Origin of the sequence: Shouchella lonarensis (assembly GCF_900096965.1) — a bacterium.
Taxonomy (GTDB): domain Bacteria; phylum Bacillota; class Bacilli; order Bacillales; family Bacillaceae_D; genus Shouchella; species Shouchella lonarensis.
In genome coordinates this window covers 1-115343 of sequence record NZ_FMYM01000002.1, presented here as the reverse complement: position 1 = coordinate 115343, position 115343 = coordinate 1, and the positions used below count along the sequence as shown (strand labels likewise).

The 115343-nt window shown below is 43.6% G+C and carries 113 protein-coding genes and 2 pseudogenes (1 of these 115 running past the window's edge); 18 read left to right on the top strand and 97 right to left on the bottom strand.

The features are described 5' to 3' along the window. From glyA to BLT29_RS02225, 5 genes are all read right to left on the bottom strand, one after another. Positions 1-611 carry the 5' portion of a serine hydroxymethyltransferase gene (glyA, locus tag BLT29_RS02245; RefSeq protein WP_090774697.1) on the bottom strand. The gene continues 646 nt to the left of window position 1, outside the view, so the window shows 611 of its 1257 coding nt (coding positions 1-611); the start codon lies at positions 609-611; the stop codon falls past the left edge of the window. Between the two features lie 82 nt (positions 612-693). Then, the gene (locus tag BLT29_RS02240) at positions 694-1233 is read right to left on the bottom strand and encodes a TIGR01440 family protein (RefSeq protein ID WP_090774696.1); all 540 of its coding nucleotides are present in this window, start codon (positions 1231-1233) and stop codon (positions 694-696) included. Beyond that, positions 1230-1679 carry a ribose 5-phosphate isomerase B gene (gene rpiB, locus BLT29_RS02235; protein ID WP_090774695.1) on the bottom strand — a complete coding sequence of 150 codons (450 nt, stop codon included), beginning with the start codon at positions 1677-1679 and terminating at the stop codon, positions 1230-1232. Before rpiB ends, BLT29_RS02240 begins: the two co-directional genes overlap by 4 nt. A gap of 117 nt (positions 1680-1796) precedes the next feature. Further along, positions 1797-3083, bottom strand: a complete 1287-nt coding sequence (locus tag BLT29_RS02230) for a helix-turn-helix domain-containing protein (RefSeq protein ID WP_176763759.1) — start codon at positions 3081-3083, stop codon at positions 1797-1799. Between the two features lie 212 nt (positions 3084-3295). Then, positions 3296-3535, bottom strand: a complete 240-nt coding sequence (locus tag BLT29_RS02225) for a LuxR C-terminal-related transcriptional regulator (protein WP_245700999.1) — start codon at positions 3533-3535, stop codon at positions 3296-3298. A gap of 358 nt (positions 3536-3893) precedes the next feature. Here BLT29_RS02225 and BLT29_RS02220 point away from each other — a divergent pair, with 358 nt between their 5' ends. After that, positions 3894-4682, top strand: coding sequence for a potassium channel family protein (locus BLT29_RS02220; RefSeq protein WP_090774692.1), 789 nt, complete (start codon positions 3894-3896; stop codon positions 4680-4682). Positions 4683-4698: 16 nt separating this feature from the next. On the opposite strand, the gene BLT29_RS02215 is transcribed toward BLT29_RS02220, so the two are convergent. Continuing rightward, a complete protein-coding gene (locus tag BLT29_RS02215) occupies positions 4699-5577 on the bottom strand; it encodes a DUF421 domain-containing protein (protein ID WP_090774691.1) in 879 nt (292 codons plus the stop codon). A 93-nt stretch (positions 5578-5670) separates the two neighbouring features. On the opposite strand from BLT29_RS02215, the gene BLT29_RS02210 reads away from it, so the two are divergent. Beyond that, positions 5671-6030: a DUF4363 family protein gene (locus BLT29_RS02210; protein WP_176763758.1), complete on the top strand. Its 360-nt coding sequence runs from the start codon at positions 5671-5673 to the stop codon at positions 6028-6030. A 37-nt stretch (positions 6031-6067) separates the two neighbouring features. Here BLT29_RS02210 and BLT29_RS02205 read toward each other — a convergent pair whose 3' ends face one another. From BLT29_RS02205 to prfA, 7 genes are all read right to left on the bottom strand, one after another. Continuing rightward, positions 6068-6511 carry a low molecular weight protein arginine phosphatase gene (locus BLT29_RS02205; RefSeq protein WP_090774689.1) on the bottom strand — a complete coding sequence of 148 codons (444 nt, stop codon included), beginning with the start codon at positions 6509-6511 and terminating at the stop codon, positions 6068-6070. Between the two features lie 63 nt (positions 6512-6574). After that, entirely contained in the window at positions 6575-7105 is a 531-nt protein-coding gene (locus BLT29_RS02200) for a manganese efflux pump MntP (RefSeq protein WP_090774861.1), read from the bottom strand. Positions 7106-7180: 75 nt separating this feature from the next. After that, positions 7181-8218, bottom strand: a complete 1038-nt coding sequence (locus tag BLT29_RS02195; RefSeq protein WP_176763757.1) for an L-threonylcarbamoyladenylate synthase — start codon at positions 8216-8218, stop codon at positions 7181-7183. A gap of 245 nt (positions 8219-8463) precedes the next feature. Beyond that, positions 8464-8913, bottom strand: coding sequence for a hypothetical protein (locus BLT29_RS02190; RefSeq protein WP_090774688.1), 450 nt, complete (start codon positions 8911-8913; stop codon positions 8464-8466). Between the two features lie 60 nt (positions 8914-8973). After that, the gene (gene spoIIR, locus BLT29_RS02185) at positions 8974-9600 is read right to left on the bottom strand and encodes a stage II sporulation protein R (RefSeq protein ID WP_090774687.1); all 627 of its coding nucleotides are present in this window, start codon (positions 9598-9600) and stop codon (positions 8974-8976) included. A gap of 73 nt (positions 9601-9673) precedes the next feature. Further along, positions 9674-10522, bottom strand: coding sequence for a peptide chain release factor N(5)-glutamine methyltransferase (gene prmC, locus BLT29_RS02180; protein ID WP_090774686.1), 849 nt, complete (start codon positions 10520-10522; stop codon positions 9674-9676). Continuing rightward, positions 10519-11592 carry a peptide chain release factor 1 gene (prfA, locus tag BLT29_RS02175; RefSeq protein WP_090774685.1) on the bottom strand — a complete coding sequence of 358 codons (1074 nt, stop codon included), beginning with the start codon at positions 11590-11592 and terminating at the stop codon, positions 10519-10521. The genes prmC and prfA overlap by 4 nt, the downstream gene beginning before the upstream one ends. Positions 11593-11733: 141 nt before the next feature. Between prfA and BLT29_RS02170 the strand changes: the two genes are divergently transcribed. After that, positions 11734-13053, top strand: a complete 1320-nt coding sequence (locus BLT29_RS02170; protein WP_090774684.1) for an FAD-dependent oxidoreductase — start codon at positions 11734-11736, stop codon at positions 13051-13053. Positions 13054-13101: 48 nt separating this feature from the next. Here the strand turns inward: BLT29_RS02170 and BLT29_RS02165 are convergent, their stop codons facing one another. The 17 genes from BLT29_RS02165 to BLT29_RS02085 all read right to left on the bottom strand — a co-directional run bounded on the left by BLT29_RS02165 (position 13102) and on the right by BLT29_RS02085 (position 29826). Further along, positions 13102-13527 (bottom strand): hypothetical protein, encoded by a 426-nt coding sequence (locus BLT29_RS02165; RefSeq protein ID WP_090774683.1) that lies wholly within the window; start codon positions 13525-13527, stop codon positions 13102-13104. Between the two features lie 65 nt (positions 13528-13592). Then, the gene (locus BLT29_RS02160) at positions 13593-14177 is read right to left on the bottom strand and encodes a thymidine kinase (protein ID WP_090774682.1); all 585 of its coding nucleotides are present in this window, start codon (positions 14175-14177) and stop codon (positions 13593-13595) included. Between the two features lie 86 nt (positions 14178-14263). After that, positions 14264-14506 (bottom strand): type B 50S ribosomal protein L31, encoded by a 243-nt coding sequence (locus BLT29_RS02155; RefSeq protein ID WP_090774681.1) that lies wholly within the window; start codon positions 14504-14506, stop codon positions 14264-14266. A 61-nt stretch (positions 14507-14567) separates the two neighbouring features. After that, entirely contained in the window at positions 14568-15059 is a 492-nt protein-coding gene (locus BLT29_RS02150) for a PH domain-containing protein (RefSeq protein ID WP_090774680.1), read from the bottom strand. A 3-nt stretch (positions 15060-15062) separates the two neighbouring features. After that, positions 15063-16340, bottom strand: a complete 1278-nt coding sequence (rho, locus tag BLT29_RS02145; protein ID WP_090774679.1) for a transcription termination factor Rho — start codon at positions 16338-16340, stop codon at positions 15063-15065. A 278-nt stretch (positions 16341-16618) separates the two neighbouring features. Next, positions 16619-17587 carry a class II fructose-bisphosphatase gene (gene glpX / locus BLT29_RS02140; RefSeq protein WP_090774678.1) on the bottom strand — a complete coding sequence of 323 codons (969 nt, stop codon included), beginning with the start codon at positions 17585-17587 and terminating at the stop codon, positions 16619-16621. 31 nt (positions 17588-17618) lie between these two features. Further along, on the bottom strand, positions 17619-18908 hold the full coding sequence (murA, locus tag BLT29_RS02135) for a UDP-N-acetylglucosamine 1-carboxyvinyltransferase (protein ID WP_090774677.1): 1290 nt from the start codon (positions 18906-18908) through the stop codon (positions 17619-17621). Between the two features lie 60 nt (positions 18909-18968). Continuing rightward, positions 18969-19604, bottom strand: a complete 636-nt coding sequence (gene fsa, locus BLT29_RS02130) for a fructose-6-phosphate aldolase (RefSeq protein ID WP_090774676.1) — start codon at positions 19602-19604, stop codon at positions 18969-18971. Between the two features lie 117 nt (positions 19605-19721). Further along, positions 19722-20585, bottom strand: coding sequence for a class II fructose-1,6-bisphosphate aldolase (fba, locus tag BLT29_RS02125; protein WP_090774675.1), 864 nt, complete (start codon positions 20583-20585; stop codon positions 19722-19724). Between the two features lie 270 nt (positions 20586-20855). After that, positions 20856-21218 (bottom strand): response regulator, encoded by a 363-nt coding sequence (locus BLT29_RS02120; protein ID WP_090774859.1) that lies wholly within the window; start codon positions 21216-21218, stop codon positions 20856-20858. Positions 21219-21334: 116 nt separating this feature from the next. Continuing rightward, positions 21335-22948: a CTP synthase gene (pyrG, locus tag BLT29_RS02115; protein WP_090774674.1), complete on the bottom strand. Its 1614-nt coding sequence runs from the start codon at positions 22946-22948 to the stop codon at positions 21335-21337. A gap of 185 nt (positions 22949-23133) precedes the next feature. Beyond that, positions 23134-23607 carry a DNA-directed RNA polymerase subunit delta gene (gene rpoE / locus BLT29_RS02110; RefSeq protein WP_090774673.1) on the bottom strand — a complete coding sequence of 158 codons (474 nt, stop codon included), beginning with the start codon at positions 23605-23607 and terminating at the stop codon, positions 23134-23136. A 160-nt stretch (positions 23608-23767) separates the two neighbouring features. After that, on the bottom strand, positions 23768-24394 hold the full coding sequence (locus tag BLT29_RS02105; RefSeq protein WP_090774672.1) for a TetR/AcrR family transcriptional regulator: 627 nt from the start codon (positions 24392-24394) through the stop codon (positions 23768-23770). A 70-nt stretch (positions 24395-24464) separates the two neighbouring features. Further along, the gene (locus BLT29_RS02100; RefSeq protein WP_090774671.1) at positions 24465-25610 is read right to left on the bottom strand and encodes an acyl-CoA dehydrogenase; all 1146 of its coding nucleotides are present in this window, start codon (positions 25608-25610) and stop codon (positions 24465-24467) included. Beyond that, entirely contained in the window at positions 25603-26454 is an 852-nt protein-coding gene (locus BLT29_RS02095) for a 3-hydroxybutyryl-CoA dehydrogenase (protein ID WP_090774670.1), read from the bottom strand. Before BLT29_RS02095 ends, BLT29_RS02100 begins: the two co-directional genes overlap by 8 nt. Continuing rightward, positions 26451-27641 (bottom strand): acetyl-CoA C-acetyltransferase, encoded by a 1191-nt coding sequence (locus BLT29_RS02090; protein WP_090774669.1) that lies wholly within the window; start codon positions 27639-27641, stop codon positions 26451-26453. The genes BLT29_RS02095 and BLT29_RS02090 overlap by 4 nt, the downstream gene beginning before the upstream one ends. Before the next feature lie 109 nt (positions 27642-27750). Continuing rightward, on the bottom strand, positions 27751-29826 hold the full coding sequence (locus tag BLT29_RS02085; RefSeq protein WP_090774668.1) for a (Fe-S)-binding protein: 2076 nt from the start codon (positions 29824-29826) through the stop codon (positions 27751-27753). Between the two features lie 168 nt (positions 29827-29994). On the opposite strand from BLT29_RS02085, the gene cls reads away from it, so the two are divergent. Beyond that, positions 29995-31194 (top strand): cardiolipin synthase, encoded by a 1200-nt coding sequence (gene cls / locus BLT29_RS02080; RefSeq protein WP_090774667.1) that lies wholly within the window; start codon positions 29995-29997, stop codon positions 31192-31194. Between the two features lie 78 nt (positions 31195-31272). Here cls and argS read toward each other — a convergent pair whose 3' ends face one another. From argS to speE, 4 genes are all read right to left on the bottom strand, one after another. Further along, positions 31273-32943, bottom strand: a complete 1671-nt coding sequence (argS, locus tag BLT29_RS02075; RefSeq protein ID WP_090774666.1) for an arginine--tRNA ligase — start codon at positions 32941-32943, stop codon at positions 31273-31275. Then, entirely contained in the window at positions 32940-33410 is a 471-nt protein-coding gene (locus tag BLT29_RS02070) for a YwiB family protein (RefSeq protein ID WP_090774665.1), read from the bottom strand. The genes argS and BLT29_RS02070 overlap by 4 nt, the downstream gene beginning before the upstream one ends. Positions 33411-33555: 145 nt before the next feature. Beyond that, a complete protein-coding gene (gene speB, locus BLT29_RS02065; protein WP_090774664.1) occupies positions 33556-34440 on the bottom strand; it encodes an agmatinase in 885 nt (294 codons plus the stop codon). Between the two features lie 12 nt (positions 34441-34452). Continuing rightward, on the bottom strand, positions 34453-35280 hold the full coding sequence (gene speE, locus BLT29_RS02060) for a polyamine aminopropyltransferase (RefSeq protein WP_090774663.1): 828 nt from the start codon (positions 35278-35280) through the stop codon (positions 34453-34455). 193 nt (positions 35281-35473) lie between these two features. Between speE and BLT29_RS02055 the strand changes: the two genes are divergently transcribed. Continuing rightward, complete coding sequence (locus BLT29_RS02055; protein ID WP_245700997.1) at positions 35474-37576, top strand: transglycosylase domain-containing protein; 2103 nt, start codon at positions 35474-35476, stop codon at positions 37574-37576. A gap of 42 nt (positions 37577-37618) precedes the next feature. Here BLT29_RS02055 and BLT29_RS02050 read toward each other — a convergent pair whose 3' ends face one another. After that, a complete protein-coding gene (locus BLT29_RS02050) occupies positions 37619-38446 on the bottom strand; it encodes a GNAT family N-acetyltransferase (RefSeq protein WP_090774661.1) in 828 nt (275 codons plus the stop codon). Between the two features lie 175 nt (positions 38447-38621). Here BLT29_RS02050 and pepF point away from each other — a divergent pair, with 175 nt between their 5' ends. Continuing rightward, positions 38622-40409 carry an oligoendopeptidase F gene (gene pepF, locus BLT29_RS02045; RefSeq protein ID WP_090774660.1) on the top strand — a complete coding sequence of 596 codons (1788 nt, stop codon included), beginning with the start codon at positions 38622-38624 and terminating at the stop codon, positions 40407-40409. A 242-nt stretch (positions 40410-40651) separates the two neighbouring features. On the opposite strand, the gene BLT29_RS02040 is transcribed toward pepF, so the two are convergent. The 6 genes and pseudogenes from BLT29_RS02040 to BLT29_RS02020 all read right to left on the bottom strand — a co-directional run bounded on the left by BLT29_RS02040 (position 40652) and on the right by BLT29_RS02020 (position 46441). Then, entirely contained in the window at positions 40652-41188 is a 537-nt protein-coding gene (locus BLT29_RS02040; RefSeq protein ID WP_090774659.1) for a YwhD family protein, read from the bottom strand. A 75-nt stretch (positions 41189-41263) separates the two neighbouring features. Continuing rightward, positions 41264-41983 carry a DUF6574 domain-containing protein gene (locus BLT29_RS02035; protein WP_245700995.1) on the bottom strand — a complete coding sequence of 240 codons (720 nt, stop codon included), beginning with the start codon at positions 41981-41983 and terminating at the stop codon, positions 41264-41266. 6 nt (positions 41984-41989) lie between these two features. After that, a pseudogene (locus BLT29_RS13990) lies at positions 41990-42052 on the bottom strand (zinc-ribbon domain-containing protein); the annotation flags it as partial. Between the two features lie 93 nt (positions 42053-42145). Further along, positions 42146-43564, bottom strand: a complete 1419-nt coding sequence (locus BLT29_RS02030; protein ID WP_090774657.1) for a TcaA 3rd/4th domain-containing protein — start codon at positions 43562-43564, stop codon at positions 42146-42148. A 224-nt stretch (positions 43565-43788) separates the two neighbouring features. After that, positions 43789-45081, bottom strand: a complete 1293-nt coding sequence (locus BLT29_RS02025) for an HD domain-containing protein (protein ID WP_090774656.1) — start codon at positions 45079-45081, stop codon at positions 43789-43791. 112 nt (positions 45082-45193) lie between these two features. After that, the gene (locus tag BLT29_RS02020; RefSeq protein ID WP_090774655.1) at positions 45194-46441 is read right to left on the bottom strand and encodes a dicarboxylate/amino acid:cation symporter; all 1248 of its coding nucleotides are present in this window, start codon (positions 46439-46441) and stop codon (positions 45194-45196) included. Positions 46442-46581: 140 nt separating this feature from the next. Here BLT29_RS02020 and BLT29_RS02015 point away from each other — a divergent pair, with 140 nt between their 5' ends. Then, positions 46582-47385, top strand: a complete 804-nt coding sequence (locus BLT29_RS02015) for a lipoate--protein ligase family protein (RefSeq protein ID WP_090774654.1) — start codon at positions 46582-46584, stop codon at positions 47383-47385. 8 nt (positions 47386-47393) lie between these two features. Here BLT29_RS02015 and pta read toward each other — a convergent pair whose 3' ends face one another. After that, positions 47394-48383 carry a phosphate acetyltransferase gene (gene pta / locus BLT29_RS02010; RefSeq protein ID WP_090774653.1) on the bottom strand — a complete coding sequence of 330 codons (990 nt, stop codon included), beginning with the start codon at positions 48381-48383 and terminating at the stop codon, positions 47394-47396. A gap of 229 nt (positions 48384-48612) precedes the next feature. Here pta and BLT29_RS02005 point away from each other — a divergent pair, with 229 nt between their 5' ends. Next, on the top strand, positions 48613-49362 hold the full coding sequence (locus BLT29_RS02005; RefSeq protein ID WP_090774652.1) for an enoyl-CoA hydratase/isomerase family protein: 750 nt from the start codon (positions 48613-48615) through the stop codon (positions 49360-49362). Between the two features lie 138 nt (positions 49363-49500). Beyond that, on the top strand, positions 49501-50250 hold the full coding sequence (gene hemQ / locus BLT29_RS02000; RefSeq protein ID WP_090774651.1) for a hydrogen peroxide-dependent heme synthase: 750 nt from the start codon (positions 49501-49503) through the stop codon (positions 50248-50250). 41 nt (positions 50251-50291) lie between these two features. Here hemQ and yidC read toward each other — a convergent pair whose 3' ends face one another. From yidC to BLT29_RS01955, 9 genes are all read right to left on the bottom strand, one after another. Beyond that, the gene (gene yidC, locus BLT29_RS01995; RefSeq protein WP_090774650.1) at positions 50292-51086 is read right to left on the bottom strand and encodes a membrane protein insertase YidC; all 795 of its coding nucleotides are present in this window, start codon (positions 51084-51086) and stop codon (positions 50292-50294) included. 112 nt (positions 51087-51198) lie between these two features. After that, positions 51199-52449 carry an ABC transporter permease gene (locus tag BLT29_RS01990; RefSeq protein WP_090774649.1) on the bottom strand — a complete coding sequence of 417 codons (1251 nt, stop codon included), beginning with the start codon at positions 52447-52449 and terminating at the stop codon, positions 51199-51201. After that, positions 52442-53344 carry an ABC transporter ATP-binding protein gene (locus BLT29_RS01985; protein ID WP_090774648.1) on the bottom strand — a complete coding sequence of 301 codons (903 nt, stop codon included), beginning with the start codon at positions 53342-53344 and terminating at the stop codon, positions 52442-52444. The genes BLT29_RS01990 and BLT29_RS01985 overlap by 8 nt, the downstream gene beginning before the upstream one ends. Further along, positions 53328-54215 carry an ATP-binding cassette domain-containing protein gene (locus tag BLT29_RS01980; RefSeq protein ID WP_176763756.1) on the bottom strand — a complete coding sequence of 296 codons (888 nt, stop codon included), beginning with the start codon at positions 54213-54215 and terminating at the stop codon, positions 53328-53330. The genes BLT29_RS01985 and BLT29_RS01980 overlap by 17 nt, the downstream gene beginning before the upstream one ends. Positions 54216-54217: 2 nt before the next feature. Next, positions 54218-54604 carry a GntR family transcriptional regulator gene (locus tag BLT29_RS01975; protein ID WP_090774646.1) on the bottom strand — a complete coding sequence of 129 codons (387 nt, stop codon included), beginning with the start codon at positions 54602-54604 and terminating at the stop codon, positions 54218-54220. Then, the gene (locus BLT29_RS01970) at positions 54597-55316 is read right to left on the bottom strand and encodes a hypothetical protein (protein WP_090774645.1); all 720 of its coding nucleotides are present in this window, start codon (positions 55314-55316) and stop codon (positions 54597-54599) included. Before BLT29_RS01970 ends, BLT29_RS01975 begins: the two co-directional genes overlap by 8 nt. 39 nt (positions 55317-55355) lie before the next feature. Further along, positions 55356-56054 carry a hypothetical protein gene (locus BLT29_RS01965; RefSeq protein WP_090774644.1) on the bottom strand — a complete coding sequence of 233 codons (699 nt, stop codon included), beginning with the start codon at positions 56052-56054 and terminating at the stop codon, positions 55356-55358. Positions 56055-56063: 9 nt separating this feature from the next. Then, positions 56064-56786: a hypothetical protein gene (locus BLT29_RS01960; protein WP_090774643.1), complete on the bottom strand. Its 723-nt coding sequence runs from the start codon at positions 56784-56786 to the stop codon at positions 56064-56066. Positions 56787-56811: 25 nt separating this feature from the next. Beyond that, the gene (locus BLT29_RS01955) at positions 56812-57291 is read right to left on the bottom strand and encodes a small multi-drug export protein (protein ID WP_176763755.1); all 480 of its coding nucleotides are present in this window, start codon (positions 57289-57291) and stop codon (positions 56812-56814) included. A 328-nt stretch (positions 57292-57619) separates the two neighbouring features. Between BLT29_RS01955 and BLT29_RS01950 the strand changes: the two genes are divergently transcribed. After that, on the top strand, positions 57620-58051 hold the full coding sequence (locus BLT29_RS01950; protein WP_090774641.1) for a cell wall hydrolase: 432 nt from the start codon (positions 57620-57622) through the stop codon (positions 58049-58051). Positions 58052-58074: 23 nt separating this feature from the next. Next, positions 58075-58635 carry a spore coat protein GerQ gene (gene gerQ, locus BLT29_RS01945; RefSeq protein WP_176763754.1) on the top strand — a complete coding sequence of 187 codons (561 nt, stop codon included), beginning with the start codon at positions 58075-58077 and terminating at the stop codon, positions 58633-58635. Between the two features lie 49 nt (positions 58636-58684). On the opposite strand, the gene BLT29_RS01940 is transcribed toward gerQ, so the two are convergent. Further along, positions 58685-59209 carry a winged helix-turn-helix domain-containing protein gene (locus BLT29_RS01940; RefSeq protein WP_090774640.1) on the bottom strand — a complete coding sequence of 175 codons (525 nt, stop codon included), beginning with the start codon at positions 59207-59209 and terminating at the stop codon, positions 58685-58687. 153 nt (positions 59210-59362) lie between these two features. On the opposite strand from BLT29_RS01940, the gene BLT29_RS01935 reads away from it, so the two are divergent. Then, entirely contained in the window at positions 59363-60619 is a 1257-nt protein-coding gene (locus BLT29_RS01935; protein WP_176763753.1) for an MFS transporter, read from the top strand. A gap of 85 nt (positions 60620-60704) precedes the next feature. Here BLT29_RS01935 and BLT29_RS01930 read toward each other — a convergent pair whose 3' ends face one another. The 10 genes from BLT29_RS01930 to BLT29_RS01885 form a co-directional block, all read right to left on the bottom strand. After that, positions 60705-61082 (bottom strand): DUF423 domain-containing protein, encoded by a 378-nt coding sequence (locus tag BLT29_RS01930; protein WP_090774638.1) that lies wholly within the window; start codon positions 61080-61082, stop codon positions 60705-60707. A gap of 84 nt (positions 61083-61166) precedes the next feature. Beyond that, a complete protein-coding gene (gene putP / locus BLT29_RS01925) occupies positions 61167-62633 on the bottom strand; it encodes a sodium/proline symporter PutP (RefSeq protein WP_176763774.1) in 1467 nt (488 codons plus the stop codon). 73 nt (positions 62634-62706) lie between these two features. Beyond that, positions 62707-64056, bottom strand: coding sequence for a YjiH family protein (locus BLT29_RS01920; RefSeq protein WP_090774636.1), 1350 nt, complete (start codon positions 64054-64056; stop codon positions 62707-62709). Positions 64057-64172: 116 nt separating this feature from the next. Beyond that, positions 64173-65696 (bottom strand): histidine ammonia-lyase, encoded by a 1524-nt coding sequence (gene hutH / locus BLT29_RS01915; RefSeq protein WP_090774635.1) that lies wholly within the window; start codon positions 65694-65696, stop codon positions 64173-64175. 105 nt (positions 65697-65801) lie between these two features. Further along, positions 65802-66239: a histidine utilization transcription antiterminator HutP gene (gene hutP, locus BLT29_RS01910; protein WP_090774857.1), complete on the bottom strand. Its 438-nt coding sequence runs from the start codon at positions 66237-66239 to the stop codon at positions 65802-65804. A gap of 114 nt (positions 66240-66353) precedes the next feature. Next, positions 66354-66797 carry a DUF4064 domain-containing protein gene (locus BLT29_RS01905; protein ID WP_090774634.1) on the bottom strand — a complete coding sequence of 148 codons (444 nt, stop codon included), beginning with the start codon at positions 66795-66797 and terminating at the stop codon, positions 66354-66356. Between the two features lie 138 nt (positions 66798-66935). Beyond that, positions 66936-67385: a DUF4064 domain-containing protein gene (locus tag BLT29_RS01900; RefSeq protein WP_176763752.1), complete on the bottom strand. Its 450-nt coding sequence runs from the start codon at positions 67383-67385 to the stop codon at positions 66936-66938. Between the two features lie 215 nt (positions 67386-67600). Next, the gene (gene cshA, locus BLT29_RS01895) at positions 67601-69094 is read right to left on the bottom strand and encodes a degradosome RNA helicase CshA (protein ID WP_090774632.1); all 1494 of its coding nucleotides are present in this window, start codon (positions 69092-69094) and stop codon (positions 67601-67603) included. Between the two features lie 239 nt (positions 69095-69333). Then, a complete protein-coding gene (locus BLT29_RS01890) occupies positions 69334-69801 on the bottom strand; it encodes a thioredoxin family protein (RefSeq protein ID WP_090774631.1) in 468 nt (155 codons plus the stop codon). 6 nt (positions 69802-69807) lie between these two features. After that, entirely contained in the window at positions 69808-70227 is a 420-nt protein-coding gene (locus BLT29_RS01885; RefSeq protein ID WP_090774630.1) for a disulfide oxidoreductase, read from the bottom strand. A 217-nt stretch (positions 70228-70444) separates the two neighbouring features. Between BLT29_RS01885 and BLT29_RS01880 the strand changes: the two genes are divergently transcribed. The 3 genes from BLT29_RS01880 (at position 70445) to floT (ending at position 74180) form a co-directional block, all read left to right on the top strand. Next, a complete protein-coding gene (locus tag BLT29_RS01880; protein ID WP_090774629.1) occupies positions 70445-71968 on the top strand; it encodes an FAD-dependent oxidoreductase in 1524 nt (507 codons plus the stop codon). 208 nt (positions 71969-72176) lie between these two features. Next, a complete protein-coding gene (locus BLT29_RS01875) occupies positions 72177-72701 on the top strand; it encodes an NfeD family membrane protein (protein WP_090774628.1) in 525 nt (174 codons plus the stop codon). A gap of 15 nt (positions 72702-72716) precedes the next feature. Beyond that, a complete protein-coding gene (gene floT, locus BLT29_RS01870) occupies positions 72717-74180 on the top strand; it encodes a flotillin lipid rafts scaffold protein FloT (protein WP_090774627.1) in 1464 nt (487 codons plus the stop codon). Positions 74181-74221: 41 nt separating this feature from the next. On the opposite strand, the gene BLT29_RS01865 is transcribed toward floT, so the two are convergent. From BLT29_RS01865 to BLT29_RS01830, 7 genes are all read right to left on the bottom strand, one after another. Continuing rightward, positions 74222-75181: a S8 family peptidase gene (locus tag BLT29_RS01865; protein WP_176763751.1), complete on the bottom strand. Its 960-nt coding sequence runs from the start codon at positions 75179-75181 to the stop codon at positions 74222-74224. A gap of 12 nt (positions 75182-75193) precedes the next feature. Next, positions 75194-76936, bottom strand: a complete 1743-nt coding sequence (locus BLT29_RS01860; RefSeq protein WP_090774625.1) for an ABC transporter ATP-binding protein — start codon at positions 76934-76936, stop codon at positions 75194-75196. A gap of 96 nt (positions 76937-77032) precedes the next feature. Then, positions 77033-78382: a lanthionine synthetase C family protein gene (locus BLT29_RS01855; RefSeq protein ID WP_090774624.1), complete on the bottom strand. Its 1350-nt coding sequence runs from the start codon at positions 78380-78382 to the stop codon at positions 77033-77035. Positions 78383-78394: 12 nt separating this feature from the next. Further along, complete coding sequence (locus tag BLT29_RS01850) at positions 78395-81457, bottom strand: lantibiotic dehydratase (RefSeq protein ID WP_090774623.1); 3063 nt, start codon at positions 81455-81457, stop codon at positions 78395-78397. Between the two features lie 84 nt (positions 81458-81541). Next, positions 81542-81769: a hypothetical protein gene (locus tag BLT29_RS01845; RefSeq protein WP_090774622.1), complete on the bottom strand. Its 228-nt coding sequence runs from the start codon at positions 81767-81769 to the stop codon at positions 81542-81544. Positions 81770-81976: 207 nt separating this feature from the next. After that, complete coding sequence (locus BLT29_RS01835) at positions 81977-84157, bottom strand: DNA topoisomerase III (RefSeq protein WP_090774620.1); 2181 nt, start codon at positions 84155-84157, stop codon at positions 81977-81979. Positions 84158-84169: 12 nt separating this feature from the next. Further along, entirely contained in the window at positions 84170-85372 is a 1203-nt protein-coding gene (locus tag BLT29_RS01830; protein ID WP_090774619.1) for a class I SAM-dependent rRNA methyltransferase, read from the bottom strand. A 155-nt stretch (positions 85373-85527) separates the two neighbouring features. Between BLT29_RS01830 and BLT29_RS01825 the strand changes: the two genes are divergently transcribed. Beyond that, positions 85528-85812, top strand: a complete 285-nt coding sequence (locus BLT29_RS01825; RefSeq protein WP_281241392.1) for a DUF3817 domain-containing protein — start codon at positions 85528-85530, stop codon at positions 85810-85812. 271 nt (positions 85813-86083) lie between these two features. On the opposite strand, the gene BLT29_RS13535 is transcribed toward BLT29_RS01825, so the two are convergent. Beyond that, positions 86084-86188 (bottom strand): putative holin-like toxin, encoded by a 105-nt coding sequence (locus BLT29_RS13535; RefSeq protein WP_245700992.1) that lies wholly within the window; start codon positions 86186-86188, stop codon positions 86084-86086. Positions 86189-86414: 226 nt separating this feature from the next. Between BLT29_RS13535 and BLT29_RS01820 the strand changes: the two genes are divergently transcribed. Then, positions 86415-88187, top strand: a complete 1773-nt coding sequence (locus BLT29_RS01820; protein WP_176763750.1) for a M3 family metallopeptidase — start codon at positions 86415-86417, stop codon at positions 88185-88187. Positions 88188-88691: 504 nt separating this feature from the next. On the opposite strand, the gene BLT29_RS01815 is transcribed toward BLT29_RS01820, so the two are convergent. From BLT29_RS01815 to BLT29_RS13530, 18 genes and pseudogenes are all read right to left on the bottom strand, one after another. Next, positions 88692-89858 carry an AimR family lysis-lysogeny pheromone receptor gene (locus BLT29_RS01815; protein WP_090774616.1) on the bottom strand — a complete coding sequence of 389 codons (1167 nt, stop codon included), beginning with the start codon at positions 89856-89858 and terminating at the stop codon, positions 88692-88694. 350 nt (positions 89859-90208) lie between these two features. Beyond that, a complete protein-coding gene (locus BLT29_RS01810) occupies positions 90209-91399 on the bottom strand; it encodes an ABC transporter permease (protein ID WP_090774615.1) in 1191 nt (396 codons plus the stop codon). Positions 91400-91416: 17 nt separating this feature from the next. Further along, positions 91417-92523: an efflux RND transporter periplasmic adaptor subunit gene (locus BLT29_RS01805; RefSeq protein ID WP_176763749.1), complete on the bottom strand. Its 1107-nt coding sequence runs from the start codon at positions 92521-92523 to the stop codon at positions 91417-91419. Positions 92524-92559: 36 nt separating this feature from the next. Beyond that, positions 92560-93285, bottom strand: a complete 726-nt coding sequence (locus BLT29_RS01800; protein ID WP_090774613.1) for an ABC transporter ATP-binding protein — start codon at positions 93283-93285, stop codon at positions 92560-92562. Positions 93286-93305: 20 nt separating this feature from the next. Continuing rightward, on the bottom strand, positions 93306-93809 hold the full coding sequence (locus BLT29_RS01795; RefSeq protein WP_176763748.1) for a stage II sporulation protein M: 504 nt from the start codon (positions 93807-93809) through the stop codon (positions 93306-93308). A 34-nt stretch (positions 93810-93843) separates the two neighbouring features. After that, positions 93844-94554, bottom strand: coding sequence for a hypothetical protein (locus BLT29_RS01790; protein WP_090774611.1), 711 nt, complete (start codon positions 94552-94554; stop codon positions 93844-93846). A 50-nt stretch (positions 94555-94604) separates the two neighbouring features. Then, positions 94605-96551, bottom strand: a complete 1947-nt coding sequence (locus BLT29_RS01785) for a hypothetical protein (protein ID WP_090774610.1) — start codon at positions 96549-96551, stop codon at positions 94605-94607. 228 nt (positions 96552-96779) lie between these two features. After that, a complete protein-coding gene (locus BLT29_RS13240; RefSeq protein ID WP_176763747.1) occupies positions 96780-96941 on the bottom strand; it encodes a hypothetical protein in 162 nt (53 codons plus the stop codon). A 113-nt stretch (positions 96942-97054) separates the two neighbouring features. Further along, positions 97055-98434, bottom strand: a complete 1380-nt coding sequence (locus BLT29_RS01780) for an AimR family lysis-lysogeny pheromone receptor (RefSeq protein ID WP_176763746.1) — start codon at positions 98432-98434, stop codon at positions 97055-97057. Positions 98435-98657: 223 nt separating this feature from the next. After that, a complete protein-coding gene (locus BLT29_RS01775; RefSeq protein ID WP_090774608.1) occupies positions 98658-99560 on the bottom strand; it encodes a metal ABC transporter permease in 903 nt (300 codons plus the stop codon). Further along, a complete protein-coding gene (locus BLT29_RS01770; RefSeq protein ID WP_090774607.1) occupies positions 99561-100496 on the bottom strand; it encodes a metal ABC transporter permease in 936 nt (311 codons plus the stop codon). It abuts the gene before it with no gap. Further along, complete coding sequence (locus BLT29_RS01765) at positions 100474-101229, bottom strand: metal ABC transporter ATP-binding protein (protein ID WP_090774606.1); 756 nt, start codon at positions 101227-101229, stop codon at positions 100474-100476. Before BLT29_RS01765 ends, BLT29_RS01770 begins: the two co-directional genes overlap by 23 nt. Before the next feature lie 14 nt (positions 101230-101243). Next, positions 101244-102182 carry a metal ABC transporter solute-binding protein, Zn/Mn family gene (locus tag BLT29_RS01760; RefSeq protein WP_245700990.1) on the bottom strand — a complete coding sequence of 313 codons (939 nt, stop codon included), beginning with the start codon at positions 102180-102182 and terminating at the stop codon, positions 101244-101246. Between the two features lie 173 nt (positions 102183-102355). After that, entirely contained in the window at positions 102356-103171 is an 816-nt protein-coding gene (locus tag BLT29_RS01755) for a Cof-type HAD-IIB family hydrolase (protein ID WP_090774604.1), read from the bottom strand. Positions 103172-103226: 55 nt separating this feature from the next. After that, positions 103227-104603, bottom strand: a complete 1377-nt coding sequence (locus BLT29_RS01750; protein ID WP_090774603.1) for a dipeptidase — start codon at positions 104601-104603, stop codon at positions 103227-103229. 109 nt (positions 104604-104712) lie between these two features. Then, positions 104713-105558, bottom strand: a pseudogene (locus BLT29_RS14060) (AraC family transcriptional regulator). A 106-nt stretch (positions 105559-105664) separates the two neighbouring features. Next, positions 105665-106150 carry an NUDIX hydrolase gene (locus tag BLT29_RS01740; RefSeq protein ID WP_090774602.1) on the bottom strand — a complete coding sequence of 162 codons (486 nt, stop codon included), beginning with the start codon at positions 106148-106150 and terminating at the stop codon, positions 105665-105667. Between the two features lie 222 nt (positions 106151-106372). Beyond that, positions 106373-106477, bottom strand: coding sequence for a putative holin-like toxin (locus BLT29_RS13530; protein ID WP_245701023.1), 105 nt, complete (start codon positions 106475-106477; stop codon positions 106373-106375). A 198-nt stretch (positions 106478-106675) separates the two neighbouring features. Between BLT29_RS13530 and tsaA the strand changes: the two genes are divergently transcribed. Next, the gene (gene tsaA / locus BLT29_RS01735) at positions 106676-107146 is read left to right on the top strand and encodes a tRNA (N6-threonylcarbamoyladenosine(37)-N6)-methyltransferase TrmO (protein ID WP_090774601.1); all 471 of its coding nucleotides are present in this window, start codon (positions 106676-106678) and stop codon (positions 107144-107146) included. Here the strand turns inward: tsaA and BLT29_RS01730 are convergent. The 9 genes from BLT29_RS01730 to BLT29_RS01690 form a co-directional block, all read right to left on the bottom strand. Further along, positions 107141-107326, bottom strand: coding sequence for a hypothetical protein (locus tag BLT29_RS01730; RefSeq protein WP_090774600.1), 186 nt, complete (start codon positions 107324-107326; stop codon positions 107141-107143). The genes tsaA and BLT29_RS01730 overlap by 6 nt on opposite strands. 117 nt (positions 107327-107443) lie before the next feature. After that, positions 107444-108211 carry a class I SAM-dependent methyltransferase gene (locus BLT29_RS01725; protein ID WP_090774599.1) on the bottom strand — a complete coding sequence of 256 codons (768 nt, stop codon included), beginning with the start codon at positions 108209-108211 and terminating at the stop codon, positions 107444-107446. A gap of 32 nt (positions 108212-108243) precedes the next feature. Then, complete coding sequence (locus BLT29_RS01720; protein ID WP_090774598.1) at positions 108244-109122, bottom strand: GNAT family N-acetyltransferase; 879 nt, start codon at positions 109120-109122, stop codon at positions 108244-108246. 24 nt (positions 109123-109146) lie between these two features. After that, on the bottom strand, positions 109147-109593 hold the full coding sequence (locus tag BLT29_RS01715) for an OsmC family protein (protein WP_176763745.1): 447 nt from the start codon (positions 109591-109593) through the stop codon (positions 109147-109149). A gap of 135 nt (positions 109594-109728) precedes the next feature. Further along, positions 109729-111087, bottom strand: a complete 1359-nt coding sequence (locus tag BLT29_RS01710; RefSeq protein ID WP_176763744.1) for an MATE family efflux transporter — start codon at positions 111085-111087, stop codon at positions 109729-109731. A gap of 21 nt (positions 111088-111108) precedes the next feature. Further along, positions 111109-111582 (bottom strand): NUDIX hydrolase, encoded by a 474-nt coding sequence (locus tag BLT29_RS01705; RefSeq protein ID WP_090774595.1) that lies wholly within the window; start codon positions 111580-111582, stop codon positions 111109-111111. Positions 111583-111852: 270 nt separating this feature from the next. Next, positions 111853-113091 (bottom strand): MFS transporter, encoded by a 1239-nt coding sequence (locus tag BLT29_RS01700; RefSeq protein WP_090774594.1) that lies wholly within the window; start codon positions 113089-113091, stop codon positions 111853-111855. Positions 113092-113143: 52 nt separating this feature from the next. After that, positions 113144-113647 (bottom strand): aminoglycoside phosphotransferase family protein, encoded by a 504-nt coding sequence (locus tag BLT29_RS01695; protein ID WP_090774593.1) that lies wholly within the window; start codon positions 113645-113647, stop codon positions 113144-113146. Positions 113648-113908: 261 nt separating this feature from the next. Beyond that, positions 113909-115222 (bottom strand): MFS transporter, encoded by a 1314-nt coding sequence (locus BLT29_RS01690; protein ID WP_176763743.1) that lies wholly within the window; start codon positions 115220-115222, stop codon positions 113909-113911. Between the last annotated feature and the right edge of the window lie 121 nt (positions 115223-115343).

Genomic DNA, 115343 nt, shown 5'->3' with positions numbered 1-115343 from the left:
AAACCGGCAATATGCGCCATGTCAACCATAAGCAGCGCGCCCACTTCATCAGCGATCTCACGGAAAACTTTAAAGTCAATTGCACGTGGATACGCGCTCGCCCCAGCAACAATTAGCTTTGGTTGATGTTTATGCGCAAGTGTGCGCACAACATCATAGTCAATACGTTGATTATCTTCGCGTACACCATACTCCACAAAGTTGTACTGCATCCCACTAAAGTTCACCGGACTACCATGCGTCAAATGACCGCCATGTGACAAGTTCATCCCGAGCACTGTATCCCCTTGCTGTAAAACTGTAAAATATACCCCCATATTCGCCTGTGCGCCTGAATGGGGTTGGACATTCACATAAGACGCACCAAACAAAGCTTTCGCCCGGTCACGCGCCAAGTCTTCAGCAATATCAACATATTCACAACCACCGTAATAACGACGTCGTGGATAACCTTCCGCATATTTATTTGTTAATATTGAGCCTTGCGCTTCCATAACGGCATCACTAACAAAATTTTCCGAAGCGATTAATTCAAGATGATCACGCTGTCTCCCTAATTCTGATGCGATTGCTGCAAAAACTTCTGGATCTTGCCGTTTCACTTGCTCCATCCTGTTTGCTCCTCTCTATTCCGGAATACAAAACTTCGCCACAGATCAGATGCACACTTCTGAACGTTGATCCATGACTAATTTACTCGTAACACGCGCGTGCGCCACCAATGAACTTTGGACGCGTATACGCTAATGTCACGTGTGCTTGTCCGACCATCTTTTGTTGTACACGAACGGGTACAGCTACTGGCTTTAAATGCATGCCAATGAGCGTATCACCGATATCAATGCCCGCATCGGCTTGAATCGCTTCCACTAACACGGGTGCATCCATGTGCGTATACGCATACGTCGCTAGCGCGCCACCCGCATCTCGTGCTGGCACTGCAGAAACCTCTGGCCACGAGCGGGTCTGCGCAACTACGCGCTCCAGCACAAGTGCGCGGTTTAAATGCTCACAACATTGAAATGCCAATGCGGCCTCTTGTTCCGCCGCAAAAGAAGTCAGCGTCTCATACAATTCTGCCGCAATCTCCAGTGATCCTTGCTTGCCAATGTGAGCGCCGGCAACTTCACTTGTGCTCGCACCAACGACAAATATACCCCCTTTTAACAACACGGGACACGCTTCCGTAAAAGCCACAAGTGCTGTTCGCAAGTCCGTTTGAATCTGTGTCATTGCTCTTCCTGGGCCTCATAAGCGGTAATTTTGCCAACTCGCGCAGCATGACGACCGCCCTCGTATGCTTCTTCTAACCAAATTTTTACGATGTCACGTGCCAGACCCGGCCCAATGACACGCTCGCCTAGTGCTAACATATTTGTATCATTGTGCTGACGGGTCGCCTTGGCGCTAAATGTATCATGAACAAGCGCACAGCGAATGCCTTTCACTTTGTTTGCCGCAATCGACATTCCAATGCCTGTCCCACATACTAAAATGCCACGATCAAATACGCCCGCCGCCACTTTTTCAGCGACCGGTAATGCATAATCCGGATAATCAACGGATGTCTCACACGAACAGCCAAAATCCTCATATGCAATGTGTAACTCATCCAGTAAACTGAGCAACTCGTCTTTTAAACGTTTGCCGCCATGGTCTGAGGCAATCGCTACTTTCACGTCTGCACCACTCCTTTTTGAGAAATCCATCATTCACATTGATTATAGCATAGACGAGAGATCGGGGAGAACGCATTGTTTTGTTTTATGAAAAGCTTTAGCCAAAATTTCTTAATATCAATACCGATAATCGCATGCACACACCAAATATCTTGCTGCTTTTTTATACGCGCGTTTCTCTTGATAATATCTGCCTAGTTGCTCTGCGAATCTACAAACCAATTTATACTGCTTTTTACTTATCGCATGATCAAGAATTCTTTCCATATCTCTTTCATAAGTGACAGCGTCCCCTTGATATAACAAACGCTTTGCTTTTATTGCTTGAACTTCTATATCCATGTAATTTAATACTTCTTGATTTTGACCAATAATGGCTGACACCTTTAACAAATAATCATCAACTTGTTCCCAATCTTTTTCTTCCATTGCAATCACCAATAGTTCTTTTAACACATAGGCGCGTTCCTTTTCTGCCACTTCCGTTTCTTGTTGTAACAATAAACTTTTCAGCATATACGCTTTGGCCTCTTTCCACTCTTCCTTTGCTTTATGAAGTAAACCTAAGTGATAGTAAACAAAGGAAAGTGTATACGCATCATTTAAGCGCGCTGCACAATCATAGGCCTCTCTGTAAAATTTTTCAGCGTATTCAAAGTACCTTGATAATCGATGTTGCGCCCCCACTTTTAAGGCCGCATGAACAAAACGAACCTTGTCATCCGACCGAGACAAAATGTCATAGAGACGATAAGAATATTGTAACGGTATCGACATGTCATTATGAATGCGTTGTTTCACAGCACTCAAATCAAATAATAAACGCAAGGTCGCTGTCGATTCATCATGACACTGTAAATACTGCGCTGCTTTTGTCATATACACATCTGCTTGAACGAAGTCTTGCTTCGAAAAGAACAATTGTCCACAAGCATGGTAATAGACCATACACGCAAATTGGTCTCCCAACTCTTTCAGATCTGCTGGTAAAAGCGTTTGCGCTTGAACATGTAAACGTTCTGCATCTCCAATCAAGCCTCGAATGACGTAATCCCGTAACAACACCCCATAAACCCTCACTAAAACAACAGGTCGATGACTTTCACATGCGTGTAGTTGCAAAAATGCACGCTCTGTTTCAGTCAACGACAGATGTTCCCAAAATTGAGCAGCGATTGTCTCAATCTCTTCTTCACATACTTGAAGATCCTTATCAAGCAAATCATCAAGCGATACGTTTAAGCGTTTGCAAATATGGATAAGAAACTTCTCCGACGGTTCCTTCTGATTATTTTCAACTTGACTGACATACGTAGACGAAAAATAGCAATCAGCTAAAGCCTTTTGCGTCATCTTTTGCTGCTTTCGCAATTGTGAAATCCGTTGACCAATACTTACAGACATAGATGACCCCCCTGACATGAATGACTATTATTCTACATATTTAGCATTTTCTCTTTTAGATTACCATAAAAGCAAGCCTAAGTCCAAAAGGAAAAGTGTATAATTAGCTATATACTTCAGGAAAATACGAAAAATAACCCGAATAAGTCACTTTCAGTGCACTCATTCGAGGTATCATGAAAATCAATACATCTTAAAATCAAACTATTTTTTCAATAAATTATCCGCTTAGGTGAAGGCAAATCCAGTCGATCAAGTGTATATAACCCAAAATGATAAGCAAGCACACCTATCTCTACACGTGATTCCACACACCATTTAAGCTTAATATTTGCAATGATTGCATTTACACGCCGTCGAGACACATGTATTTCTTCGACAATGTCTTCATTTTTATAGCCTTTTGCTACAAAAATTGCCACTTCCATTTCCTTGGCTGTCAATTTTTCCATCATACACACCTCCGACTCAACTCATGAAATACATCGACTATTTCATTTTAATTTAAGTTGTTGGTTAATTGGTAGAGGTAAAATTGAATGAAAAATTTTAGGGTTTGTTGATGATTTTTGGGGTGAGGGTTTACTAAAGAAATATAACAGCGGTTTTCTGGGTGAAAATATATGTTTTATAAATCTTTTTATTTGTATTAAAACAATAATTAAATATATAGTGATACATATTATGTAAGATCACTTTGACCTAACTTGTCTCCTCGTATAGCAGCCCTATCAACAATCTCTATGCATACTCCCCTCCCCAAAAACAAACACTACCCAAAAGACCATCTACCACAAGGAGGCTCCCCCCATGATCATCAGTCTCATCAAACGCGTGCTACGCCACGCCATCGATGTCTCTCATTGGAAAGTCATTCTCCTTGGTGTTATTTTTCTAGTCGTTAGCACGTTCATCCTCTTGTATCTAGACCCGAAACAGTTTAAAGATCCGTTTAATAGCTTTTGGTTTGTCATGACAACCGTCTCGCAAGTTGGCTATGGCGATCACGTGCCAGAAACGGCTGGTGCTAAACTATATACGATGCTCATTTACCTTGTCGGTGTCGGTTTATTTGCAGTCATGGTCGCAAAATGGATTGATTTCATTACAACGTATGAAAAGAAGAAAGGAGGCCATCATGTGGGCACCCATGTGAAAGACCACATCGTCATGATCACTTGGTCACAAAAAACCGCGGTAACGTTGGAAACATTATTAGCACAAGACGAGTCATTACATATTGTCGTCATAGATCAACTCAAACAATTGCCTTACCAACATCCACACGTGCACCACATCCAGGGGCGCGCTACCGATGAAGAGACCTTAAAGAAAGCACGTGTTTGTCAGGCACGATCTGTTTCAATTTTTGCGCCTGACCACCCTGTTGATTTCGAGGCGATCGACGGGAAAGCGGTGCTCATTGCGACGACGATCAGGCAGTTTTGTAAACGGACAAGCGCTACACCGTATATCGTCAGCGAATTACTGCACGAAGATCACATCCAAAACAGTGCGGTTGATTGTTTCGACGAATGGTTGCTCTCGCACCGGCCCTTCTCGCACTGCATGGCAAAAAGTGTCCTTAAACAGCATTAGAAAAGCCACCTATTTCTTATCCCGGTGGCTCAACAATATGCGGCGACAATTCCTTAATCCACTTATCTATTTGCGTCGCTTGCTGTTGATATACATCTTTTGCGGCGGTTTGTTTTGTTTGCATCGCGAATTGACGTAAATCTGCCTGTAGCTGTTTCATTTGCGCCACAACAAACAATTTCTTTGTTATTTTTGGTGCGTCTACATGTTGTTTGTCATTGTATAAATCTACATACACTGCGCCAGTCGAATCTATTTGCGCTAAAAAAACGTCAGAGAAATCATTTGCCCCTTGCTTTGCCACTTCTGCACGTAGCCATTCTTTCGTATACCCATATTGTAGCAAGCTTTTTTCCATCACATTACCATCAACAATGACAACTTGTGGTTGGTGCTCCTGCGCAACAACAATCCCTGCATCTTTCGGTGTTAACGGCGCAACATCACTCTTCTTCATCACACTAACGAGCCCACTCTTCTCCATGACAGCCGATTCAACATCGGCCAATTTAAATACGCCATTTTGCCGTAAATGGATCATCAGCTCATCCACAGTCAGTTCTTCTTTCCGTAAGTTCGCCTCGTTAATCTTGCCGTTTTCAATTAATACCGTTGGTTTTCCCTCTGCGATTGTCCGAAATAGGAACGATTTCAGCTCCAATTTCGATGTAATCATCGGAAATAATGCCCAAATAAACATACCGAAAACAAAGTTCGACATACGCACATGGGGACTAAACGTCATCTCCGCCGCAAGACTACCGATTGCAATCCCAACGATGTATTCATAATACGTCATATCGGTAATATGCTTTTTGCCCATTAACCGTGCTAACAAAAACAACAATAAGAAACCTATCGCACCTCGGATAAACACGTGGCCTAAGTCCGTCATACAATCCTCCTCGTCTCTAAAAAACGAATGATTTTCGCTTATTATTGGGCAAACTAACAGAAAGCATGCACAAAGAAAATGAGGAGGATGACTTTGAAAAAAACTCGCTACTTACTTGGCGCGCTTTTCCTCATCTTATTCTTATCTGGCTGCAATGTCGGCGATCTATTTAAAACAGACAGAGACGAAGCACTGTTTACAGCAGTCACCGAAATGAAACAGCACGTAGAGAAAGAAGAATGGATGACAGTCCGCGCGAAGATGGATACATTTCAAACAAACTACGACAATCAAAAGTGGAAAATGCAATTATTAGGGGAGTTAGAGGATTATCATGATATAGAACTTGAAATCAAACATTTCTATATTAGCGCTGAGGAAGAAGATGCATTTGAATGCCTCATTGGCTTGGAACAAATTGCTTATCGCCTTCACACCATTTACACGCTGTAATATGTACGCAGGTCTCCACTTTACTCATCCGGAGACCTTACGTATTTTTCCCGTTATCTTTTTCAATAAATTGCTTTAATGCTTCTTCAATTTCTAAAGCCGTTTCTTCATAAACAGACGCAGCTTGTCCAAACGGATCAGCAATATCCAACTGGTCAGCACCAATGAATTCTTTTAACGTGAAAATATCATTGACATCTACATACTGACTCTGCAAGTAAACCTTATGGTTATGTGACATCGTTAAAATAAGGTCAGCCCAGTCCACAAGTGCCGTGGTCACTAATTGCGCTTCGTGATCACACGTGATCCCGCGTTTTTGGAGGACATGTTGTGAGCCGTCTGACATCGGGCTGCCGTCTTGCGCAAACACCCCTGCCGATTGGACTTCGTATGCATCTGATAGTTTCTGTAAAAAAGCCGCTGCCAACGGTGAACGGCATGTATTTCCTGTGCAAACAAATAAAATGCGTTTTTTCATTGTTTCCACCTTCCATCCTATACTCATGCTTTTAGTGTAACATAAATCACCACGTCCGCTAAATCACAGCGGCAACATCATTTGCAGACCGAATCCAAGTAAAATGCAGCCACCTAGCCGCTCACTGTAAACACCTATATAACGATGAAATCGATTGCCTAGCATGAGACCTCCCCAAGAAAGGATCATACTCATGAAACCGATTAACGCTACGGTCACCAAAGTTTTTGCGCCTAAAATGCCAAGCGATAAACCGATCGAGAAACTATCGATGCTCACACCAAGCGCAAGTAAAAAGAGTCCAAAACCAAATGGATGTAACTGATTCACACCATTTTTTGAAAAGGACGCTAAAATCATTTGTAAACCCATGACAACTAACAATCCACCACCTACATACAAGGCGATCATGTCAAAGCGGGACGTGACCCACTTCCCAATAAATATTCCCGCAAGCGGCATCGCAACATGAAACCCACCAATTGCGGCCCCAATCCGAATAACTTGTCCAGCCTTTAAGCCTAGCATGCCCATTCCGAGCGTTAATGAGAAAGCATCCATCCCTAACGCTGCAGCCATCAGTCCGATTGTCATCAACTCATCCACGTCATCACACCCTTTTGAAAGAACGTGCTCACCTGAGTATATGACGGTACCTGAAGGACGAGACTACTTTTTCGAAATCATCCGTCCGCCAGCTGCTTTTTCGAGGCGATTCATGATGGCAAGGCCAATACCTATTTCCGGAACGGTCTCCACATAAATGACTGTGACGTTTTCCTCGTCAAAGCGCCGTAATGATGCGTATAACATTTGGGCTACGTGCGCCAAACTTTTTCCTTTGATAATGACGTCGGCCTCATAGTCTATTTCTCCACGTGTCGCAAAGATTCCAACACGTTCGCCACGCGCCCGCGCCGCTTTTACTTCACATTTCAGCACGCTTGCTTCATCCACTAACACCACTTTTGCTTTCGGTGCATAATGGGTATATTTCATGCCCGGAGACTTTGGCACAACGACCTGCCCCTTTAAAGATGGATCAACATCAATCTTTCCGACAACCGCTTCAATTTCTTCTCGCGACACACCACCTGGGCGATACAATACCGGTTGCGTGCCCGTCACATCAAGTACGGTCGATTCTACACCGATCCCTGTTATACCCGCATCAACGATGCCATCAATCGCCCCGCTTAAATCCGCTAACACATGCGCAGCGTTTGTCGGCGATGGTCGGCCCGATAAATTTGCGCTTGGCGCTGCTACTGGCACATCAGACGTTTGTAGTAGCGCCAATGCGACAGGATGATCTGGCATGCGTACGGCAATTGTATTTAATCCAGCAGACACATTTTTAGCGACAATCTCTTTTGAATGTAAGATCAGTGTTAACGCTCCTGGCCAAAATGCTTCCATAAGTTGTGTGGCATGCGATGGCACTTTAGTCACCAAATTCGTTAATTGTTTCTTATCACCAATGTGTACAATAAGGGGGTTATCACTTGGACGACCTTTTGCCATAAAAATGTTTGCGACTGCGACCTCGGACAAAGCATTCGCTCCGAGGCCATACACTGTTTCTGTCGGGAACGCAACCGTCTTTCCTTCTCTTATCCACAAAGCAGCTTCCTTTATTGCTGCGCTTTGTGCGATATGCTTTTGACTTATATCCACAGTCCATACTTTCGTTTGTTTATAACTCACAACTGTTCGCCTCTTCTTTTTCATGTTTACCGCTCGCATCCATATGATTAAATCCCTTATGTATCAGTCGTTTTAACGTTAGACGGCAATGGTATAAGTAAAGATATACCGGAGAAAAAAGATTACCCACAGACTGTGGATAACCTGTTCATAAGTTGATATACTCAGCTTTTCCTCATATATGAGTCCACGATGCTCGTTTTTTATCCACACATCCACACATTCTCACAAACTGTTCGTGTTTCTTACTCTGGTGAACAACTGTAACACCACGTCGTGGCATCTTCCGTCTGTGTTACTTGTTGATAATGATCTAATTGTGCAATCTCTGTTGGCAACATTTCTCGTGTCACCTTTGTAAAACCAAGTGCCGAAAGTAATGCCATTTCTCCCGCGCTCACCGCAAACAAGGTTTCTACTCCTTCAGCTTGTGCGTAAGCAATACATACTTGCAAAAACTCAATCATCATTGCCGGATATGTTTTTTCTGCATCAAGAACGAGCGTACGTAACAAACCGTATGTTCCCGTTTTCTCTAAACCGACTGTACCAACCAGTGTGCCTTCTTCATTTTCAATGACAACAAATTGATCGCAAGCCTTTTGCTCAATTTTTGTTTCTACACGCGCACGTGCCAGCATTGCTTGTACAGCTAGCAAGTCTGTCTCTTCCATTTTCCTCACAGCCATCCCCATCATACGTCCTCCTTTTCACTACACTATTGATAACGTATGATCACAGTTACGCAAATAGCACTATCCAAATATTTGCTCCCAAAGTGACGTGAAGAAATCGACAAAGAAAAATGACGTTTCCACCTCTTCTTGTTGCACTTCTTCTTGTAGCTCTTCTGTCTCCTCCGTATCTTCCGCTTGTTCCACCGCTTCACCATGTTCCATATCTACAAAACATAGTGGTGGAAATAGTACACACCACCAATTCTCACCTTGTCCTTCACCTAATGTGATGAGCAATGCTTTATATATTCCAGCAGGGTAAACCATATTACCATACAGCTTCGTTGGGAATTGCGTTTCCTCAAGGGAGACGGTATATGTTTGCTCAAGGTCCCGACGTGCTAACACTGCTGCTACAATCTCTTCAATTTCATCTAGACGACTCTCCATGATTGCTTCCGCTTCTTTCATATCTGTTAAGTCATCTACCCATTTCGTCACTTCTACATTGACTTCATCACGAATCTCCCGTTTCACTGCTTGATCCGCAATCGAATCACTGTCCGCTAAAATGCGTAAACGGATCGCTTCTTCCGCTGATACTTCTTCATGAAAAGCTCTCTCTGCCTGGGCATTTTGTGCTTCCCAGCTCATTAATGTCACACATAAAGAAATGAATAAATAAATGATTGCTCTTGGCTTCATCGTTCGCACCGTCCTCTCATCCATCAGTCTGAACAGTGAGGACGGTATTTAAACGAGAAATCGTTCGACAGTTTTATTGATTGCTCGTCCTGTTAACCAACACAATCCGATCTTTGCCGTTTATATCATACACAATATCAATGGCAGCGGCTTGAAACGTGGCGGCAAACAATCGTTTCACTTGCTCTCCTTGGTTTGCACCAATTTCTAATGCAATGAGAAACGAAGGCTTCGCCACGGCTTGGAGCTCACTCGCAAGGCGACGATAAACGTCAAGACCATCTTGACCGGCAAACAATGCTGTCTCTGGCTCAAAATCTTTTACTTGGGTGGCTAAGTATTCTTTTTCTCCTGTTGCAATGTAAGGTGGATTAGAAACGATCACATCAAATTGTTGGCCAATCACCGGCGCGACTAAATCACCACTAAGAAACCGGACATCTGCGCCAAGGTTCTTTGCATTCTCCTTCGCTACGTGTAAGGCCGTGTCTGATATATCAATTGCAGTGATTTCACAATCAGGCCGTTCTAATTTTAATGTTGTCGCAATCACACCACTTCCTGTACCGACGTCGAGCACTTTGAGCGGACGGCTGGGCATTCGTTGCAACACATGAATAATTAACTCCTCGGTCTCTGGTCGCGGAATGAGTACATCTTGATTGACCGCAAAGGTTCGCCCATAAAATTGTTCATATCCAACAATATATTGCACGGGTATCCCTGTTTGAAGCGTCTTAACATCCGCTTGGAACGCCTGCCAAGTTGTTTCTGGAAGTAGATCATGCAAGCGCGACAACAACTGAGCGCGACTGTATTTTGTATGATGCAGCAGCAGCCATTCCCCCGCTGGTTCCTCTAAATTGTTCGCCTGCAAAAAAGAAGAAGCCCAGCGAAGAGCTTCATAAATACGGACCGTCATCCTTGTTCCGCCTTATTCATCGCCTCAGCTTGATCAGCAACAACAAGGGCATCAATCACTTCATCGAGCTTTCCTTGTAAAATTTGCTCTAGCTTTTGCAACGTTAAACCAATGCGATGATCCGTTACACGACTTTGTGGGAAATTGTACGTACGAATTCGCTCTGAGCGATCACCCGTTCCAACAGCAAGTTTCCGGGTTGCTGCATATTCTGCTTCTGCTTCTTGTTGCACTTTATCAAAAATGCGCGCACGAAGTACCTTCATTGCTTTATCTTTATTTTTAATTTGTGACTTCTCGTCTTGGCACGAGACGACTGTATTCGTTGGTAAATGCGTTAAGCGAACAGCTGACATCGTGGTGTTTACACTTTGCCCACCCGGCCCGCTTGAGGCAAACGTATCTACCCGAATATCTTTTTCATGAATATCAATCTCCACTTCCTCTGCTTCAGGAAGAACAGCAACAGTTGCTGTAGATGTATGAATACGACCGCCGGACTCCGTTTGCGGCACGCGTTGCACACGATGAGCACCATTTTCATACTTTAATTTTGAATAGGCCCCTTTTCCATTAACCATAAAAATAATTTCTTTATAGCCACCAAGCTCCGTTGCATTCGCTTCAATGACTTCAATTTTCCATCCTTGCGCTTCGGCATAGCGATGGTACATTTTGTACAAGTCTCCGGCAAACAGTTGCGCTTCATCGCCACCGGCCGCACCACGAATCTCAATGATGACATTTTTATCGTCGTTCGGGTCTTTCGGCAAAAGTAATACTTTCAACTGGGCACTTAATGCTTCACGCTGTCCCCCGAGCTCACTCAGCTCTTCTTTCACCATCTCGTGCATCTCCGCATCAAGTTTCTCTGCCAGCATCGCTTTGGCGTCTTCATACTGTTTGGTTACTTCTTTATACGTACGGTAGGCTTGAACGGTTTCTTCTATATCAGCTTGCTCCTTAGAATACTCTCGCAGCTTTTTCGCATCACTAATGACAGCAGGATCACTTAATTGCTCATTTAAATAATCATAACGATCCTCTACTGCTTGTAATCGATCTAACACCACTTCACCTCATTATCAATCGCCATCTCTTTTCTGTTATTATAGTACACGACGCGTGACATGGTCAATGACAGCGTGTCTGTTCACGGTTTTTGCTAACTGCTTTCGGGTATAATGGAAACAGAAGGGGGAGGCATACACATGAAATATGTAATTATTGGTGGCGACGCAGCTGGCATGAGTGCGGCGATGCAAATTTTTAGACATCAGCAAGATGCCGAAATCACTGTGCTAGAACGTGGTGAGCATTACTCTTACGCGCAATGTGGCTTACCATACTGGATTGGCGGAGCTATTTCATCGATAGACAAACTCATCGCCCGCGACGCCAACACATACCGGACAAAGTACCGCATTGACGCCCGGACAAATCATGATGTGCAGTCAATTGACACTGTGAATAAAACGGTTTCCGGGGAGAATTTCTCTATTGCCTTTGACCGTCTACTCATTGCTTCTGGTGCAAGCCCTATTATCCCTGATTGGGAAAATACGACCCTCACAGGCATTCATACTTTAAAAACAATTGATGACGCACAAAAGATCGCCGGAGCGCTTGAACGAAAACAACAAACGATTACTGTCATTGGGGCCGGCGCGATTGGCCTTGAAGTGGCTGAAAACTTAAGAAAAAAGCAGCATGGTGTCATCTTAATCCAACGATCCCACCAACTTGTCTCTGACCTGAGTAAAGACATGAATGAGCAACTTTATAACAAAGCTCAATCAGAAGGGATCCGCGTCATTTTAAACGAACAAGTAACTGGATTTAGCGGCAATGAAGCTCATTTCGTCACAACCGTTCATACAAATGTCCAGCAGATCGAAACCGATCAAGTCATCATTGCGGTTGGTATTCGTCCGAACACGACATTTTTAGAAAACACCTGTATCGCCCTACATAGGAGTGGTGCCGTTCGTGTTGACCCATACATGCAAACGAATATCCCACACGTTTACGCCGCAGGAGATTGTGCTACCCAATTTCATCGCGTCAGTGAGCGTGCAACCTATTTTCCACTTGGGACACACGCAAATAAACAAGGACGTGTTGCCGGGTTAAATATGTGCGGAGTACACAAATCGTTTTCAGGTATTGTTGGTACCCAAATTTATCAGTTTTTTGACCTTGTGGTTGGGCGCAGCGGACTATCTACAAAAGAATTAGACGATAAAGCTTATGACTACCAAAGTGTTGAAGCCACCTTACCGCACATTGCCCCCTATTATCCAGGTCACAAACCAATTTCAATCCGTCTTCATTATGACGCGACAACGGAACGAATATTAGGCGGAGAATTCCTCGGAACCGCTGGTGTTGACAAACGCGTCGATGTCCTTGCGACCGCACTTCACCACGGTGCAACAATGGAAACAATAGAGACACTTGATCTCAGTTATGCCCCACCTTTTAACACGGTATGGGATCCGCTCCAACAAACGGCTAGAAGACGCAAGTAAAAGCAGGACCTCGGGCAAGATGAGTACGTTGCCTAGGTCCTACTTCTTTTACCGTCTTACGTGCACATCATAGCGTGGAACGACTTGCTTCAACGTACGATCCAGTTGTCGCATTTGTTGCTTTGTCTCTTGCTCATCCCAATCCGCTTTTGGATACACTTTGACATACACTTGGGCGCCATTTAAAAAGGCAAACCCGGAGCGAAATCCTTGACGCTCAATGACTTGCACCACTTGGTCCACATCATCTTCTAGCGTATGTTGAGGATATGTCGGTGTTTTATAGCTTGTGCCCGTGTTCGTCAAGCGTGGATCATGCCATTCATCTTTCATATGCTCAAAGTTGAGCGGGCCAGGCCCAAATGCCCCTTGGCCGGTCAACCGATCATGGTTGATCCGGTCGGCATCTGCTTGTGTGACACAGCCACTTAAACCAATCACTGCTGCTAATAAACATCCCACTATCTTCTTCATCGTGTCCCCCCTAGACATGCTCGCCGTAATTCGGCACTTATAGCATACCCAGAAATCAGGAAACGTTATGATTTTATACGGAGCGGTGGCGCCGCATGACATTTTCGACAGACAGGGTAATATAAATCATTGCCGCCAATTTTAATTTGCTCCCCTGTATAAACAGGCTGTCCATCGTCATCGACTCGCAGATTCATAATGGCTTTTTTATGACAAAACCAGCAGATCGTTTTCATCTCCTCAATTTTATCTGCATATGTCAACATATATTTACTGCCTTCAAACATCTCGTTTTGAAAGTCATTTTTTAACCCAAATCCCATTACCGGAATATCAAGTCTATCAACAATCGCTGCAAGCTGTAACACATGTTCTTTATGTAAAAACTGCACCTCATCAATGAGCACACAATAGGGCTTTTCATCACTGCTTTCAACGGCAGCAAAAATATCGGTATCGGGAAAAATCGGGATGACCTTTCGCCGTAAACCAATTCGACTCGAAACATATCCTACTTCATCCCGCGTGTCTATAGCTGACGTAAACAATAACACCCGTTTATGCTGCTCCTCATAATTATGAGCGACCTTTAAAATTTCAATCGACTTACCGCTATTCATTGCCCCATATTTAAAAAATAGTTGCGCCAATCTTCTCCCCCCAGCTAGCACTAGTATACATAAAAAAACAGGCAAAATGTTCTCTGCCTGTTCTCAATATGCAAAAGCAATCGCGCTTAAAGATTGTATTTCTTTTTGAAACGGTCTACACGCCCACCAGCATCAGCAAGCTTCTGTTTCCCAGTGTAGAATGGGTGTGAATCAGATGAAATCTCCACTTTAATCAATGGGTACGTATTACCGTCTTCCCACTCAATCGTTTCACTAGAACCACGTGTTGAACCTGTCAAAAACTTAAAGCCCGTACTTGTATCCATAAAAACGACCTTTTGATATGTTGGATGAATTTCTGTTTTCATGTTGTTTCAACTCCTTTTGCCCTGCATCTTGCGAAACAGAGTTTTCCTCACATAAGCGAAATTATATCAAGTTTCGCGGGCGATTGCAACCGTTTTTTATTACCACTTCATCAAGGAGTACAGCGGCTATTTCCACCGCAGGACTCTTTTCTTTTAACGCCATTAGAAACTGCTGTTGTTCCTTAGGACCAATCTTAACACTGTCCATGCGCCCATGTTGATAAAAAATCTCGATCCCCTCAAATGCTTGCAACACTTTAAACCCTGTCGTAGGATCTTTGATTGGGGTCACCTCAGTTATATGTGCATAAGGGATTTTCCAGCGAAAAGGCCAGCACTTCACAATAATAGCACTTTCCGTTAATACATAAGACATCCCTCTGACAAACCACCATATCATCAAAATTAAAAAGAGCACGAGTGTCAACAATTGCACCAGAGATACCTTACCAAGTGATACCATCATGACGATAACGAACATCATTGGAAACACCGCACCAATCAATGCTGCGATAATCCCCCCACTCTTTTTAGCGCGATAAACATGCTTCATAAATTATCTTAATACCCTCTCTGATTTCCCCGCCATCTCTTTTGCCATCGCTTCAAAAAACTCGGCATTTGTTTTTGTTTCACGAATACGACGAATGAACTGCTCTACAAAATCAGCCGACTCATTCATTGTTCGACGAATCGTCCACAGCTGCTCAAGCTGCTCTTTAGTCATGAGTAGTTCTTCTTTTCTCGTACCAGAACGGCGGATATCAATTGCAGGGAAAATACGGCGCTCCGCGAGACGGCGGTCTAGATGTAACTCCATATTGCCAGTCCCTTTAAATTCTTCATAAATGACATCATCCATCCGTGAACCCGTGTCTACAAGTGCGGTCGCGAGCACAGTCAAACTCCCACCCTCTTCAATGTTACGTGCTGCGCCAAAAAAACGCTTCGGACGATGAAAAGCAGCAGGATCAATTCCGCCTGAAAGCGTTCGTCCACTTGGGGGAATGACTAAGTTGTACGCACGCGCAAGGCGCGTAATGGAGTCCATCAAAATAACGACGTCTTTTTTATGCTCGACCAAGCGCATCGCCCGGTCTAACACGAGTTCAGCCACTTTAATATGATTTTCTGGTACTTCATCAAATGTGGAGCTAACTACTTCTCCTTTGATAGAACGTTCCATGTCGGTCACTTCCTCGGGACGCTCGTCAATTAAAAGCACAATTAACTCTACGTGAGGATGGTTTTCCGCAATACTATTAGCGACTTCTTTCATGAGTGATGTCTTCCCTGCTTTTGGTGGCGCAACAATTAAACCGCGCTGGCCAAATCCGACAGGCGAAACCATATCAATTACACGCGAAGACACACGGCTTGGTTCAGTTTCTAACTCAATTTTTTGATCTGGGTACAAAGGTGTAAGTGCTGGAAAGTGGGGACGTTCTCGGGATGTTTCTGGAGACTCACCGTTGACGGCTTCTACTTGTAACAACCCATGGTAACGTTCATTCTCTTTTGGTGGGCGCACCTTGCCCGAAACCTTATCACCGCTGCGCAAGTCAAAGCGCCGAATTTGCGAAACGGAAATGTAAATATCTTCTGTGCTAGGTAAATAATTAATTGGCCGTAAAAAGCCAAACCCTTCACCCGGAATGATGTCGAGTACGCCTTCCATGAACAATAGCCCGTCTTGCTCTGCTTGTGCCTTTAACATCGCAAAAATCAGTTCTCTTTTCGTCAACTTGCTGTAATTTAAAACTTTGTATCGTTTTGCTTGCTCGTAAAGTTCCTTTAAGGTCATGTTTTCTAAGTCAGCAATTTTTATGCTCATTGCAGCACCACTCTTCTCTTTTTATATTTGTCGCATCGTCATGTTTTCTACTCAATATTAGTATACAATGAGTACACTGTTATTTCCAGTATGTAAAATAAATGGCAGATTCATAGAAGAGAAACGTCAAAAGACTGCTACTAGGACATCGGTTGGAAAAGAAGCTATAATTATTTTACCCATAGCAGCTCAAAATAATCAATCTAAAAAATGAGTGGGGCACGATTGCCCCACTATGATAGACCTACAAGTAGACTCATTCACTTTTGACATAAAATTTATGGACGGATCACTAACTGCGGTTTCTTTTTCATACTATGTGTCCCATCGACAAATCGGACTGTGCCAGATTTCGCTCGCATGACAATGGATTGTGTCATTGCTTTTGTTCCTTTATAACGTACACCTGTCAAGAGCTCGCCATCCGTAACGCCTGTTGCTGCGAAAATACAGTCATCACCACCAACCAAGTCCTCCATTCGAAATAACTTGTTAACATCAGCAATACCCATGTTGGCGCAACGTCTTATTTCTTCATCAGACTGTGGAAGTAACCTTCCTTGTAGTTCGCCACCTAAACACTTTAATCCTGCTGCAGCAATGACCCCTTCTGGCGCGCCACCTGATCCCATTAACAAATCCACGCCTGTATCGTCAAAAGCCGTATTCACCGCTGCAGCCACATCCCCATCTTGTAACAGCTTAATACGTGCACCTGCTTGACGCACATCATGAATTAATTTCTCATGACGCTCGCGATTCAAAATGACCACGACCAAGTCTTCTACATCTTTGTTTTTCGCTCGCGCAACCGCCTTTAAATTGTCAATGACAGGCGCATCAATGTCAACGTTGCCAACCGCTTCAGGTCCAATGGCAAGTTTATTCATATACATGTCAGGTGCATGAAGAAATTGTCCATGATCAGCCACCGCAAGCACTGCTAACGCATTCCATTGTCCTGAGGCAACGATATTTGTTCCTTCAAGCGGGTCAACTGCTACATCCACACGCGGTCCATAACCATTTCCTAGTTTTTCACCAATATAAAGCATTGGCGCCTCATCCATTTCTCCTTCGCCAATGACAACAGTCCCTTTCATTGGGATCGTGTCAAATACATCTCGCATCGCTTCTGTTGCAGCACGGTCCGCCTCTTCTTTATTATCTCGTCCCATCCAACGTCCACAAGCTAGTGCAGCTGCCTCAGTGACACGTACAAGCTCCATTGATAAACTGCGTTCCATTCATTTCCCCTACTCTCCAATTAAAGTATGATCATGATTCTGCCGCTCGTTCTCGTTCATCCTCTGTTAAACGCTCGCGCTGTACTCGCGCACCAATGCTTGTTAACTTTTCTACCAACTGCTCGTAACCACGATCGATATGCTCGACACCAACGACTTCAGTTACACCTTCAGCCATGAGTCCTGCCGTAACCAGTGCTGCCCCCGCACGTAAATCACTTGCTCGCACACTGGCCCCCTGTAATCTCGTCTTCCCATGCACAATTGCAGAGCGCCCTTCCACTTTAATGTTGGCGCCCATTCTCCGTAATTCGTCAACATGCTTGAATCGTGCATCATAAATCGTATCTGTTACAATGCTTGTGCCTTGTACACTCGTTAACAAACTTGTCAGCGGCTGCTGTAAGTCTGTTGGGAAACCAGGATACACCAACGTTTTCACATCGGCACCTTTTTTTAATCGTCGTCCACCACCAATTGTCACGCTATCATTATCAATATCTACTTCCGTTCCAACTTCACGCAATTTGGCGATAAGTGACTCTAAATGAAGTGGGATAATGTGATCAATAGACACGCGCTGTCCAATTGCCGCTGCCATAATCATATAAGTACCTGCCTCAATGCGATCAGGGATGATCGCATGTCTACAACCTGATAATGATGGGCGTCCATCAATTCGAATAACATTCGTCCCTGCACCTTTAATCCGTGCACCCATACTTGACAACAACATTGCCACATCTACAATCTCTGGCTCTTTTGCTGCATTTTCTATCACTGTTCTTCCTTCTGCGCGAACAGCCGCCAACATAATATTAATGGTCGCCCCCACACTGACAACATCTAAAAAGATCGTTGCCCCACGTAAGCGCTCTGCTCTTAAATAAATCGCACCTTGTTCATTCGTCACACGCGCACCTAGCGCCTCAAACCCTTTTATATGCTGGTCAATTGGACGCGGGCCTAAATGACATCCGCCAGGTAAGCCAATCACTGCTTTATGAAATTTCCCAAGCATGGCCCCCATCAAATAGTATGACGCACGTAGCTTTTTCACATGTCCGTTCGGAAGCGGCATCGCGATCATTTTAGTCGGGTCAATCGTCATCGTTCGTTCAGAACGAGTCACATCCCCACCAATTTCACGTAAAAGCTCAGCTAATGTGTCTACGTCTGAAATTGCCGGCAAATTGTCAATCGTCACTGGCCCATCTGCAAGTATCGCGGCTGGGATTAACGCAACCGCACTATTTTTCGCACCGCTAATATTCACACGCCCTTCAAGTGGGTAACCACCTTCAATTCGTAATTTGTACATCGCAGTCGCTCCTTTCACTGCAAAAAGGGGATACACCCTGCTTGTCGCTCGTTCGAAAGTTTATTTACCCCAGTCCGCTAAAAAACGTTCAATGCCTTGATCAGTTAAAGGGTGCTTTGTTAATTGCTTAATGACTTTTAGTGGAACAGTAGCGATATGAGCACCGCGCTTGGCTGCCTCATTCACATGAATCGGGTGGCGCACTGATGCAGCAATGATTTGTGTTGATAGCGCATGCTTTGTAAAAATCTCTGTGATATCTGAAACGAGCGCAAGGCCATCTTGACCAATATCATCCAATCGCCCTATAAACGGCGAAATATATGTTGCCCCTGCACGTGCGGCAAGAAGCGCTTGTGGCACAGAGAAAATTAATGTGACATTTGTTTGAATGCCACGTTCAGAAAATGCATGCACTGCCTTCAAACCTTCATTTGTCATCGGGACTTTAATCGTAATATTGTCTGCAATTTTAGCAAGCTCAAGCCCTTCTTGAATCATGCCCTCTGCATCTAATGCGATGACTTCTGCACTCACACTGCCGGGTACGAGCGCTGCGATCTCTCGAATACGTGTATGAAAGTCAACATTCTCTTTTGCTACGAGAGAGGGGTTCGTCGTCACACCAGCTAATATCCCTAGCTCATGCGCTTCTTTGATTTCATCTATGTTTGCTGTATCAATAAAAAATTTCATTTAAGACGCTCCTTCTAAAGCGGTTTCAATTATTTTTTCAGTTTATGCTATAAATGGTAATAAAAGCAGCTCACACAGGAACTGCTTTTATGGCGGATCGCCTCATACGACCAACGACTAAGCCTTTTGAGAAGAACCAAATTCACGCATCTTACCGATCACTGTTGCTTTAATCGCCTCTCGTGCTGGTCCAAGATACTTTCTCGGATCGTACATTTCCGCATCGGCATCTAGCGTTTCTCGCACTGCTTTCGCTGAAGAAATTTGGCTTTCTGTATTTACATTAATTTTTGCGTGTCCAAATGCAATCGCTTTTTGAACGTCTTTTGTTGGAATGCCTGTCCCACCATGAAGCACAAGGGGGATTCCTACGAGGGAATCAATTTTTTTCATATGATCAAAACCAAGATTCGGTTCACCTTTATATGGTCCATGAACAGAGCCCAGCGCGGGTGCAAAGCAGTCTACGCCTGTTGCTTCAACAAGTTCTTTACACTCTTCTGGCACTGCATAAGCTGCCTCTGCATCGTCAACAATGAGGTCATCTTCTTGTCCACCGATTCGACCAAGCTCTGCTTCAACAGATACACCTAACGTGTGAGCCACATCAACGACACGTTTTGTTAATGCAATATTCTTTTCAAGTGGGTAATGGGAACCATCAATCATAACAGATGTAAATCCAGCATACATCGCCTCGACACATTTTTCAAAACTAGAACCGTGGTCAAGGTGAATCGCTACCGGTACAGTCACGTGGTATTCATCCATTAAATTTTTAACCAATCCAACCACAGTTTTAAACCCACCCATATAACGCGCAGCACCTTCAGATACGCCAAGAATGACTGGCGATTTCTCCTCTTCTGCTGCTTGCAAAATCGCTTGAGTAAACTCAAGGTTATTTAAATTGAATTGTCCTACTGCATAACCCTCAGATTTTGCTTTGTTTAACATGTCTTTCATTGAAACTAAAGGCATAGACTTTCCTCCTTAAATTCGCATGCCGAGCAAATGCATGTCACAACTTCTTTTTACAAGATACCCTTGATCTCGCAAAGTTATGTGCTATACTTCCTTGTTCCGTACACATGCTCACATGCATTTTGGGCAAAGATGACGCACAAGCTCTTAAACTGAAAGCTTCGTTCATCTTGCTCGTCCATCGCCTCTATTATAGCATATTCTTTAAATAATTGACGTTAGAAAGTAACGGAAATATGTCGGAAAGCGCTTACCACCAATATTTTCTTACATCGTGATGTGTGTACGTACCATTTTCCTGACATCTTCAATATCAAACGGCTTTGAAAAGATATCTCTTGCTCCGTGTTGCAACGCCTCATTCACAATTCCTTGCTCGCTGTATGCCGTCATCATAACAACACAAATGGCAGGATCATGCTTTTTCATCTGCTTCAAAATTTCAATCCCATCCATTCCAGGAATTTTCATGTCCAATAAAACAATATCAATATGATGTTCAGATTGAATGCGTAACGCATCTTGACCATTTCCCGCCTCAAATGTTTCATATCCTTCGTGACTTAACACCTCTGTTAGCAACATCCGAATTCCTGCCTGATCATCAACGATCAATATTTTTTGCGCCACTGATCCATCCCCCATTTTTATTCAGACTCTTTCCTTAAAAGAAATTCGCGATTTTTTCTCTATTCCCTGCCTAACAAAGAAAAAAAGACGCCTATGCGCCTTTTTATTTGCCTTATTTAGGAGACACCATTTTTTGATTGTGTAAATGCTTTCTGTACAAACGACTTAAAAAGTGGTTGAGGACGCGTTGGACGCGAGATGAATTCTGGATGAAATTGCGCTGCGACAAAGAATGGATGCGCAGGTAGCTCAACAATCTCGACTAACCGTCCATCTGGACTGGTCCCTGAAAATACTAAACCCGCCTCTTCCATTTGTTTACGGTATACATTATTAAATTCATACCGGTGACGATGTCGCTCATACACCACTTCTTCACCATACGCTCCATGAGCCACTGTCCCAGTTGCCAACTTACATGGGTATAAGCCGAGACGTAATGTCCCGCCTAAATCTTCGACATCTTTTTGTTCTGGTAGTAAGTCAATAACCGGATGAGATGTCTCAGGGTTGAGTTCAGCTGAGTTTGCATCACGCAATTGTAATACGTGACGTGCAAACTCAACAGATGCTAACTGCATACCTAAACATATTCCGAGAAAAGGAATGTGATTTTCTCGCGCATAACGGATCGCAGAAATTTTGCCTTCCACACCACGATCGCCAAAACCACCTGGTACAATGATCCCATCAGCATGACGAAGCTTCTCTGCAACATTATCATCTGTCACTTGCTCTGCATACACCCAGTCAATTTCAATATCCGCATCAACGCTGTAACCGGCGTGACGAAGCGCCTCAGCAACCGACAAATACGCATCTTGCAACGCGACATATTTTCCAACGAGGGCGATGCGGACTTTATGCGTCAAATGTTGTACACGTTCAACGAGCGAACGCCACTCAGTCATGTCTGCTGGACCGACTTGCAAATGTAAATGATCACAAACAATTTGATCTAAGTTTTGCGCCTGCAAATTGAGCGGCACTTGATAAAGCGTATCCGCATCTCCTGCTTCAATGACTGCTTCTTTCCGAATATCGCAAAACAAAGCAATCTTGTCTTTCATTTCTTCTGGTACAGGTCGTTCTGTACGTACAACGATGACATTTGGTTGAATGCCTAACGAACGTAATTCTTTTACCGAGTGCTGTGTTGGCTTCGATTTCATTTCACCAGCAGCTTGCAAATAAGGAATCAATGTACAGTGCAAGTATAAGACGTTGTCCATGCCAACGTCACCCTTGATTTGGCGGATTGCTTCCAAAAACGGTAAACTTTCAATGTCACCAACGGTTCCACCGATTTCTGTAATGACAACATCAGCGCCTGTCTCACGCCCTGCCCGAAGCACACGTTCTTTAATCTCGTTGGTCACATGGGGGATGACCTGCACGGTGCCGCCTAAATAATCACCCCGACGCTCTTTCTTTAACACCGTTTGATATACCCGACCGGTCGTGACATTGCTATTTTGACTAAGGTTGATATCAATAAAACGCTCATAGTGCCCTAAATCTAAATCTGTTTCTGCACCATCATCCGTAACGAATACCTCTCCATGTTGGTAAGGACTCATTGTCCCAGGATCCACATTGATATACGGGTCAAACTTTTGAATCGTCACTTGTAGTCCACGATTTTTTAGTAATCTTCCTAAAGACGCTGCGGTAATCCCCTTTCCTAAAGAAGATACCACGCCTCCTGTTACGAAAATATATTTTGCCATCTTACCAACGCCTCCTCCAATACTTATCCTGCCCTATAACAAAAACAAAAAAACAAAAGCGGCACCTCTCCCACCATCGTTGGGGGCGCGCTTTTGTTTGTCCATCTCATTCTTTATTTCTTCCCGACAATAACGAGAAGCCCAAAACTGATTGTACCGGAGTTGCCCCACATTCGTCAAGCACGTTATGAAGAAAAATCGTCTTCGTCTTCTTCATCCTCCATCAAATGACGGCCTTTTTTCTCGTCTGCCAAATCATCCTCTTCTTCGTCTCCGTCTTCTACCTCTGCTAACTCATCGAGCTCATCTTCTAAATCTTCAAATGCGTCATCCTCTAGCTCATCATCGACGTCAAAGTGTTTCTCAGGATGCGCTGAAACCGTAATTTCTTCCTCTGATTGCTCATGCAAATACCACGCTTTTAAACCCCATTGATTGTCTCCTAATGTTAAAAAGCGTCCATCGATATTCATATCTGTGTATAAAAATGAAATGCGCGCCTTCTTTTCTTCCTCTGTAAATCCTTTTACTTTCGCTACTTCACTAAGCAAGTCATAGAAATAGTAAGGTTCGCGCTTATTTTCCATAATCAAATAGGCCGTCTCAACCATTGACAACTCCGCTAGTCGTTCTTTTGTTAACTCTTTTACCTTCGCCACACATATACACACCCTTTCATACAAATCTATGCATCACTGTCTCCTAGTGTAAGACAGCTAGTAAAAAATCATACGTCCCATTATAACCATATTTCACTTACGATGGCTAGCGTAAAAAACATTCTCACAGATTACCCTTTGAACACGCCTTTTTTTAGCGTCACTCGCCTCTTTTACTGCGATAAAGCAAGCATGCTATTTGCATATTTGTATAATCTTCCAGTGTGAATTGCTTCTGCAACGCCCAACGACGAAACGTCCACATCTGCCCTTGGACTAAAATATTATGCGCCAACAGTTTCGTTTCTTGTTCATTCAGAACGAGTACACCTTCTTTTACACAAGTTCTTACTAAAGACTCCATCATCTCAACCATTTCCTGCTCTTTCCTTAATACATAAGGAAGTGTCTCTTTCGGAAGTGATTTTGTTTCTTGATACATGACAAGTACCTCATCTTGCATTTCGTCTACTACCATGAAGTATGCGCGAATCGCCGACTCCAACTGCTCCAGACACGTCCCCGTTAAATCGACTTGGGTCCGAACTCGTTCTGTCACTTGGTCGTAAATCGCGTCACACACTAAGTATAGCACGTCTTCTTTTGTGCGAATATATTCATAGAGCGTGCCAATACTAAAGCCCGATTCTTTAGCAATTTCACGCGTCGTTGTGCGGTGAAATCCTTTTTCAATAAAAAGATGCACCGCCCCCTTAATCATTTGTGCCCGCCTCTTCTGAATCAGTTGTTGATCTTTGACCATCGACGGAACGCTTTTTTTTGTCATTGCGTCACCCTTTCTACATGCATAGAAGCACCGCTAGAAATGACCTTACCCATCTCTCGTCGCCTCCTCTTTATTTTTCACCTAAATGGCGCGCGATGACCATTCGTTGGATTTCACTCGTTCCTTCGTAAATCTCGCATACTTTCGCATCTCTAAAATAGCGCTCTACTGGATATTCTTTCATATAACCATAACCACCATACACTTGTACAGCCTCGGTTGCAACATGCATCGCTGTACGTGAAGCAAACAATTTCGCCATCGAAGCTTCTTTCGCACAAGGGCGTGCTTCTTGTTTCAAGCGTGCCGCTGCATACGTTAATTGCTTTGCTGCTTCTACCTCTGTCGCCATATCGGCTAACTTAAACGCCATCCCTTGGTGTGCAATGAGCGGCTCGCCAAATTGCTTGCGCTCCTGCGCATAACTTGTCGCTGCCTCAAGTGCTGCTTCAGCAATGCCAAGCGATTGTGCAGCAATACCAATTCTTCCTGCATTCAAGTTAGAAAGCGCAATTTTTAACCCTTGCCCTTCTTGCCCGAGCAGTTGGGTTTTGGGAATACGACAATTGTCAAAAATGATTTCTGTTGTCGTTGATCCACGCAACCCTAACTTTTGCTCTTTTTTACCGACAAGTAACCCTTCTACATCACCGTCAACAATGAAAGCAGAGATCCCTTTTGAACCCGCGCTCGGGTCAGTGACCGCAAAGACAATGTATGAGCCTGCTTCACCACCGTTTGTAATAAACACTTTTGATCCATTTAAAATATAATCTTCGCCTTCCTTCACTGCACGTGTTTGTAACGACTTTGCATCACTTCCTGCATTCGGCTCTGTCAAACAAAACGCACCAATCATCTTTCCAGTTGCCAACGCTGGCACATAACGCCTTTTTTGCTCTTCTGTTCCGTAAGCAAGGATTGGACCAATCCCGACAGATGTGTGCACACTCATAATGAGACCGAGCGCCGCACTTGCTTTAGAAATTTCGTGGACAGCAATAATATACGAGACAAAATCCATGCCTGCCCCCCCATAATTTTCAGGCACCGTGACACCCATTAACCCCAGCGCACCCATTTTTTCTAACACGGCACGTGGAAAAGTGTCATGTTCTTCCATATCTGCAACAGCAGGGGTAATCTCTTCTTGCGCAAAGTCTCGCACCATCTTTTGCATCATTTCCTGTTCTTCCATCAACAATACACTACTCATACACAAAAAACCCCCTACCTGTTTTTCTTCCGAACCAGCCCGCTTGCACATATTTCTTTAACAATGGACAAGGACGATATTTATCATCCCCAAAACCTTCATGGAGTACGTTCATAATTGCAAGGCATGTATCCAGTCCAATAAAATCTGCCAACGTGAGTGGGCCCATTGGGTGATTCATCCCAAGTTTCATCACTGTATCAATATCTTCAGCCGAAGCGACGCCTTCATATAACGTGAAGATCGCCTCATTAATCATTGGCATTAAAATGCGGTTAGACACAAACCCAGGAAAGTCCTCAACCGTCACCGGTACTTTCTCAAGTTTGTGTGCCAAATCATTGACAGCCAAAAAAACGTTATCGTCTGTCGCAAGTCCACGAATGATTTCAACAAGTTTCATCCGTGGCACTGGGTTCATAAAGTGCATCCCAATCACTCGTTCTGGGGACGTTGTCACACTCGCTAAATCTGTAATTGGTAAAGATGATGTGTTCGTCGCTAAGATGGTTTCATTTTTTACATACTGGTCGACTGCAATAAATATTTGTTTCTTTGTGTCCACATGCTCTGTGGCTGCTTCAATGACAATATCTGCTTTAGCAGCGGTGTCTAATGTGCCCACCGTCTCCAGACGCTCTAACGCTGCATCGATCTCTTCCTGAGACTGCACCCCTTTTTCTACAAGACGCCCAAGCCGCTTGGCAATACTTTCTTTACCTGTCTCTGCTTGCGCAACTGTTTGATCACATAAAAACACATGATATCCTTTCATCGCAAACACTTCAGCGATACCGCTCCCCATTTGTCCTGCGCCAATGACCATCACGTTTTTTATATTCATACATTTTCTCCCTTCACATGTAACAGCACGGCATCTCCTTGCCCACCACCGCTACAAATAGCAGCAATCCCGTAACCGCCACCAATGCGCTTTAACTCATACGCAAGTGTCAATAAAATACGCGCACCGCTCGCGCCAATTGGATGACCGTATGCAATGGCGCCACCGTTGACATTCACCTTTTCAGCGTCTAAATCCGCAAGTTGATTGCTTGCTAATGCGACTGCAGCAAACGCCTCATTAATTTCAAATCGCGCAATATCAGTCGTTTGAAGCTGTGAACGCTTAAGCAAACGGTTAATGACAAGCCCGGGGGTTTCTGGAAAGTCAGCTGGCTGCACCGCGATTTCTTCGTGCGCTTCAATCGTCGCTAGTACTTCTAAATCATGACTGACTGCCTTCTCCTCACTCATTAAAAGTAGTGCACAAGCACCATCATTCACACCAGGGGCATTGCCGGCGGTAATCGTACCGTCTTTCTCAAATACAGGTTTAAGCGCAGCAAGTGCCTCCGCTGTTGTCTGTGGACGCGGCGCCTCATCTACGTTCACTTCTATTGTGTGTCCCTTCCGGTCTGTGATCAATACAGGCGTAATTTCCTCAGATATGATACCGCTTTCAATTGCGCGTGCAGCCCGCTCTTGACTCCGAAGTGCCCATTTATCTTGCGCTGCACGTGAGATTGATCGTTTTGCAGCTGTGCGGCTACCGTAAATGCCCATATGCACCTGTTCAAACGCACATGTAAGCCCATCATAAACCATCCCATCAACCATGCGTGTATCTCCCATTCGTGCACCAAAGCGGGCTTGAGGCATGTAATAGGGCGCGTGCGTCATCGATTCCATTCCCCCAGCTAAGACAACTTGCGACCGACGTGAGCGAATCGCTTCATCCGCAAGTGTCACTGCACGCATGCCTGACGCACACACTTTATTAATCGTCTCTGTCCGCACATGCCACGGCAAACCTGCCTCATGTAATGCTTGGCGAGACGGGAGCTGCCCGACACCTGCTTGCAACACATTTCCCATCATGACATCATCAACTTGTTCAGGAGACCAACCGGCACGTTCTAGCGCACCTTTCAACGCAATTCCCCCTAATTGTGGCGCTGTTAATGTAGCAAGTGACCCACCCATTTTCGCAAATGGCGTTCTTGCACCACTTACAATGACTGTTTTCATCGTAAAACCCCTCTCTTGTTTTCTTGATGTATGCGAGCGAACGCTCAGTCGTGATTACGGATAAATGGGAAGGCTCACTTCATAAGCGTGAACCTCCCTCTTACATCCCTTATGCCAATGATCGTTCTAAAATCTCAACAACATCCAATGTTTCAACGTGATCTTCCTGTTCTAATGCTTTCGTCCCATCACTTAACATTGTTAAACAATATGGACAGGCACTACCAATGACCGATGGCGAGACAGCAAGTGCTTGCTCTGTTCGTGCAACATTGACACGCTCTCCTCTATCTTCCTCCATCCACATCATACCGCCACCAGCACCACAACACATGCCGTTTTCCCGGTTTCGTTCCATCTCCACCACATTCACGCCTGGAATGTACGATAAAATCTCGCGCGGTGGATCGTACACATCGTTGTAGCGTCCTAAATAGCAAGAGTCGTGGAAGACAATCGTCTCCCTTACTTCTTTCGACGGAGACAAGCGACCTTCCTGCAACAACTTGACAAGAAGTTCCGTATGGTGGTAAACTTCGACGTTTTCTAACCCAAAGTCTGGGTACTCATTTTTAAACGTGTTGTACGCATGTGGATCAATCGTAACAATCTTTTTGACATCATGCTTCTGGAACAACTCAATGTTTGCGGTCGCTAGCTCTTGGAATAAAAATTCATTCCCTAAGCGCCGTGGCGTATCACCAGAGTTCTTTTCTTTATTTCCGATAATCGCAAATGACACACCAGCAAGATTAAGCAACTTCGCAAACGACTGGGCAATTTTTTGACTGCGGTTATCATACGCACCCATCGAGCCAGCGAAAAATAAATACTCAAACGTCTCACCTTTTTTGCTTAGTTCTTTCACCGTTGGTACGTGAATATCTTCGCGCCCATCACGCCAGTTTTCGCGTTCTTTGCGGCTAATCCCCCATGGATTACCTTGGCGCTCAATATTTTGCAATGCGCGCTGTGCATCTGGATCCATTTTTCCTTCCGTCAACACAAGGTATCGACGCAAATCAATAATTTTGTCGACATGTTCATTCATCACTGGGCACTGATCTTCACAATTTCGGCATGTTGTACACGCCCAAATTTCTTCCTCTGTGATCACGTCACCAATGAGACTCACATCATACCCTGCAGCTGCCTCACTTGCACCTTGTGCAGCCAGTGTATTCGCTTTCGTATTGGAAAATGCATACGCAGGCAACCACGGTGAGCGCGACGTCACTGCTGCACCTTTTTCTGTTAAATGATCACGTAAACGCAAAATTAAATCCATTGGCGACAACATCTTACCTGTTCCTGTTGCCGGACACATATTTGTACAACGACCACATTCCACACAAGCATATAAATCAAGTAGTTGCTTTTGATTGAAGTCTTCGATTTTCCCAACACCAAACTGCTCGGCGTCCTCTTCTTCAAAATCAATTTTTGCGAGACGACCTACCTTATGCGTTCGCCCTAAAAAAACATTAACTGGTCCAGCAATTAAATGCGCATGCTTCCCTTGCGGCACATACACAAGGAACGTCAGTAAGAATAACAGGTGCGCCCACCAAAATACAAAAAACAGCGCACCAGCAACATTTGTCGGTAACCAGCTCGTCACAAAGTAAACCGACGACGCCAATGGCTCATAAATCGATGGACTTTTATCTAACCAAATGAGCTCCATTCCTTTAGCCATCGTTTTTGATACCATTAGTCCGCCAATAAAGACGAGAACAAGACCTGCTTTCCAGCCGCGTTTTAAGCGAACGAGCTTTTCCATATAACGACGATAAAATGCCCACACAACCGCAACTAAAATCATGGCGACGACGATTTCTTGGAACAATGTAAAGTACGGATAAATGGGGCCTAGTGGCAAATGCGAACCCGGTTGTAAGCCCTTCCAAATTAAGTCAATCGCACCAAACTGCACGAGCAAAAAGCCATAGAAAAACATGAGATGGATCAAACCACTTTTTTTGTCTTTCATTAATTTTGTATGACCAAATACATTTTCCCAAATTGCTTTTAAGCGTTCATTCATCGTATGCTCAAATTCAGCTTTCTTTCCAAGACGAATAAAGCGTATGCGCGTGAAAACAAGCGACACAAATAAATAAACTGCGTAACCTACTACAAGTAGGAATAACGCCCAATTTGTCATTAGCAAAGCATTTGACATGATGCATCCTCCCTTTTTACAACTTCTTGTTTGTAGTATACCATAAATGAAGTGAATGATCATTCATTCATTTCATTTTTCTAGGTTTTTGCATGAAATCTGCGAGGTTGCAGAAAATAGCATCATCCGTTATCGCGGTCAGACTCGTAGAGGAAAGGGAGATGCTTTATGTGGTGGTTGTTACTTCTGACAGCGCTTAGTTTACTTTTATTACTCGCAGTGTGGTTAACAATCGATTATACATATGGGCACAAACAATTGCAGACACACAACCGTCCACACATGACAAGTGTACAACGAGCAGACCTCAACCTCTTCACAACTGGTGAAGATTTCTTCGACTGCTTTATACGTGACATCAATGATGCAACCGATCATATCCATATCCTCTTTTACATTTTCAACTATGATACACTCGGAAAACGCGTACTTACCGCCCTTGAACAGAAAGCAAGCCTTGATGTTGACGTATGCTTACTCGTTGACCGAGTTGGGTGCCACCTTCCTCGGAAAGCAAAGAAGAGATTAAAGCGGGCAGGCATCTCATTTGCTTATGCGAGACCTGTGCGTGGTCCACTGTATTTCTTCTCGTTAAATCGCAGAAATCACCGAAAAATCGCTGTCATTGATGGACATATTGGCTACATTGGTGGCTACAATGTCGGTGATGAATATGTGAGCCGTGACCCGAAATTTGGTTTTTGGCGTGATTTCCATGTGCGTCTAACTGGCGCCGCTTGCATCGATATCGCACGACAATTTTGTGCCGATTGGTACGAAGCAACAGAGGTACGCTTACCGCACATGGAGACGCCACCGGATCCAAGCGGTCATACTTCCGTCCAGTTTCTAGCGACAAATGGTATCGGATTAGAAAAAGAGCTGTGTGCTTTCATCTCACAAAGCAAAAAAACATGCTTCATTGCGACACCTTACTACATTCCTTCAAATCGGTTGCAGCGTGTCGTTGAAGACGCTGCACGTCGAGGCGTTGACGTTCGTATTTTGTTGCCTGAGAAAGCAGACCATCTACTTGTCACCGAAGCATCTCATCGTTACTTGATTCGTGCTCTTCAAGCAGGGACAACTGTCTACCACTATTATCGTGGCTTTTATCACGCCAAAGCGCTTATTGTTGATGGGGAAACATGCTTCATCGGCACAGCAAACTTTGACCGCCGTAGTTTACATTTAAACGACGAGATGGGTTTGCTCACACATGACAGCGTGTTTACGCGGCAAGTCATTGACTGCATTGAGCACGATATGAGTGTGTCGATGCACGTGACGCTGGAAGCGCTAGAAAAAAGACCGTGGCATATGCGTTTACGGGAAAAGATTGGTGGGTGGATTGAGGGAGTGTTGTGAGAACAGTATTGCTCCCTCCTCCCTTATTAACGAGCTAGATCATCCCGTCTCCAAAGACTCCTCACCCCGTGCCATTCACTACATCTTCTCCGGTGCAGATACGCCAACAAGCGCAAGGGTATTGGCAATCGTTACTTGCGTTGCCCGCATTAAAGCAAGACGTGCGGTTGATAAAGCCGCATTTTCTCGGTCCACAACACGCGTTACGTTATAAAAACTATGCAACGCTTGCGCAAGATCATATGCGTAGTTCGTTAAACGACTCGGGCTACGCCGTGTCGCTGCTTCAGCGACTACAGCCGGAAAGTCACCCATTACTTTTAACAAATCATACTCTTTTTCTGTAGAAATGAGTGATAAGTCGGCCGTTTCATCAGCAATAAGCCCAAGTGATTCTCCTTGTCGCAGCATGCTACAGACGCGAGCGTGTGCATATTGGATATAATACACTGGGTTTTCATTTGACTTAGAGACAGCCAAATCCATATCAAAATCTAAGTGTGCATCTGGACTACGCATCGCAAAAAAGTAGCGTGTTGCATCCACGCCGACCTCTGCTAATAAATCTTGCAATGTCACAGCTTTCCCGGTACGCTTACTCATCTTCACTTTTTCTCCGCCTTGAAAAAGGCTCACCATCTGGATAATCTCTACTTCAAAGCGATCAACATCATAACCGAGGGCTTGAATGGCTGCTTTCATCCGGGCAATATAGCCGTGGTGATCCGCACCAAAAATGTCGATCAGGCGGTCGTAGCCACGGTCAAACTTATTTAAATGATAAGCGATGTCTGGAAGCAAATACGTGTACGTCCCGTCTTTCTTTACAAGCACACGGTCTTTGTCATCACCGTACATGGTCGAACGTAACCATTTTGCCCCGTCTTGCTCGTAGGTTTCACCTTTCTCTTGCAAAACAGAGAGTGCCTGATCAATCTGACCTGACTCATATAAAGACGTTTCCGAAAACCATTCGTCAAAACGTACACGATACGCCTCTAAGTCTATCGCAATCTTTTCGAGCTCTTTTTTTAACCCATACGACCTAAAAGCTTCAAGTCGTTCTTCAGGCGCTTTCTTCAAATACGCATCGCCATGCTCAGCAACAAGCGCTTGGGCGATGTCGATAATATCTTGACCTTGATAACCATCTTCTGGCAAACTTGCCTCTAGTCCCAATGCTTGCTTGTAACGCGCTTCGAGTGAATAAGCTAAGTTTAACATTTGATTGCCAGCATCATTAATATAATACTCACGTGTGACATCATATCCAGCCTTCTCCATCGTATTCGCTAAAACATCGCCAACGGCCGCGCCGCGGGCATGACCAAGATGAAGCGTCCCTGTCGGGTTAGCAGACACAAACTCAATTAATACTTTTTCTCCGTGCCCAACACCGCTTTGTCCATAGCTTTCTCCTGCCTGCAACACAGTAGGAATCACTTCGCGTAAATAAGCCTGGTCGAGAAAGAAATTAATGAATCCTGGTCCTGCTACGACAAGCTCGCGAACCCCAGCTGCTTCTTGATCAATTGTTTCTACCAATCTTTCCGCTATTTGACGCGGGGGTTGCTTCGCAAGCCGCGCTAATTGCATCGCCATATTCGTCGCATAGTCGCCATGCGCCTTTTCTTTTGGCGTCTCCAAAACGACCGGGGGAAGTTCCTCAGCCGTCGCAAACCCGGCTTTAATTACTGCACTGGCAATGACTTCACGTAACTGCGCTTTCCGTTGTTCCACACCATTCATGAACACGTTCCTCCTCGTTCTGCTTCTCTATCCATCACCCGAAGGCAAATCTCATGTACTCCTGTCTCCTGTCCCTGTAACCAAAAGCCATACCGGACATGTATGTGACCGTGCTCACCACGACTGAGAGGGACCTCAACAGCCAATTGCTCTGTCGTTGCTTTTGTCTCGCAAGACATATGCGCTGTGACGTAACGTCCGCATGTTTCTTGCCCATCTATAAATGGTTGTCGCATCGTCACCGCACCACGGCGGATCAATAAAAGCGTGGTTTCGTCCCATTTCAACGTTGTTTGGATCTCTTCTTCCTGATGAGCGCGTTCCTCTTTAAACGTAAGATACGTACATCCATCCTTTATGTACAAGTCGCCATCGACATGAAATGCTGACGTCGCTTGCACCGCGCCGTCCTGCCATACTGTCGCTTGAAAAGAGATTGCTACTTTCCGCTTTAACGTCACACTCATTTATTGTGTCTCCTTCCAGCAACATCCCTAGATTCTCTCCTATTTTAGCCTGTTTACAACAGCGGTGCAACTAAGGAAAATCTGTATATGTGCACAAAAGCCTATGCGGGTGCGCTCGCATAGGCCGTTCATTTTTTACGCTCTATCAACGCGGACGCTTATGCACCCAACCAAGCAACATTTCCCGCACAAATTTACTCGCGGCAATTGCCGTCTGCCCCGTCGGATCATATGGCGGAGAAACTTCTACTAAGTCAGCCCCGACGATATTTATATCAGCTTCACTGAGCAGCATTTGTGCCTCTAACAATTCCTTGGCAGTAATCCCGCCGGCTTCTGCGGTTCCCGTACCTGGTGCATACGCCGGATCGAGAACATCAATGTCAATTGTCACATATACCGGTCGACCAGCAAGCTCCGGTAATGTTTTTTTGAGTGGCGCTGCGACATCAAATTTATGCAGGTGCATCCTCGACGTCCGTGCATATGCAAACTCCTCGCGCATACCTGAACGGATCCCAAAAGAATAAACATTTTCTGGCCCGAGGAGCTCACATGCTTTTCGCAGTGGCGTTGAGTGAGACAGGGCTTCTCCCTCATATTCAACACGTAAATCAGCGTGCGCATCAATATGAATGATTGCTAAGTTAGGATACTTTTTGTACATTGCTTTAAAAATTGGCCAGGAAACCAAATGCTCTCCCCCAAGCCCTAGTGGGAATTTCCCGTCCTCAAGTAGTTCATCAATATATTCTTCAATCATCTCTAAGCTGCGCGCAGCATTTCCAAACGGCAACAGTAAATCTCCTGCATCAAAATAACGTACCTCTTCCAAATGCTTGTCCGCATAAGGGCTATATTCTTCTAATCCAAGTGATGCTTCACGAATACGGGAAGGGCCAAAACGCGTGCCCGGCCGAAAAGAAACCGTCCAATCCATCGGCATCCCGTAAATAACTGCATCCGCTTCTGTATAAGATGCCCGACTCATGATAAAGACTTTCCCTGAATACGCTTCGTCAAATCGCATCGCGATCGCCCCCTACTTCAACAAGTCCTGCACAAATTTCGGCAAAGCAAACGCTGCCATATGGAGCGCCGGCGTATAATACTTCGTCTCTAGCGTATGAAAACGTGTTGATGCTACTTTTGTAGGATCATACTGTTTAGAACCGATTGTAAATGTCCACAATCCACTAGGGTATGTCGGAATATTCGCCGTGTATACGCGAGTAATTGGAAAGATTTCCTGGATATCCGTGTACACTTTTGCTAACAATTCCGGCTGAAACCATGGATTATCCGTTTGTGCGACAAACAGCCCGTCCGGCTTTAACGCACGCGCAATTCCTTCATAGAAACCACGCTCAAACAATTTTACTGCTGGCCCAACTGGCTCAGTAGAGTCAACCATAATGACGTCATACGCCTCTTTCGCATGCGCAATATGAGCAAACCCGTCATCGACCTTTACTTCTACCCGGTTATCAGACAATGATCCCGCAATCGTTGGCAAATATTTTTTCGCATATTCAATTACTTTTCCATCGATTTCCACAAGCGTCGCTTTTTCAACGGATGGGTGTTTTAACACCTCACGAATCGCCCCACCATCACCACCACCAACAACGAGCACGTGTTTCGGGTGAGGATGCGTGAACAACGGCACATGCGTAACCATCTCATGATAGACGAACTCGTCTTTTTCCGTCGTCATGACCATCCCGTCTAGTAAAAGCATATTGCCGAATTGTCGTGTCTTCACCATGTCCAATTGTTGAAATGCTGTTTTCTCGCTATGTAATGTTTCTTCAATTGCCATCGTAACCCCGACATGTTCTGTCTGTTTCTCTGTAAACCAGTCTGTCATATGATCATCCCTCGCCTCTCTTGATGTGACTAGCGAGATGATTGTCACCATCTCCCACAATTAAGTATACCAGATTCAACAAGGAAAGTGCGTGACTTGGATTCATTCAACACTTAAGACAACGTTTAAAAAAACGTTTTTCTTCCCAAAATAAGCGTAAAGACGTTTTCCCTAAATGAAAGGATGGTTTCATGTGAACATTGCTACAAGAAATAAACGTCGTCGCTTCAAAAAACTATATTTCTTCTTTCGTTTCTCACTGATTGTTACAATTGCTCTCTTACTTAGCTTGATCGTTTTACTATCCTATGTTCGGATGCAAGGTCCACCACCAATTGATGTTACCAGGACAACTGAGTTTCTTGCAGCGGACGCAACCTTACTCGTCAGCGGTTCAACAAATTCACGGAAACCCATCTCATTAGAAGAGATGTCTCCACATATTGTAGATGCCACCGTCGCCATTGAAGATCGTCGTTTCTATGGACACTGGGGATTTGATATTAAGCGTATTGGCGGATCGATCCTCGCCAATATTCGGACCGGTTCTAGATCACAAGGAGCGAGCACGATTACCCAACAATACGCACGCAATTTATACTTAACGCATGAGAAAACATGGTTACGAAAGTGGAATGAGCTACTTTATTCTCTTAGACTAGAGGCACATTTTTCTAAAGAGGACATTCTTGCTGGTTATTTGAACACGGTTTACTATGGACACGGCGCGTACGGCATCGAAGCGGCCGCACAACATTTCTTTGGGAAGTCAGCAAAAGACCTCTCTCTTGCCGAAGCAGCCATGCTAGCAGGCGTTCCAAAAGGTCCTAGTTACTATTCTCCTCTTGTCGACTTAGAAAAAGCACAAGACCGTCAAGCCATTATTTTAGCAAGTATGGTGGAAATGGATTTCATTACAGAACAAGAGGCACAACAGGCAAAAGAAGAACCACTCAACTTCGTGAAAGAAGTATCTACGGCACCGCAAGCAAACGCCCCTTACTTCCTTGATCACGTCAAAGCAACCCTTCAAGCAAACGGGCAAATGGACGATACAGGCACCGATCACCTCACTGTGCATACGACACTCGATCCTAATTTACAACAAGAGGCCGAGTCAATCATTGACCACTACATGCCTGATTCCGATTTGCAAGTCGCACTTGTCGCAATCGATCCAAGAACGGCCGAAGTGAAGGCATTTGTTGGCGGGAAAGACTATGCTGAAAGTCCATTTAATCGGGCAACGCAGGCGAAACGTAACCCGGGTTCAACAATGAAACCATTTTTATATTACGCTGCTTTAGAAAATGGTTTTACACCTGTTTCAACGTTTTTGAGCGAAGCCACCTCTTTTACGTATGACAACAACAAAACATACGCACCGCGCAACTTCAACGATGTGTATGCCAATGATTATATTACGATGCTAGAAGCAATTGCGTATTCAGACAATATTTACGCGCTCAAAACACACTTGTCTATTGGACAAGATGAGCTAGTCACCCTGTCCGACCGACTTGCACTTGGTTCATTTGCTGAACAACCATCACTCGCCCTTGGTGCGCAACCCGTCTCCATCCTTGACATGGCCAATGCGTACACAGCTTTAGCAAACGGGGGAAAATTGAGTGAACCTGTATTTATAAAAAAAGTGGTTGATGAAAATGGCAAAGAGTCCTTTAAACAAGAAGCAAAATTTGAAGAGGTGCTTGATGAAGCAACCACATACGTGCTCACCGACATGATGAAAGCAGTATTTGAACCTTCGTTGAACAGCTACACGTCTGTAACCGGTGGCAGTGTTGCCAAACAACTCACTCATCCAACTGCAGGAAAGTCAGGATCAACCCCTCGTGATAGTTGGATGGTTGGCTATACGCCACAGCTTGTTACAGTTGTTTGGACAGGATACGATAAGGACAAAAACATCAACCAAGCAGCGGAAGGGCATCTCGCTAAGCGGATTTGGGCCGATTTTATGGAAAAAGCAATGGCAGATGAATTGACATTGCCATTCACAAAGCCAGCGGGTGTGACTTCTGTCGTCATTGACCCTCATACAGGGCTTTTAGCAACAGATGCTTGCCCCGGGGGACGGGAAACTTCTTTCTTAGAAGGAAGTGCACCCGTTAAGTCTTGTGAAAACCCTGAGGCGGCTGAAGACCTTCAAGAAGAACCCGATAAAAAAGAAGATGGCTTTTTCAAGCGTTTATTTAAATGGTTTCGTATTGAAGACGGCGTAGAAACGCCTCCGCAAGAACACCCTGTAGAAGGGGAAGTAGAGTTACAGTAATGTCACAATTTCATCAATAAATTTTTAAACAGCGCCGTGCAGTCACACAGGCGCTGTTTCCTTTTGTAATTGGTAATATATTTGTGCCCCACTCATCGTAAAACCACAGGATCGGTATAATGATAACGCCGCTTCATTTTCAACTGCCACATCAAGCCATACTTCTTTCCCATTTGTCACTTCGCGATGGACAACGTCTGTCAGCGCTGCACGCCCAATTCCTTGGCCACGCTTTTCTTTTGTCAACACAAATCCGTAAATCCAGCTTTCTTTTTCTTGTCGATCGAGACGAAGCTTACCAACAGTGATACCGTCTATTTCAATCATATACAACCCTGTCATCCCCGTATTGGCATACATCGACTTCACTTCACCTGTCGTCATCTCAAATCCTTCCACATCGAATGCATAGATGACGGCTTCATCTTGCTCAACGGCTGGTCGGATTTTTACCCCTGGCTTGATAGATGGTACAGGTATCTCTTTACATACAAGTTGATATTCTGTAAACGCACGTTTCCCGCCGACCGCACGAATAAAAGCGTTGCCATTTTCAGAATCAAGTGGTGCATTTAATAAAAAGCGTTCTGTTTGTCGACCCCAGTCTTGCCATACATCGGCAAGCATCTGCCGAGCAATGCCACGCCGACGTACCTCAGGTGCAACCATCCCTGTACATTCAAGTTTGTTGCCAAACGAATAGACCGCAAAATAGCCGCGTAAAACCCCATCCTCGTAATAAAAGTAGTCTTCTGACTCGCCTCGTTCCATTTCAAGCATGTCCCAATTCAACTTCATTCGAATCCCATCTACATTCTCGACTGTTTGCTGCAAGCCTTTGATCGACTTCTTCTGCTCGGAAGAGAGCATTTTTCCACCGCCTTTACTAGAACGTTCTTTGCAAAGATTTATGTCTAGTATAACATAACCACCTCACCTCTCCCCCCTTATTTTCATAAACAATTGTAGTCTTCATCGGTTTCCAAACATATTTTGAAGCACTCGTGCTACAATAAAGAAGATGGAAAAAAGGAGTGTGAACGATATGACAACCTATCAATCACGAGATGACGTACCTACAGTAGAAAAATGGGATTTAACCGATATTTATCCCGACCTTGCTTCCTGGCAACAAGAAGCAGATCGTTGCCTCACAAACGCAAATGAATTAAACACATTTGATGGGCACATTCAAGACGGAAAAAGCTTGCTTGCCTTCTTAGAAAAGCAAGAAAAAACATCGTTTATGATGCGGAAATTGTTCGCTTATGCGATGCTCTTTTCCGACATAGACACAAGGAATGCTGAAGCACAGCAACTCCAAGCAAAAGCGTCTCAACTCGGCGTGAAATTGAGCGAAGCAACGTCATTCTTTTTACCGTTCCTCCTCAGCTTAGAGGAAGAAACATTGCGGGGCTACATTCAATCAGAAAAAGCGCTCGCTTACTTTGAAGACGAACTTTGGAAATCATTCCGCTTTAAAGCACATGTATTACCGAAAGAACAAGAGACCCTTCTCTCTAAACTTGGGGAAACGTTCTCCGCACCAAGTGATACATTTAATATGTATAATAGCGCTGACATCCAATTTGGCGACGTAACCAATGATAGTGGAGAGAAAGTACAACTCACGCGCGGCATGTATGCAAAACTCATTGAAGATGAAGATCGTGAAAAGCGAAAAGCAGCATACAAAGCATATTACAAACCGTATGTAGAGATGAACAACACCATTGCAACGATCTATGCCGCCGAAGTGAAGAAAAACACAACGATTTCCAACATGCGCGGTTACAACTCAACCCTCGCGCAAGCGCTGTTTAACGACAATATCGACTTACGCGTGTATGAGCAACTCATCGAAACCGCCAAAGCAAATATTGAACCGCTCCACTCCTACACGCGCTTGCGGAAAGACAAGCTTGGGGTCGATGAAATTCGTCAATATGATTTAAATGTTCCCATCACCCCTGGTGTAAAAATGGACATCCAATATGACGAGGCATACGAAATGATGCTGACGGCACTTGCACCACTAGGAAAAGATTATGTTGACACCCTTTCCTCTTTTAAAGACAAACGCTACATCGACGTGCGAGAAACACCTGGAAAACGTTCAGGCGCATACAACCTTGGTGTGTACGGGGTTCATCCGTTTGTCTTACTCAATCATCATGACGACTTAAGTAGCTTATTCACACTGGCACACGAAATGGGACATGCGATGCACAGCTACTATTCAAGCAAGCATCAGCCGCCGATTACAGCCCAATATCGCATTTTTGTCGCAGAAGTAGCTTCCACGGTCAATGAAATTTTGCTCATCAACCATATGCTCGAGGAGGCAACGGACCGCAACACACGCGCATACTTACTCAATCACTTTATTGAGCAATTCCGTAGCACCTTTTTCACGCAAGTCATGTTTGCTGACTTTGAAAAACAAACACATGAACGAGCAAAAGATGGTGAACCACTTGATGCAAGCAGTTTGAATACACTTTATGAAAACCTGTTCCGGACATACAATGGTCCAGACCTTGTTTTTGATGATGAAGTGAAATATGGTTGGTCACGTATCCCTCATTTTTATCGCGCTTTTTACGTATTCCAATACGCAACTGGCTTTGCTGCAGCGATTCAAATTGCGACGGATATTTTAGCCGGTAAAGAAGACGTGCGTGACAATTATTTAACATTCTTACAAAGTGGCAGCGCCGACTTCCCACTCGCTCTTCTGCAAAAAGTAGGTGTCGACTTGACCACTAGTGCACCAGTTGAAGCGGCGATGGAGAAGTTTCAGGAGTTGGTGGAAGAGCTAGAAAGCGTGTAGGCACTCCCTCCAGTGATCGACTAAACAACCTTATTGCTCAGCGCGTTTCGAGAAAAAGAAATGCGCTGAGCGTTTTTAAGCAAAATACTTGAAAGTCCTATTTACGCAATCATGTCTATACACAAAAAAACACCAGGTCTCCCCGGTGTTTTTCTTGTCCTAGCATGCTTGCGCTTGCTCTTTCTAGTTTACGTGCAAATGAGATCGTAAGCAACAATCGTCCACATTTATTCACGATTTGTTCATACATCCAAGTCTTGATGCAACTTTGCGTCAGCATGGTGCCACATCGCTTCATTGTGCGCTTTAAGAAAATCTTTAAGCACCGCTCGTGACCGCACATCCATGTGATCGACAAGAATATGACCTTTAATCGACTTATCCATATAGTTCACATGCTCCGGCAAGTTTTTATACCCACGTTTTGCTTTTTTATTGACCGTCATATAACAACCAGCAACACCCGCATAGTAAGGCTGCTTGTCTTTCACACCAATTGTAATCCAAACGAGCCAATATGCTTTCTCCCCCTCTTTTGGCACTGCATCCGCATCAGGGATGAATTTTACCCGTTTTTCCACTTCCGAGCGGGCGTGCATTGCCCCCATATCAATGAATGCTTCTTCTGCCTCAACATCAATGAATAAAGGTGTTACTTGATCTAAGTTTAACGTCCCTGCCCCATAGCCGCCGTGTCCATCATTCGCATCATTGCTTAAAATGGTGAAACCAGCTGACCGTTTCTGCTTCTTGCCGTTATCATTGTTCAACAAATCCACATCCTCACGCCCCTTTCCCGTTAACAATTGCACGCCACTAGTATATCATATAGACGCTCCTGAATGCAGATGAGTTTAAAACGACAATAAGTTTCCGAAAGTGCCTCCTAGAAAATCTCCAAACAGTAGTTCTGATTGCACCCTCGTGTATATCACATTGGCTAACACAATCAAGGCCACTGCATAAATCGGGTCAAATGCCGCTTTTGCTTTGTCTTTATAAGAAAGCAATGTGATGACCGTGACAATTAACAGCAATAAAGATGTTAACGATCTTAGTATCCCAGACAAACTGGTCATCCCTATCATGGCTAACAAAAAGAATGCTATTGAACAAACTACTGGAATGGTGATCAATGCGCCATAACGACCGAGGATGTGATGAAACGTTAGCGACGGCGCTTTAAACAAGAATCGCGTCACTAAAAAGATAGAAACCACACTAAACAAGGCTTCTAAGCCTACGGAAAGAAAGCTCTCAAAAAAAGTTTTCAAAAACGCTGTTTCCCCACCGAAACCCAAGCTTTCTTTCCAATAAAAATAGAAACCGAGCCCGTAAAACAAAGAAACGAGCACAATACTGATGTATCCAAACACAAAATGATGTTGATGGTCATTTAATTCTCGTTTTGACGGCGACTTTAAAATATCCTTCACAAAAGCCCAGTAATTCAATGCCGTTTCTTTTGACTTTTCAACATGTTCATTTGACCAACCCACATCTCGAGGGTCACCTGTCTGCTCGTCTATTGATGGGATTTGCGTGGTTGCGGCTGTTTCCGTTCCTTCACTCATATTATGCCCACACTTTGTACAAAACTTGGCATCAGTGCTTATCTCATGTCCACAACTTATACAATGCATTGTATCTCTCCTTTTTAACAATAGTGGTGGTGCTAAGGTCTTATTCCATTACGCCTACATATCTTTTTGACGACTAGCTTATTGATCTACTTTTTATAAATCATACACTTTCACATCTTCTTCATTACGGAAAGCATAGTCACCATAGCCCTCCTGTGATGTAGATACCATCCACTTCTTATTACCTTCGTCGTAGTAAACAGCAATGTGATTCGTCACACGTGCATGATCTTTATCTACTCTATCACTAAAAGAGTAAAACTCATTTGGATCTTTATGTGTGTATGCAACTTCTAATTCAATTTCATAACGTTCTTTTCCGCCGTTGTAGTTCAATTCCCCAAAAGAAGGCAAGGCGTATTCCGCTTTTTTCAACTTCAAGTCAATGTCATCTGCGTGTTCTGCAGCTTCTTCTATCTCCTCTTGGTATTCTTTTGATGCATGTTTCATCTTTGCCCCATCGCCTGACTCCAATGCTTCGACATATTGCGCGCGGTGCTCATTCAACATCTCCATAATTTCTCCCTGTTGTTCCTCTGACACAACCGGAAACTCGTCTACATACATATATCCACCATCTATCTCTACATCTTCTGATCGTACTTTCCCCCAAGGAAACGATTTCTCGACGGCCATCGTCACACTGCCATCCGTCGGAAGTGATCCAAGAGATGTCTCTCCTTCACCTACAGTCACATCTGTCTTTTCTCCATTGACATAGAGGTCCATATCATCATGTGCTGCTGTCACTGAGACTTCACGAACATCAGAATCAAAAAGGGCATGCTCCCTATCTGAATACACATCAAACAATGTCACTGTCTCCGTCACCTCTACATCAACAAGCGCATCTGGAAAAGTCATTTTCAACTCATATTTCCCCGGACCAAAAGGACCATACAAATCGTTCTCTTTATCCACTGCTGGTACTTCTTCATCATTGAAATAAAGTATAGCTTCCTCAGGGACAGACGCTTCTAAATGAACAGGGATCATCTCTATTTCGTATGTATCATATAAGAACCAGCTTCTCCCAGTTTCTTTTAACAATAACGAGGCCGACACATCACCATAGATTTGATCGATATCACGTTTCGCATCCCCAGATTGTTGACGGTACATGTCTGCTTGGTCAAATAATGTCGTCATTACTCTATCCATAGATCTCTCATCTTCTTTGAGATAGTCCAATAATGCTTCTGCTTCTTTTAGGCCCACTTCCCAATCATCACGATTTGAAGATAATAATTTTACAAGCCCCTCTGCATCTTCATTTTCAACCGCTTTCTCCAATGCTCTGACGACACGATCTGGGGAATGGATATATGATCCTACTTGGTACGCGATTCCCCCAGCAATGAAAACACCACCTACAACAGCAAAAATTTGGATTCTTTTTTTTGTGAAAAACGGTTTCTTTGGCTGTGGTGGCGCAATGTTTACTTTCGCTCCGCACTGACTACAAAAGCCTTCTGTTCCTGATAAAGGCGCTTGGCATTGTTGGCAATTCATTTATTTTCCTCCTCAAATTTTCCTATTTATTATGTAAACACCTTCTCAAAAGATATCAAATCTAAGCAGAGAATACAAGCATAAATCGACATTTAACCACATTTTACTGAGAAAATCCTACTTTGTTTGATTGTTCATTTTATTTTGATCTCAATTTTATATACATGTGCTGCTGACATGTATATAAAATTTAAGAAGCCACACCCTTCATGGGCACAGCTTCTCTATCCCCTCGTCAATATCCGCACAGCCTCTTCCCTCGCCACCCGCTGTCCACAAGCAGACAAGGTGTCCTTTGGATAATACAACTTATAATCCGTCCGTTTCTTCCCAGAAATCGCCTCGACGACATTCGACTCTTGCGATAGCTCTCTCAAAGATCCATCCGGCATTAACAATTGAATTGGCACACGTTCCCCCGCACCTGGACGATACACATCATATGGTAAATCCGACGACGAGTCTTGCACCAAATAATAGTCAGGATCGACCCCCATCTCCATAAATAGCTGTTGCAACTTTTGCCAATCTTCCTCGCGTTTTTCTGGCTGAAACTCGATATATTGAAATAAACGACGGTTCAAAAAACGCGTACACAAATCACGTAAAATTGGGTCCTCTTCGTCTTGCCATGCTTGGAAATAAAAATACATGACCGTTTCATCTAAGCGTAAATAGTCATCAAGTGAAAGTTCATTCGTAAATAGTGACGCAAAGTGGCGGGGTGGCTGTCGAAATTTATAACCTTTTTCTTGTAACTTACGCACCCGCCATAAAATTTTGCTCAAAATGACTTCAGAACTACGCGTCACTGGATGGAAATACACTTGCCAATACATTTGGTAACGACTCATAATGTAATCTTCAACCGCGTGCATCCCACTTGCTTTCACAACAACTTGGTCACATTCAGGACGCATCACTCGTAAAATTCGTTCTAAATCAAAGTGACCGTAACTCACCCCTGTGTAATAAGCGTCGCGCAGTAAATAATCCATCCGATCGGCATCGATTTGACTAGAAATCATGCTCGTCATAAGTTTATTTGATGACTTTTTCGCGATGACATCAGCCACCGCTTGTGGAAATTGTGGATCAACTTGGCGTAATACCGCATTCACTTCGGTCTCACCTAAAATGATCTGCCTTGTCCACCATTCGTGGTCGGTATGAAAGACTTTTTCAAAACTATGCGAGAACGGTCCGTGTCCAACGTCATGTAATAACGCCGCACTTAACACAAGCAAACGGTCTTCCTCGTTCCAATGATCTCGTCCCGCAAACACATTTATCATTCGCCGGGTAATTTCATACACGCCAAGTGAGTGACTAAAACGAGAATGCTCTGCACCATGGAACGTCATGGATGTCGTCCCCAATTGACGAACGCGTCGCAATCGTTGAAACTCTTTTGTACCGATTAACAACCAAATTAACGTATCACGTACGTGTATATAACGATGTACAGGGTCTTTAAATACTTTCTCTTCGTGTAGCCGTTTTGAACTTAATGACATACATCCGCATCCCCCTAGGATCACGTTTCTTTCATTATATATGATATCGTTTCACCACACAAAAAAGAGCAGACGAAAAGTGTCTACTCTTTTTAAAAAGATATACATACAGTTATACATCACCTGAATCATGAGATGGCAATGCCCCACGCCGTTTTTCACTGCGGTCAACAATGACTGCTAACGCTGCATCTCCGGTAATATTCACCGACGTTCTAAGCATGTCGAGTAACCGATCGACACCGATGACGAGCGCAATTCCCGCTGGACTTAATCCGACTTGTGTTAGTACCATTGCTAACATAATCATACCGACACCCGGCACACCCGCGGTACCAATACTTGCAAGGGTTGCTGTTAACACAATCACGACCATGTCCATAAGCGACAAATCAGCAACATATACTTGCGCAATAAACACGGTTGCGACTGCTTGCATAATGCCCGTACCATCCATATTGATTGTTGCACCGAGTGGCTGGACAAACCCAGATACTTGTTTAGATACACCTAAGTTTTCTTGTGCAATTTTCATTGAAAGTGGCAACGTGGCGTTACTACTCGACAAACTAAACGCCATCGTCATTGCTGGGAAAAAGCCTTTATAAAACGTGAGTGGGTTCATTTTCCCAAAGAAGTAAATAAGTAGGCTATAGACACCGAACACATGAATGAGTAACACCCCAACAACCGTCAGCATATACGCGCCCAAAGAAAATACTGCACTCCAGCCCGCCTGCCCAAGGGCGGACGCAATCAAGGCAAATGCACCAATTGGCGCAAACTTCATCACAAATGTGACGAGCGTCATCATGATGTCATTTCCTTGTTTAAAGAACGACTTCACAGTTGTCACTTTTTCTCCGAGCACTGCCATCGCCAAACCAACAAAGATCGCAAAAGCGATGATTTGCAGCATTGCACCTGATGACATGGCTTCAATGGGGTTATTTGGAATGATATTGACAAGCGTTTCTATAAACGGCGGTGCCTCTGCCGCCTCATAATTTTCTGCCAATCCTTCCCCAAGCAACCCTGGATCACCTGGTTGCACGATCGTTGCAACAGTAAGTGCAAGCGTTAATGCAATCACTGTGGTTCCTAAAAAGAAAGCGACCGTCTTTAGTCCCATACGTCCGAGTTGTTTTGGACTTCCTAAATCAGATACACCAACGACAATAGATAAAAACACAAGTGGCACAACGAGCATCATAATTAAACGTAAAAATAAGTTCCCCGCTGGATCAAATACGTATTGATTCAACGACTGAAACAAATCGGGTGCCCACTGATTTAATGCTAAACCGGTCACAGCACCTAATACGAGGGCAATTAAAATCCGAGTGGTTAGTTGATGCATAAAACGCCTCCTCTCTTTTTGTTGACAAGATACTGCTTGCTCTATCGTATGCGTCGTTACTTTCTGTTAGTATATTTTTTCCTTCACACAACAGTACATGTTATACTAATGCCACACCCTTGTCGAAAGGACGTTTATTGATGGCTTTTATCCAATCTGCTCGCTGGAGACTTCTAGCGCACCATATACACAATACAAACAGCGCACTCACATCTTTTGCGGCTGACGATACGCTTTGTACACTTGCAGGGCGACATGGGCAATACGCACTCCGCTTTTGGGTGCACGACAACACGATTGTGCTCGGTACGCAAGATACACGCTTACCACACATTAAAACTGGCCTTTCATTTCTTGAACAAAAAAATTATCGCGTCGTTGTCCGCAATTCTGGCGGTCTCGCTGTACATTTAGATAAAGGAATCTTCAATTTATCACTTATCTTTCCTGGAGATGTGACTACCTCCATCGACGACGGTTATGAACATATGGTCTCACTCATTCGCCACATGTTTCCTGAAGCAATGATTGTTACCGGTGAAGTGAACGGCTCCTATTGCCCTGGCAGTTATGATTTAAGCATTAATGGGAAAAAATTTGCTGGTATTTCACAACGTCGCATGCGTGGCGGCATTGCCGTCCAAATTTACCTTTGTGTGACCGGGAGTGGTCAAGCCCGTGGCGAAGTCATCCGCGACTTCTATATGCGTGCCGGCAGTAGCACGAGCGCCGCGCCATGTATCCAACCAGCTGTGATGGCTTCCTTAAATGAGTTACTTAATACATCATATACGGTCACTGACATCGCTCAGCGCGCCAAAGTCGCATTTTCTGACATGGGGGTCACCCTTACTTCAGTGCCGTTCACGGATGAAGAACAATCATTATATGACATGCATGTCCAACGTGTCACTGACCGTCATCAACGTTGCCTTCCGTCCTAAGGACTTACTCAGCCAGTAACAGTTTGCCCAATCGCTTGCATGCCCGTAATAAGGCATAGCTTATACACATCGTCCGTATTACAACCGCGCGACAAATCATTGACTGGTTTGTTTAACCCTTGCAAAATCGGACCAATTGCATCATACCCTCCGAGTCGCTGGGCAATTTTATAGCCTAAGTTCCCTGATTCTAAACTCGGGAAAATAAACACATTTGCTTCTCCTCGAAGTGGTGAGTCAGGCGCTTTCTTTTGCGCAACAGCTGGCACAAATGCTGCATCAAATTGGAACTCTCCATCAATTAACAAGTCGGGGCGTGCTGTTTGAGCCAACTTTGTTGCGGCAGCGACCTTTTTTGTTTCTTGAGAAGATGCCGAGCCAAGGGTCGAAAAACTGAGCATCGCCACTTTCGGCTCAATCGCAAACAATTTTGCTGTCTCAGCCGTTGCCACCGCGATCTCCGCTAATTCTTCTTCATTCGGCGCAATATTAATCGCACAATCAGCAAAAACAAACTTTTGCTCGTCTTTCACCATTACAAAAACCCCAGATGTACGCTTCATCCCAGGCGCTGTCTTAATGATTTGCAGCGCCGGGCGGACTGTATCACCTGTTGAATGAGCTGCACCACTGACAAGCCCGTCCGCTTTTTCCATATAAACGAGCATCGTCCCGAAATAATTCACATCTTTCAAGCGCATTTGTGCTGTATCCGTCGTTTCTTTCCCTTTCCGACGCTCGACAAATGCTGCCACCATTTCCGCAAAATGAGGATACGTAACCGGATCGTATATCGTCAAGCCTTCTACTTCTATCCCCCATTGACTTGCAAGGGCATGTATTTCTGCCTCTTCTCCAATGACAATTGGTTTTACAATGCCATCAGCCGCAAGCTTTGCAGCTGCTGTTAAAACCCGCTCATCCGTTCCTTCTGGTAACACAATACGCGGTTTATGTGACGCAACATGTGCTTTTATTTCTGTGAATAAATCACCCATTATTTATGTCCTCCTTTAACAACGAATCACTTTTACCGCTGATTCGATTCAAGCATTTTCACTTCCTCTTTAGCATACCCCTCTTCCTAAAAAAAAGAAATGGGTGAACAGAAAGCGCCAATTTTAAAATTGATTGCGTTTGCAGGATTGCTATGATTGCGTGTACAATGGGAAGAAGTGGTGTGTAAACGCCATCATTTTACTGATATGATTGAAGGAGGCCATTTTTATGAACACAACGATCGTTTCAACAAACATTGCAAACAATGTGGCAACCATTACATTAGGACGCCCAGAAGTGAAAAATGCACTGAATAATGACATGCACCGCGCCTTGTATGATGCCTTTACTCAAGCAAAAGACGACGACAACGTCCGGGCAATTGTGTTAACTGGTAGCGGTGATGCTTTTTGCGCTGGTGCAGATTTGAAATCCATTGATTTGAGTAAATTTGAGGAATTTGATTACGGTGAGGCGCTGCGCGAAACATACAACCGCTTAATTACGTTAATCACTTCCATTGATAAACCGATCATTGCTGCTATTAACGGCATTGCGATCGGCGCTGGCCTCAGTATTGCGCTTGCTTGTGATTACCGTGTCGCGAGTGAAAAAGCGACATTCGGCCTTGGCTTTTTAAATATCGGTCTCGTTCCAGATGCCGGTGCATCGTACTTTTTACCAAAGCTCATTGGTTATGCAAATGCACTCGAAATGCCATTGAAAGGCATTTTTGGCGCTGAAGAAGCGAAACGCATCGGGCTCATCCACGACATCGGCGATGTGACACCATGGGTTGAAAAGGTGAAACAATTACCACCTACTGCTTTTGGTTTAATGAAACGCAACTTACGTGAAGGATCAGATAGCTATTTGCAAGAAGTGCTTGAAATGGAAGTTGCCGCTCAAGTTGAAGCAAGTCAAGCGCCTGAACACCGTGCCGCACTTGCCCACTTTGTCGGAAAAGGTGTTCGCTAAATTGTGCTTTTGTAAGGGTTTTCTTTTCTTCAGTCATACAGACAACGTTACAACAAGCATGGTATAGTAAATGTAGAAGTCACCGTATCGGACTTCCGGCGAATGACTTCAGTACTCTGGAACCCGAGGTGGAACAAAATGAACGAAGCAGCAAAAACATTGGATGGTTGGTACGCCTTACATGACTTCCGCAACATTGATTGGGTCGCATGGAAAGAAGTACCATCAGCAGCACGAGAGAAAATGATTTGCGAATTTCAGTCGCTCATTAGCAAGTGGGAAGATACAGAACAAGCAGGTCAAGGCAGCCATGCCCTCTATACCATTGTTGGGCAAAAAGCAGATTTGATGATCATGTTACTTCGCCCCACGATGATTGAACTAGGTCAAATTGAAACTGCCTTAAATAAATCTGGCCTTGCTGCTTACTTACTACCGTCATACTCCTATGTATCCGTCGTTGAGCTAAGCAATTATTTAGCGGGTGAGTCGAATGAGGATCCTTATCAAAATCCGCACGTGCGCGCCCGCCTTTATCCAACACTTCCGCGCACAGCGCATATTTGTTTTTATCCAATGGATAAACGTCGTGACGGTGAAGATAATTGGTATATGCTGCCGATGGAGGAGCGTAAAACATTGATGAAAAGTCACAGTTTGATCGGCCGCGGCTATGCGGGGCTTGTTAAACAAGTCATTTCTGGTTCAGTTGGCTTTGATGACTGGGAATGGGGCGTCACACTGTTTGCAGATGACATCCTCCAGTTTAAAAAACTTGTTTATGAAATGCGCTTTGACGAAGTGTCAGCGCGTTACGGAGAATTCGGTTCTTTTTATGTAGGGAATCTGCTGGAAAAAACGCAGCTCCACTCATTTTTTCACGTGTAAAATTAGAACAAGCCTTTCGCCGATGCGAAAGGCTTGTTTTGTTATGCTTTATTATCGTCGCTCTCTGCTTTTTCCAATTGGTTTGGGCGAATGACAACAAAGTACGTTTGTGCAATCATAAAGAGGTTACCAATGACCCAGTACAATGCAAGCGCAGATGGTAACGTAAACCCTGCTGCAATAATTAAAACTGGGAAAATCCACAATAACATGTTCATTGGATTGGGCATACCCTCACCTAATGGATTTGCAGGCATTTGGCTCATTGACATTTTAAAAGCAATAAACGTCGTGATCGCTGCAATTACCGGCAATACATAATCGATCTCTCCTAAATTAAACCATAGAAAGTGACTCTCAGGTCCTTGACCGATCGCTTCTGTCCGCATGATGGCAAAGTAGAGCGCCATGATAATTGGAATTTGAATGATCGCTGGTAAACATCCCGCAGCAGGATTGACACCATTCTTTTGATATAAGCCGATCATCTCTCGTTGGATTTCTTGCTTTTTTTGCATGTCTTGCGCGTCTTTCATTCGCTTTTGAATCTCCGTCATTTGCGGACGTAACTTTTGCATCGCACGTGAACTCTTTTGCGCTTTCAAAGCGAGCGGTAAAATTAAAATCCGAATGAGAATCGTGACAATAACGATCCCCCAACCGTAATGTCCTCCCGTGAAATCAGAGAACCAAGTAATGAGCCACGACATCGGGTAGACGAAAAATGAATTCCAAAACCCTTCCGACTCAGCCGTAATTGGTTCATTCGTGCCACATGCAGCAAGCACGACTGTCATAAGTAATAAGCTGGCTATTAAGCCTATTCTCTTGTGCATTGAATGATCCTCCTTATTATGTATCCACACGACAAGCAGAAGAAAACCTTCTTATATGAAGGTTTCTTTTGCTTATCATACCATAGTTGTCTAGGTAGAACAAACAGCGTTTTTACTTCTCCTTTTTCGATAAAGCAAGTGCTTGTTTAATGCCATGTTTAAAGGATAGCTTACCGTACATAAGTACGCCACCTTTGTATACGCGCGCGGCAAGAAGATTGACGATGATGACACTCACCACCAAAATAGCTAAAATAAGCACGATTTCCCAAGGTGCGATCACCCCTTCTCCAATTCGCAGTATGAGCAATTGTGGCGAGAAGAATGGGATGTAGGATAGGACTTGAACGAAGGTTGCGTCTGATGCACCCATGCCTAACTGCACAATGATAAATGCTGCGAGCGCTAAAAAGACGAGCGGCTGCACCGCTTGCTGCACGTCTTCTGTGCGACTGACAAGTGCACCAAGCATGGCGGCGACACCACCGTATAAAAAGTAACCTAGCAACGTCAAAACAAGTGCATAACCTAATAAACCAATGTCAATCGCACCACCCGTAATCAGCCCATCCAGACCATCTTCTTTGAACGAAGATCCTATCACAACCGCAACAATGAGGCTTGCAAGACTCACTAAACTAACGAGTCCCAGCCCAATAAGCTTACCAAACATTTGTACCACCGGATTAACACTTGAAACAATGAGTTCCATCACCCGAGAAGACTTTTCTGTCGCCACTTCAGTAGCAATCATCATGCTACACGTTAAAACAATTAAAAAGATTGCATACGTCGTTCCCCAAATCATAAAGTGCCGGCTACCTTGCGATTCCTCCGTATCAACCGTACCTTCCTCATCAAACGGCTGATTTTCAAATGCCACTGGTGCATAAATCGCTTCTAATTTTCCTAAATCTACATCTAGCTGCTGCACAAGAAATGACTCTTTGACTTGCTGCACATTGTGCTGCACTGCTTCCATCGTGCCATAATCGTCTCCCTCGCTGTACAGTGTCGCTTGCAACGACTCGCCTGAACCCGTTACGTGTAGCACAAATGGATATTCACCATTCTTGACCACTTCACTCAAGCCCTTCTCTGGCACAACTGGCAAGTATTCGTAGCCTGACTGATCATTTATTTGTGCATTCAATGCGTCAGCAAAGTCTCCACTGTCTGCCTCTTCTGTCACGACAGCGACAACGTCCGTTCCCTCTTCTTCACCCGAGAAAAACGACATAATTGCACCGATATTTAAAAGACCTACTATAAGCGCCATCGTAATCACCGTTGACCACATATACGCCTTTGTCTTCAATCGCGACATCGCCGTATGCCCAACAATCGTCCAAAAGTTATGCATCTGCCTCACCCCCTACTTTATCAATGAAAATGTCATGCAAACGCGGCTCTTCTACTTCAAACTTGGACACAAATCCCCCTGCAGTCACCTGGTGAAATACCTGCTCGGCGACGCGCTCATTTTCCACTTCGATGACAATGTCTTGCTTTGTCTCATTATAACTAGTCACACCTGGCTCGGTTTGTAAAAAAGATACATCGCGATCTGTGCGAATAGCGATCCGCTTCATGTCATAGCTCCGTTTGATTTCGCGAAGACTCCCTTGTAAAATTGCCTTTCCCCGCTTCATCATAATAATGTCTTCACACATCTCTTCCACATTGTTCATTTGATGGCTGGAAAATACAATGGTTGTGCCGGCTTGTTGCAAATCGTGCACGGCATCTTTTAACATATCGGAATTAACCGGGTCAAGCCCACTAAACGGTTCATCCAAAATGAGCAGTTCAGGCTTGTGAATCACTGCTGCAATGAATTGAATTTTTTGCTGGTTCCCTTTTGAAAGCTCTTCTACCTTTTTATGTTCATATTCAGGCACTTGAAACCGCTCGAGCCAATGCTTCAGCTCTTTTATAATGGCTGGTTTTGTCATGCCTTTTAGACGACCTAAATATGTTAACTGCTCTTTCACTGTCAACTTTGGATACAGCCCGCGCTCTTCTGGTAAGTAACCGATTAAGTGCGTTCTTTTGTACGACAAGCGCGTACCTTCCCATGTTACACTTCCTTCCGTCGGGTCGAGCAACCCTAGTATCATTCGGAAAGTTGTTGTCTTTCCAGCACCGTTCGCACCGAGTAAACCGAAAATATCACCTTTTTCAATCGTTGCCGAAATGCCATCAACGGCAACATGTTGCTGAAACTGCTTCCTTACTTGCTCAATTTTTAACGTCACTTTGCATCACTCCCCTTTTCAACAAGTCTCGCAAAATCTCTGCGAATGTCAATTTCTCTTTCATAAGTACTTTCAATCGTTGGCGTGTTAACCCCACCTCTGTCTCATCGACCGCACTCGTCATCACTTCCACTTGGGGCCCTCTCTCTATTACGCTCATGACCCCTGGGAGGTTTCGAACATTTTCTGGTGCTGTCTGCACCCAGAAACGCGCATAGCTGTCCAGTAGCTGGTCTTTCTCATAAAAACCAACTTCTTTCCCTTGCCGTAAGCAATAAATATAATCGGCAAGTTCCTTTACTTCCTCAGGAATATGCGTCGCAAATAAAATGGCACGCTCAGGATTTTCCTCTAAATAAGTAATCCAATCTTCTAATAAAAGGCCTTGTGCCAACATATCAACACCTGCAAGTGGCTCATCTAATACAAGTAGCTCTGTATTACGAGACAATGCAAGCACAGACAGCGCTTGGCGCTGGTTCCCCACTGACATGTCTCTCAAACGTTTTTTTAGTGGCAATTCATAGCGCGCTACAAACGCTTGAAAAGCTTCCTCGTCCCAATTGTCATAACCAATTTGATACAATTGCGCGAGCTCTGCTAATGTAAAGGCTTCATACCCGCTACTTGTTTGCGGAACATAGCCAACACGATTTTTCCATTGATGTGCAAGGTGGTCTGTTTCACCAAAGCGCGTGATCATACCTTCTGAAGGATGAGACAGTCCCATTAGCGTGCGCAAGAACACACTTTTTCCAGAACCATTCGGACCGATCAGCGCCGTCACCATCCCAGGTGCAATCTTAAATGAAACCGGGCCTAATGTAAAACTTTCATCTACCTGCTTCACAACATTTTTTAATTGAATCATTGTCATCCCTCCATCAACGCTTCGGCAAACAGTTTTTTCAACTCATCATCACTATACCCATAGCGGCGTCCAGCTTCAATTGCTTTTTTCAACGCTTCCTCTACTGACACATGTTTTTGCATCGCTTGTTCCCGTGCAGACATCGCTTTAACAAACGTCCCCTTCCCTTGTAATGTCTCGATATACCCGGCCTGCTCTAAATTTTGATACGCCCGCCGCGTGGTAATGACACTACAAGCCAACTGTGTCGCAAGCTTCCGAATCGATGGCAATGCACTGCCAGATGGCAATTGTCCACCGACAATGAGTGACTTTATTTGTGCCTCGATTTGGTCATAAATCGGACTCCGGCTCGCGCTATCGACTTGGATCGGTAATCGCTCAAACACCGGCATCTCTCCTTTCAAGCTCCAAACGCATCCTCCTTGGCGTGATCAACAATACAATCATAAATAATAGCGCCAAAACGAGCGGGGTTCCGATAGGGTAGTATTTCACGCTATAAAAGAGTGGCTCAAAGAACCATATATTTTTGGTCCAAACTAAAACAAGCAATATGATCACCGTCACTAAAATTATTAGAGCGGTTTGAAGCCGTTCACGCTTGCTATACACCATCACCGGTTCATACATTACATTCCAAAGCATCCACATGCCATTTAGCAATAACCATGAACAAATGAGCGAAATAAGCGAGACATTCGGAAATGGTAAGTCAAACCAGCTCATTCCAATGACCATCACCACTAAAGCTACGGTATAAAATAACACCATATTGCACATCTGACTGACGATCCGACTCCAACAAAGCATTGTTATTTTTAGCGGAAACAATCGGTAGATGTCCCAAATAAGCAAGCCAATTCTTTTCATATTACCGGACCCTGCAAAAACATACGCTGAATGTTTTCTCACTAAAAACAACGGTCCCCAAATAAAGATATAAACAAGCACAAAATTAACAAACCCATTCGAATCATCTACACCATATGCAACAACTGCAACTGCCCCGCTCACCACTGCAAACAATACTGTCAATGTATAACGCCAAATCGACGTCATCCGAAACTCCGCTTCCATAAGCTGTAATACTGTCTTCATTCTTCTGTCTCTCCTTCTATAAGGCGCTGCGTATACTTTTCAAGCACGAATATCTCTCTTTTTTAGCAGAGACTTCATTCTTCTTAGCCCCACCAATAACATCAATACAAGTAACAATGCAAGTATAACCGGTGTTGCTACTGGGAAGCGTGCTACACTAAGAAAGAGCATTTCAAACATCCATATGTTTGTATGAAACCCGATCATCAAAATTATCGTTACAAACACCGCAACAAATGTAAAATGCTTCAAATAATCGACCCATGTATGGGCGATACAAAGATCATTTCTACCGTAAGAAAGAAACATCATGCCATTTAATATTAACCAGGAAATAATGAGAGAAGACCATGAGACATCTGGCAAGCTCACATTCATCATGCGCCAAACAATCGCTGCAACAACGAAACAAACTGTATGAAACAACAGAATAAAACATAGTTGGCTAATAACACGACTCCAATAAAGGCTCGTTGTCTTTATTGCGAAAGACGGATAAATGTGCCAAATAGGTAAACCACGGTTTTTTGATCGATAACCTGTATGCTTCATTATTAAGAACGACATACAGATGAAAAGCGGATATAAAAACGCCATATTGAAAATGAATGGCTCACCTATCCCATAAACGACCACACTCAATGTACCAATGGTCACTGCAAGCAAACACGTCACAACATAACCCCACACCGGTGTCATCCGGAACTCTGCTACAACAAGCCGTAAAACCACGCCCATCGTCTCACCTCATATCATTTTATTTCCCTTTCGTAACTGATACAGTAGCACCTTTGGAATGATAACTAAACAGAGAAGAAACAGCAAGAAACAAACAAGCACCGTCCATAACGGCGTACGTATCGCCGCTTCAATGACAATCCCGTAAAACCATTGATCTGTGAGCAACCCGACAGGTAAAAGCAACAATGCTAGTAGAAGTGATCCATAAGAAGAAAAGCCATAGCCATTCACTTTCCGCCCCTGATACCGTTCACACATCACATACACGAACATTGCCACCGCACTGAGGAGAAGCCATGACAGTGCTAACCCGAGGTGGTGAAATACCGGATATCCTCGCAGTATAAAGACAGTGACAACACTAGCGAGCAACATGGTGTTAAAAAACATCCCATGTAATAACTGACTAACGATCCGACTCCAGATAACCTCTGTTTCTTTTAACGCGAACGTTTTGTACAAGGAAAAAATGTCCGGGACGCTCACGCCATTATGTTTCAGTCGATAAGGCACAGATTGAATCACAAATGACGTCGGTAGCCCTAAAAATATCAGAAGAATGAGGCTAACCACAATGAACTTTAGTCCTCTTTCACCCTCCAAAATCCCTAGCTCGATAATCATATAACTTAACAAAAGACCGACGAACCCTGCATTAAAACATGTCCAAAGGTATTGCCACACCGATATCGTTTTAAATTCAAATAGCACAAGTTTCCATACTTTCATAAGTACGTTTCACCGCCAACCCTCGTTATCTAACAAACGTAAAACCTAACATATATCCCATAATTATCCCGAGCACACCCCATATGAAAATGCTAATTGTGTGCCAGAAAATTACTTTATTTTTGCTTGCGCCCGCTGCAAGTGATGTGAATGCCGCGATATGTCCAGGTGCAATGATTGGCGTTAAAATCGCGAGACCAGGCACACCGTACTTTTCATACATCCTCCGTGCCTTTTCTGCTCTCCCATGGATAAATCCCTTTTTTTCCTGTTTTCTTTTCCGCAGTCTCGTAAACAATGCATCAAAAGGTAAAATAATAATCATCACTGAAACCCAGTTTCCAATCATCGCAACCAATAGTACTGTTACAAATGGCGCACCAACAAATGCACCTACCGTCGCGGCAAAAAATACTTCAAGCAAAGGGATCATTCCAATGAGAAAAATACCTAGATGTTGTGCGATCTCATTCATTTCTGATAGTTGATTAATAAAATCTTGCATAGTAATAACACTCCTTGTCATCTTATAATCATGTAGGTTGAAATATAAACGTCATTAGTGCAACATCTCATATGTACTGCTCCACGCTAAGAGTGTATATATGTTTATGTGTTTATATCTATATATACAATAACACACCTTTTTCTGTTCATGCAACACTTTTTTAAAATCTTTTTCCCTCACCTTCATGTCATACAAACAGCTGACCATTCATATAGTGAAAGAGACGCAAAAAATGCAGATTTTGCAGGTCAGCACAGACAAAGTGGGCTCAGGGGTTGCCATCCTGACCTAACGAATTCTGATGCCAAAACAGGAGGTGTTCGCAATGGCAGTCGTGAAAGCATCCTCCAGCGATGTCGATATGCTTGCCCGACTGATGCGTGCCGAAGCAGAAGGAGAAGGCGAGATAGGCATGCTCGCTGCAGGCAATGTGATGATCAATCGCGTCCGCGTGCGCTGTCTCGATTTTGGCGGTGTCAACACGATCCCAGCAATGGTTTATCAATCACCGGGGGGATTTGAAGCCACACAAAAAAGTTATTTCTATCAACGCGCACGTGAACGTGATCGCCGGTTAGCTCGCCGTGTTATCGATGGGGAAAGAACACGCCCTGCTGATTTTTCGCTATGGTTTTTTCGACCAGACGGATCTTGTCCGGCACAGTGGTGGGGACAATGGAATACAGGACGTTATAAAGCGCATTGCTTCTATCAACCAATCCCTGCGGATTGCGAAGAAGTTTTTAGTACATTTTAAATTCGGAAAAGGAAGTGATACAAATGTACCCTCACGAATGGTTTGAACTTCATCGCCAACAACCTGTACAGCAACAACCTTGGCAACAGCAGCCTCCCCAACAGCAGCCCCCCCAGCAACAACAGCCATGGCAACAACAACCCCCTCAACAACAGCAACCTCTACAACAGCCGTTGCCGCAACCACCTGTCGGAGATCAACCTGGTTATTTCTCAGCACAACAGTATCAAGTACCGGGCTTTGTACAGCAACAGCAGCAACAGCAACCGACTCCACCAATTCCAGGGATGCTGCCAATTGAACAATCATTCATTGAAAATATTTTACGCTTAAACCGCGGAAAACAAGTGACTGTTTATCAAACGTTTGAAGGCAATAACGAGTGGAATGCCCGTATTTTCCGTGGGCGAATCGAAGAGGCTGGGCGTGACCATATTATCCTCGGCAATCCACAAACAAATGAACATTACTTACTACTGATGGTCAATTTAGACTATGTCACTTTTGATGAACCCATTACTTATGAATACCCATTCGGTCAACCGACACCACCACTTACGCAATATTCGCCACGACCGGAATAAAGATCGCAAAAAACCAGCCGTCGATCGACAGCTGGTTTTTTGCCGTTTACTACCCCTCCTGCTTGTATGTTAAAAGCATATAAGCGTAATCATGCTTCTCTTCCCCTGACTCTGTATCAGTTGCATCGGCTTCAGCTTCAGCTTCATCCAGCACACGCTTAATGGCTTTATTGGCTTTTTTCCATTGCGCGTACGTCATCGGCGTATGCAAAAATACCAATGACCCTCTACTTTCTCCCGTCTCCTCTTCGTAGAGGCCTTCCTCGAACAAAGTCATTGCTTTGGCAACTGTTTCATTTACATGGCGTATAACTTCGGGAAGTATTTCTTTCATCTCATCATCATCATCAAGCGACGTGAAATTCATCTCCCCCGATTGCGACATATAATAATTCTCCCGCAAATTCCCTTTTTGCTCCGTTTTTGTCTTTACAATCACCTTCAATTCTTCTAATTGTTTCATGTGATAATACAGACGTGAGGCCGGAACATCGATATCCGCGGCAATTTCCTTCACCGTTTTTTCTTGCTCACTAATCGCGTCCATAATTTTTCGTTTCGTTTGATTTAACAACGCTTTTGAGACCGATCCTCACAGCATGACTACTGAAAGATCGGTCTCTACATATCAAAGCGTAATCATATTCCACAAAAATATTGACAAACTCCTCACAAATCATCTAAGTTAAAACTGTATGCAATATCAATGGAAAAAGAGAGGTGCATGATGAAGCAGTCTAATTTCTGGTTTTTATTTTCCGGCAGGTTATTTAGTAACATTGGTGATAGCCTTTATGCAATTATTGCGATGTGGCTCACCTTCCAATTAACAGGCAGCACGGTGTATACAGGAATTGCGGGTTTTTTAACGATGATTCCAACCGCTTTTCAATTCTTAACAGGACCATATATTGACCGTGCCAACTTAAAAGCGGTTTTGATTACGACACAATTTCTACAATTCGTGCTCCTATTATTCATTCCAACACTCTATTACTTTGATTTATTGACCGTACACTGGTTACTCCTTATTATGTTCATCACTTCTTGTACAAATGAATTTGCCTATCCGGCTCAAAATGCACTATTGCCGCGTATTGTAGAAAAAAACGAGCTCATGAAAGCAAACTCGTACATGGCTTTCGCCTACCAAGGGACAGATATTCTATTCATGGGCATTGGCGGCGCTTTATTAATTTTTACTGACGCACCGTTGTTTCTATTTATGAACGCATTTTTATATTTAATGACCACTTTCTTATTTTCACGCTTAAAACTCACCAAAACCCGCAAATTACCTACCGGAAAGAAAAACTTTGGCACGATTTTCCGTGCCTATAAAACTGATCTGAAAGAAGGGATGACTTATGCGAAAAGCACACTGATTCCGCGAATCATGGTAAGTGGGATTATTGCTAACGCCTGCCTCATGGCCTTCATGGTCAATTTGCCGAGTATCGCCGCGCAAAAAGGTAGTGACGGATTGTACGGTGCCTATATGGCCGCGATTTCTGTTGGTATTTTACTTGGTACTGCAAGCGCTAACACGCTTAGCCGTTTTAAACTCGGAAAAACCACCATCATTGGCTTCATCATTTGTGGGCTAACATGGATCACAGCATCATTTGTCCCTTCAACCGTTATTTCCATTATCTTAACGGGGCTTAGCATGACCATTATCGGCGCAACGAATGTCATGGCCGTCGCCATCTTCCAGCGCTGTATTGAGGAGCGATTGCTCGGGCGTGTCATGTCGCTCATGATGAGTGCCTCTGCCATTTCAGCCCCACTCGGTTCACTTCTCGGAGGCTTCATTGGTGCGCAATTCGACTCCACATATACGTTTATTGGTGCTGGTGCTTCACTCATCGTTATCTCGCTTTATTGGCTGACACAACCGTTGTTACGAGAACTACCAAAACCAGATCAATGCGAGCTTGCATTGGACAAGCAAGAAGATTGGCGCGAGAAAAAGTCTAGCTAATAAAACAAAAGAAGTAACCGACCCCCTTCACTCATCTCGGTTACTTCTTTCTCTTCTATCTCAAGCGACTAGATTCTACCCTCTATCAAGCCATCTCTCTCATTACTGCCAGCCCGAGCAATACCCAACCAGCAATAAAAGCTAAACCGCCTATTGGCGTAATCGCCCCAAGCACACGTAAATCCGTCAGCGCCATTACATACAAACTCCCTGAAAATAAGACGATCCCTACGATAAATGCCCATCCTGCGCCACTAAACATCCCGCTCGTCCCTAATTTCCAGGCAAGTATGCCAGTTGCCAGTAAGCCAATGCCATGAATCATGTGGTATAGAACACCGGTCTGATAGTTTTTCAACATCCGCTCACTAATACGCCCTTCTAATCCATGCGCGCCAAACGCGCCAATCGCAATAGCCAGTGCCATCACAAACGCACCGATGACAATGAATAACTTCGCCATTTCCCTCACTCCTTCCGCTCTTACTATATCACAATTTTTGCCTACTGAAAAAAATCTAGCGCCTCTTAAAGCGCTAGATTTGTTCTACTTCTCTTCTTTAAATACCCGTAAAAATGTATGAAACCCTTCTGTCACTGTCTCGTCTTTTTTCGTGCACAGGCTTACAATATAGATGGCAACGCTACTTGCGATAAAACCAGGGACAATTTCATACAATTGCTTGTCTAAACCAGCAAACACCCACGCGATGACCGTTACAGCACCAACAACCATCCCAGCAAGCGCTCCCCATTTTGTCATTCGCTTCCAATAAAGACTAAGCAACATGAGCGGTCCAAACGCCGCACCGAAGCCTGCCCAAGCGTGACCGACGAGATCTAAAATCGTCTTATTTTGTTCCCATGCAAACAGGAGTGCCACCACCGCAACAGCGACAACTGCCGCCCGTCCGATATACACAAGTTCTTTTTCTGATGGTGTGCGTTGACGCAACACTTTATATAAGTCTTCTGTCAATGAACTCGAAGTCACCAGTAACTGGGATGAGATCGTACTCATCACCGCAGCAATAATCGCACAAAAAATAAATCCTGTAATGAGGGGATGAAACAAAATGTCTCCCAACAGCACAAACACGCGCTCAGCCTCTTCTTTACTGTCAAAAGAGATGCCTCGGCTCGATAAATATACATGCCCAAGCAAACCACTAATCATTGCACCAATCATAGAAATGATCATCCACGTCATCCCAATTCGTCGTCCTGGTTTTGCATCTTTTGCCGTCCTCATTGCCATAAACCGTACAATAATATGCGGTTGACCAAAATAACCGAGCCCCCATGCTAATAACGAGATCACACCAACCACCGATGTTCCGCGCCAAATATCCAGCAGTTTCGGATCAAGTGTTTGCACCGCTGTTATTGTTTCCGTCGGTCCATTTAAATTTAATATGAGTACAATCGGTACAAGCACGAGCGCTAAAAGCATGATCGCACCTTGCACAACATCTGTCCAACTAACAGCTAAAAACCCACCAAAAAATGTATAAAAAATCGTGACACCCGCAACAATCCATAATCCTGTATGATAATTCACATCGAGTATTGTTGTAAATACCGTACCACCGGCAACCATCGTCGCAGAAACATACATTGTGAAAAATAAAATGATGATGACACCAGACATCATCCGCAACATTTTTGCCCGGTCTGCAAAACGATTTTCTAAAAATGATGGAATGGTAATTGAATTATTGGCCACTTCTGTGAACGTCCGCAATCTAGGCGCCAAGTAGAGCCAGTTTAAATATGCACCGATCATTAAACCGACAGCCATCCAGCCTGCGCTCAGCCCCATCCAATACATGGATCCTGGTAACCCTAACATGAGCCAGCCACTCATATCCGATGCACCCGCACTAAGTGCCGCTGTTGCTGGTGAAAGTGCCCGTCCTCCCAAAGCATAGTCCGCGTGATTCACTGTCTTTTTATAGCCGTACCAACCAATCCATAACATCAATAATAAGTATAGAATAAATGAGATCATCATATACGACATCGTTAGTCACACCTTTCTTACAAGAAATATGTGAAGCCTCGGCAAGCGAGGCTCCTATTTTATTCTACAACAGTAAATGTGCCATTAACACAATAATTGGTAGTGTGATGACCGTTCGTAATAAGAAAATCCACACACAATCTAAAAAACTTACCGGTATTTTTGCAGCAATTAACACGCCACCTGTCTCGGACATATAAATGAGCTGCGAAACAGACAATGTCGCGATGACAAAAAGTGTGAATTCGTTTGTAATCCCAAAGGTCCCAGCCATAATGGTAGGTAGCAACATATCTGTAAATCCAACGAGCAATGTTTGACTCGCTTCAGCAGCTTGCGGCACATTCATCCACTCGAGTAAAGGAATAAACGGCATACCGAGCCATTCAAATAACGGTGTGTACTCTGCTGCAATCGTGGCAAGTGTTCCAATTGCCATAACGACTGGCAATACGCCTAGCCAAAGCCCAAGTACATTAGAAATACCGCTCTTTACATTTTTACCTACATCAGCATTTTCTGCTGCACGTGCGGTCGCCGCGGCAAGCCCTGCTGAAAATACACCTTTTACAGCTGGTTCTGGTCGACGTGGCGAACCATCAATATATACATCTTTTTTACGGGATAGCGGAGGAATACGGGGCATAATGAACGCCGCAATTAGTCCAGCAACAAACAATGTCAGAAAGAATGACCAAAATAAATGGCTAATATTTAGTTCCGATAAAATATAAATGCTAAAGGTAATCGATACAACTGAAAATGTCGATGCAACAATTGCTGCTTCACGTTCTGTATATGCTCCTGCCCGATATTGTTGATCAGACAACATAATCCCAACAGTGCCATCTCCAACCCACGACGCCATCGTATCAACAGAAGCGCGACCTGGCAAGCGGAACAACGGGCGCATAAATTTGCGCAACAACATGCCAATGAATTCCATCAATCCAAAATTCAACAACAGCGGCATCAGTAGCCCAGCAAATAAAAATATCGCAAACAAAAATGGCAATAAACCTTTCAAAAGCAAAGCCCCTGTCCCTTCATCTAAAAGAAACTCAGGTCCAATTTCATAAGAAACAAGCACTGCAAACAGTGCACCAATGATACGTACAACCAACCATGGTATCGTGGTCACAAACAAACCGTGATAAAACTTATTCCCCGTGATCATACGTGGTTTGAATAATGTCGTGATCAACGTCACGAGCGCTCCCCCTACCATGAGCCACGTAACAATGCTGATGATGACGCTTTCACCGAGTTGTCCTTGCAGCCACTTTGCAGCAATGGTTACTGGGAGCAAGATTCCTTCCTTATCATCCGGAAGAGGCGTCATAAATAAGAATATCCCTACTAAAGATGGCATCACAAACAAAAAGACATACTTGAGTTGTATAGGTTTGCCCATATGCCCAACCCCCCTAAATAAAAAATAAATGACTGTTTCTGTTATTTTAAACGAATACAGGAAAAAGTTCTACATAAATTTTCTCTAGAAAACTTTCTTCCAAGCGGAAAGAGGGTTCAAGACCCTCTCACTTCGTTTGTCATCACCTTTCCTGGCTCCTGAACTGCTGCGTGCAGCCAAGCAGTCATCGCTTCAATATCTTTGGAAAATACGCGATCGCCATCAATAAACGGAACAACATGGCGTGCAGCAGTGTAGAACGCATGTGTCACTGGTGCCATTTTATGCGCACCACGAATGCCCACTGCTTGCAGCGCACAAATCGCTTCAATGGCATACACACGCCGAACGTTTTCAATCACTTGATAAGCGTGCCGCGCCCCAATCGTCCCCATACTCACATGGTCTTCTTGGTTTGCGGAAGACGGGATCGAATCGACACTTGCTGGGTGCGCAAGAGTTTTATTTTCAGATACGAGCGCGGCGGCAACGTACTGCATAATCATTGCCCCAGACTGCAAGCCGGGCGCTGCACTTAAAAACGGTGGTAAGTCGTTTAACTGCGGATTCACAAGTCGCTCAATCCGCCGCTCTGACACATTTGCAAGCTCTGCCATCGCAATCGCCAAATAATCCATGGCAAATGCAATCGGTTGTCCGTGAAAATTGCCACCAGAAATCACTTTTCCTTCGTCCGCAAAAATGAGCGGGTTATCAGTCGCCGCGTTCATTTCAATCGTCAGCTTGTCTTTAACGTAAGTAAGCGTCTGCGCCGTTGCCCCATGAATTTGCGGAATACAGCGCAACGTATAGGCATCTTGCACACGCTTCTCCCCTTGCACGCTCACAAGCTTGCTCCCTTCTAAATGGGCCCGCATCCGTGCTGCCACAGCAATCTGCTCCGGATAACCACGCGCCTCATGCACAAGTGGATCAAATGCATCCATAATGCCGTGTAAGCCTTCCATTGTTATCGCCGCAATCAGCTCGGATTGTTTAAATAGACACGCTGCCTCTAAGTAAGCAACGACGCCCACCGCCGTCATCGCCTGTGTGCCATTAATAAGTGCCAAGCCTTCTTTTGCTTCAAGTACAATCGGCGCAATACTAAGACGTGCAAAACACACTTTTGTTTCTAGTTTTTCTCCTTGGTACATCACTTCTCCCTCACCCATGAGCACAAGTGCCAAATGTGATAACGGCGCCAAGTCGCCACTCGCTCCTAAAGAGCCTTGTTGTGGCACACATGGATATACTTCTTTATTTACGAGTTCAATGAGTTTCTCTAATAAACTTAGCCGCACACCAGAGAACCCTTTCGCTAATGCATTTGCCCGTAACACCATCATTGCCCGGGTAATTGTTTCAGAAAATAATGGCCCGACCCCACACGCGTGAGACAAAATCAAGTTTTTTTGCAAAGCAGCGACATCTTCGGCCTCAATCCGTACATCACTAAATTTCCCAAAACCAGTCGTAATGCCATATACAATCTCCCCTTCTGCCACAATACGCTCGACCATTAAGCGACTTTGCTTCACCTTGGCAATGCTTTCCTCACTAAGTGCAACCTTTTCCCCAGAGAATAAAATCGCTTTCATTTTTTCCATTGTTAACGTATTGCCGTCTAAATGAATCATTCATACCACCCTTTCTTTATCTTCCATACAAAAAAGACTCTAGCGAACAACACATGATCCTCGCTACAGCCTCCTCACCACTCGTATCTATAGGCATGTCTATTTTTATATATGGTTAATTCCTAAACCAATTGCCTCGTGCTCTAGCCCTTTGACTGGGGCGCCAATCGTGCCATAGAGCGCAACAGCTAACCAATCGCCCTCTTCCGTATTCTCATACGGATTGCCACGTAAAACCGCAAAACGAAGCCCCACTGTCCGCAACACAGAACCAAGCTGCAATGATCCACGCGTCACACCTTGAAGCGCTTCCAATATCGCATGGTACAACGCATGACCTTCACGATAACGATCCTCACCGATCACCCCTTCGCGCTTGGCAGCGGTTTCAATTGCTGCTACAACTTTATGTGCGTCCATGGAACCGACTTTACCCACACAGCCAATCCAACCTTGTTTTTGAATCACTTCTGCCCGAGCGTCCTCATCTAACACAAGCATGAGCGCTTGCCTACCAATACGTCGATCTGCATGTAGCAATATTTTCACTCACCTAACAACTAGTCATCTAATGTTAGTGTAAGTGAATTGTGGGATGATGTCAATTACCACACACATAAAAAAGAAAACCGCCTATCATTAGGCGGTTACACATGATCACAGCGTTTCTTGTGGGGCTTTGCGAACGAGCGCCATCATCCCTGCGATAAGATACAGGATCATAGGGATTAATGGCAGCAAGATCATTAAAAAGACATTTACCAACAAGCCATAAACAACAACCCCACCTAAAAATAAAATACCCGAAAGGATGGCGTTTTTCTTAATAACAATCGCTGAAACGAGACCCGCGATAGCCGCAATAAATGAGGCGAGCGCATATGTACCATATGGACGTTCGGCGAAAAATTCAACACCGGTCTTGACTTCATCAGGCACTTCTTCCCCTTCTTCTTCCTCCCAAGCCTCTGTAAACCCTTTAACAAAATCATCTGGTTCTGCTGACTGCTGTATAGCACTTATTCCGGCAAAGGCAAGCCCCCCAAGAACAAACAAAATCAAACCGATAATTCCGAGCGCGCGTTCTGCTGTTCGTTTCATAATTTTCTTTCCTCCAATATTTATGTATTCCTCAGACAATCCTCGAAGGTTTCACTTATGATCCTTAAAACAACCATTACCAAAATCCAGATAGTAGGCAACTAAAATACCTACTATCCAGAATAACGAATCGAACGACTACTCTTGTAACGAGACTGGATCTTTTGGCGCTCTACGCACAAGTGATATAATACCCGCGATAAGATACATAAGAATAGGTAAAAATGATAAAAGAAACATCCAAAGACCAACCATTAGTCCATAAATAACAATCATGACTAGAAATAACACACCAGATGCAACTGACTTCTTACTGACAATAATCACAGCAACAAGCCCAGCTACTGCGGCAAGAAATGAAGCGAGTGCATATGTACCATATGGGTATTCTGCCGCAATTTCAAAACCTTCTTTTTCTTCATCCGTCATTGTTTGTCCTTGCTCTTCTGCTGCTTGTATCCATTCTTCAAAAGAGTCCTCTAAAGCACCTGATTGCTGCATGACACTTACGATTGCAAATAGCCCCCCACCAATCACAAATAACACCAAACCAATAATCCCGAGCACACGCTCTGCTGTTCGTTTCATACTTTTCATCCTCTCCATATTTATGTACTTCTTCTCGATTTACGGATTGAAACAAGTACTGGTTTCAAATTCCAGCGAAAAAACACCAAATTGCCATAAAAATACTCACTTATTTGTTTTCGTATACGCTTTCTACATACGACAACCACAAGTCGCACAAAACTGGACAAAGCCTCTTTAAAAGAAGCCTCATCCTTATTTTGTGCAAACACCCATTAAGATGGATGTTTCGAACCACTCCGACGACCGCCACCACTACTTTTCCATTTTCCACGACGGTCATCACGCCCACGCTTTTGTGGCCAAGGGCGTCGATCACCGCGCGGACCACGCTGCTCACGGTGTCCACCACGGTTCCCGCCACTTGAACCGGGACGTTTTCTAGAACGTAATGGTGATTCGCTTGTTAATTTTACCGGTGTTTGATCTGGTTCTTTTGTCATTAACTTGAGCGCTACAGATAGTGCTGTAATTGCATCTGTTTCTTGCAACAATGCTTTTGCACTCGCACGATATTCAGCTTGCTCACCTTCTGCAGCTAGCGCACGTAACTGATTAAGTGCTTCTTGCTTTTGTCCCGCAAGCGCCTCCTCGTGTGTCGGCTTTGGACGCTTTGTCATCCGCTTTTTAGAGACATGTTCAATTAATTTTAAATGGTCACGCTCAGGTCCAGTCATCAAGGTAATGGCAATCCCCGAACGCCCCGCACGACCTGTCCGACCAATTCGGTGTACATAGCTTTCTGGATCTTGCGGCAAATCAAAGTTAAATACGTGCGAAACCCCACTAATATCAAGACCACGCGCAGCAACATCTGTCGCCACAAGTACATCAATGAGTCCTTCTTTAAATTTACGCAAAATACTGTTTCGCTTTGCCTGATTTAAATCACCGTGTAAGCCTTCTGCACGGTAACCACGCTTTACAAGTGCTTCTCCTAATTCATCGACGCGTCGCTTCGTCCGTCCGAAAACAATTGCAAGCTCTGGTGTCTCCAAGTCAAGCAACCGACAAAACACATCAAATTTTTCTCGTTCATGGACTTCAATATATTGCTGTGCAATATTTTCCATTGTGACTTCTTTTGATTTCACTGACACACGTTGTGGGTTTTTCATAAATTTCCCAGCTAATGACTCCATACGGCGCGGCATCGTTGCAGAGAATAACAACGTTTGACGCGTCTCTTCGGGCGTTGCTGCTAAGATTGTCTCAATGTCTTCAATGAAACCCATATTTAACATTTCATCGGCTTCATCTAACACAACCGTTTGAACATCCGATAAGGAGATGGTTTTGCGACGCATATGGTCCATTAATCGTCCTGGTGTCGCCACAACAATGTGTGGACGCTGCTTCAATGAACGAAGCTGCTTCCCAAAGTCTTCTCCCCCGTATACCACCGTCGTCCGCACACCTTTTACACGTCCAAACGCCTTAAGTGCTTGTTCAACTTGACTCGCTAATTCCCGTGTCGGAGCCAAAACCAATCCTTGAACCGTTGCATCGGCAACATCCACGCGATCAACAAGTGGAATCCCAAACGCGCCTGTTTTTCCTGTCCCTGTTTGCGCCTGTCCAATAACGTCTTGCCCAGCCAACACCAGTTTAATTGTTTGTTCTTGAATCGGTGTTGCTTCTGTAAAACCAATTTTTGTTACTGCATCCACAACATCTTTACCTAATCCAAATTGTTCAAAGTTTACCAAGTGCTAAAAACTCCCTATATTTAAATTGAAACACTTATGCACTTAAAAGACTGTCCAGATGCCAAAAGCGGGAAACAAGGCACGCTTCTCGCATCAAGACAGCCTTCGCTTACAACCTTTTTCACTTCACACTCGTACAAAAAGCGTTCCTGTGTTTTCAAAAAATAATCGTAACATATATGAACAACATATGCAAGGAGCAGTCCCGTAACTAAAGAATGCTCCCTACATCGGTTGTTTTACTTCGTTTGCTTTAAAAACGTTTGAAATGCTGTTACATCCCCTACTCCCTTTAACCTATCGACTTCTTCTCCATCCTTAAAATATACAATCGTTGGGGTTGCCTCAATGTGGTAGTCTTCCCAGCCCTTTTCATACTCGAGCAAATTATATTGATCAATGTGGACACCTTCTAACTCAGCAGCTTCCATCAGTGGTGCGGTCGATTGTTGGCAAGCCGGACAAGTTGGTGAAAAGAAATAAACGACGACGTCCGATTCCGTTGACAACTTTTTCTCCAATGCATCTGGCATAATGACATTTTGGTAATTTTTATCGCTCAGTTGCTTCACGGTCTCTGGGTGTAAATCCTCTTTATCGTATAATTTATTGTCTGCCAACTGTTTATTTTGGCTAATGTTTTGCAAAACCACCAACACGATAAAGAGCAACAACACGGCCCCTCCAATAAATAACAACTTTTTCATCTGCTTCTACCCCTTCCTCATTCGTATCACGTACAAACTTAATAAAAAGATCATTAAAAAAGCAGCACCAGCTAAAAAAGGAATTGTGATGAATCCAAGCCAGTTAATATACGCACCCGTGCACGGGATTCGTCCACAACTCATGACAACATCGTCAGCAACAGGCAACTTTTGAATCATATAATGATATGTAGAAATACAAAAACCAATGCCTGATAACACAGCCGCATAAATCGCAACAGACGCATCTTTACGTGCAAAACCGATGGCTAACAAAAGAACAAGCGGATACATAAAAATTCGTTGATACCAACATAGCACACACGGTTCAAATTGACGAATGTCGGAAAAATAAAGCGAACCACCTGTGGCTACAAGCGCGATTGACCACGCCAGCAATAGCCCATTCTCTGCTTGTCTCTTCACGTGAAAAGTACCCCTCTCTACGACATCAAACGTCCTTCATTCTTCTTGCCAAAATACCACATGTAACCTTCCTATAGCGTACCTCATCTCCTGCACGATTGTAAATAACTGAGATGATAAAAAACTAGCATTCTATAAAATAACCGACTTATTGTCATAAAAAAAACAAAACTTGTCCATCGTAATGATAGACGATTAAAACGGAGGGGACAAGTTGATGAAAAATGAACACCACACACTCACATCCTTATGGCAAAAACATCTTGAAATGCCCACGTACGAGACACTACAAGCAGACATCCACGTTGATGTCGCAATTATCGGTGGCGGCATCACCGGCGTAACAACCGCTTTTTTGCTTACCAAAGCACGCAAAAAAGTAGCACTACTAGATGCGGGGCGTATCGGTGGCGGGACAACAGGTCATACAACAGCAAAAATCACGACACAACACGGTCTCATTTATGATGAATTGCTTGCAAATCTTGGACAAAAAGAAGCCAAACAATATTATCAAGCGCAAGATGAGGCACTCACTTACATGCGCCAATTGATCGAAAAGGAAAGCATTTCTTGTGACTTTACGAATGAAGATGCCTATTTATACGCGACGACGCATCACGGTGAACATCGACTAAGACGGGAATGGGAAGCGTATCAAACACTCGAACTCCCTGGTGAATGGGTGACCGACACACCCGTTGCTCTTGGTGCACGTGCTGCAATCAAAGTAGCAAACCAAGCGCAATTTCACCCAATTCATTATATCGCTCATTTGTGCCAGTATATGACAGAACAAGGGGCGCAAATTTTTGAACAAACTGCCTGTGAAAAAGTTGAAAAAGACAAGGGTGCAGATACAACTGCTATCCTCACAAAAAGTGGCGCGCGCATCCACGCACAAACGATCGTTTGTGCGACCCACTTTCCGTTCATTGATGGGGGGGGCTTTTATATGTCTCGCCTGAAAGCGGAACGCGCATATGTTGTCGCTGCAAAAACATCTTTGGCGTGGCCAGGGGGCATGTATATGAATGTTGAGCAACCTACGCGCTCGCTCCGACAAGTCACAATAAATAATATTGATCACGTGCTTGTTAGCGGTGAAACCCATAAAGCCGGTCAAGGGGGCGACGCACGCCACCATTACGATGCCTTAAACACTTTTGCAAAAGAAACATTTCCCGGCGCAAATGTTGTCTGCGAATGGTCTGCCCAAGATTTATCCACCTTAGATCATGTCCCGTATGTTGGTCCACTCTCACCGCTCCAACCACACGTACTTGTTGCGACGGGTTATAAGAAATGGGGCATGACTGGGGGAACAGCCGCCGCCAAGATACTGTCTGACTTGATTCTCGAAGGCAATAGCTTGTACCGCGAATTATTTGACCCGATGCGCTTTCATGCTGATCCAAGCATTCGCGTCTTTTTAAAAGAAGGGTTTGACATCGCAAAGCATTGGCTGTCTGGCAAGCTTCGCGGACCTGTTGAAGATTTAAAAGAACTAGACCGAGGACAAGGGGCGGTCGTCAAATATAAAGGGAAAAAGGCAGGTGCCTTTCGTGATGAAAATGATGAAATTCATCTTGTGGATACAACATGCACACATCTTGGCTGCGAATGTAACTGGAACCATGCCGATCTTACCTGGGACTGTCCTTGCCACGGTTCACGCTATACGTATCGTGGTGAAGTCATTGAAGGTCCGGCGAAAGAACCATTACAGAAGTTAGACTGATCCCTATATCGTTGTAAGAGGGGACCTAATATGTCATTAGGCCTCTCTTTTACTTTGCAAAAAATTGACGCTGCCAATGGAACAGTGGTTATCCTTTTAAGCAAAACAATTTTATTGCTAAAATGAAACTTAAATGAATGTACAATCGTAAATAAAACACCGGCAATCACAACCATGATGTACAATTTGGTTAAAGGAGGAGGATTTCATGGCGTTGGAGACGATGTATCTCATTTTGCTACTCGTAAGCGGAGGGCTAACCATCCTTTACGTGCTACTCTCTGACATTTTAGAAGGGATATTCTCAGTTTTAGACAGTTGGCTTTCACCAACAGTCATCCTATCATTTACAAGTTTCTTTGCCGCATGTGCGTACTTATTAGAACGTTTTTCCCCACTAACAAGTTTGCCTATCGCTGGGATTTCACTTCTTGTCGCACTCGTTCTCTCTAGCTGCTTGCACATATTTGTCCTTACACCGCTCAACAATGCAGAAGAGTCTAATACTTATCATGAAAAAGATTTAGAAGGGAGAAGTGGCGAGATTATTACAGCCATTCCACACGACGGATTTGGTGAAGTGCTATTAAAAAGTGATAGTGGGATGATTGCAAAAACGGCAACAGCAGTAGAGGGAGTCTCCCTTCCTGCGGGTACACAAGTTGTGATTGTCAAAATGTCGCAAGGCGTCGCCTACGTATCTACCCTTGATTTAGACATTTTATCAAATTAATTTGGAGGTTTTTCTATGACAACTGAAATCATTATAGTCATCGCTAGTGTGCTTGCTATTTTACTCGTACTTATTGGTGTATTCATTGCCCGTTACCGAACAGCTGGACCAGACGAGGCACTGATTGTCACCGGCAGTTATTTAGGTGGACGCAATGTCAATATGGATGAAGCAGGAAATAAAATTAAAATCGTCCGTGGCGGCGGTACTTTCGTCATGCCCGTCTTCCAACAAGCTAAACCTCTCTCGCTTTTATCTAGTAAACTAGATGTACAAACACCAGAAGTATACACAGAACAAGGTGTTCCTGTCATTGCCGACGGTACTGCCATTATTAAAATTGGGGGCTCAATCGGTGAAATTGCGACAGCTGCTGAGCAGTTTCTAGGGAAAAGCCGTGAAGATCGTGAACAAGAAGCAAAAGAGGTACTTGAAGGGCATCTGCGTTCAATCCTCGGTTCAATGACCGTCGAGGAGATTTATAAAAACCGTGAACGCTTTTCTCAAGAAGTACAAAAAGTCGCTTCACAAGACTTAGCCAAAATGGGGCTCATTATCGTTTCTTTTACGATTAAAGACTTACGCGACACAAATGGTTACCTTGAATCACTTGGAAAGCCACGTATTGCTCAAGTAAAACGTGATGCCGACATTGCCACAGCTGAAGCTGAAAAAGAAACACGCATTCGCCAAGCAGATGCCAATACACAAGCGAAACGTGCCGAACTTGAACGCGCGACCGAAATTGCCGAATCAGAAAAGACGAACCAATTAAAGGTTGCTGAATATCGCGGTGAACAAGAGCGCGCCAAAGCCCTTGCTGACCAATCGTACCACCTACAAGAAGCCCGTTCGAAACAAGAAGTCACTGAACAACAAATGCAAATTCAAATTATTGAACGACAAAAGCAAATTGAGTTGGAAGAAAAAGAGATTGCACGACGTGAGCGTCAATACGACGCAGAGGTGAAGAAAAAAGCCGATGCAGACCGTTACGCTGTAGAACAATCTGCCGCTGCACAAAAGAGTAGACAGTTTGCTGAAGCCGACGCGGAACAGTATCGGGTGGAAGCACTTGCCAAAGCCGATGCCGAACGTGTGCGTGTCGATGGTTTAGCTGAAGCAGAAGCCGTCCGAGCGCGCGGGGAGTCCGAAGCCGATATTATCCGTCTTAAAGGACTCGCCGAAGCCGAAGCGAAAGAAAAGATTGCTGAAGCATTTGAGCAATATGGAGAGGCAGCTCGCTTAAGCATGATTTTAGAAATGCTCCCAGCTTACGCTAAAGAAGTAGCAGCACCACTTTCTAACATTGATCAAATTACTGTTGTTGACACTGGTGGTTCCGGCGGTGAAGGTGGTAGTGGCGCTAACAAAGTTACTGGCTACGCAACGGACTTAATGGCCACACTCCAACAATCACTGAAAGCCTCGAGCGGCATTGATGTGAAAGAATTGCTTGAGAACATTTCAAAAAAATAATGCATACAAAGAGGAGGGCTCGGAAGATTGGGTCCTCTTTCTTATTGGTGCTGCAAATCAGCTCGATCACGCGTAAGCGCTTCTAAAGCCGCATACGCATTGACTTCCCCATATCCGAGAGAGACGGCTTCTTCATGACGTTGACAACCTTTTCTCAAATATTGGTGTACGCAAGCAATCGTCGGTCGACACTGCTTCCATTGCTTTAATTGTCCAATAATGACCGCTGCCACTCCCGTCACATGTGCCGCTGCTAAACTTGTCCCACACATTGGTCCGTATCCAGCAGGCAAACCGATATTTTCACTTAGCGACCGCATTTCCACAAGAGACTGTGGGTAGGTAGTTAAAATACACCCTTCATCAGACATCGGCGTAAGCCACTCTCCACCTGGCGCACTATATGCCACTGCACCGTAGTTAGAGTACGAGCTTTTCACTCCAGAACGATTCGTCGCTGCAACAAGTGTTACCCCAGTAAAGGGATCTGTCACTTGATTCAAGTAAGTATTTTCATTCCCTGCCGAGCCAACAACAAAAATCCCTTCATCAACAGCTTGTCTTAAGGTTGATGATAACGCAGCACTTGTCGTTGCTGATAAAGACTTAAACGTAGATAAACTTAAATTAATGACATCCACTTGCATCATCATGGCATGTTCAATCGCAGCAATGACTTTTTCAACAACAAACTCAGTTGTATTTGTGATCTTGCAAGCAACAAGTGATGCGTGTGGCGCAACGCCCTTCAAAACCCCATTTGCTGCAATAATGCCAGCAACCATCGTCCCATGCCCTACGTTGTCTTGAAAATCTTCTACTTGACCGATAAAACTCCTCGATTCCTCCACGGAAACGGCATGCTGCAAATCTGGATGATTTACATCAATGCCACTATCAATTAGCGCTACTTTAACTTGACTCGAGCAAGATGAAGCCACGTAGCTTTTTCCGCCGCCTGTCACCTTATTCATATTCCATTGATACGGAAAAAGATTCATCATCCCACCTCATCAGCTTACATCCTGTTGATCTTTTAGACTTTGTTCACGAACAAAGTCACGGTACTTCGCGTGTGTCTGCATAAGCTCATGATGCTTCCCAATTCCTGTCACTTCTCCTTTATCTAAGAAAACAATTTGATCGGCATCACGAATGGTCGACAACCTGTGAGCAATGACGATCGTTGTACGCCCCTCCATCAGTTTGTACATCGCTTCTTGCACCATTCGTTCACTCTCACTGTCTAAATTCGCCGTTGCCTCATCAAGAAGTAAAATTTGGGGGTTGATCATGAAAGCACGCGCAATTGCGATCCGTTGCTTCTGCCCTCCTGATAGTTTTACCCCACGCTCGCCTACCTCCGTATCGTAACCATCAGGAAAAGAAACAATAAAATCATGCGCGTTGGCTAATTTTGCGTACGCAATCATCTGACTCTCTTCTACTTCTTCTTCGTCTTCTATCCCGTACAAAATATTATCACGGATCGTCCCATTCATCACTGCACTGTCTTGCATGACATACCCAATGACTTTACGCCAATTTGCAAGTGGCAATTCCATAATTGGCAAGCCATTATAAGTAATGGCGCCAACAGGTGTTTCATACATACGCTCAATGAGTTGAAAGAGCGTCGTTTTCCCTGAACCAGAAGGACCGACAATTGCCATCATTCGATTTGGCTTGACTGTAAAGGAGACATCCTTTAGCACGGGTTGTTTCTCATTGTAAGCGAACGACAAGTGCTGTACAGCTAACTTTCCTTCCTTCAAAGGGGATGGCGTGTCATTCACATTCATTTCTTCTTGAGGCATTGCATAAATTTCGTATAGTCTCTCCGTTGCACCCGCTGTCGCTTTATATTGCGTAAAGAACGTCACAATCGCTGTAATTGGGAAAATCGCTTGGACTAAATAGAACACGACTGCCACAAAAGTACCCGGTGTGATCGTCCCATTCGCAAGACGCAATCCCCCATACCCTACAAGCACAAGTAAAATGAGCATAATTGTCGCCATCACAACCGGAGAAACAATGGCTTGAATCTTAGCTGCTTTTAAATTCAACTTAAATAAGTCTTGTACAGACCCCATTACCCGTTTGTATTCTTTGTTTTCTGCACTATGACTTTTCACAAGCCTAATCTCACTTAAAGAACGACTCAGCATTCCAATAAAACGCGCCATCTCCGTTTGCGTTTTTTGAGAAATGGCGTACGTAAACTTCCCTACAGGCAAAATAACGAGCATTAGAACCGGCACAGAAGCAAGCATTGCCAACGTCAACTGCCAGTCTTGCACAAACAACATGACAACAGCACCAATGACAACAAGTATTTGTGTCAAGAAATCGGGTACTTCCTGCGAAACAAAACTGTTCATCGTCGACACATCTCCTGTTAGCCGACTGACCGTTTGTCCAGTTTCATGCTGATCAAAATAACGGACAGGGAGCCTCAGAACGTGGTCCCACATTTTGTCGCGCAAACAACAAATTGTATATTCACCTATATAACGCAACATATAATACGAGATACCGCCTAATATCGCATTTAACAAAAACACAGCTGCAAGCCAAAAAACAGCAGTCATCTCTAACGTCTCTGTAGAAAAGGCGTCAATGACATTTTTCGTTAATATCGGGATTGACAATCCGAGAACCGCCGTCACAATCGCTAGCAACATCGTAAAAACGATTAACTTTTTTGGCCAATCTACGAGCCTAAGTAACTTTAAAAGATGATGTTTATTCATATTTATCTCCTACCTACTGCAAAATAGAGAAGCGAGCGTCCCACATCATGAATCGAACGGGCGTCACTTCTCGCACACGATTCATCATAAACATGGTCAATCAACAGCAAATAACCGCTCCCATCCTGTACACGTAGAAGGCTCGTTCACTGACAATAATGTCAAATAAATACCAGCCGCCCCCGTCAACAATCCCGGTTTTTGAAAAGTAAAACGCGCTTGATTCATCTCTTCCACATCACGGAAACCAAACACCGTATTTTCTTCATAATCATCATTAAGCATCTTTTGCAATTGCTCGGAGATGTCCGCAAAATATGTGTCCGCTGTTTTCTTATACATTGCATCCACAACGTGAAGTGTGCCAGCAATACCATGGCAATATGTTGGAGCGATTAAACCAGGCTGATGAAACGTTGGCTGTAGTGATTTAAAACAATCTAGTGCAAAGTCTTGTAAACCTTTGTCTTTTAACACATCACCAGCATCCCAAAGCGTTTTTGCGATCATTGGGTCACCATAACACCAACTGACATTTGCTGCGACTTGACGCTTATTGTCCTGCGCAAATGAAGCGAATGGTGGTCGCTTTTCCCAACAAAGTTGTCCATTTGCTGATCGTTCATGACGCGACACGAGCCAATCAGAAAGTGTCCGCACCGCGTCATGTAGCAATTGACTATGATATATCTCTATCCTTTTCGCCCTTAAGAGGGCGCAAAGTACGCCCGTAATCCCATGAGAAATACCAAGATTCACGTTCCCTTCAGGGTACATGACCTTTTCCTCTTCTAAAAATTGGTTTTCTGCCGCGATATGCCATGCCGGCACTTGCACACCATTCACATCTTTTGTCCCCATCGCTAAACGACACAAATAATCAAGCACTTGTTGTGACAATGAACGAAGCCTTGCATCCTGTACACTAGCCTCTATTAAATAAAGCGCCGTCCCTGCCAGCCCTCCCATAAGGTCGTAGTCCGGCATCTTTACTTGTTGTACTGCTAAATGCTCCTCCGCTTCGACAAGTTTATCGCTAGTTAGTACATGTAACTTTTGGTGCAGCTGATGCAATACACTTGTATATCTTGTGCCGTTTTTTGAGAGCGCCGCAATTGTAAAACAAATTCCCGCCAAACCACTCCATAGTCCTGGGTCATCTATATGGGGCAATGTATGACTGTTGATCACTTGCTGCAATAAATGATGCGCAATGCCGTCATAACCCTCTCCTGGAAAACGTTGATCCATTTCCGCTAAATACAAGCAGTGACCAACCACACCATTTCCAATATCAACATACGAGAAGTGATAAAATAAGTGTTGAATATGCGTTGGATATTGTTGTGATTCACCATCTATCAGAGACTTTAATGCCTCCATATCAGCCAATTGTTCTCCAAAAGCACGTGCCCGTTTCTCATAATGATCTAACGTACGCATCATCTAGCCGCCCCCTCATCTTGTTGTCATTTCTAGCGCCCGTTGCTTAAAAAATGCCTCTTTTTCCTTAAACAAGAGAAATTGTAATAACTGATGCTCGTCTTGTCCATGAATCCCGTAACGATTTAAATGCATATGCAAAAACGAGAGGATGATATCGTTTTGATACTTTTGTGGCACACTACGTTCCTTACTCATATATTCGGCATAAGCACGCACTTTCCTCGTTAAATCACTTAATTGTTGTGAACAATGTCTCTCTACATATAAAACAGCCTCATCATACGCATCGCGACGATTTTTATGCAATGTTCGATATGATTTATAGGTGTCCTTCGTGACTTCTACATGCTGCTGCAACCATTTATATAAACGATCTGCTGTTAAAAAACTGGATAACATATGAGACGCTGTAAACAACGCAACATCTTCTTTCTTAAAAGACGTTTGTTTTGCCCAGTGCTCGTATAAAGGCATAATGAGTGCGCTATCTGCACAAAAAATCGATTCAGCCATCTGTATAAGCGCCGGACCGCCATATCTTTCAATCTCTTGCATATACGGCTCATATATGATTGTTTGTAGCTGTCCTCCCCCCCGCAACCTTTCGAAAAAGTCGTGAAGAGATTGTACAATTTCAACTAACCTTTTTTGATCATTTACCTTCATGCGCAAACGAATATGTGGCAACGGATCAGTATACAAAATATAAAACCACTCATCCGCTAGCGATACGAGGCTTTCCTCCAACCGTAACAAAACAGTTTCTTTTGCATCTCTTGTGTAATATAGCTTCACTGACAACCATTCTGACCCGAGCGCTTTTTGGCGTTCGTTTTCAGCATAATAAGCATGCACATCCGAATGCGGCGTTTCTTTCATATCATTGATAAATACAGAGAAAATGAACTCATTTGCATACCCTGCGCCGTTCTGGTCGTATACAATGCTTTCATATGTCATCTCTGGTGCCTCACATAAGCGCAATTTCTTTTTCTTTCTCAATTCTCTCTTAAACAGAGCCATCATCGTCTTGGAATGTGTATCAATTAATAAGAAATGGTCATGATCTACACATTTAAAATAACGAGGCACGCGATAGTGAGCAAAAAACTGTGTGATAAACGTATCGATGTCTTCTTTTTCAGGTGCAAACGACATATGCCACGTTGCCGGAGAAAGCACTGCCTTACCAGCAACAACCCGAGGCACATACGGCATACTTGCCGATTCTCCCCAATGGAAACTAGTAAGAGAAAATGTCCTATATGCTGCGGCTTCAAATAAAAACCGATACATATTTGGCATGTGATATTGATGATTCACCATATGAGCAGTCAGCGGCACAATTTCACGCTGATGCGACTTAGAAAACAAATGAAATCGTCCATTAGATGCGTATACATACAAGTCATCTAACGTTATTTCTTGTTTTTCGGGATTACTCATAGATGATAGACTAAGCTCATAAGGAAAATCATTCTCTGCGTGCATGACATTCCTTGCTTTCAATTTTGCCGGATGGATGTTAACATTTACTAATAATTTATCTGGGTACAGTGCAAACTCCTCATCACAAACCATTTCACGAATCTCATGTTGTTCTTCAGGAAATAAGTCTAAAAAACGTCCAAATGTTTTCCCGGCACCTGGGGACAACTCATTTCCAGATGGATACAAGCGATAATTGCCCTTTTGTAACGCTTCCTCATTTTCAGCATAGAGTGCCGCGTATATATCGAAACTTCCTCGTATTGACTGACTAACAGACGGAAACGCAGGCACATCGACATTCATTAAGTCAATTTCTTCTTTCCCATGTAACAACGCTTCGTACAACAGCTCACGCAAAAACGTCGACTCTTTCGTATGGACTTGGGATCTCTCCGCAAAGACGGCATCAAGCTGTCCACGTGGAACCGTATACGTTGGCGGGGGTCCAAGTTGTGTTTGATCTTCAAGTAATGTCTTCACATTGATTGCATGATTAAAACCATAACGGTCGACAAATTGCTGGTAATAAACATCCATATGTGGCGCTTGTTGTGTTAAAACTGGTGCCAATTTAACATACCAGTCAACTAAATTAGAAAGTGTCGCTTCCATTTCCCCCATCGGAAGTGACATGTCTTTTTGTTCAAAGTATCGATCCATATGTAAATACTCTCGTGCAGGAACGATTGCCTTCATCATCTCTGTCAAGTATTGATATTGCGTCTCCTCAAACACGCCCCGCTCATTAACTAACTGCACCTTTTTATATAATTGAGCAAAATGATGATGGATGTTTTGATTCACTTCTGTTATCCGAGCATGCAACTTTTCTATAGGTCTCGGCACAGATAGAGAAACACGCAAATCAGAAAGTAAAAAGTCTTTTTCTACAAGTCGCTGTAAAAAAGCAACAATTTTCTCCTCTGACACATCTTGATGTGCTTGAATCGCTGTGATGATATCGCTGACACATCGTTCAGACGTTGTTTCGCTTAAAATAAATGACACTAAAGCTGTCTTACGGATAGACGCTTCTTCTATGTTGGCATTTTTCTGTGATGACCTGTCGGGGTAAAAGCTTAAATGGTATTTTTCTTTTGTTTCTGTAATGAGCTGATTGGCACATACGCGCAATTGTTTGAATGTCTCTATGTCTCTTTCTAACTCTTTAACAAGCGCGTATAGCCATTCATAACTAAATCGGTAGTGACATTTCCCTGCTTCTGTAGGTAACGCCATCGCCAAGTTTTGCTTTTCCATCCTTAAGTTTCCAACTCCTACTGAAGAGAACAACCCAAACGGCGTCGGTCGAGAACACATCCGAATATAATATTTTAAGATGGAATCAAAAATATGGTTAAGCTCCTTACCCGTTTTATGATCTAGTTGCGCTAACGCTTCAAATAAAGTTGGACTGGCGACCCGGATCGCTTCTTTCATATCATCATCAACTAACATTTTGATTGCGTCTTTTTTGGTCATCTTTTGCTCGTCTATGTTCGTCACACGATCTAAATATTGAAGTGAACGCATAGGTAATCGGTACATAAATGGGTGCATGACTTTATAAGTCGGCTGAGTCAAGACAATTCTCCCTTTCTTGTTCCCGTGGTTTTAAGTTTATCAGCTAGTTGTAAAATAGAGGGGAGAGGGAGAGCAAAGAGATGATTACTTGTTACCGCCTTCGAATGGGCACATTGATGTACATATTGATGTACAATTACATGTACATGTTGCTTTCGACGTGCATCCACACGTCGCCTTCGTCTTCAATTTCGTCACAGTTTTTGTAATCGTCAAAGTATCTAGCTCACCGTCACTTGCCATGTTATGACTGCTCGTCTCAATATCTAAATCAAAATCTGCATCTGTAAAAGATAGCTGGTTTTTTTTCATGATCAATTCCCCGCATTTCTATCGGAATATTTTCGCTTCTCCCTCTCCAATTTACATGTTACGCGGTTTTTTTCTTTATGTAAACGACTAATATAAACGAATCGTGTCGAATGATCATTCAATACGCGCCACAATGATTGCATATTGCGCAAAAAATACGCGTGTGATTCCACATTAACCCATGGCATCACACGCGCATCTTAGCATTTATTCATCCTGCTTTAATTGCAACTTCGCCAACTGCTCCGCAAGCGCTGAGTTCGCAAACGAATCTTCTTTGTTTTGCTTTTGCATATACTTATGCACGTCACGCTTCGACACATTTTTCCCTCGCTCTTTACGGCGCTCCTCAAACTGCGCTTTTTTCTCACGGTGACCACACACACAGGCAAATACTTGGCCGTCGCCTTGACCACGCAACTCAAGTTTCTTTTTACATTTCGGACAGCGCGCATTCGTCACTCGGGCAATGTTTTTCTTAAATCCACACGTCCGATCTTGGCAAACACGCATCTTCCCTTTCTTGCCATTCACTTCTAACAAAAACTTTCCACATTCTGGACATTTTTCGCCTGTTTTATTGTCATGACGGAACGTTTTTGTGTCAGCTTTCACTTGCGTCACGACTTGTGCCGCATAGTTTTTCATGTCGGCAATGAATGTCTCCTTTTGCTCTTTTCCTTGCACAATGGACTCAAGCCGCCGCTCCCACTCTGCCGTCAATGCAGGGGATTTTAACTCAGACGGAACCAGTTCAAGCAATTGTTTCCCTTTTGATGTAATGGAGAGTGCTCGACCTTTTTTCTCCAATAGGAAACTGGCAAACAGCTTCTCGATGATGTCGGCACGTGTGGCAACCGTCCCAATGCCCCCGGCAGCGACAAGTGTTTTTTTCAAATTCGCATCATCGCTCCCTAGGTATTTCGCCGGATTTTCCATTGCTGCAAGCAACGTTCCTTCATGAAAATGAGGAGGAGGACTTGTTTCACCTTCTGTTTGTTCTACGCGGGCAATGACTTTTGTCTCTCCCTCTGTCAATTTCGGTAAGTCGCTTGACGCTTGAGCAGTTGATTCTATATGCGCTCGCCAACCAGGGGCAACGAGGCGCTCTCCTTTCATACGTAAAGGCAATCCGGCCGCCACTGCCTCAACGGATGTTTGCTCACTTACACTTGGCGGGAAGAAATTCAAGAGGAAACGCCGGACAATCATGTCATAAATTTTATATTCTTTCTCACTCAATGCACGAATCGACACTGATTGTTCAGTCGGAATGAGTGCATGATGATCCGATACTTTGGCGTCATTAATCATTTGTTTTTTCGCCTCGACCAGTCCACTCTTCTTCGCCTGCGACACCGTTTTTCGGAACGGTTGGACATCAATTGCTTGCAATCTTTCCGGTAACGTATCAAGCATGTCGTTTGTTAAATAGCGTGAATCAGTACGCGGATACGTAACCGCTTTATGTTGTTCATATAACCGCTGCAACGTTTGCAGCGTCTCTTTTGCTGAAAAACCGAACCGCTCATTTGCATCACATTGTAACGTCGTCAAATCATAGAGCGGCGGTGGCGCTGACTGCTTCTTTTTGGCCTGCACGCGCTGCACGGTGAGCGTTTCTGACTGCAACTTCTTCTTTACTGCTTGCACTTGCGCCTTATCAAACATGCGCTCATCACCAGACGACTGATCATAATAGGTGAACGGCGTGCCGCACGATGCATGCACACGCACACGTGCAAATGATTTTGGCACAAAGGCACGAATTTCCTCTTCCCGAGCTGCAACCATTGCAAGCGTCGGCGTTTGCACACGTCCACACGAAAGCTGCGCATTGTGTTTTGTCGTGAGTGCGCGCGTCCCGTTAATCCCAACATACCAATCAGCTTCCGCACGCGCTTCCGCCGCCCGGTATAAGTTCTCGTACTGCTTCCCATCGCGAAGCTTGTCAAACCCTGCCCGAATGGCCTTATCTGTCACCGACGAGATCCACAACCGCTTCGTTGGTTTATTGACCCGGGCTTTTGCTAAAATCCAGCGGGCAACCAACTCACCTTCTCGTCCTGCATCGGTCGCAATAATGACTTCTGACACATCGGAGCGATGTAAAACCTTCTTTACTGCTTGAAATTGTTTCGATGTTTGCTTAATCACAACAAGATCTAACTGCTTTGGTAGCATCGGTAATTGATCGAGTTGCCACGTGGCATACTGTTCTCCATAATGTTCCGGGTCCGCGTGGGTCACGAGATGCCCTAGTCCCCACGTCACGACATACTCTTTTCCCTCTAAACAACCGGGTCCTTTTTGCGTACAACCGAGCACACGCGCCAAGTCTCGTGCCACCGATGGTTTCTCAGCAAGAACCGCTTTTTTCTTCGTCATTTCAAAAACTCCTTACGCACTCAATTTCTTCATGATCAATACTTTTAAATACCGTCCTTGTGGATATGCTTTAGAGACAGGAAAGTCTTTTGGCAAGCCGAATGTTTCTAACACTTCATAACGGCCACCGCTCATTTTTTGCGCCTCGGTGACAAATCGTTTAAACGCCTTGAGTGAAACGTTGCTTGCGTTCGTTGAAGCAATAATGACACCACCCACTTTTGTCACCATCATCGCTTCACTTAGTAATGCTGAGTAATCTTTCGTGGCACGAAACGTCCGCTTTTTCGTGCGCGCAAAGCTCGGTGGGTCCAACACAATCAAGTCGTACAACATCCCTTTTTTCCGAGCATACGCACAATAGCGGAAAGCATCCATCACATACATGTGCGCCTCTTCTAAAGGCAATTCGTTTACACGAAATTGTTCCTCCGTCCGCGGCACACTACGGTTAGCAACATCGACACTTGTCGTCGCGATTGCCCCGCCCAATGCCGCCGCAACCGAAAAAGCGCCGGTGTAAGAAAACAAATTAAGCACGGTTTTTCCTGCCGCATAATGATCGCGGATCCGTTTACGCACGTCACGTTGGTCTAAAAATATGCCCGTCATCGGGCCGTCATTTAAATAGACCGCAAATTGTATGCCATTCTCTTTCACAAGCAACGGGAACGCACCACGCGTGCCACAAACAAAGTCATCATCTGTCACATACTGCCCTGCTTGCGCAAACCGCTTTTTCTCGTATACACCTTTATATGCCGTAACATCGGCAAGCGCTTTAAGCAACGACGTACGAAAAGAATGAATGCCTTCGCTATACCATGTCAAAACATAAAATCCGTCATAATAGTCTATTGTCAATCCACCAATGCCATCCCCTTCACCGTGGAAAACACGAAAGACTGTCGTCTCTTCTGATGCAAACAATGATGCTCGCTTTTCAAACGCTTGTTGTAACTTTTGCGCAAAAAAAGTGCGATCAAATGGTTGTTTAGCGTCATACGTCAGCACCCAGCCACAGCCGACATTTTGTGAACCATAATAACCTTTTGCTAAAAACTGCCCTTTTTGATCTAGTAAATGCAATATCGTCCCTTCTACAGGTGGCTCACTACCACCCTCAAACCATTCTTTATGTAACAATGGATACCCGGTGCGCACTTGTTGCACTGCGTCTTTGTCAAGCTGTATCCTCGTTTCTCCTTGCGCCATCTACTTTCACCTCGTCCCCATTATAGCATACGACGATGGCGCGCACATTTTCTGGCAATCTTGACAATTTCCTGACACATATTTTCTTGTCCCCTCTTTTTAGCTGCACCTGCTATACTTGATAAGTAATTAAAGGATTAAAGGGGAGAGACACCTTGTTTAAATGGGTTAGTTATATTGAGGGGATTTCATTTTTATTATTGCTATTTATCGCGATGCCGTTAAAATATTTTGCGGACATGCCTAATATGGTGACGATTGTCGGCATGGCGCATGGGATTTTATTTGTGGCATATATGCTCTTTGTCGCAACATTTTTCTTTAATAAAACATGGACATTTAAGACGGCACTATTAGCGACCATTGCTTCTATTCTTCCATTTGGACCGTTCATACTAGAGAAAAAATGGTTGAGTCACGCTGAACCACCAGCTTGCTAAAAGGTCAAAGCCGCTCTAGCGGCGGCTTTTGGTGGGATTACTAGTGAGATCATAGGTATATTTATACTTATGACTTTTCTTTACACAATCCTCTCATTTTTTTGTCATAATGTTTGACATCTTGCTTCATATAGATGTATACTTGTTTCTAGTAATGCATACAATGAAAACACCGCGGTGCGACAACACCACGGTGATAAGCAGCAGGACTCCCTTTAAGGGGACAACAAAGTGGAGAGTAATCCGCCAGGCTCTGCAGCTTAAGGGCGGATTACTTCTTTTGTGACAAAGTAATCATTGACACGACTAAACCAACAGCCGCTACTAATAGACTGCCCGACGCAATCGTTAGCATTAGCGCTTGGAAGACGCTCACACGCAACACCCCCCTTCTAATAAGAGGTATGTTGTCCACCCTTAAAGATCCTAGACTACTACACTATTTATGATAACGTACCATAAGCGAAACTTCAAAATATTTCGTTCGACAATAACTGAATGACACATAAACACATAAACGCATAGACGCTATTCCACAAAGTCGCCTTTTTTACGAAGTGCGGCTTTTCTTGGCATTCACACGCAACGAGGAGGATATGACAGTGAAAAAGCATTGGAACTTACAGACAATTCATTCGCAAACTGATTTACACTCATGGATGATCGAAATTGCGCAAGCGATCTCAAACATACACGAACAACTACAACAATTACCGACAACGAACTGGCAACCCATCGTGCAAAACATCCTAAATGACCTTCAAGAAGTGATCGGTGACACAGATGAAATAGAAGATAGTCTCGCCTGCCTAAGCGAGGTGCTTGAAGATGAAGATAGCGATATGATGGCCCAACTCTTATCACAACACGCACGTGTGATGCAACAACGTTCGTCACTGCAGGCAACATTTGCCCAAGCATTAAAACACCTTCCAGAAAAAGAATGGCTGCGATTTCTAGATAAACCAGCTCTTGCGCCTATCCGCTTTTACTTGGACGAACAACGAACTGTTGCAAACGCGCTGCTCGCCCCTGAACAAGAACATTTGATCCAGGCGTTATCGACAGATGGATTTCACCGGTGGGAAGATTACTACGATATCGTTCGAGCAGCATGTCAAATTTCCCACGAAGGCAAAGTACGCTCTATTGATACAACGTTACACGACGTTTCACATATCGGTGAACGGGAAGAACGAAAAGCACTTGCACAAGCACTTGAGCAAACATTAGATGCCCACGCAGACACCTTCGCCTATCAACTTAACAGCATCGCTGGCTTTCGGCTCAACCTTTATAAACAACGAGGCTGGCGTTTACTACAAGAAACATGCCAACAAAATCGCATCAGTGAACAAGCATTACAAGTCATGTGCGGGGTCATTGATCAACACCAAACATTGGCACGAACATTTTTTAAAAGGAAAATAGCACTCACGCGCGTAAATGAGCCAGCATGGTACGACTTATCTATCGCCAACTTTTCTAGCGACACACGTCTTTCTTATGAGCAGGCAGCTGAACTGATCATCACACAATGCCACCGGTTCAATGAACGGGCCGGAAAACTTGCCACACACGCTTTCTCAGCTGGATGGATTGAAACAGGCACGGATGAAGGTGGTTGGGGCTTTTGCGCTTCGCTCCCACGTTCGAAAGAGAGTCGCATCTTTCTCCCTTTTCGCGGAACGTATACCGATGTTGTGACACTGGCACATGAGTTTGGCCATGCTTACCACAACCACTTACTACACGATGAGCCGATTTTTGCACAACAGAAAGGAACAAGCGCAGCTGAAGTCGCTTCAACTTTCATGGAAAACCTCGTGCTTGATGCTGTACTCGCGCAAACAAACAACACGCAAGACACACTTGCTTTACTGGAAACAAAAATTCAAGCCGATTTTTTATATGTCACAACGATCCCGCAATTATTTGCGTTTGAACAACAGCTTTATCACGAGCGTCAGACAGGAATACTATCAGCAAAAGAGCTATGTCACTTGCTCTCAGAAGTGCAAATGCCTGTCTATGAAGGAATCATTACTGACGTTTATCAGCACGAATGGGTCACATTGCCACACCTTTACGATACGCGGAAGGCATTTTATAACATTCCTTACACGATTGGTTATTTCCTTTCGGGCGAGTTGTACAATCGTTCTAAGCAGACAGGCGCTTCCTTCGCTGCAACGTACGATGCATTTTTAAAAGACTCAGGCAAGATGACGATTGAACAGCTAGCACAAACGTATTTACAAGCAGATTTATGTGGGGCTGATTTTTGGGAGAAGTCATTGCAGCCGTTACGTGACACCATTGATTTGTATATTTCGCTGACTGAAGGGATGGTCGGTGATAGAAATTGTGTTTAACACTAATTGGATAGGATTATACGCCTCTCTAATGGCCGGACGTGTGGATCATCCCGTCCGGCTCCTCGTTTTTTATCCCCCTCTTTAGATCATCTATATTCAGCACTTCATTTCCCTCAAGCCAATATCGAAGCTCTTTTGTTTATATGAATACTCTTAATACTCACAAGGAGTGCGACGGCGACTTATTACATAAAAAGGAAAATAAAACCCTTCCTCGTTTTCTAGATTCATTAAAAATATTTTTACAATTGACTTAGACAATGGCAAAAAAGCTTGCCACCCTCGCAGCAAGCCCCCTAAAAGGGATAAATAACCCAGCACTACACCCAACTATTTTCCCCTTCTGAAACCGAACCTAAATCAGTACTTTTGTGCAGACTCGCTATGTGAAAAGGAACCTGGCACTCCCGGGCCTGCTGTTTCACTCACCTGATCCATGGAAAAGACACTAACAATGACTAAGGCAATGCAAACATAGAAAGAACGCTTCAGTACCCTCATTTATTTTCCCCCTCCCGACCCTAAATCAGTACAAGGATTTTCAAGTTCTCTTCGGATAAGCGAAGCTAAAAATACACCATTGCCAGCTTCAAATTGTTCCAAGGCAGACCACAAAAACTCCTTTTTACCTGTAGCCATACCTTTATACCACACCAAAGGTATGCTACTCTTTCTAGCTTGCTCCAATTCCTCAATCATGCGAATTGCTTTCTCGTATTCACCCCGAACAATATGCTGGTGTATCTGCTCCTCATGTACGACACCAGATAAATCAAATTGTTCTCCGAGTATATTCCGAGCAAATGGATAATATTCATGCTCCAAACACTCTCGGTAAGCATGTTTACCTGTCTCTTTTGCATAAAAGATCGCTTCTTGAAAATAATGCGCACACATAACAGAATCCTTTTTACACATCATGACTAAACCTAATCCATGATTAACATCAGCTTTCATTGTATCTGGGGTCGATTCATTTTCGACTATTCCAAGATAATTGACCGCAGCCCTTTCTATATCTCCTTCCCCATATAAAAAGCTGTTACCTATTGACAACAAAGCACGGCTAGCTAATACACTTTTCATATAGCACGGCTCAAGACAATGAAAGCTACTAATAGAGTTTTCAAGCAAAAAAAGCGCTTCATCAAACTGCCATAGCTGTTCATAAGAGTGGGCAGCTAACAGCCTCAAACGTAGTTTCAACATTGGTTCCTTTACACCAACGTCTAGATGTCGTGCCTCAGTGACGACCTCTTTATGTGTTAATTGCCCTCTAAGACATTGGAGCAATAAACGATACACGGAAATCCATTCTTTCAAATCTTCATTGTCTTGATGTCTCTCCAGAAGTAATTGAAGTACTTCTGTTTGTTGAAATAGCACGGCATACTCAAACGAGTCCTTAACATGGGGTAAGTGTTTCAGAGATAAAACATACTCATTCATCATTTCCGCGGTTCTTGATTTGGCTCTCTTTTTAACAGCATATGCTACTTTTTCAAAACTCCATGTGAAATAGTCCTCGCCAGCCAGTTGTTGCATTAATGCGCCTGACCATTCCTTATTTTCCCACTGTAAATCCAATTGCTTCAACCGCTTTTCTGTCTCCACTATAATCATATGGACGGCATCCGCTTCAGACACCAAGGTGTAATATTTCGACAATTACTTTACCCCCCTTGCTTTCTCAGTATTTCTCTTACAAAACATTTCGATCGAAAAGTTTCTTTTCCTGCTTTATTTTTAAATTATCGTACGACAATTTATTACATTCATTATAAAATCAATGACTAAATAGATCATATTGTAGCGACTGTTGTAGATCCGTTCGTGTGCAATTTAAATACAGACATACAACTTTTATCTTGTGAATAACTTTAATTATACGAGTAGTATGAGCCACTCGATCCTAAATAACAAAAACATACTAACATTAATAGCACAAACCATGGCCTTGGTCTGTACTACTAATGTTAGTATGTTATTTTGACGTCACTGTGACTTATGTAATTCATTTATTCATACCTCAACGCCTCACAAGGATCGAGCTTCGCTGCCCTGCTAGCAGGGAGCACCCCAAATAAAACTCCAATAAATACCGAAAATAATAAACCTACTAACGCAATAAAAACAGGAACAGACGCTTCCCATCCTGTAATAAGAAGAACAATGAACACAGCACTGTATCCTAATACAATTCCTAATATCCCTCCAGCCGCCGATAACGTCGCTGATTCTACAAGAAACTGTACCATGATCTGATTCCTTGTAGCTCCTAATGATTTTCTTATCCCTATTTCCCTCGTCCGCTCGGTTACAGAAACCAACATAATATTCATAATACCGATCCCTCCCACCAGTAAAGATATTCCAGCAACACTAGCAATAATAAGTGTCATGATGGTGGTGACTGCTCCTATACTTTCAACAATCATATCCATGTTAAACACCGCGTAAGAATCAGTGTCATATTTATCATTCAACAATTTCAATGCTTTTTGTCCTGCCACTTCTAGATTATTTAGATTAGCAGTACGCAAGGTGATTTCTCCTATTTCATGATTCCCGGTAATAGATTCCCAAGTCTTATTAGGAACATAAACTTTCTCTGTACTCAAATTAAAAATCAATTGATCTTCATTGAACACACCAATTACTTCAAGGGGCACCTGATTTACTCTGACCAAATGCCCCAATGGCTCTGCTGTTTCAAATAGTTCATCAGCAAGATTTTTCGATAACATCACAACCCTGCTAGCTCCTAAAAAGTCTGCTGGAGTGAATTTTCTTCCTTCAACGAGAGAAAGTTCCTTTTCGTCTATATAGTCTTGATTAATAGATGTTATTTGTGTGTTTGTTTCTTCATTTTTAAAGCGAATCTGTCCCTGATCTGTTGTTGATAATTGTACACTTGTTACCTCGGGTATATCTTGTATCATGGAAACATCTTCTGAACGAAAAGCAGGCTCATTCAATATATTTGGATTCCTTGCCAGTTCCTCCTCGGTTGGTTCATAAATAATTTCAATCGTATTCTCCGATCCTGCAAATTGACTTTTCAAGGATTGTTCCCCGACATTACCAATGGCTATAATCGCAATCACCGAAGATATTCCTATCACGATCCCAATCATCGTCAATACCGACCGCATTTTATGCGCTAGAAGGGATGTAAATGCCATGGTAAAATTCTCTAACATATTCATTTATACCCCTCCAACATTCACTGTATGACCACTTCCGCTCCATCATACAGTTCCTCGTCACTTTTTATTATAATCAAGTGGTCTTCTGTAATCCCCTTTAAAACTTCTACATATTGACCGTCTATGATGCCTACTTCAATTTCTTCCTTTTCCGCAAATCCTTCTTCATTATAAACATATACAAAGTACTGTCCTTCTTCATGATGTATTGCATCTGAATGAATAGAGGGTATCTTTTCCTCTCCCGAAGTCACTATCTCCATATTCATTTGAAGTCCAGAAATCAAATGATCATCTTGGTTCTCCATCGTAATTTCTATTGGGTACTCAATTGCCCCAGTTTCAGAATTTTTATTTGGTATTCGCGATATACGTTGAACTGATCCCTTCCATGATTGATCTTCTACAATATCTGTTGAAATACGAACAGTCTGCCCAACCTCTACATTCAAGACATCAAATTCAGAAATTACACCGCGTATAACAAAATCTTGATCAGCAGCAACTGTTACAGTCGGCACCTCTGAAGAGTTTACATGTTCATTCACTGCAACTACTTTCCCTGACAGTTCACTCTTAATGCTGCGACGATTGATTTTATTTTTCGTGTTCTCCAGCTCAGAGTTTGCCTTTTCTAACTCCATTTCCTTGAGCTTCTTTTCTAATGTTATTTGCTCATGTTCTTCCCTAATTGATTTGGCAGCTTCTTGTTCTCCAATGTCTTTTGCAATCTCTCGCTCTTTTTCATGTAATAGATCATCTTGTCGATTAAGATTTTCTATTTGGAGATTTAACGCGCGAATAGATAAAAGTGCGTTCTGTTTTTCTGACTCTAAATCGCTAATGTCATAAGTTAATAACGGGCTTCCCTCATCTATCGTTTGTCCTTCACTCACAAACATTTCTGTGATCTCGCCTTTTTCTGCAGAATAATATACATTCTGTATGTTCATATACTCTAGAACACCCGGAACAACGACTTTAGATTCAATTTTTCTGTTTTCTACAGATGTTACCTCAACATTGACTTCTGTGTTACTCAACAACATTTTTATATTCACACTTAGAATAACAACGAGAAATAACAGCCCACACATAATCATGATTCTTTTCTTGCTAAACATAGAAGCCACCTCATCATTGATGCTCACCATATCAGCTTATTTCTCATTTTCCTTCACAAGATTAACGAAGTAAGCCTCGAGAGTTTCAGAACCTTGCTTCTTGATATTTTTTGTTTTTTGATAACTGAGCAGATGTCCATCTTTCAATATTGCCACATGTGTACAGAAATGTTCTGCTGCATCTAACATATGTGTCGATATCAGCACCGCATTTCCCTTATTCACATACCGTTTCATATAATCCTTTATAGCATAAACAGTCATCGGGTCTAAACCATTGAATGGCTCATCCATTACAAGAAGTTTTGGTTGATGTATTAATGCAATTAGTAGAGACAATTTCTTTTTCATTCCCAGAGAATACGTGTGAATCTTTTCTCCAAGAAAACGCCTCATATCAAGTGAGTCAATCGTCTCATTAATTAAGTTTTCATTATCAACATATAATTCTTCACCCCAAAGGTCTGCTGTGAATCTGAGAAACTCTTCTCCTTTTAATTCCTCATAAAAGAACGGCTCATCAGGAACATAACCAACCAAGTTCAGATACTGCTTGCGCTGATTTCTCACAGAAAAACCGTCCATTGTAATGCGACCTTTGTCCATACTAAGTAATCCCATAATCATTTTCATTGTTGTTGTTTTTCCCGCACCATTTGGTCCGATTAAAGCCACGTTGTCCCCTGCTTGTATATTTAAACAAAGATCATGGATGATCGACTTTTCTTCTATCGTTTTAAATACATTCTCGACCGAAAGCATATCAACACACCTCGCATTTTTTATAATGAAGAAGTGACCATTGTTTCTACAATACTAGCAGCAAACAATAACAGTACCGCAACCGCCAACATGAATCCTGTGTATTTATACAACTGTTTGTTCCTCATTTGATCATAAAATTTGAAACCAACAAAACCTATAGCAGCAGCCGCAATTATTGCTGGTACTTCAAAAATACCATGCGGTACGATTGCACCCACTATTTCAACAACAGATGCTCCCTCACTATAAGATGAAACCAATGCCATCCCCACTATCCACCCATTAAAGGCTAATAGTAAGAAGGTAATTGTCCCGAACAAGAAAATCCCGAGCACCATGAAAAGAATGACGATCAAGTTATTCATAAATACCTCATACCATTTTGTTTCCCCATCAATCATTGCTTCTGCAGGGTATGAGGCGTCATAAAAGATAAAATACTCTAATGCCCCTCCAATAAGGACAAATATACAAAAAATACTGCTAGCAAGAAGTACATACTTTCTCCAAAAATAGATCAAGATTACACCCCCTCTTTTCCTGAATATCACTCCATCAATTACCAAGTAAAAATGAAAATGCAATAATACCCATGAGATAGACTGCCAGAACAGACATCACTGCACTCTTTAGTCGCGCTTTAGAGAACGTATGTAACCCCCAACCCAGTAAACCACAGAACAGCAACATGAAGAAGTCAATATTACCAACTACATTCAGAGGAAAAGCGACTAATTGGAGACTTTCAACATAATGAGCCAGTGAACCTAGGGAATACATCAAAAACTCTCCTGAGAATATGGAAAAGGATGATCTTAATACATTAGAAATAAAGACAACTGCATACGACACTGTTGCCACCACAAGTAGCTGTTGCATCTTGAAAGACGTTTTAAACAACTTTCGAAAGATCAAAGTAAAAATTTTTAATCCTACAGCTGTCAATAAAATCACAAATATTGGGGAGAAAAAAGAGAGTAATCCCTGCGATACAGTGATAAACCTTTGCATGCGTTCGTCCTGACTCACAGCATCCAATTGTTCAAAAAGCTCTTTTCCTTCACCTACATCCGTCAATGGAAGGTTGGAAAACAGTTGGTCAATTGGAACACGAATACTCACAATGACACTTAATACGCACATAACAATAGCATATACAGCCATTCTTGTCAGGATTGATTTATTCGGTTTTTTATTACTTACAATAAACGGATTCATCTCCTGTAAGTCCACTTTCATTTCACTTTGTTGCTTTTCCGTATTCATGTGATCCCTCCATTTTACGTTCAATCAACATGCTTTTACGCATACCCTAATCATATCGATGATGCTAACTTCCTACGAAAGGAAGTAATTAAACTAACATTAATCACGATGGATGGAACAATATATACGATCCCCGCAATTAAAAACTCTCCAGACAAGCCGAAAAATATTGTCGCTAAATGTACGACTATCGACACGGCTATAAGGAGCCCCTTTCTTTTCCAAAACGAAGCATCCACATGACGTGCACGTCCAATACTAATCTCTTCAACATCAAAAGATTTCGTCCGTGTACGATACACCTTCAATAAAAGCACATACATAAATGCTAGGCCAATCAGGATCCAGGAAATAGATGTCATAACAAACTCACTAACGTCAATTTCCCCTGTGATGTACATTAACATCGGCAATACGGGCGATAACAACAACATAGAAAATGAACGAATCATTCTCATCATTTGGCGTTGATCTGGGTACTCGCCAATTTGTTGTTTATTAAAAAACTCGTAGTGAGGAACGAGAAAAGATGACAACAACACGAACCTAGATACAATGACAAAAACCAGCACTGATAAAAGCATCGCAATGATCACCAAATACCATGGGACTGGTAAAAGAATAAGGGTAAGGAGAGATACAAGAAAATAACCTGGAAAGGCAACTAAACTTAGCACCCTCGTCTTGAGCATATACATATATTGTGGCGAACCATTGTACGCCATCAACATTTGCAGCGCTGATCCTTCGCTATCAAAAGCCAATCTTATCCTCAACTTCGTATACACACCCCACAAAAAGTAAATAGGATATGTCACAACAATGAGAAATACCACTGGCAAAATAAAATGAGCACGCCATTGATCAGGGAGATAGTATATAAATCCAACATACAAAACAGCGTATACCCAAAGTCTTTCTCCAAAAATGACAAACAGGTGCCTTTTTGTTAAGTAATTCTGAAACAAAGAAACGAGCATATACTTTACATGGACATGACGGACAATAGACTTTTTAGCAAAAATAATACGATCCATGTGCACAAACGCATTTAGCAAACACTTGTCCAAGAGAGAAGTTTTTCCTTCAATCACATGATCTTTACGCGCAATCATTACACAGAGTAATACACTCAAAAACACCAAGACACCTACGTATATAGGGAAATAAACAAAAATCATATTATCCCCATTTAATAAATACTGCGCAAACAAGCTATGAGGAAGCCAAGGGTGATCCACAAAACTTATAAGCTGCTCAAATAATGCCCCTAAGGGTATGGTGATAGAGGACAACCAACCTAAATATGAGGTAACAAAATGCCCGTCAATTCCTACTGGGAACGTCATCATCCATGGCGTAAACAACTTAACTAACAACAGAATGATACCAACTGAAACAAGAGGGAGAAGTATATTATGAACAATTCCCCTTCCCTTTAGAAATACACTTTTGCGAATGATGTAGTATTGAATGAGCGTAACCATAAAAGCAATGGCCATTGTCAACGCATTTAACATTATTAATCCGATGAACAAATAAAGCACATTTACTGGGAATACAATGTAAATGCCCATCAACCCTGCCAACGATGATAAGAACTTCGATTTATTCTGCCACACTTCCTCATCAAACCATAGAAATAACAAATATTTTATGGTTGTAAACGGTGTGCACGCAAGTAACCAACGTTCTTCATCTGTACTTGAAATCCAGCGACCATTTTGTAGTCCTCTGGTCACACTCTCCCATAATGCCAATAAAAAAATAAATTGCCACAAATGATAGGACGAGTCTGATATAAACATGTGATACAAATACGCAACCCCGAAACCGAAAACAAACATCAATACAATACCAATCAGTGGACCAATCATTGAAATCAGCGGGATAATGTAGGGATTATCTACTTGAAACAATTTAAAATTAGACCACAAATGCAACAATCGTACCTTCGCTTTCCAATACATCCAAGTCTTCAGTTGATGCAATAACATAAGAACACCTCTTCAGGAATTGAGATTAGAAAACGAACATAACAGAATGACCTTCCCATTACTTAAACCCTCACAACAACCATTAAAAAGACGGGTTATCATGATCGCTTTGCTTAAACTTGCATGCCCATAAATCGCTGTGTTAAAATTACTGATTAAGAGAACTATCAGCGGCAAGCAGGCTCAACCACTGCTGCTGATAGTCCTCCTATTTAATAGCTAAAAAGACTACCACAGCCTTGTTGCTGTAAAGCCCATAGACGCAAGGCGCCATGCTACTTGAGCGGCCGCCATTGGAGAAACTACGGCAACTGCAGCTACACCAGCTATAAGAAGAGCCCCAGCAGCACCATTACTGATACCTAAAACAGCAGCTAATTGCATCATCATTTATCACCCTCTCCCGGGAATGCTTTCTCCCTCTAGTACAAATTATAACAGCGGTTTCATCCTCCGTAAGTCCTCACTTTATTAGTACCTATTTCTTTAAGAAGAGCCCTCTCTTAGATCCAATTATTCTTTTTCGCCATTAAAACTATTTCCTTACTGCTTCGAATCCCTGACTTCTGCAAAATACGGGTGACATGATTCTTAAACGTTTGCAATTCTATGCACAACATTTCTGCGGCATCTTTCTGACTGTATCCTCGGTAAATCTTATCCAAAACCTCTAGCTCACGAATTGAAAACTGCGCTTCCCATTTTGCTCGCTCAAGTTGACTATCTTTTAAGTTTTGCAAATGGGATATTTCTTGCTGTACGTAGGGTGCTAAATACGCATGATTCTCTTCAAATAACTGCCCATAAACATCTAACATGCGCTCGATATCTTGTGATGCTTTTGCCCAGTATAAAGTTAAAAGAATGTTTTTATGTCCATTGCGGCTTAATTGATCAGCTAATGAAAGGGCATTCTTCAATTCTCCTCGAACAAGATATTGGTGAATCTTTTCTTCAGGTAAAACCTCAACGCCTTCGGAAATATCAAATTTTTCTTTACGGACATTGCGTGCAAATGGAATATACTTCGCAAGTATCCGCCTCCGGTAATCACCCAGCCCCAAATTTGAGGCATAAAAATTTGCTTTGTGAAAATAAGCGATACAACGATCATCATCTTCAAACAATGTCGCGATTCCAAGAAGATGATAACAAGCAGCAAGTACAATTTCGGGGATATTTTCTTTTTTAAGCTTCAATAAATCTCTCTCTGCTTGTTCAACATCTCCCTTTTCATAGAGAACATGCATTACCCTTATCAAGGATACACGGTGCATTATCGTACTCCTTACAAACCCCGGTTTTACATGTTTAAATAATAAGTGGGGTAATTTCTCGATGAACGATAATGCTTCACCAATATTACCTCGATAAAACTCTGCAAGGATACACATAGACATCAATCGAAATTGCAGAACTGGTTCGTCCACTTTTTTCATTAAGTTAGATGATCGTTGCACGACCTCTTCACATGAGAGTTTCCCTTTTAAAATGTCTAAAAGCAGCTTGTACGTTGAACACCACCATTTGAAAGCGTTACCAATTCCATGTAACAAAAGAAGTCTTTCAAGCACATCTATTTGCTGGAATTGTACGGCATACTCCAAGGCATCTTCAACATGTTCTCTGTTGATCACTGTTAGCGCATATGTATTCATAAGATGTATCATACGATTTTGCGCCATTTCCTGGACAGAAAGTAAGATCTGTTCAAATGAATACCTTGGATAAAACCTTGCTAGTTGATACATCACTTCTTCAGTCCATGCATCCTCATTTTCCCACAGACCCTTTTCTCTTAACATTCGCTCCGTATCTTTCTCAATTACATTAACGTGGCTTACTTCAGCATCAATATAAAACAGCGCATCATTGATACTCATGTCAACCCCCCCAATATGTTGTACTCTTAACATACTAAATATCGACAGAACTATCAACAGAAATATCGAAATTATCTTTTGTCATTTATCAATATTTTTCTTGGATGCCGCGTTCAAAATCGAGCATTTGCGTCTAAACAAAACTAATCTGGTATGTAATTCATTCCATCCTATAAACAACAAAAGGCCTGCCCCCCACGGCAAGCCCTTCCCTCTTCTCCAACTAGTCACTATGTGCCTCCACAATCGTCTCCGTTTCTTTCGTCACCGGGCGAAGCCACTTCGATAACAGACCATGAGATGGCGACACAAGAAAGCTAACAAGAAAAACAACACCGGTCATGACTGCCATCGTGCCAGAAATGGAACTATCGAGCCAAACAGCGACATAATAACCACTAATCGCTGCAACCACACCGAATAAGGCGCTTAGCACGAGCATGACCGATAATCGCTCCGTCCACAAATATGCAGCCGCAGCTGGCGTAATGAGCATCGCGACAACCATAATCGCACCAACAGCATCAAAAGAAGCCACCGTTGTGACGGAAACGAGCGTCATAAATACGTAATGGAGTAATAATACCGGTAACCCTAAACTCGCCGCAAGCGCGGGGTCGAAGGCAATAATCTTCCACTCCTTGTAAAACGCAAGGACAAGCAGGAATACGAGCGCAAACACGCCAAGTAGCATCAGCGTCGCAACAGGCACATCAAAACCGAGCACGGACATCGTATGCCACGGGATAAAAGCAATCTCGCCCATAAGCGCATGCTTCACGTCTAAATGAACATTTCCAACACTCGTCGCAATTAAAATGACGCCAATGGCAAATAGCGCTGTAAATACTACGCCAATCGACGCATCATGCTGCACCCCTTTTGAATGAAACCACTGCACAAGGAACGTCGTCACTAATCCAGCAATCGTCGCACCAATGAGCATGTGGACCCCTTCCAAACTATTGGTGACAAGATAGGCAAGTACAATCCCTAATAGCACTGTATGACTGATTGCATCCGACATCATTGCCATCCGCCGTAAAATTAAATAGACGCCGACAATCCCGCACGTCATGCCAACGAGCGCACCTGTTAATAAAATCCACCCTTCGTAAGAAAGCATCTACCTGCCACCTTCTTTCGATAACACACCAGGAAGTTGGGTTCTTTCATCCTCAGGTTGCGCCAGCTCTTTTTGCTGCTTTTTATAGGTGAAGTATTCCGTTAACAAACCATGCGACCTACCAAACACAAGTGACACAAGGAAAAATGCGGTTGCTGTTAAAACGATGAAAGGACCGGTTGGCCAGTTCGCTCCTTGTGCGCTGACAAAGGTGCCAATCGCACCAGATAAACCACCAAATATGGCAGACAAAAACATCATCACTTTAAAAGAATGCGTCCAATACCGTGCGCTCACTGCTGGAATGATTAGGAGCGCGGCCATTAAAATGACCCCGACCGCTTGAATGCCGATAACGATCGTGACGACAAGTCCTAGCACATAAAAGATATGCATTAATGATGTCGGTAACCCTAATCCTTTGGCGAATTGTAAATCGAATAAATAAATTTTCCATTCCTTAAAAGCAATGACAATCATCATAATGACCACTAACGCCAGCGCCGTCATTGTATACACGTCTTGACGAACCATGCTCGCCGCCTGACCAAAAATAAATGTGTCCAGCCCACTTTGACTGCCACTCGCCGTTCGATTCACAATCGTTAACAATACCATTCCGGCACCAAAGAAGACCGATAAAATCATGCCCATCGCTGTATCTTCTTTAATGCGCGTCGATGAACGAATCACATGAATAAACCAAGCCCCAAGTAACGCACTACATGCCGCCCCGACAACAAGGAGAAATAAATTTTTCTCATTCATAATCATAAAAGCGACAATCACACCAGGTAAAGCAGCGTGAGACAACGTATCACTCATTAAACTTTGCTTTTTCCAGTACGCCAATACACCGAACATGCCCGCTGCAATCCCAAGCATCGTCGTACTAAGCAATACCCATTGGAAGTTAGCGGACGCGAGAATGGCCATTGAACGTCCCCTCCTTTATAAACCGCACAGCACCACCATACGTTTTCTCGATGTTCTCATTTGTAAATGTTGTCTCCGTCGGGCCGTGTGCAATCACCGTCCGATTTAAAAATAATACATGATCAAAGTAGTCGGTAACCGTCTGCAAGTCATGATGCACGACAAGCACGGTTTTCCCTGCTTCTTTTAACTGCTTTAAAATCGCCATGATCGCTCGCTCGGTCGCTGCATCAACGCCCGCAAGTGGTTCATCCATGAAGTATAAATCCGCTGCTTGCACAAGCGCACGCGCTAAAAATACACGTTGCTGTTGCCCGCCTGAAAGCTGACTAATTTGCCGCGTCGCATAATCCGTCATCCCGACTTGTTCGAGCGCCGCATGCGCTTTTTCTTCGTGCTTTTTCTTTGGCCACTTTAACCAACCAATATGACCGTACAAACCCATCATCACGACATCAAGTGCGTTTGTCGGGAAGTCCCAGTCAACCGACCCGCGCTGCGGCACATATCCGATGCGCTTTTTTTCCTTTGCGAGGGTGGAACCAAAAAACGTGACTTCCCCAGCAAGACGTGGGTGCAACTCAAGCAACGTTTTAATCAACGTGGACTTTCCGGCACCGTTTGGCCCAACAATCCCCGTTAATGATCCTTGCGAGATTGAACAAGTGACATTTGTTAAAGCTGTATTTTTACGGTAGGCTGCACTCAGCCCTTGTACCTCTAACACATTCATTTTTTCATCCCCTATTACTTGCGCATTAACGCATCATAAATCGTATCTACATTATGACGATACATGCCGATATACGTGCCCTCTTCTGTTCCGGCTTCTCCCATCGCATCTGAAAATAATTCTCCACCTAGTTCTATATCCAAACCGGCTTTACTGGCTCCTTCAATAACTGCTTCAATCGAAGAACGGTTCACACTGCTTTCCACAAATACTGCTGGAACACCTTTTTCCACGACCAGATCAATCGTTCCCTGAATATCCATAATGCCTACTTCATCTTCTGTGCTCAACCCTTGTAAACCGATTACCTCTATATTATTCATCCGCCCAAAATATTGGAACGCATCGTGCGCAGTGACAAGCACCCGTTTTTCCTCGGGGATCTCGGCCAATTTCTCCGTCGCGTACGTATATAATTCCTCTAACTCCTCAAAATACGCCTGCTTATTTTCCTCAAACATCTCTGCATCGTCAGGTGAAAATGTCTTTAACTCTTCCACTGCCGCATTGAGCGCTTGTTTCCATAAACGAACATCAAACCAAATATGCGGATCATTCGCTGTTTCATCTTCTTCATCTTCAAGTAAATCAGTTGTTTTCACCGCTTCACCGATCGGGATCGCTGGGACATTAATATTTTCAAACACTTTGTTCATTTGCATTTCTAAATAGAGACCATTGTAAAAGATCATATCGGCATCACTTAACGTTTTAATATCTCCTTGGGTCGCTGTATATAAGTGTGGGTCAACACCTGGACCCATTAAACTCGTCACATCTACCCGATCTCCGCCAATCACTTCTAGCGGTTCTCCAATTTGCGCGGTTGTCGTCACAATTTTAATTGCTTCGTCCTCGCCATTATTTTTATTCGCACTTTCCTCATTACAGCCGCTTAACAAAGCGATCGCACTTAAATTTAACAAGGCGCCGCTCCATAGTCGGTTACCCACTCCGCACACTTCCTTTCGTCTGATTGCTTCTCTCAAATTGTGCATCACTTGCCGTCCATCAATAAAGTTTCTTTAAGGCAACTTTAATAGTCTTCACCAACTTTGTCAAGCTTTTTACCATAAAAAAGACAGCATAGGGTAGTTGCCCCTGCTGTCTTCTTGCAATGATATGTTTATTCTTCCGATGAATCTAACTTGCGTCGGTGGGCTATCGTTTGTGGTACAATCACCCAACGTTGGATCGCGGCTGCTACACCGTCTTGCTCATTCGTCGCCGTAATCCAATCGGCCGCCTGTTTCACAACATCTTGGGCATTGCCCATCGCAACACCAACACCTGCTTCTCGAATCATCGCAATATCATTTAGACTATCACCAATCGCCATCACTTCATTCATGGTGATCCCTAACTTCTCACCTAGTTGTTTGATCGCTGCCGCTTTGTTAATACCAAGCGCATTCACTTCTATATTATATGGACTTGAATTTGTAATCTCGGTTAGCCCTTTTTCCTCCAGCGCCGCTTTTAATGATTCACGCACATCGTCATCTTCTGTATCAAAACCAAATTTCATCCATTCATGTGCCTCATCACGGTCGGGAAGGGCGCCAGAAAAGTTTCTTGCTGTTGTCATTCCCCAAATACGCGCCTCATGCTTCGCGTGCAAATCATAAATATGATCGACGACTTCTTGATCAAGTACACGGCGATACAGGAGTTGTCCAGTTTTATCACGGATCTCGCTGCCATTGACATTCACAAAGAAAAAGTCCTCTCTTAAATTCAACCCATCAGTATGCTCCGTGCATTCCGGATAACACCTTCCTGTACTAATCACAAGTGTCACACCAAGAGCCACCATCTCCGTGATCGCTGCTTTATTGCCTTCTGAAACTTTTCCCTCTCTATTTAAAAGCGTACCATCCATATCAATGGCTACTAACCGAATTGGACGCACCACTTCTTCTTGGGATTGTTGTTTCTCCATTCCTACCCACTCCTTTTTCTAAAGCCATTCACATACAATGAAATTGCGACAATCCTTACCCTTTCTGTGCATAATGTGCCCAGAAAGCCACAATCGTCTCCAACCCTTTATCAAAATTATCTAAGTGAAAGTGCTCATTCGGTGCATGGAAATTCTCACTTGGTAAACCAAAGCCCATTAAAACAATCGGCACGCCAAGCGCAGCATCAAACGTCTCCACCACTGGGATGGAACCCCCCATACGTGTGTAAGCCACCTCCGTGTTATACACATCAGCATAGGCTTGTGCCGCTGCTTGGAACGCACGATCTGTCACTGGCGCCGCAAAAGGTTTGCCGCTATCATGTCGTTCGGTCGTGATCGTCACACCCGGTGGCGTATGCGCCGCAATGTGGGCTTCAATTTTCTCGAAAATGTCGGTCGGATCTTGTCCCGGCACAAGGCGGCACGTCAATTTCGCATGCGCTGTTGCCGGAATGACGGTTTTGACACCCTCTCCTTGAAAACCACCGTATACGCCGTTTAATTCTAACGTCGGGCGCGTCCATGTCCGCTCGCGACTCGTGTATCCTGCCTCACCAAACAACTCACGCACACCGGTCTCTTCTTTCATTTCTTCATCGCCGCTTCCTAGTGCAGCGAGGCTGTCTTTTTCTGCTTCAGGCAAAGCTTCAATGCCGTCATAAAAGCCAGCCACTTGAATACGCCCTTGCTCATCGCGAAAGGAAGCTAAGAGCTGCACGAGTGCATGCAGCGCATTTTGCACGGCACCGCCATATAAGCCTGAATGCAAGTCACCTTTTGTCCCGCGCACATCAATTTGCAGCGCAGCAATCCCGCGTAACCCGGTACAAATGGCGGGACGACCAGCCGAAAGCATCGGCGTATCGGAAATGATTAACACATCCGCAGCAAGTTTTTCTTTCTCGCTTTCCACAAACGCATCTAAACTTGGCGAGCCAATTTCTTCTTCACCTTCAATTAAAAACTTCACATTAAACGGTAGCTTCCCTTCTACTTCAAGCATTGCTTGCACCGCTTTGATGTGCATCAACGTTTGTCCTTTATCATCGCTTGCCCCGCGCGCATACAACTTGCCATCCCGAATACTCGGCTCAAACGGTGGCGTCTCCCACAAATCAAGTGGATCAACCGGCTGCACGTCATAATGTCCATAAATCAAAATCGTCTCTGCCTCTTCGCCCGCACGAAGCCATTCGGCATAAACAAGGGGGTGCTTGTCTGTTTCAATTACTTCTACTTTATCCATTCCAGCCGACGTTAACGCCGCTTTTAACCAGACGGCTGTTTCCCGCACATCTTCATGATGCGCAGAATCGGCACTAATACTCGGCAGTTTTAAAAAATCTTTTAGTTCCTCTACATATTGATCACGATTTTCACGTAAATGTGCAATGACTGCTTCTTTCATTAAACAACACCTCATTCTCTAAATTCCTCTTTATTGTATCACGCGCATCTTTAGCATGCATGTGAAAAGAAAAAGGCGTCGCCTACCATATGCAGACGACGCCTCTTTGTTATTTCTTCACGACTGGGATCCAAATCTCACTTTGTTCTTCCGTTCCACCTAATATCTCGGGCCCTCCAGCGTGTTCATAGCCGGAAGTTGGGAACCATTCACTATAGATGCGTCCCCACAGCGCTTGCACATCCTCCCAGTCTCCTTCAATTGAAAACACCGCCCATGACGATACATCTATCTTCAACGTTTCAAAGTGCGCAGGTGCCTGCTTTGTCGTTGTCGCAGCCACGTAAAAATCAAGTTCACCCGCACCTGAACCTTCTTCAGAAAAGTTGGCACAAACATTCAAAATCCCTGCTGGCGCCATATTTGAAAGAGCTTCTAGTTCGGCGTATGTCTCATCGCTGATCGCTTCTAACACCTCAACGATCTCCGAATTCTCACCCGTCGAAACAAGCTTTACCCGCTTTTTCAACCCAACAACCTTAAAGGCGTCTTTCTCTTCGATACGATAATTCATCTCGCTGCCCCCTCAAATCGAAAGGTGGAATGTCATCGGTGGATATGCCGTTAGTAAGTGCCCTGCTTGTCGCGCCGCCGTTGGTGTCACCCCATGCATGTGTTGAAACGCCCGCGTAAATGCATCGGCTGATTGGTATCCATACGCTAGCGCAATATCAATCACTTTCACGTCTGTCTCCTTTAAGGCAAATGCCGCTTTAGTCAAACGCCGGCGCCGAATGTACTCTGCTAACGTCACACCTGCAATAAAAGAAAACATCCGTTTAAAGTGGTATACCGAACAACAAGCTTTCTGCGCCACCACACGAAGATCAATGTCTTCTGTCAAATGATCCTCGATGTACCGCAGCGCTTCATTCATTTTTTCTAATGCATCCACCCGAACAACCACCTTTCGTAAAATAGTGTATGACTTTTGCCACCTATTTCAGGATACCAACGAGAAGGATCTCATACCCGACAATCGGTGCACCAGTTTTGTCGGGTTACATACTGTAAGAACCCGCCTCAACCCCTAAATCTCCTGAAGCAAGCCAGTCAAGCGCCTTTTGCACGAGTGGCGATAATGGTACTGTGCTTGCTTCACTCGGGTCAAGCCAGTATACACCACCTGAGTCATTCGGTTTGACTTGGCTATCCGCTGACACTTTCTTTGGCAACTCCCTCGCTTGTCCTTCTTTCACTAATACTTCGTAATATAGCGCGATATGGTGGACACATCTATTTCTTTTACTCTCTTCTACTAAAAAATCAGCCGTACCGATACTTCTTACAACTTCAATTTGATATCCAGTCTCTTCAACAAACTCTCGTTTCAACGCTTCTTCTAACGTTTCGTTTGATTCAAGTGATCCGCCTGGCAAATCATACATCCCGTCATAAGGACCACCCTTCTTTTGAATGACACACAGTTTCTTCGTCGCTGGATCATGACAAATCCCGTACACGCCGATATGCCGTTGCCAATTCATATAATCACCTTCCTTGAGCTAATTTTTTCCCTAACCTACGCTAACGATCAACTTGACGTATTCCACGCCGTGCGTGTATACTTAAACTTAAGAAAGCATAAACTAAAATGACCGCGAGTGCTTGAACACCCACGGTCTGCAATAACAGGGCTCCCTTTAAGAGGGGCGGCTCACAATATGAGGTTACAACTGCCACCCTACCGCTCGCACGCTTAAGGGTGGTTATTTCTTATCATTATCGCAATTTTCCTTCTGCGACACGTTGACGATTGATACAATCAGTCCGCCAAATGCAATCATTAGCACTAACGTATGAAATGTCGTCATCACAGCACTCACCTCCTTTCGGAGGGATTGCCGCCACCCTTAAAAACCCATATGCTATTGCACCGTCAGTATAACATGATGAAACTATTTTTGACAACGCTATCATGATTAGATAGTGTTATCTCTATTTCACATCTCAACATAGCACATTGGCTTGATCTATGACGGTAAGTAAAAAAATACAAGGAGACAAACACTATGAACAAAAACATCACTTTACAACCAATCGGCTACATCTCCTCTCCGCGAAAAGCACTCACCGATGATGAATGGGGCGCTGTTGACAGTTGCATTACATTGTGCGACAACCTTCACCCAGATACACTTGTTGGACTCGAAACTTTCTCACACATCGATGTTCTCTTTTACATGCACAAAGTCAGCACCATTACGACTAGCGCCCGCCATCCACGTGGCAACACTGCCTGGCCAAAAGTCGGCATCTTTGCCCAACGCGCGAAAAATCGGCCCAACCAGCTTGGTGCGACGACCTGTCAATTGCTTTCGGTAGAAGGGAGAAATGTGTACGTCCGTGGCTTAGATGCCGTCGATGGGACGCCTATATTAGATATCAAACCATACGTAAAAGAATTTGCCCCACGCGAAGAAACAACGCAACCGGAATGGATCACGGAATTAATGCGGGATTATTTTGTAGACAAGTTATGAGCGGTCAGCCGCCTCATCCTCCTTGTCTTTCTTAAGGTAGAGAAATACTAGGAGCACCGCAATAATAAGTAAAACAACTCTCCCAATAAAGTAATCTTTATAGCCTGGAAAGTAATCTCCGATAAAATGATCTATTAGAAACATCATTAATATAGTACCTGCAATCGTCTTTTTATCCATGGACAGCTTCTCCCCTCCTGTTGTCGCAATGATTTTTTCTAGTATATTATGAACAAACAAGGCGGTGCTAATATCAATGCTTAAATATATGGCAAAGCCCGGAAATAAAGGAGCTTTTTACATTCCCGTCTCCTTTTGCACTACATACACCATATCCTGTGCATCCTCTCTCAGCGGGTGTCCTTGCCAGTCTTGATACGAGGCAACAACTTTAAATTGATGTGCCGAAAATAAGCGTAACATTTCTTGTGGGTACACATACCGCAAATCAATCTTTGACTGATTGACCACAGTATTGTCTTTCTTTCTCCGTCTCACCGTTACATTCTTCTGTACTTGACTCACTGGATCATAAGTCGCCGATGTGAACACATCAATGACTTGTCCTTGTTCATCTTCGTAACTACGCCAATACGCCTCGTGCTCTTCTTCTAGCAATTCTTCTGCACTCGGAAAACGTGTGTCAAAAATAAACAGCCCACCTTCTTTTAACAAACGTGATACCCCAGCAAGTAACGCATCTTGGGCTTCATTTGTTAAAAAGTGTTGGAACGAGTTGCCGACCATATACACGAGCGCACTTTGTTCCATTCCCTCCAACTGCAATGCAGTGCAGTGTTGTTCATAGAAAGGAATGTCTACATTGGCATGTGCTGCTTTTTCACGCGCTCTTGCTAGCATGCCAGCGTGAATATCAATGCCGACCATCTGATGACCTGCTTGAGCTAACGGGATTGTGACCCGACCCGTGCCACAAGCTAGGTCAATGATGGGTCCTGTCACTTTTTTTGCCCACGACGCAATGAGCGGGATGTCCGCAGTATGAACGTCATTTTCTTTATCGTATTCAATCGGATTTTCGTATTCTTGTAGATTATCATTCATATTGTTCACCTTTTTAAACCTCTCATTCATCTTTACGCATGTGATGTCACTGGAAACAGTAACTTAGTTGTCGCAAATGGTACTGATGAGCGCACAAATAACGCATCTCCATCTGTTTCTTTCTCTACTAGCCCTCTCTCCAGATAATCAGGGACAAAGTGAAAGACAATCTCTTTTGTATGAGGCGAAATGATCATCGGCAACATTTTCTTCAAATCAACACGCTGTCTACTGATCACATCATACAAATGTAATGTTCCTTCCACTTCATCATATAATACAATTATTTCTTCTTCCTCGATCAAATAGATTGACTCAGGAAACCCAAGGAGAAAATGAAACATCAATAGATGTTGACCATCCTTTATCCCACATTCCGAAGACACGGGCACTCTTTCCTCAGCAAATGTTTGCAAGAGCGCAAAGTCTTTTCGATCTTCTGGGTCCAATTTGCGAACCTGCGCGGTTGGCTGCTTCTCCCAATTCCGCACATCCAACACATCGTTTCTCTCGTGCATACGTGTAAATCCAAACTTCGGATAAAAATCAAGGACATCATCATTTGCAAACAAATACATGAAGTCATACTGACCCTCATACCTATCATCAATTTTCTTCATTAAGGCTTTGGATAAGCCTTGATTCCGATAGTCTGGATGTGTCATGACCGTCCCTATCTGTAATGCTCGGTATTCCTTTCCGGCACGCACCACGGTCATTTTATTAACCGACACATTGGCGACAACGCGATCACCGTCGACGTAAGAATGACAAATATAACGATCATTCCAACATCCTTTTTCATACCATAGGTGAAAATTGATTCCGAATGTTTTCTCAGCAAGTTCATTGAAGCTCTCTCTATAAACTTGATGATCTTTGTAATCGTAAATGTATTGATAGTTTTTCATATACTACACCGCATCTTCTACGCCCTACACACCTATCCTAACGCACCCTTCCGCTTTTACAGTCACATTTCCAGCCAGCGCACGCGAAACCATACAACTCCGCTCTGCTGCTTGCATGCAAGAAAGAATGGCCTCTTTATGATCAGCGTGTCTCTTTTCCGTTACAATGACTTCCGGCCGGTGCGTCACGGCATCCAAGGTCGGACCATTTTCCCCAATGGAAACGGTCGCTTCTGACTTCAATTCAATCCGCGTCACCTCGATTGCTTTCATCTGCAATGAGATCGCAAGTGTGATTAAGTAACAATTGCTCGCAGCCGCAAGTAACAATTCCTCTGGATTTGTCCCTACACCTTTTCCGTTCATTTCTGCAGGTACAGATATATCATGCTTGAGTCCTCCTGCCTGGAACAACCCTTCCCCTTTCAAACCTCCATGCCAATTGCCCTCGTATTCAACAACATGTTTCATTCCTTCACTCCCTCTCTCACTAGTTAACATTTTTCTCGCATTCTTCCAATAGTTCTCTTATACCATATACCATATACCATATACCGTATGAAAAATATCATTCCCTTTAGTAAAATTTCTCGCCACCTTTCCCCCTCACACCGCTTGATCGACTTGCGTTACTTTCCCATATGACCGACGCAAGAAAACAAATACGAAAATCACCCCGGACACTCCAGCAATATTTGCAAAAAATGTTGTCCAATAAAAGTAGGAAAGCAACCCTAATTGCGCAGTCAACACCCAACTGACCACAATAATCGTCGCAAAATACGCCGCGTTCATCCACAACGCCATAAATCCTCTATTAATTTGCTCCAACACCGATGTCGTCATTAGAATTGCACCCATTAACATATATGTCGGTGCGACGATATTTAAATAATCCACTGCATAAGGAACGGCTTCAGCATATTCAGCTAACATCCACCTTGCCAGCGTTTCATTGAAGAACAACATCACAAACGAGAACACAAGATAAAATAAACACGTCAACAAAACCCCTGTTTTAAATGTCGTAAACACCCGTGGCAGAAATGGCTTCCCTGCACCAATGTTGTGATTCATAATAATCCCGATCGCTCCACCAATGGCGAGCGCAGGGACAATGATAAACACTTGGATGTTCCATGCTACTTTAAATCCCGTCACCGCCGCTTCACCGAAAGGGACAGCAATTTTTGCAAATAAAAATGTACTTATAAATAATACGAGATAAGACAGCGACACAGGAATACCGACACGCCCCACCATAGCCAATGTTGACTTCATTTCTCGCAAGTGCGCAAAACGTAATTGAACGATTTTCTGCTTAAACAACAAGAAATAGGCAGCCACACCAGCACAAAGAGAACTAATCGCATTTGCATACACAATTGATAACAACGCTTGGTGCCAATAAACAGAAAACAAGAACACCAAACTGACATTTAGTAGCGCATACCCGACACTCAGTATGACCGCTTGTTTCACATGACCATAACCTCGCAACATCGCAAATAAAACGACTGTGAATGTCACAAGTATATTAGTCAAAAACATGACCCGTAAAAACGACATAAACATTGCTTTTACATCCGCTTGCAAACCAAAGAAATTCGCAATAAGTGGCGCAGAAATATAAATGGTTATGACTAAAATGAGCATCGCAACGAGCACAAGCGTGACAAAATGCGTGACACACTTTCGAATCGCGACATCATTTTGTGCCCCTTTAAAACGCGCAATCATCACTTGGCTGCTAATGGCAAATCCTTCTGCTATCGCAATTGTCAAAAAAGCGAGTGGTGTGTACAAACTACGAATATAAATTGCCTCCGCACTCACATTTCCCATAAAAAACACATTTGCCACCATCACTGCCATCGACACCATGGTCCCTAATAACATTGGTAAACTTGTTCTTACGATTAATCGAGTAATCGGATCACGAACAAAATCTAACTTCCTTGCCATCGCCCTCATCCTCTCTATCAACTAAGCAAACTGATACGGCACAAACGAGAAGTCTTCTCTCAATACACGTTCTAACACATTCACTAAATCCGGTGGTGCAATCAGCTCTTTTGTTGCTTTCAACTCCTCATACGTCCACCATTTCACATCTATCATAGACGCCGCTTCTTCTGTCGATAAGCGCTCAAATGAAGCATTTAAACGGTTACATCTGACTAAATAGTATTTTTCGTAACTAAGAAAAGGCTCTTCGGTATCTGAAATGACGAGTTCTCGTACACCTAAAAATGGACCGACATGGTCAAAAATCGTATTCGTCTCTTCCATGAGTTCTCTTTTTAACGTTTGTTCGTCACTCTCGCTCCCCTCTACCCCGCCACCAGGCGTGACCCACAGTGCCTGTTTACTCTTCAAATATTCAGGTGTGAATTTAAAGAGTAACACTTCATTTCGTTCATTTATAAGCAATGCACGTGATGAACGTCGCGTTTTCATTCATACATCCCCCTTTGAGTCACCATGAAGATGACAATATATTTCGACTTTGTCATATTGAGATAAGTTTGTATAGCAACGTTCGATGATATTTTCATATACCTCTTTCACCTCATCAAATCCGCTTTAAAATCGCGAAAATAACCCGCTCTTGCATGAAAGCAAGATGGATTAAGCGCTAGCTTTGTTTCCTTTTGACTGGAAGATTTCAATCCGTAAGTAGACGATCACCTTACCCCATCGGATAGACTCCTAGCTGGGGGTGACTTTTTAACTACTTTCCTGAATTTCTTCATTTTGCTCATGATTCATCTTGTATTTCCTTAACGACTTAATCAAAAAAGCCAGCAACGCGACACCAACGTATAACCCACCTGCAAACAAAAAGACAAATTGAACCTTTACCACATCTGCTAAAAAACCCATGATTAAAACCGCTATGCCATTCCACGGCGTTAAAATAGCACTTCTTGTCGCCATCACGCTCGCTCTTTTTTCGGCCGGAATAGCATGTTGCAATACCGTTACTTGGCAGACATCACGTACTTGATACATCGGTCCCATTAAAATACACATCACAACAGCTAAAAGTGGTATCGTATTTAAAGAAAACAAAATGGTGAATATCCCCATTGAAATACCACCTAACCCAATCATCACCCCGATATTTGTAGAAAATCGCTTTGCCTCAAGCGTGACAATTAATCCGCCTAAAATCGCTCCCACAAAATAACCCGCATTTAAAAAACCCCACCACGCCTCACCAACCATGAGCACAGACGTTGTAAAAGCGAGAAGCAAAGCAGATGTCCAAATGGCATTGGCTAACGCTTCAGCAGCATCCATGATCGTAATCGCGCGTACAATCGGATTTTTTAACACAAACGCCCAGTTAGATCCTTTTCGCTTTCCTCCACGAACATGAGCATCTTCATTGACATTGATGGAACCAATCACAACACTTGAAATAACATAAAAAAGGGCAATGCTCACCATTGTGACGGTCAAAGGGACATACATTGCGATAAAGCCCCCTAATCCCCAGCCGGCCGTCATCAATATTTGCCTAGCAAGAACAAGCGTCCCATTTGCTTGCATGTACTGACCTTTTTCAATGATCAATGGCAACATCGCAAACCGCGCTGGTTGATACCAAGCATTCACAAATGAATACGCAAATAAAATTACGTATAAGACCACCAACATGACTGGAGAATCGATGAACAAAACACCTCCGATGATTATCACTAACACCGCTCTCATCCAACCGCAAACCTGCATCACTTTCTTTAACGGAAAACGATCAATATGATTAGAAGCCACGATACCACCAAGAAAAAGCCCCAAAGATATCGTCGCCAACACAACAGAAGAACCAAAAATAGAATTGGTCCTCTTGTAAACTTCGATCATGACCACAACTTGCAGCAAAATACTTGATAATACATTTAAATTTTGCGAAAGCCATAACTTCCGAAAGTGAGGAAGCGACCATAATGAATGATTCATTTTCCCGCCTCATTTCTAATTTTATGTATAATTTACTTTTTATCAACTGCACTTACAAAAAATATCGAAATGGAGCTATGTTGTTTGAAACCGTCTTACCCAAATCACTACAGGATATTCTTGTTGCCCCTTGGAGAAGTAGGTGGTCGTTTAAGCAATGCACCTCACACTCCTTAATTCCAAAAGCATCGCCATTATACTTGATTGCATGAACTTTTCTAGCAAGCGCCTCCCCTAAACGTTTGTATATTTGTTTTGTTGTCTCTATGTCCCCGCTATCTAAAATAACTTGACCGCTGGTTCCACTGCAATACGCCATCACCATTATGCGTGAAGGACTATTTTCAATCAAATCGTACATTTTTGGAACCGCACTGATACGCTGCGTCCTTTTCAAACAATTGATCTCATTACGAGATGATTTATGGTCTAAGTTATATACTTTCGCTACTAAAAGAGGTGTCGTTCCTTTTAATAAAAAGGTTTCATTTGTGTATCCACCTGTTAACCGAATTGGGGTGATGTCACCATACTGCTCACCTAAATAATTTTTCAAATCCCCGTTGATGCTACTAAACCCACCATTTATAATAACAGTAAGCAAATGAAGAAGACTATGGGTCTACACGCCCGCGGTCTATGATAGCAAAGTTCCCATTAAAAGAGGCAGCTTTTTTAGGCAGAGTAACGATTGACTCAACTAACATTAGCGTGGACACTAATAGGTTACAGAACATACCAATTAATAACGCCGTCTGAAAGTAGATCATGACACCATCATAGCTTCTATTCTAGCATACTTGACAGATTGAAAAAATCACCCCTCATTCACTTCCTTCTGCTCCATCTCTATCTCTCTCCCACAATACGTCTCTTTTACAAACATCGAGGCGATCATACCCACCGCACTAATGAAAAACATCATTCCGAGACCCCATTGATAGTGTGTAAATGTGTACACGCTCACACCACTAACCTGTGCCCCATCCGACATCATATCCATGATCAACCCAAATAACGGTTGAATACCACCAACGGCTAAAAATACACCTGCATTCACTAGTGCAAGCGCCATACCAGCCACAAGCGGCGACACCGCTTCTTTCACAACAGCAAAAGAAACAACCATTTGCGCCGCCGAAACCCCGACAATGGTGTACAACAAGAAGCCCGACCAACCAGATTGCCAAGGCGCAATAAGAAGTCCTAACCAGCCTACACATGCTAACACCGAGCTGACCACAACAAACGGTTTGCGCACACCTGCTTTATCAGAGCACCAGCCAATTACAACAGAAGCAATCCCATAGCCGACTAGCCCAGCCGTTGTATACAAAGAAGCTTCTCTTATCGTTAGTTGAAAGCTATCGGTTAATAGCGGCACACCCCATAAACCAACAAACGCATAAAACACTGCATTCGTTCCAACACTCGCAATTAAAACCGGCCAAACCGACTTTTCAGCAAACACACTGCGTAACTCTTTATCCCACCTGTTCCGATTCTTTTTACGCGACACTGCCTGAGTTTGATTGAACCCCACCTCTTGCGGAGAATTTCGCACCACAACATAAATCAAGATTCCAAGTGTAATCGCAATCAATCCCGTTAAGAAAAAGGTATTCCGCCATGTCGCATAACTCAACAACACAGCGAGTGGACCAGCACTTAAAGCGGCACCTAAGTTCCCAAGTAACAACGTGATCCCACTAATCAATCCGTACCTTTCTTTTGCGAACCACTCTGCATTAAACTTCATAATCCCAATGAATACCGTTGCACCACCAAGCCCAACGAGTAAGCGCCCGATACTCACGAGCGCATATGTAGGCGCAAAACTAAAAATAAGCGATCCCAGTCCAGCAATGACCGCCCCAATCCCAACAATTTCCCTTGGACCGACACGATCCGCAAGCACACCTGCTGGAATTTGCAAGGCTGTATACGTCACAAAATACATCGCTGTCATCGTTCCTAGCATCGAACCGCTCGTCTGAAATTCCGCCATCAAATCAGCCGCAAACACCGCTGGCGCAAATCTTTCAAAAAATCCGAGCATGAAAATCGCGATTAATAGTAAATACATGAGCCATTTTTTTCTTTGGAGACTTTTATTTTGTAATTGGTCCATGTGCATCCCTCTTTTTAAGTAGATTTGTATGTGTAAAATAGTTCTCGAGGACTGAAACACGTAATATTCCACATTGTGGAATATTGGGTGCAAAAGACTGGGCAAAAAAGAAAAGACCCTC

What these genes read in the sequence shown, in the direction of transcription:
- BLT29_RS01800 (WP_090774613.1), bottom strand. Translation starts at nt 93,285, where the DNA reads ATGCTTTCGGTCGAGAATGTATTTAAAACGATAGAAGAAAAGTCGATC.
- BLT29_RS13240 (WP_176763747.1), bottom strand. Translation starts at nt 96,941, where the DNA reads ATGATGATGCAATTAGCTGCTGTTTTAGGTATCAGTAATGGTGCTGCT.
- BLT29_RS02215 (WP_090774691.1), bottom strand. Translation starts at nt 5,577, where the DNA reads ATGACGGACTTAGGCCACGTGTTTATCCGAGGTGCGATAGGTTTCTTA.
- speE (WP_090774663.1), bottom strand. Translation starts at nt 35,280, where the DNA reads ATGACAGACTGGTTTACAGAGAAACAGACAGAACATGTCGGGGTTACG.
- BLT29_RS01740 (WP_090774602.1), bottom strand. Translation starts at nt 106,150, where the DNA reads ATGAATTGGCAACGGCATATCGGCGTGTACGGGATTTGTCATGATCCA.
- BLT29_RS01990 (WP_090774649.1), bottom strand. Translation starts at nt 52,449, where the DNA reads ATGCATAACTTTTGGACGATTGTTGGGCATACGGCGATGTCGCGATTG.
- BLT29_RS01765 (WP_090774606.1), bottom strand. Translation starts at nt 101,229, where the DNA reads ATGAATGTGTTAGAGGTACAAGGGCTGAGTGCAGCCTACCGTAAAAAT.
- BLT29_RS01980 (WP_176763756.1), bottom strand. Translation starts at nt 54,215, where the DNA reads ATGATTCAATTAAAAAATGTTGTGAAGCAGGTAGATGAAAGTTTTACA.
- BLT29_RS02150 (WP_090774680.1), bottom strand. Translation starts at nt 15,059, where the DNA reads ATGAAGCATGTTTATCGCGCTAAAAAGAGTGGGGGGATTATCGCAGCA.
- BLT29_RS01865 (WP_176763751.1), bottom strand. Translation starts at nt 75,181, where the DNA reads ATGAATCTTTTTCCGTATCAATGGAATATGAATAAGGTGACAGGCGGC.
- BLT29_RS02035 (WP_245700995.1), bottom strand. Translation starts at nt 41,983, where the DNA reads ATGAGTGAAGGAACGGAAACAGCCGCAACCACGCAAATCCCATCAATA.
- BLT29_RS02100 (WP_090774671.1), bottom strand. Translation starts at nt 25,610, where the DNA reads ATGAGTAGTGTATTGTTGATGGAAGAACAGGAAATGATGCAAAAGATG.
- fba (WP_090774675.1), bottom strand. Translation starts at nt 20,585, where the DNA reads ATGCCTTTAGTTTCAATGAAAGACATGTTAAACAAAGCAAAATCTGAG.
- rho (WP_090774679.1), bottom strand. Translation starts at nt 16,340, where the DNA reads ATGAGCATAAAAATTGCTGACTTAGAAAACATGACCTTAAAGGAACTT.
- BLT29_RS02170 (WP_090774684.1), top strand. Translation starts at nt 11,734, where the DNA reads ATGAAATATGTAATTATTGGTGGCGACGCAGCTGGCATGAGTGCGGCG.
- BLT29_RS01730 (WP_090774600.1), bottom strand. Translation starts at nt 107,326, where the DNA reads ATGGATAAAAAGACGATTGCAGGTACTATATTAATGATGTTTCTAATA.
- BLT29_RS01775 (WP_090774608.1), bottom strand. Translation starts at nt 99,560, where the DNA reads ATGCTTTCTTACGAAGGGTGGATTTTATTAACAGGTGCGCTCGTTGGC.
- BLT29_RS01700 (WP_090774594.1), bottom strand. Translation starts at nt 113,091, where the DNA reads ATGAATCATTCATTATGGTCGCTTCCTCACTTTCGGAAGTTATGGCTT.
- BLT29_RS02190 (WP_090774688.1), bottom strand. Translation starts at nt 8,913, where the DNA reads ATGGGGATGGCTGTGAGGAAAATGGAAGAGACAGACTTGCTAGCTGTA.
- pta (WP_090774653.1), bottom strand. Translation starts at nt 48,383, where the DNA reads ATGGGTGATTTATTCACAGAAATAAAAGCACATGTTGCGTCACATAAA.
- BLT29_RS01920 (WP_090774636.1), bottom strand. Translation starts at nt 64,056, where the DNA reads ATGGGCAAACCTATACAACTCAAGTATGTCTTTTTGTTTGTGATGCCA.
- BLT29_RS01710 (WP_176763744.1), bottom strand. Translation starts at nt 111,087, where the DNA reads ATGGCAAGGAAGTTAGATTTTGTTCGTGATCCGATTACTCGATTAATC.
- BLT29_RS01805 (WP_176763749.1), bottom strand. Translation starts at nt 92,523, where the DNA reads ATGTTTAGCAAGAAAAGAATCATGATTATGTGTGGGCTGTTATTTCTC.
- BLT29_RS01855 (WP_090774624.1), bottom strand. Translation starts at nt 78,382, where the DNA reads ATGATGCGTACGTTAGATCATTATGAGAAACGGGCACGTGCTTTTGGA.
- argS (WP_090774666.1), bottom strand. Translation starts at nt 32,943, where the DNA reads ATGAATGGTGTGGAACAACGGAAAGCGCAGTTACGTGAAGTCATTGCC.
- murA (WP_090774677.1), bottom strand. Translation starts at nt 18,908, where the DNA reads ATGTACAAATTACGAATTGAAGGTGGTTACCCACTTGAAGGGCGTGTG.
- BLT29_RS01845 (WP_090774622.1), bottom strand. Translation starts at nt 81,769, where the DNA reads ATGAAAAAAAACCAGCTATCTTTTACAGATGCAGATTTTGATTTAGAT.
- BLT29_RS01780 (WP_176763746.1), bottom strand. Translation starts at nt 98,434, where the DNA reads ATGAGTATCAATGATGCGCTGTTTTATATTGATGCTGAAGTAAGCCAC.
- BLT29_RS01860 (WP_090774625.1), bottom strand. Translation starts at nt 76,936, where the DNA reads ATGAATAAACATCATCTTTTAAAGTTACTTAGGCTCGTAGATTGGCCA.
- BLT29_RS01880 (WP_090774629.1), top strand. Translation starts at nt 70,445, where the DNA reads ATGAAAAATGAACACCACACACTCACATCCTTATGGCAAAAACATCTT.
- BLT29_RS02200 (WP_090774861.1), bottom strand. Translation starts at nt 7,105, where the DNA reads ATGACAATCGGACTGATGGCTGCAGCGTTAGGGATGGATGCTTTCTCA.
- fsa (WP_090774676.1), bottom strand. Translation starts at nt 19,604, where the DNA reads ATGAAATTTTTTATTGATACAGCAAACATAGATGAAATCAAAGAAGCG.
- BLT29_RS02085 (WP_090774668.1), bottom strand. Translation starts at nt 29,826, where the DNA reads ATGTCAAATGCTTTGCTAATGACAAATTGGGCGTTATTCCTACTTGTA.
- BLT29_RS02220 (WP_090774692.1), top strand. Translation starts at nt 3,894, where the DNA reads ATGATCATCAGTCTCATCAAACGCGTGCTACGCCACGCCATCGATGTC.
- BLT29_RS02205 (WP_090774689.1), bottom strand. Translation starts at nt 6,511, where the DNA reads ATGAAAAAACGCATTTTATTTGTTTGCACAGGAAATACATGCCGTTCA.
- BLT29_RS01875 (WP_090774628.1), top strand. Translation starts at nt 72,177, where the DNA reads ATGGCGTTGGAGACGATGTATCTCATTTTGCTACTCGTAAGCGGAGGG.
- BLT29_RS01725 (WP_090774599.1), bottom strand. Translation starts at nt 108,211, where the DNA reads ATGAATGATAATCTACAAGAATACGAAAATCCGATTGAATACGATAAA.
- BLT29_RS01750 (WP_090774603.1), bottom strand. Translation starts at nt 104,603, where the DNA reads ATGAAAGAAGCAGTCATTGCACATTTACGTGAAAATCGTGATCAATAT.
- BLT29_RS01830 (WP_090774619.1), bottom strand. Translation starts at nt 85,372, where the DNA reads ATGGCGCAAGGAGAAACGAGGATACAGCTTGACAAAGACGCAGTGCAA.
- BLT29_RS01930 (WP_090774638.1), bottom strand. Translation starts at nt 61,082, where the DNA reads ATGGCGAAGTTATTCATTGTCATCGGTGCGTTTGTGATGGCACTGGCT.
- BLT29_RS01970 (WP_090774645.1), bottom strand. Translation starts at nt 55,316, where the DNA reads ATGAAGACAGTATTACAGCTTATGGAAGCGGAGTTTCGGATGACGTCG.
- BLT29_RS01770 (WP_090774607.1), bottom strand. Translation starts at nt 100,496, where the DNA reads ATGGCCATTCTCGCGTCCGCTAACTTCCAATGGGTATTGCTTAGTACG.
- BLT29_RS01950 (WP_090774641.1), top strand. Translation starts at nt 57,620, where the DNA reads ATGGCAGTCGTGAAAGCATCCTCCAGCGATGTCGATATGCTTGCCCGA.
- BLT29_RS01720 (WP_090774598.1), bottom strand. Translation starts at nt 109,122, where the DNA reads ATGAAAAACTATCAATACATTTACGATTACAAAGATCATCAAGTTTAT.
- BLT29_RS02070 (WP_090774665.1), bottom strand. Translation starts at nt 33,410, where the DNA reads ATGAGTGTGACGTTAAAGCGGAAAGTAGCAATCTCTTTTCAAGCGACA.
- hemQ (WP_090774651.1), top strand. Translation starts at nt 49,501, where the DNA reads ATGAACGAAGCAGCAAAAACATTGGATGGTTGGTACGCCTTACATGAC.
- BLT29_RS02030 (WP_090774657.1), bottom strand. Translation starts at nt 43,564, where the DNA reads ATGAATTGCCAACAATGCCAAGCGCCTTTATCAGGAACAGAAGGCTTT.
- BLT29_RS02230 (WP_176763759.1), bottom strand. Translation starts at nt 3,083, where the DNA reads ATGTCTGTAAGTATTGGTCAACGGATTTCACAATTGCGAAAGCAGCAA.
- BLT29_RS01960 (WP_090774643.1), bottom strand. Translation starts at nt 56,786, where the DNA reads ATGAAAGTATGGAAACTTGTGCTATTTGAATTTAAAACGATATCGGTG.
- putP (WP_176763774.1), bottom strand. Translation starts at nt 62,633, where the DNA reads ATGATGATCTCATTTATTCTATACTTATTATTGATGTTATGGATTGGT.
- pyrG (WP_090774674.1), bottom strand. Translation starts at nt 22,948, where the DNA reads ATGGCAAAATATATTTTCGTAACAGGAGGCGTGGTATCTTCTTTAGGA.
- BLT29_RS02155 (WP_090774681.1), bottom strand. Translation starts at nt 14,506, where the DNA reads ATGAAAACAGAAATTCATCCAACATATCAAAAGGTCGTTTTTATGGAT.
- BLT29_RS01905 (WP_090774634.1), bottom strand. Translation starts at nt 66,797, where the DNA reads ATGAAACGAACAGCAGAACGCGCGCTCGGAATTATCGGTTTGATTTTG.
- BLT29_RS01810 (WP_090774615.1), bottom strand. Translation starts at nt 91,399, where the DNA reads ATGAATATGTTAGAGAATTTTACCATGGCATTTACATCCCTTCTAGCG.
- BLT29_RS01790 (WP_090774611.1), bottom strand. Translation starts at nt 94,554, where the DNA reads ATGAATACGGAAAAGCAACAAAGTGAAATGAAAGTGGACTTACAGGAG.
- spoIIR (WP_090774687.1), bottom strand. Translation starts at nt 9,600, where the DNA reads ATGAAGCCAAGAGCAATCATTTATTTATTCATTTCTTTATGTGTGACA.
- cls (WP_090774667.1), top strand. Translation starts at nt 29,995, where the DNA reads ATGTGGTGGTTGTTACTTCTGACAGCGCTTAGTTTACTTTTATTACTC.
- yidC (WP_090774650.1), bottom strand. Translation starts at nt 51,086, where the DNA reads ATGCACAAGAGAATAGGCTTAATAGCCAGCTTATTACTTATGACAGTC.
- gerQ (WP_176763754.1), top strand. Translation starts at nt 58,075, where the DNA reads ATGTACCCTCACGAATGGTTTGAACTTCATCGCCAACAACCTGTACAG.
- BLT29_RS01755 (WP_090774604.1), bottom strand. Translation starts at nt 103,171, where the DNA reads ATGGAGAAACAACAATCCCAAGAAGAAGTGGTGCGTCCAATTCGGTTA.
- BLT29_RS02025 (WP_090774656.1), bottom strand. Translation starts at nt 45,081, where the DNA reads ATGTCATTAAGTTCAAAACGGCTACACGAAGAGAAAGTATTTAAAGAC.
- BLT29_RS02090 (WP_090774669.1), bottom strand. Translation starts at nt 27,641, where the DNA reads ATGAAAACAGTCATTGTAAGTGGTGCAAGAACGCCATTTGCGAAAATG.
- floT (WP_090774627.1), top strand. Translation starts at nt 72,717, where the DNA reads ATGACAACTGAAATCATTATAGTCATCGCTAGTGTGCTTGCTATTTTA.
- BLT29_RS02225 (WP_245700999.1), bottom strand. Translation starts at nt 3,535, where the DNA reads ATGGAAAAATTGACAGCCAAGGAAATGGAAGTGGCAATTTTTGTAGCA.
- BLT29_RS01955 (WP_176763755.1), bottom strand. Translation starts at nt 57,291, where the DNA reads ATGCAAGATTTTATTAATCAACTATCAGAAATGAATGAGATCGCACAA.
- tsaA (WP_090774601.1), top strand. Translation starts at nt 106,676, where the DNA reads ATGAACAAAAACATCACTTTACAACCAATCGGCTACATCTCCTCTCCG.
- BLT29_RS01785 (WP_090774610.1), bottom strand. Translation starts at nt 96,551, where the DNA reads ATGTTATTGCATCAACTGAAGACTTGGATGTATTGGAAAGCGAAGGTA.
- BLT29_RS01690 (WP_176763743.1), bottom strand. Translation starts at nt 115,222, where the DNA reads ATGGACCAATTACAAAATAAAAGTCTCCAAAGAAAAAAATGGCTCATG.
- BLT29_RS02005 (WP_090774652.1), top strand. Translation starts at nt 48,613, where the DNA reads ATGAACACAACGATCGTTTCAACAAACATTGCAAACAATGTGGCAACC.
- BLT29_RS02240 (WP_090774696.1), bottom strand. Translation starts at nt 1,233, where the DNA reads ATGACACAGATTCAAACGGACTTGCGAACAGCACTTGTGGCTTTTACG.
- pepF (WP_090774660.1), top strand. Translation starts at nt 38,622, where the DNA reads ATGACAACCTATCAATCACGAGATGACGTACCTACAGTAGAAAAATGG.
- BLT29_RS02165 (WP_090774683.1), bottom strand. Translation starts at nt 13,527, where the DNA reads ATGAAGAAGATAGTGGGATGTTTATTAGCAGCAGTGATTGGTTTAAGT.
- BLT29_RS01705 (WP_090774595.1), bottom strand. Translation starts at nt 111,582, where the DNA reads ATGAAAACGCGACGTTCATCACGTGCATTGCTTATAAATGAACGAAAT.
- BLT29_RS13530 (WP_245701023.1), bottom strand. Translation starts at nt 106,477, where the DNA reads ATGACGACATTTCATACGTTAGTGCTAATGATTGCATTTGGCGGACTG.
- BLT29_RS01965 (WP_090774644.1), bottom strand. Translation starts at nt 56,054, where the DNA reads ATGGGCGTGGTTTTACGGCTTGTTGTAGCAGAGTTCCGGATGACACCG.
- BLT29_RS01715 (WP_176763745.1), bottom strand. Translation starts at nt 109,593, where the DNA reads ATGAAACATGTTGTTGAATACGAGGGCAATTGGCATGGAGGTTTGAAA.
- BLT29_RS02015 (WP_090774654.1), top strand. Translation starts at nt 46,582, where the DNA reads ATGGCTTTTATCCAATCTGCTCGCTGGAGACTTCTAGCGCACCATATA.
- BLT29_RS01890 (WP_090774631.1), bottom strand. Translation starts at nt 69,801, where the DNA reads ATGAAAAAGTTGTTATTTATTGGAGGGGCCGTGTTGTTGCTCTTTATC.
- prmC (WP_090774686.1), bottom strand. Translation starts at nt 10,522, where the DNA reads ATGACGGTCCGTATTTATGAAGCTCTTCGCTGGGCTTCTTCTTTTTTG.
- BLT29_RS01835 (WP_090774620.1), bottom strand. Translation starts at nt 84,157, where the DNA reads ATGACGAAGAAAAAAGCGGTTCTTGCTGAGAAACCATCGGTGGCACGA.
- BLT29_RS02095 (WP_090774670.1), bottom strand. Translation starts at nt 26,454, where the DNA reads ATGAATATAAAAAACGTGATGGTCATTGGCGCAGGACAAATGGGGAGC.
- glpX (WP_090774678.1), bottom strand. Translation starts at nt 17,587, where the DNA reads ATGGAACGCAGTTTATCAATGGAGCTTGTACGTGTCACTGAGGCAGCT.
- BLT29_RS02020 (WP_090774655.1), bottom strand. Translation starts at nt 46,441, where the DNA reads ATGCATCAACTAACCACTCGGATTTTAATTGCCCTCGTATTAGGTGCT.
- BLT29_RS02050 (WP_090774661.1), bottom strand. Translation starts at nt 38,446, where the DNA reads ATGCTCTCTTCCGAGCAGAAGAAGTCGATCAAAGGCTTGCAGCAAACA.
- BLT29_RS01900 (WP_176763752.1), bottom strand. Translation starts at nt 67,385, where the DNA reads ATGAAACGAACAGCAGAGCGTGTGCTCGGGATTATTGGTTTGGTGTTA.
- BLT29_RS02105 (WP_090774672.1), bottom strand. Translation starts at nt 24,394, where the DNA reads ATGACAAAAAAAAGCGTTCCGTCGATGGTCAAAGATCAACAACTGATT.
- hutH (WP_090774635.1), bottom strand. Translation starts at nt 65,696, where the DNA reads ATGATTCATTTAGACGGCAATACGTTAACAATGGAAAAAATGAAAGCG.
- BLT29_RS01935 (WP_176763753.1), top strand. Translation starts at nt 59,363, where the DNA reads ATGAAGCAGTCTAATTTCTGGTTTTTATTTTCCGGCAGGTTATTTAGT.
- speB (WP_090774664.1), bottom strand. Translation starts at nt 34,440, where the DNA reads ATGCGATTTGACGAAGCGTATTCAGGGAAAGTCTTTATCATGAGTCGG.